Source organism: Streptomyces africanus (assembly GCF_030816955.1).
In the GTDB taxonomy this organism is placed as follows: Bacteria; Actinomycetota; Actinomycetes; order Streptomycetales; family Streptomycetaceae; genus Streptomyces; species Streptomyces africanus.
Genome location: NZ_JAUSYP010000001.1, coordinates 6,819,661 through 6,935,003, shown reverse-complemented (window position 1 = coordinate 6,935,003; position 115,343 = coordinate 6,819,661). Strand labels below are relative to the sequence as shown.

The following is a 115,343-nucleotide window of genomic DNA, read 5'->3' as shown; positions in this document are numbered from 1 at the left end:
CGCAACCACGTCCTGTCGGAACGCGTCGCGATCGCCGGCACGGCCGTGAACTGCGCGGGCGGCCCCACCCCCTGGGGCACCTGGCTGACCTGCGAGGAGACCGAGGACAGGGCGGGCACCAACGGCTACACCAAGGACCACGGCTTCATCTTCGAGGTCGACCCGGTCGACCCGCACCGCACGGGAGCCGTACCGCTGACCGCGATGGGCCGCTTCCAGCACGAGGCGATCGCCGTCGACCCCCGGCGGGGCGTGGTGTACGAGACGGAGGACGCCTTCCAGAAGCCCTTCGGCCTGTTCTACCGCTTCCTGCCGAACCGGCCGCTCGGCGGGCGGGGTTCGCTGCGCGCGGGCGGCCGGCTCCAGGCCATGCGCGTGCCCGGCGTGCCGGACCTGTCCTCGATCCAGGACATCGGCGCGGAGTTCGACGGCATCGAGTGGGTGGACGTACCGGACCCGCAGGCGGCGCAGACTCCGATCCGGTTCCAGGACTTCGGCCGCGGGGGCATCACGCACGCGCAGAAGCTGGAGGGCTGCTACTGGGGCGGCCGGTCGGTGTACTTCGTGTCGTCGTTCGCCCGCAGCGCGGAGGGGTCGGCGGCCGACCACTTCGGGCAGATCTGGCGCTACGACCCGGACCGGCGACGGCTGACGCTGGTGATCGTCTTCGGTCCGGACACCGACGTCCAGATGCCGGGAGAGTCGCCGGACAACATCTGCCTCGCGCCCAGCGGCGGCCTCATGGTCTGCGAGGACGGCAACGGCGCCCAGCACGTCTTCGGCGTGACCCGGCGCGGCGAGGTGTACGCGATGGCCCGCGGCAGGCAGAACATCGGCTCCCCGGAGGAGCCCGAGTGGGGCGAGTTCGCCGGGGTGACCTTCTCGCCCGACGGCGACACGATGTACGTCAACTGCTACACCCCCGGCACCACGTTCGCGGTGACGGGCCCCTGGCGCCGGTAGGCACGGCTCCGCTCCCGTCCGGGGCGCCGGATGCGGACCCCGGCGCCCCGGCAGACGATCGAGGCACAGGACCGGAAGGGGGCCCGGTGACGGAGAAGGACAGGAAGAAGCAGGACGGGGACGAGCGCGGGGCCTCGCTGCGGGAGCGGCTGCGCCTCCCCGGCGGCGAGCCGGTCGACCTGGCCCGGCACGACGCCGCCGCCACCCCCGGCGGTCCGGGCGGCAAGGCCGCGGGCAAGGCCGCCACGGCCCGGATCGGTGAGCGGCTCGCCGGACTTCAGGAACGGCTGTGGGCGGCGAGCACCGCGGGTGACCGGCGCCGCGTCCTGCTGGTCCTGCAGGGCATGGACACCAGCGGCAAGGGCGGCACGGTCAAGCACGTCATCGGGCTGCTCAATCCGGCCGGCTGCCGGATCACGGCGTTCGGGGCACCGACCGCCGAGGAGCGCGCGCACTCCTTCTTGTGGCGTGTGGAGAAGGCGCTCCCGCTCCCCGGCGAACTGGGCATCTTCGACCGCTCGCACTACGAGGACGTCCTGGTCGCCCGCGTCCGGGACCTCGCGCCGCGCGCCGTGATCGAAAGCCGCTACGAGCGGATCAACCGTTTCGAGCGGTCCCTCGCCGACGACGGCGTGACCCTGGTCAAGTGCTTCCTGCACCTCTCCTACGACGAGCAGCGCCGCCGCCTGCTCAGGCGCCTCGACAAGCCGGAGAAGCGCTGGAAGTTCGCCCCGTCCGACATCGACGACCGCGCCCTGTGGCCCGCGTACCAGGACGCCTACGAGAGGGCCCTGGAGCGCTGCGGCACCTCGTACGCGCCCTGGTACCTGGTCCCGGCCGACCACAAGTGGTACCGCAACTGGGCGGTCAGCACGCTGCTCCTGGAGCATCTGCGGGAGCTGGATCCGCGGTATCCGGAGCCGGACTTCGATGTGGCGGAGTGCCGCAAGCGGCTGCTGCGGCGGTCGTGATCGGGGCGGTCGGCCCTGATCCGGGCGGTCAGGCGGCCAGCAGGGCGTCGATCTGGCCGACGGCCTCCTTCAGGCCCTCCTCCATGCCCATGGACACCATCTGCTCCATCTGCTCACGGGAGTCGAAGAGGGAGCGCATCTCCATCCGGGTCCCGCCGCCGTGCTCGGTGAGCCGCACCGTCACGGACATGGTCGGCATGTCGTCCTTGGGCTTTCCGTCGTCGTCGGCGAAGCCGTCGGTGAACTCCAGGGCCGTCGGCTCGGTGACCGAGGAGACACGCCACCAGCCGCGGTGCCGGTCGCCCTCCGGGCCGGTCATGAAGTACGTGACCTCTCCGCCGGGGGTCAGGTCGTGCTCCTCCACGGTCGCCGGGTAGGACGGCGGGCCCCACCAGCGCTCCAGCTGCCGGGGGTCGGCCCACAGCCGCCACACCCGCTCCACCGGGGCGGCGAAGTCGGCGATCAGCGTGAGGGTGAGGTGGTCGAGGTCCTTGTCGACACTGGTGACGCTCATCTCTCGGTTCCTTCCGGAGTGTCGTTCTCTTCGCTACCGGGGTCCTCCGCGAGCAGCCGGGCCATCCGTTCCACGCGCCCGCGCCATGCCGACTCGAGCTCGTCGAGGGCCTGGCGGGCGCGGCCCACCGCGTCGGGGTCGGTGCGCACGAGCTGCTCCCGTCCGCTGCGCTGCTTGGCTACGAGGCCGGCCCGTTCCAGCACCGCGACGTGCTTCTGCACCGCCGCGAAGCTCATCGGATAGGCCTCGGCCAGCCGGGAGACCGACAGCTCCCCGCGCACGCAGCGGCGCAGTATGTCCCGGCGGGTGGTGTCGGCCAGGGCGTGGAACAGCCGGTCCACCGTCTCGTCGTTCAGCCCACTCACTTCTACAACCATTTGGTTGTACGTTAGTCCTGCCGGGCCCTTCTGTAAAGCGACACGCCGGACACTGAAGCGGGCTGTCGGGGGTACTCGGTGGCGCATGAGCGAGAAGCAGCAGGTCAGCAGCTCGTACTGGATGGAGACGGCACCCGACGGCCGCCATCCGGCCCTGACGGAGGACCTGGACGTCGACGTGGCGGTGATCGGCGCCGGGATCGCCGGACTGAGCACGGCGTGGGAGCTGACGCGGGCCGGTCGGAGCGTGGCCGTACTGGAGGCCGGGCGGGTCGCGGCCGGGGTCACCGGGCACACCACCGCCAAGGTCACCGCCCTGCACACGCTCGTCTACGACAAGCTGCGCCGCACCCGCGGCCCCGAGGGCGCGCGGCTGTACGCCCGTTCGCAGTCCGCGGCGATCGAGCGCGCGGCCGGGATCGCCGGGGAACTGGGCATCGACTGCGACTGGGAGACCCGGAGCGCCTACACGTACGCCTGCGACGCGGGCCGGGTGGAGGAGCTGCGCGCCGAGGCCCGGGCGGCCGCCAAGGCCGGGCTGCCCGCCTCGTTCGTGACGGAGACCGGGCTGCCCTTCCCGGTGGCGGGCGCGGTCCGGGTCACCGGCCAGGCCCAGTTCCACCCCCGCAAGTACCTGCTGGCCCTCGCCGCCGACCTGGTCGAGCGCGGCGGGCGGATCTTCGAGGACACCACGGTCCTCGGTCTGGACGAGGGCGAGCCATGCCGGCTGTCGACCACGACCGGGGCGACGGTGCGGGCCCGGGACGTCGTCGTCGCGACGCACTACCCGATCTTCGACCGGGCCCTGCTGTTCGCCCGGCTGACGCCGAAGCGCGAACTGGTCGTGGCCGGGACGATCCCCGCGGACCAGGATCCGGACGGCATGTTCATCACGCCGGACGAGAACACCCGCTCGGTGCGCACGGCACCATACGAAGGGGACCGGCGTCTGCTCATCGTCACCGGTGAGCACTTCACGCCGGGCACGGGCGACCCGAGGGCCGCTTTCCAACGCCTCACGGCCTGGGCCGTCGAGCACTTCCCGGACCTGGACGTCACCAACCGGTGGGCCACGCAGGACAACACCCCGACCGACACGGTGCCGATGGTCGGCCCCCTGCATCCGGGCGCCCGGCACGCCTATGTGGCCACCGGCTTCGGCGGCTGGGGCATGACCGGCGGCATCATGGCGGGCAGCCTCCTCGCCGCGCAGATCACCGGCGAGGAGCGCGAGTGGAGCGGGCTGTACGACCCGCGCCGGCTGAAGCCAGCCGTGCGAGAGGCGCCGGCGTTCCTCAAGACCCAGGCCAAGGTCGCCGGCCACTTCGTCGGGGACCGGCTGCGGCCCTCGCCGCCGGTGGAGTCCCTGCCGCCCGGCGAGGGTGCCGTGGTCCGCGCCGACGGGCACCACCGCCTCGCCGTCTACCGGGACGACGACGGGAACCTGCACTCCGTCTCCGCCCGCTGCACCCACCTGGGCTGCCTGGTCGCCTTCAACTCGGCCGAACGCGCCTGGGAGTGCCCCTGCCACGGCTCCCGCTTCGACACGGACGGCAAGGTGATCCAGGGCCCGGCGACCAAGCCGCTGGAGCAGCGGGACCTCTGACGGCCGGGTGACGCCCAGGCCTACGCTGGACTTATGAGCGAGGACGACTACTGCCTGATCGACGCGACCAGGCCGCCCCGGGCCGAAGGGCCGCCGTACGCGGAGTGTGTGCTGTGCCGGGAGCCGACGGAGTACCCGGAGTCGTACAAGGGCATCACCCTCTGCCCGGTCTGCGAGTGGCAGGAGGCGCAGCGCACCGCCTGCTCAGGGTGACCTGCGAGACGCGAGCGCACCGGCCAGGGCCAGCGCGACGGCCGTGACCAGGGCTGCCCCGGCCAGGGGCAGCAGCGGCAGCGGCAGCGGGACGGTGCCCGACCGCGAGCCGGTCACGAGGCCCTGCACCGCCGCCTGGGCCGGGGAACCGGTCGCCACGAGGGACAGCAGCGCCGCGAGCAGCAGAGCCAGGACGGCACGGCCCCGCGACCGCAGCAGCGGCCGGCTGGTGAGCGCGCCGACGGCCGTGCCGAGCAGGGCGCAGGCCAGGGCGGCGAGCAGCCCGGCCCCGCAGGCGGGGGCGAGCGGCACCGGGGTGCGGTGGTCCGAGGCGACCGGAGCGCTCAGCAGGGTCACGCCGAGGGTCGCGACCGTGCCGAGCGCCGCCGCCCCGGACAACGCCACCAGCAGGCAGGCCACATGGGCGCGCGCGGGCCCGGCGGCCGCCGCCACACAGCCCCGCGCGGCCTGCGGCTCGGCCGTGACGCAGATCCGCGCCAGCCAGGCGGCGACGGGCAGCAGCGCGGCGGCCGTGTAGCCGAGCGAGTCGAGGACCGGCTGCCCGGCCTGGACGCTGATCGCGAGGAAGGCGGCGTACAGCAGGAACGGCGGCAGCCAGCGCTGGGAGCGCAGCAGCAGGGCGGCGTGGTAGCGCAGGAGGGCGGTCATCGGCGGCTCCCGGGGGTGTCCGCCTGCCGCTCCACACGCACCACGTGCCAGGGCGGGCGGGCCGTGAGCAGGGCGCGGAGCAGGACGTCGGAGTGCGGGGCGGGGACGGTGAGGCGGTGGCTGCCCGGCGCGGTCTCCTCGGCGGAGGTGACGGTCCGCCGCACGTCGTCGGGAAGCCGTCCGTCCGGCGGGCCCTGGACCTCGACGACGACCTGTGGTCCGGATGGCGACGGTCCCGGCACGGCCCGCTCGAGAAGGCTCCCGTCGCGCACGGTGTACGTCGCGTCGGGCAGGCCGGCGAGGCGGCGCGGGTCGTGGTCGACGAACACCACGGATCCGCCGGCCGCCGTGCGCTCGGCGACCGCCCGCTCCAACTCGGCCCGGGCGTCGGTGTCCAGGCCCGTCCACGCCTCGTCCAGCACCAGCAGCTCGGGCTCCCCCAGCAGGGCCTGGGCGACCGCGACCTTCTGGCTGCTGCCCTTCGACAGCCGGGCCATCGGCGTATCGGCGTACGCGGCGGCCCCGAGGCGCTCCAGCCACTCGGCGGCGGCGCGGGCGGCCGCCGTGCGGGTCAGGCCGTGCACGGCGCCGAGGTGGGTGAGGTAGCCGGCGGCGGTGAACGGCAGGGCCGGCGGGAACCGCTCGGGGACGTACGCGGTGCGCGGGCGGCCGGTGATCCGGCCCTCGCTGGGGGCGTCGATGCCGGCCAGCAGCCGCAACAGGGTCGACTTGCCGCAGCCGTTGGCGCCCTCGACGCGGACGAGCCGGCCCGGGGCCACCGTCAGGTCGACGCCGCGCAGCACCCAGGGGCCGCGCAGGCCGTAGCGGCGGCCCGCGTTCTCCAGGCACAGGTCGGAGCGCATGGGCCCCATCCTCCACGATCTTCCGGCTGGCACACTGGGATTCGTGAGCGAAGACCCGACGCCCGTGAGTGACAGCCCCTTCCGTTCCGAGCCCTCGGACCGCGACACGGCACCGCAGTTCGTGCTGCCGCTGGTCGTGCGGATCGAGCGGGCGGACCCGCCGGCGCGTACGGACGCGCTGGAGACGGCGGCGCGGGCCGTGCTGACGATCCTCAGCGACGAGCGGTCGGCCGGCGACGGCCCGTGGGCACAGGCGGTGCGGGACTGGCAGGACGCCCGGATCCGCAAGGTGGTGCGGCGGGCGCGCGGCGCCGAGTGGCGGCGGGCCGAGGCCCTGCCCGGCATCACGGTCACGGGCAAGGCGGCCGAGGTACGCGTCTTCCCGCCGGTCCCGCTGGACGGCTGGCCCAAGGACCTGGCCCGCCTCCAGGTCTCCGGCACCGACCTGGACGACCCGGAACCGCCGGGGGCGGCGGACCCGGCCGCTCCCGTGCTGTGGCTCAACCCCGACCTCGGCATGTCGGCGGGCAAGGCGATGGCCCAGGCCGGACACGCCGCGCAACTGGCCTGGTGGGAGCTGCCCGACGAGGAGCGGGCCGCCTGGCACGACGCGGGCTTCCCGCTCGCCGTACGCTCGGCCGACCCGGCCCGCTGGCCCGGACTGACGGGCAGCGGGCTGCCGTTGGTCCGCGACGCGGGGTTCACGGAGATCGCGCCCGGCTCGTGCACGGTGGTCGCGGACCACCCGGCGCTGCGCCGGGAGCCGTACGCGGCGGACGGCCCGGCGGCCACCCGTTCGGAGTAGCCGCAGGCGCGCCGGTCGCGGCCGGGTGCTCCAGTGGGGTTACCAGGCAACCCGACCAGGAGGCAGCCATGACCAGCGCCGCGCCCCCTCCCCCCGCTCCGCCCGCCCCCGACCGGACGCCAGGCGGGTCCGGCGGCACCGGCGATCCCTGGGCGACGGGGGGTCTCACCCTCGGCGGCACCCTGATGGTCGTCTACGGCCTGTTCGCGGTGCTCCAGGGCATCACGGCGATCGCCGACGACGAGGTGTACACGAGCTTCGGCGACTACGTCTTCGAGTTCGACCTGACCGCATGGGGCTGGATCCACCTGATCGTCGGTGTGCTCGTGGTGGCGGCCGGGCTGGGCCTGTTCACCGGGGCCGCCTGGGCCCGGATCGTGGGCGCGGTCGTGGTCGGACTGGCGCTGATCGCGAACTTCATGTGGCTGCCGTACCAGCCGTTCTGGTCGATCATCATGATCGTGACCGGTCTGTTCGTGCTGTGGTCGGTGTTCAACTACCGCTCCACCCGCGCGGCGTGACACGCCCTCCGGGTCAGGAGGGCGGCGGGCGCCGGTCGCGTGCGGCGACCACCGCGTGCAGCCGGCGCGAGAGCGCGGTGGCCGCCGCCGTGAGGAAGACGAACGTGTACAGGATCTGGGCGACCGCCACCAGGCGGGCCTCCTGCCCGCTCGGGGTGATGTCCCCGTAGCCGACCGTCGCGAGCGTGACGACGGTGAAGTACAGCGCGTCGACGCGCGTGTTCAGGCCGGTGAACTGGCCCGGCCGCTGGGCGAGGGCGTAGTACCCCGACGAGAAGACCAGCACGGCCAGGCACATCAGCAGCGGGATCATGACGCCCGGCCGGGTGTGCGGCTTCTCCAGCACGACGTCGCGCACCTGGCGCAGCAGCAGCGCGGCCAGCAGCCCCAGGCACAGGGCGAACAGCGGCCAGCCCAGCCAGGAGCGGTCCTCGCCGAGCCCCTCCAGCGGGAGCAGGAAGTAGGCCGTGCCGACGGCGACCACCAGTCCCGCGGCGGCGGCCCACACCCACCGGGTCGAGGCCGGGGCCTCCTGCTCGCTGCCGTCGCGCATAGGTCCGGTCTACGGCGTATCGGGGGGTGGCGCGACTCCGGTGCCTCCGTCGGTGGACCGGGACCGTCGGGGGCCGAACCTCAAATGTTCCTCTGAAGGCGCCCGTGGCGGGGTTCGAGGGCGGACGGCTGGGCCATACCCCCCTCACGTTCGAGGAACCGGCTGTGCGGAGGAGGGGACGATGGAGCGACTGGGGACGGGCATCGGCTGGCGACCGGAGATCGCGGACGCCGTGGAGCGCATGCCGGGCATCGACTGGGTCGAGACCGTGGCCGAGAACGTCTGCCCCGGGCATCTGCCCGAGTCGCTGCGGCGGCTGCGCGAGCGCGGCGTCACCGTGGTGCCGCACGGCGTCTCGCTCGGCCTCGGGGGTGCGGACCGGCCCGACGAGGGCCGTCTGGCCGCGCTGGCCGAGCGGGTGGAGGCACTCGGCTCACCGCTGGTCACCGAGCACATCGCGTTCGTACGGGCCGGTGGTTCCCTGACGGCGACGCCGCACCTGGAGGCGGGCCATCTGCTGCCCGTCCCCCGGACCCGGGACGCGCTCGACGTGCTGTGCGAGAACGTGCGCATCGCGCAGCAGGCGCTGCCGGTGCCGCTGGCCGTCGAGAACATCGCCGCACTGATCTCCTGGCCGGGCGAGGAGATGACGGAGGGCCAGTTCCTGTACGAGCTCGCCGACCGTACGGGCGTCCGGCTCCTCATCGACGTGGCCAACCTGCACACCAACCACGTCAACCGCGCCGAGGACCCGGCCAAGGCCCTGGCCGAGCTGCCCCTGGAGGCCATCGCCTACGTCCATGTCGCCGGCGGTTTTGAACGCGACGGCGTCTGGCACGACAGCCACGCCCACCCCGTCCCCCGGCCGGTCCTCGACATCCTGACCGACCTCGCCTCCCGCGTGTCCCCTCCGGGGGTCCTGCTGGAGCGCGACGAGAACTTCCCGGAACCGGCGGAGCTGGAGGCCGAACTGGCCTCGATCCGGCGGGCTGTGGAGGCGGGGGCCGTCGAGCGGGTGAAGGCGCAGGTGCGCGCGGCGGGCCACGCGATCACCGCCCGGCGGCCAGGGGCCGCGCCGGAAGGCCGGAGCGAGGTCCGCGCCGACGCCCCCGCGCGCAGCAACCCAGCCACGCCGGAAGACCCGAGCGAGACCCGGCAACCGGCAACCGCGCCCGGAAGCCGGAGCGAGACCGGCGCCGACGCCCCCGCGCACAGCGACGCAGCCACGCCGGGGGCCGTCGGCACGCCGGCGCCGGACCTGCCCGGTGCGGGGTCCCGGGGCGAGCAGCGCGAGCCGTTCGTGGCAGACGGGGCGCCGCGGGGCCATGAGACCGGGGCGGCCGGGGCGACACGGGGCGCCTCCGGCCGGCCTGAACACAGGGGCGTCGACGAGGCCCGGCAGCGGCTCGGGGTCGCCCAGGCCGCGCTGCTGTCGGCGCTGGTCGCGGGGACGCCCGTGCCCGAGGGGTTCGACCGCGTGCGGGTCGGCGTACAGGCCCGGGCGCTCGCCGCGAAGCGGGCGGACGTCGTGGCGAAGGTCGCGCCCGAACTGCCGGAGATCCTCGGGGCGGACTACCGTACGGCCTTCCTCGCGTACGCCCAGACGCAGCCGATGACCGGCGGCTACCGGCGCGACGCGCTCACCTTCGCCGAGCACCTGCTGTCCGCCGGGCGGCCCGGGGACGCGGCGGCGCGGCGGGAGCTGCGGGAGTGGTGGCTGGAGCGGTCGGGACCTGCGCCGCGCTCGCGACGCCCGGTCCGCCGGCTGGCCCGCGCCACCCGGAAGGCGCTGCTCCGGCGTTGAGGCGGGATCGCCCCTCAGCGCTTCGACGCCGCCTCGGCCCGCTCCTTCGGCACGGCGTCACCGGCAGCCGCGCCGCCGCGGCCGTAGTGGTGGGTCGTGAACATGTACAGCACGCCGGTCCCGACCACCACCGCGCCGCACAGCAGGACGATCCAGTTCTCGTACCACGGCTTCTCCGGGCTGCGGGCCCAGCAGATGTTGACGATGGCGAAGATGCCGTAGGCCAGCGCCCCGATGTTCACCGCGAGGCCCCATCGGCCCAGGGTGAACTCGCCCGCCGGGCGCCAGCCCTTGAGCCGGGCGCGCAGCGCGGCCAGCACCACCATCTGGAACGAGCCGTAGATACCGAGGATCGCGAACGACACGATGTTGGTGAGGGCGTCCTCCGAGAACAGCGAGGCGAAGGCGATGAGCAGCGGCACCGCCGCGGACACGAACAGCGCGTAGCCAGGCACCGCGCGGGCGTGGGCGAACCGCCGCAGCAGCCGGTGTCCGGCGATCATCTCGTCCCGGGCGTAGGAGTAGATGAGCCGCCCGGCGGCGGCCTGGAGGCTGATCGTGCAGGACAGGAAGGAGATCAGCACCACGGCCATCACCATCCGCGCCCCGGTCTCCCCCATGGCGTCGTACAGCACGTCCACCACCGGGTCGGCCTGCTCGCCGGAAATGATCGCGTTGAAGTCCGTGACCGACAGCAGCAGCGACATACAGGTGAACGTGGCCGCGGCACCGCCGATGTAGATGGTGCGGCGCATCGCGCGCGGGATGACACGGCCCGGGTGGGCGACCTCCTCGGCGGTGTCGCCGCACGCCTCGAAGCCGTAGTACTGGTAGAAGCCGATGATCGCTGCCGCGAGGAACGCCGGCAGATAGGAGCCGTCCCCGTGGGTGCCGTACGTGTCGAAGATGACGCCGATGCCGTGGTGGCGGTGGGTGGACAGCAGGTAGATGCCGACGACGAGGGCGCCGATGAGCTCGCCGGCGAAGCCGATGACGGCCGCCGCCGACAGCGCCTTGGTCCCCATGTAGTTGATGAGGACGGCGATGACGATGAGCACGGCCGTGCACAGCACGGTGGTGTGCACGGTGGTGTCGAAGCCGAAGAGGATGGCGATGTAGGGGCCGGCGCCGTAGGCGACGGAGGTGATGGTCACCAGCAGCGCCCACATGTACACCCAGCCGGTCATCCACGCCCAGCGCTTGCCCCACAGCCGCCGGGCCCAGGGATAGACACCGCCCGCGATGGGGTACTGGGCGACGATCTCGCCGAAGATCAGCGCGACGAGGAACTGCCCGCAGCCGGCCAGCACGAACGCCCAGATCATCGGCGGCCCGCCCTCGACGACCGCGGTGCCGAAGAGGGTGTAGGTGCTCACCACCGGGGAGAGGTAGGTGAAGCCGAGGGCGAAGTTGGCCCAGGGGCCCATGTCCTTGCGGAACTCCGAGCCGGGCTCCGCCGAGGCGGTCCCGGCCGCCGGGGAGGGGGGCTGTGGACCGGTCACTTCCGGGCCTCCTGTTCCGCGGGGCCGGGTCGGTCGAGGATCAGGTCGGCGGCGCGTTCGGCGGCGAGCAGGACGGTCACCATCGGGTTGATGGTGGGCATCGTCGGGAACACCGACGCGTCGACGATCCGCACCCCCTCGGCGCCGAGCAGTCTCAACTCCGGGTCGCAGACGGCCATCCGGTCCTCCGGGGCGCCCATGCGGCAGGTGCCCGCCGGGTGGTAGACGGTGTGCGCAGCGCGGCGGCCGTACTCGGACAGGTCGGCGTCGGAGACGACGTCCGGGCCGGGCGCGACCTCGCGGACGAGCCAGTCGCGCAGCGGGTCGGTGGCGGCGACCTCCCGGGCGACCCTCAGCCCGTCCACGATGGTGCGCTCGTCGTGGCCCTCGGGGTCGGTGAAGTACCGGAAGTCCAGGGCGGGATGCTCGGCGGGGTTGTTGCTGCGCAGCCACATGCGGCCGGTGGAGCGGGCGCGCGGCACGTTCGGCGTCATGCACACCCCGTGCGCCGGCACGGGGTAGCCCAGGCGCTCGGTGTTGACGGTGAACGGCACCTGGTAGAAGTGGAACATCAGGTCGGGGCGCGGCTGGTCCTTGTCGCGGCGGAGGAACAGGCCGGCGTCGGAGTCCATCGCGGAGTTGGGCGGCAGCGGCCCCGCGATCTCCCAGACGATCACGGACTCGGGGTGGTCCAGCAGGTTCTCGCCCACGCCGGGCAGGTCGGCCCGTACGCCGATGCCCAGGGCCCGCAGGTCGTCGGCCGGGCCGATGCCGGAGAGCATCAGCAGACGCGGGGTGTCGATGGCGCCCGCGCACAGCAGGAGTTCGCGTTCGGCACGCACGGTGGCGGGTTCGCCGTCGGCGCCCCGGACGGCGACGCGGGTCAGCCGGCCCGACTCGTCCGGGATCAGCCGGTGCGCCCAGGTCTCCAGCAGGAGCGTGAGGTTGGGCCGGTTCAGGACGGGGTGCAGGTAGGCGACGGACGCGGAGGAGCGCAGGTTGCCCTCGGGCTGGTAGGCCAGGGAGAAGAAGCCGGTGCCGTCGGCGAAGGGCTCGGCGTTGAAGTCGTCGACGACGGGGACGCCGAGGGCGCGGGAGGCCGCGGTGACGAAGTCCTCGGCGATGGGATTGCGGTCGGCCTCGGCGACCGGGACGATCTCGGTGAGCAGCCGGTCGCGGTAGGGCAGGATCGTCGCCGGGTCCCAGCCGGCGCAGCCCCGGCTCACCCAGTCGTCGAGGTCCTGCGGCTGCGGCAGGAAGCTGATCAGCGTGTTGTGCGAGGAGCAGCCGCCGAGGACGCGGGCCCGTGAGTGCAGGATGTGGGAGTTGCCGCGCGGCTGCTCGACGGTGGTGTAGCCGTAGTCGAACTCCGAGCCGAGCAGGTTGATCCAGTTGCGCAGGCGCAGGATGCGCTCGTCGCCGACATCGCTGGGGCCGCCCTCGACGACGCAGACGCGGCAGTCGGGGTCCTCGCTCAGCCGGGCGGCGAGCACACAGCCGGCGGTGCCGCCGCCGACGATGACGTAGTCGTAGGCGGATTCGGCGCCGTGCGCGGGTGTGGGGGCCATGCGGTGTCCTGCTTTCTGTGTCGTTCAGCCCTTGAACCAGCCGGAGGGGGCGGGCGCGAGGTTCTGGTAGATGTGCTTGGCCTCCTGGTACTCGCGCAGCCCGGTGGGGCCGAGTTCGCGTCCGACGCCGGAGCGGCCGAAGCCGCCCCACTCGGCCTGCGGCACGTAGGGGTGGAAGTCGTTGATCCAGACGGTGCCGTGCCGCAGCCGCTGGGCGACGCGCTGGGCGCGGCTCGCGTCGGAGGTCCACACCCCGCCGGCGAGGCCGTAGCGCGTGTCGTTGGCCAGGTCCACCGCCTCGTCCTCGGTGCGGAAGCGCTCGACGGTGACGACCGGGCCGAAGACCTCCTCCTGGACGATGCGCATGGACCGGTCGCAGTCGGCGAAGATCGTCGGCAGCAGGAAGAAGCCGCGGCTGAGGGCGGGGTCGTCGGGGCGGGTGCCGCCGGTGACGAGCCGGGCGCCCTCCTCCTGGGCGATGGCGATGTAGCGCTCGACCTTCTCACGGTGCTCGGCGGAGCTGAGCGGGCCGCTCTCGGTGCCCTCCTCCAGGCCGTTGCCCAGCCGGATCGCCCGGGCGCGCTCGGCGTAGGCCTCGACGAACCGGTCGTGCAGCGCGTCCTCGACGAGCAGGCGCGAACCGGCCGAGCAGACCTGCCCGGAGTGCAGGAAGGCGGCGTCCAGCGCGTAGTCGACGGCGGCGTCGAAGTCGGCGTCCGCGAAGACGATGTTGGGGTTCTTGCCGCCGAGTTCGAGGGCGATGTTCCGCGGTCCCTCGGCGGCGCCGGCCATGATGGACCGTCCGGTGGTCAGGCCGCCGGTGAAGGACACCAGGTCGACCTCGGGGTGGCTGGTCAGGGCCGCGCCGGCACTCGCCCCGGAGCCCAGCACCAGGTTGGCGACGCCGGGCGGTGCGCCGGCCTCCTCGATGAGCCGGATCATGGCGATCGTGGTGAGCGGGGTGATCTCGCTGGGCTTGAGGACGAAGGTGTTGCCGGCGGCCAGTGCCGGGGCGACCTTCCAGGAGGCCTGGAGCAGCGGGTAGTTCCAGGGGGCGATGAGCGCGCAGACCCCGACCGGCTGGTAGACGACGCGGCTGAGCACGGTCGGGCCGACGTCGACGACCCGGCCGCCGTCCTTGCCCGCGAGTTCGGCGTAGTAGCGGAAGGCGTTCGCCACGTCCTCGACGTCGATGCGGGCCTCGGCCAGCGTCTTGCCGGTGTCGAGGGTCTCCGTGCGGGCGATGTCCTCCTGGTCGCGCAGCAGCAGGTCACGGACGCGCAGCAGGACGTCGGCGCGGTGACGGGAGGTGGCGTTCGCCCAGTCCCCCTGGTCGAAGGCACGCCGGGCGGCGCGTACGGCGCGGTCCACGTCGGTGGCGTCGGCCTCGTCGACGGTGGTGACGACGGAGGCGTCGTAGGGGTTGACCACCTCCCGCCGGCCACCGGCCGCCGCCCGTGTCCACTCGCCGTCGATGTACAGCTCACCCACCGCGGGGCCTCCTCAGCATCCGGCCGGTGCCGATCGGCCCCGACGGTCAGCAACATGGCCCATGGGGCGGGCGGCGGCCACGGGCCACACCGCCGCGACGGCGTCCCGCCGGCTCAGAGGACCCGGGTGGGCTAGTCGCCCCGCCGCACCTGTCCGCACGCGAGTGTGCCGGGTCTGACACCCGTGTCACGCCCGCCCGGAGCCATGGAATGTTTTGCGCCTCTTCGCCCCGGCGAGTCCCCCACTCCGTCTCCCCCAATCGCCCCGTCCTGCCCCCGTTACAACGATTCGCCCCTGTACGGCAGTTGACGTAGACCCCGCAGTAACATGGCAACTCCGCACCCGAAGCGCACTAGTGTGCGGTGCCGTACCAGGAGGCACCACCCATGCGACCGCGACCTCCCGTCAAGGGCCGAGGCATCGTCAGCGGCACGGGGCTCATCGTCACGTGTCTGACGGCGACGCTCGCCGCGCTGGTCTTCTCCCTCTGGTCGTACACCGACCGGCCGGGGACGGGACCGAACGTGCTGAGCGCCCAGACTCTGCGCACGAGCTACGGCCCGTTGTCCGCGCTCGACCAGGACTTCCTCGTCAAGGTCCGGCTGGCCGGGCTGTGGGAGCTGCCCGCGGGGCGGCAGGCGCAGACGAAGGGGACGACGCCCGCCGTCCGGACGGCGGGCCGGCATCTCGTCGAGGGGCACGCGTTCCTCGACGAACGGGTCCGCGGGGTCGCCGCGCGGCTGAACCTCGCCCTGCCGGACGAGCCCGGCGACCAGCAGAAGCAGTGGCTCGAAACCCTGGACGCGGCACAGGGTGCCGAGTACGACCGCCAGTTCGCCAACCTCCTGCGGCTGGCGCACGGCAGGGTCTTCTCGCTCGTCGCCCAGGTCCGCGCGAGCACCCGCAACTCGCTCGTGCGCGACCTCGCCGACGACGCCAACACGACCGTCCTCGACCACATCAAGGTCCTGGAGGCCACGGGCTACGTCGACTTCGACGCCGTGGCCCGCGACATGGCCACCGCGAGCACTCCCCCGACGGCCGCCCCCGCTCCGGCCGCACCCTCGATTCCGGCCCCGGACCCGGCCACCACGCTTCCGCCGCCGACGTTCCGCCCGCCGCCGGAACAGTGAAACGGAACGTCACATACCGACAACACTCCGTCCGGATCGTGAACAAGGCATGGTGTTTTCGGGACCGTGTCACATACAAACAACATATGCTCTGGGTTCTTTTCCTGCTGGCGGCCTGGGCCGTGGCCGGCACGGCGTGCACGCGCCTGTGCCTGGCCGCCGTACGCGCCGCGGCCGGCGACACGGACACCGACCGGATCCATGAACTCACGCTGTATGAGGCCGCGTTCCTCTCCGGCGGCCCCCGGCGGGTCGCCGACGTGACCCTCGTCGCCATGGCACGCCAGCGCCGGCTGCTCCTCGCCCACACCGGCTGGGCGACGGTCGTCGATCCGCGCGGGCGGGACGAGATGGAGCGGTCGGTCATAGGGGCCATCGGACCCGAGGGGCAGTCCCGCATCGCGCCGGTGCGGGCCACCGCCGCCACGGCGGACGCGATACGCGGTATCGCCGACCGGCTGGTGCGCGCGGGGCTCGCGGTGCCCGGCAGCGCCCGTACGACGGTCGCGGCGGCCGTCCGCCAGGTGCGCTCGGCGGCCCTCGCCGTACTCGCTCTCGGCGTCACCGCGCTGCTGACGCCCACCCCGCCGGACATGCCGCGGCATCTGGTCGCCCTGTGGTTCGCGCTGCCGCTCGCCCTGACCCTGAGCTCCCTCGCCATCGCCCGCATCGAGATCCACCCGTACTCGCGCTGGGCCTCCCCGGCCGGCCAGCGGCTGCTCGGCGCCCTGACCCGGAACGCGGACGGCACCGCCGACGACCGCACCTACCTCACCTCCGTGGCCGTGCGCGGCGTCAGCGCGATCGGCGAACCGGACCTGCGCGCCGCCTTCACGCACCGCGGGGCACACGACTGACCGACCGGGGGCGCACAGGGGCATTGGCGCCGACACCGGCGGACGGTGCTTGCCTTCCTCAACCGCCGCACCAAACATCCCTTTTGTCGCCACCGTGCACCGAAGGGACACCGATGAGAGCCGCCCTCCTCTACTCGGCCGCAGGATCCTTGCTGCTGAGCGCCCTCACCGCCGTCCCGGACACCGACGGCGCGAGATCGGCCGCCGAGCTGCGCGGCACCGCGGTGGCCGCCGCGCGGGCGAAGGCGGCCGGCATCGACTTCGGCCCGTGCCCCGACGCGCAGGACCTTCCCGGCAGCATGCAGTGCGGCACGGTCACCGTCCCGCTGGACTACGCCCGGCCCGACGGCAGGCAGATCGAGCTCGCCGTCGGCCGCGCCCGGGCCACGCGCAAGGAGCCGCACCACGGCAAGCGCGCGGTCCGCCGCCAGGGCGCCCTGGTCTACAACCCGGGCGGCCCGGGCGCCAACGGCTTGTACTTCCCCCTCGTCGGCCTGCTCCCCGAGTGGAAGCGGATCGCGGCCGCGTACGACCTCGTCGGCTACGCCCCGCGGGGGGTCGGCCGTTCAGCGCCCCTGTCCTGCCAGGACCCCAAGCGGTTCTTCCAGGGGCCCACGCTGGCGCCGACCCAGCCCTCGGAGTCGTACAAGAAGGAACGCATCGCGCAGGCGAAGGCGTACGCGCGCGGCTGTGCCGAGCGGGCCGGCGGCGCGCTGCGGCACTACCACTCGCTGAACAACGCCCGCGACCTCGACGTCCTGCGCGCCGCGCTCGGCGAGGAACGGCTGACGTTCCTGGGCACGTCGTACGGCACGTACTTGGGAGCCCTGTACGCGACCCTGTTCCCCGGCCACGTGCGGCGGATGGTGTTGGACTCGGCGGTCGATCCCCACCCGGCGGAGATCTGGTACCGCAACAACCTCGACCAGTCGGCGGCGTTCGAGGGCCGCTGGCGGGACTTCCGGAGGTGGATCGCCCGGCACGACGACGTGTACGGGCTGGGCAGGACCGCGCGGGAGGTGCGGCGCAGCTACGAGCGGGCGAGCGCGCGGCTGGCCGCCGAGCCGGCCGGCAAGGAGGTCGGGCCCGGGCAGTTGCAGGGGGCGTTCCTCCAGGCCGGGTACTACGACGACCAGTGGCCGCACCGGGCGCACGCGCTGTCGGCGTACCTCAAGGGCGATCCCGGGCCGCTGGTCGAGCAGGCGGAACAACGCCCGGAGGCCGCCGCCGAGGCGGAGAACACACGCGCGGTCTATGTGGCGGTCGAGTGCAACGACGCTCCCTGGCCGACGGACTGGGAGGTGTGGGACCGCGACAACACCCGGCTCGCGCGGCGGGCGCCCTTCGAGACCTGGGACAACGTGTGGACGAACCTGCCCTGCGCCTACTGGGAGGGGCCGCGGCAGCGGCCGCTCGACGTCGGCGCCGGGCCGGGTGCACTGCCGCCGACGCTGATCCTGGCCGCCGAGCGGGACGCCGCCACGCCCTACGACGGCGCCCTCGAACTCCACCGCCGTCTCGCGGGCTCGGTCCTGGTGACGGAGCGGGACGCCGGCGCGCACGGCCTGGCGGGCGGGCCGAACGCCTGCGTCAACGGCCATGTGGAGGCGTATCTGCTGGCGGGCCGGCTGCCGGGACGGCGTACGGACTGCGCCGCGCATCCGGAACCGAAGCCGCAGTCGCAGTCACCATCACGGTCACGGTCGGCGGCCCCGGAGCCGCCCGGGGCCGACCGGCCGCTCGGCTGATCAGGCCAGGTCCGCGACCAGCTCCGCGATCTCCTTGCGGCGGCCCGTGAAGAACGGGACCTCCTCGCGGACGTGCCGCCGGGCCTCCGAGGCGCGCAGGTGACGCATCAGGTCGACGATGCGGTACAGCTCGTCGGCCTCGAAGGCGAGGATCCACTCGTAGTCGCCGAGGGAGAACGAGGCGACCGTGTTGGCGCGCACGTCCGGGAAGCCGCGGGCCATCTTGCCGTGGTCGGCGAGCATGCGGCGGCGGTCCTCGTCGGGCAGCAGGTACCAGTCGTAGGAGCGCACGAAGGGGTAGACGCTCACGTAGGTGCGGGGCGTCTCGTCGGCGAGGAACGCCGGGATGTGCGAGCGGTTGAACTCGGCGGGGCGGTGCAGCGCCATGTTCGACCACACCGGCGTGAGCGCCCGGCCCAGCTTCGTGCGGCGGAAGAGGTTGTACGCCTCCTGCAGCGCGTCGCTGGTCTCCGCGTGCCACCAGATCATGAGGTCGGCGTCGGCGCGCAGGCCCGAGACGTCGTACGTGCCGCGAATGGTCACGTCCTTGGCGGCGAGCTGGTCGAACAGCTCCTGGACCTCGTCGGCGTACCCGGCGCGGTCCTCGGGGAGGACGTCCTTCAGCTTGAAGACGGACCAGAGCGTGTAGCGGATGACCTCGTTGAGGTCCTTGGCCAGCTTGCCCTTGTTCGGGATGCGGTCGGGCTCGGCGCTGGAGGCCGTGGTGGAGGCGTCGTCACTCATGTTCCTCATTCTCCCGCTCCGCCGTGCAGGCTCTGCACCGGGTGGGCGGTGAGCTCCTGCACACCCCGCAGGTCACCGTGGATCTGGTCGACGGCGGCGTACGCGCTCGCGATGCACGCCGGGATGCCGACGCCGTCGTACTGCGCGCCGCACACGGCGAGCCCCGGGAGCTTCGCCACGTGCTCGCGGATGCGGGCCACGCGCGCGTGGTGGCCGACGGGGTACTGGGGCAAGCCGTCGTCCCACCGGGTGACGCGGGTGGCGACGGGCGTGGCGGCCAGGCCGGTCGCCGCCTTCAGGTCGTGCCGGGAGACCGCCACGAGCCCGTCGTCGTCGCGCTGGAGGATCTCCGTCTCGCCGTACCGCCCGACGGACGTGCGCAGGACGACGAGGTCGGGGTTCTCGTCGGCGATCCAGCCCCACTTCTGTGAGGCGAAGGTGGACGCCTTGATGGTGCGCCCGTCCACCGGCGGCACGAGAAAGCCGCTGCCCTCGGGCAGGCCCGCCTCGGCGCGGCGGTAGGCGAGGGTGACCAGCGCCATGGAGGCGTACTCGACGCCGCCGAGCTCGGCGGCGGCCCCGGGGGACTGCGTGCGCAGGAGCCGGGCGGCGGCGGGGGCGGGGACGGCGAGCACCACCGCGTCCGCGCGCAGCACCCGCTCGCCCGCGACCACGCGCCATCCGCCGTCGGCGGCGCTGTGGGTCAGCTCCGTCACCGGCGTCCCCGTGAGGATCTCGCCCCCGCGGGCCCGCACCGACTCGGCCACCGCGAGCGGCAGCGTGCCGACGCCGCCCTGGAGGCCCATGAACACCGGCCCGGTCTGCTGGGCGGCGGCCGCCTTCGCCTGGATCTCGCGGACCCCCTCCGTCAGGGAGGCGTGGCTGCGCGCCGCCTGGAACAGCTGCGGGACGGCGGAGCGCATCGAGATGCGGTACGCGTCGCCCGCGTACACGCCGCCCAGCAGGGGCTCCACCAGGCGGTCGACGACCTCGCGGCCGAGGCGCGCCGCCACGTACTGGCCGACGGCCACGTCGTCGCCGACCTCCGTGCGGGGCAGCTCGGCGTCGCGGTCGATGCGGGCGAGGCCCTCGTCGGACAGCACACCGGACAGGGCCGCCGCGGTGCCGGGCACGCCCATCACATGGCCCTTGGGCATCGGGCGCAGCGCGCCCCGCGTCCAGATCGAGGCCGTCGCGGTCGCGGGCGGCTGGAGCCGGTCGGCGAGGCCCACCTCCCGGGCGAGCGCCACCGCCTCGGGGCGGCGGGCCAGCATCGACTCGGCGCCGAGGTCCACGCGCGCGCCGGCGATCTCCCCGGGCAGCAGCTTGCCGCCGACCCGGCCGGAGGCCTCCAGCACGGTCACCCGCGCCCCGCGCTCCAGCAGCCGGTGCGCCGCGGCCAGTCCCGCGATTCCCGCCCCGATGACGACGACCTGCCCCGTGCCCGCACGGGCTTGAACTTCGCGCATGCCCCCAGCCTCTCAGACCCCACTGACAGCGCTTCCGCGCCCCGGTGTCCGGCACGAGTCCCGACCGTGACCGCATCGGAACCGTCCCGGACCAAACGTCCGGCACCGCCCGGGCGTCGAAGAAACGTCAGCCGAACCGATCCCCGGGGGATGCCCGCATGCGCACACGACGACCCGACCGCCACCCCGCCCCTGCGCTGGGCGGTGTCCGCCTGGCCGCGCTCCTGCTGGCCGGGGCCCTCGCGCTCACCGGATGCAGCGGCGCGGCCGACGATTCCGCCGGCGGCTCCTCCGCCGACCGCGGGGCCGCCGCCCCGCAGTCGGACGGCAAGGCCGGCGCGAACGAGGCCGCCCCCGGCGGCGCCGGGAGCGGAGCCCGGGCGACCGCCCCGCCGAAGCTCCCCACGAGCCACATCATCCGCACGGCCTCGCTGACCGTGCAGGTCAAGGACGTCCCGAAGGCCCTGGAGCAGGCCCGCACCGGTACCGAGAACGCGGGCGGCTACGTCGGCAACGAGACCACCACCCGGGACGCGGAGGGCCGCGAGCGCACCCGGGTCGTACTGCGCGTCCCCGTCGAGAAGTACGACGAGGTCCTCACCGAGCTGGAGGGCGCGGGCAAGCTCCTCGACCGCAGCGCCAAGGCGGAGGACGTCACCGACCAGGTCGTGGACGTGGAGAGCCGCATCAAGTCGCAACGGGCCAGCGTGGCCCGGATCCGCGAGCTGATGGACCAGGCGACGAAGCTCGGTGACGTGGTGACCCTGGAGGGCGAGCTGAGCACCCGCCAGGCCGATCTGGAGGCGCTGCTCGCCCGCCAGGAGTCCCTGAAGGACCGCACGAGCCTGGCCACCATCACCCTGTCGCTGTCCGAGACCCCGGTGAAGAAGAAGGAGGCGAAGGACGACGACCCGGGATTCGTGGACGCGGTCGCGGGCGGCTGGAACGCGTTCGTCACGATGCTGCGCTGGCTCGCGGTGGCCCTCGGCGCGGTCCTGCCGTTCGCGGCGGTGGCCGCCCTGCTCGCCCTGCTCTGGCTGCGCGTCGTACGCCCCCGCCTCCCGCGCCGCCCGCGCCCCGCGCCCGCCATGAGCGCCCTGGGCCCGCTGCCGACGGCCCGGCCGGCCCCGCGGTCCACGCCCGCGCGGACACCTGACGAGCCTGACGAGCAGGACTGAAATGCCCTGCTCCCGTAGCGTGTTCGCATGAACATGAGCCGTACGCGCAGGGAGCGACTGGTCGTGATCGGCGGCGACGCCGCGGGGATGTCCGCGGCGTCGCAGGCACGCCGGCTGAAGGGCCCCGAAGAGCTGGAGATCGTGGCGTTCGAACGCGGCCACTTCACGTCGTACTCGGCGTGCGGCATCCCCTACTGGGTGGGCGGCGACGTCACCGACCGGGACCGGCTCATCGCCCGCACCCCCGAGGAACACCGCGCGCGGGACATCGATCTGCGACTGCGCACCGAGGTCACGGAACTCGACCTCGACGGGCAGCGGGTACGCGCGCGTGACGTCGACTCCGGCGCCGAGTCCTGGACGTCGTACGACAAACTCGTGATCGCGACCGGCGCCCGGCCGATCCGGCCGGACCTGCCCGGCATGGACGCCCCCGGGGTGCACGGCGTGCAGACGCTGGACGACGGCCAGGCGCTGCTCGACACGCTGGCACGCACGCGTGGCCGCCGCGCGGTGGTCGTCGGGGCCGGATACATCGGCGTGGAGATGGCCGAGGCGCTCATCAACCGCGGCTACCAGGTGACGGTCGTCAACCGCGGCAGCGAGCCCATGTCGACCCTCGACCCCGACATGGGCCGCCTGGTGCACAAGGCCATGGAGGGCCTGGGCATCACGATGGTGAACGACGCCGAGGTCACCGAGATCCTCACCGGGGACGACGGCCGGGTCCGGGCGGTCGCCACCCAGGATCGCGACTTCCCGGCGGACGTCGTCGTGCTCGGCATCGGCGTCCGCCCCGAGACGACCCTCGCCAAGGCCGCCGGCCTCCCCCTCGGTGCCCACGACGGCCTCCTCACGGACCGCTCGATGCGGGTCCGCGGCCACGAGAACATCTGGGCGGGCGGCGACTGCGTCGAGGTCCTCGACCTGGTCTCCGGCCAGGAACGGCACATCGCCCTCGGCACCCACGCCAACAAGCACGGCCAAGTCATCGGCACCAACGCGGGCGGCGGCTACGCCACCTTCCCGGGCGTGGTCGGCACGGCGGTCAGCAAGGTCTGCGACCTGGAGATCGCGCGCACGGGACTGCGCGAGAAGGACGCCCACCGCGTGGGCCTGCGCTTCGAGGCGGTCACCATCGAGTCGACCAGCCGCGCGGGCTACTACCCGGACGCCTCCCCCATGACGGTCAAGATGCTCGCCGAACTCCGCACGGGCCGCCTCCTCGGCGTCCAGATCGTCGGCCGGGAGGGCGCGGGCAAACGAGTCGACATCGCGGCGGTCGCCCTCACGGCAGGCATGACGGCGGAACAGATGACGACCCTGGACCTGGGCTACGCCCCACCGTTCTCCCCCGTCTGGGACCCGGTCCTGGTAGCAGCCCGCAAGGCAGCGGCAAAGGTGCGCGGTTCTTTGTAAGGGACGGTGGGACAGCATGCCTCAAGGGGCGCGGGGCGGTATCAATGTGCGGCTCCGCCGCGTGGCCGCGAACGGCCACAACGGCCCCGCACCCGGCAGCGAACCCGCCCCCTACGGCGAAACCCTACGCAGTCCCAGCCGTGCCGTTGATCCGATCAATGGCCTGCCTCGCCTGCTCCGCCGGCGGCCGCGACGGCAAGGAGGACACCGACGCCGAAGCCGTCACCGCCGGCGGCTGCTCCCCGGCCGGCTTCGCGTGGGAAGCCACCCGGGTCGACCGCAACCGGTGACTCACCGCCTCCTCCAGCGTCACGGGCCGCCGCATCTGGGCCGCCAGCCGCCCGGCATCCTGGCCGAGGCGGGCCACGTCCTCCCACGGCAGCCGCACCACCAGCGTCAGCTCCGCCTCGCCGTCGGGCAGTGCGTGCATCGGAGGAGTAACTCGGTCGTTCATCGCCTGTTCCTCACGTCGGCCCCGCGACCCGCCTTCCCCGCGCCGCGGGCGGTTGCCGAGACATACGGGCGCCCGGACGACTGCGTTCACCGCCGCTCCCGATTCGCCGGCGGCTCGTGCGGTGTGGTCACCGCCCGTCAGCCGGTCATGGCCAGCCGCAGGCCCAGTCCGACGATGACCGTGCCCGTGATCCGGCCCAGCACGCGGCGTGCCGCGGGACTCTGGAGCCGGACGCGCAGGCCGCGGGCGCAGCCGATGAGGGCCGCCGACCAGACCAGGCCCAGGACGATGTGGACCGAGGCGAGCAGCACGCCGGTGGTGAAGTGCGGTGCGCCGGCGGGGATGAACTGCGGCAGCACGGCGACGTAGAAGACGCCCCCCTTGGGGTTGAGCAGGCTGGTGAACGCGCCCTGACGCCATCCCTCCCCCAGGCTGTTGCGCACGGACGAAGGATCACAGTGCGGAGTCAGGGGCCATGGCCACGCGGGGGGCCTTCCGTGGGCAGCAGCAGGACGTAACGGAGTTCCTGCCGGTAAGCGGGGAGCAGGACCTGTGAGGTGACGGTGATCGTCTCGGGGGAGACGTGGGGCAGGCGCAGTTCGTAGCGGTGCCCGTGCCGGTAGGCGAGGACCTTCGGGCTGCGGTCCCACAGCCCGCGACAGACGGGGTCGTCCAGGACGACGTCGCGCAGCGCGGCGAGGTTCCGGTCGTCGGGACGGGTCACCAGCGCGAAACGCAGCAGGGCGAGGTACTGCACGGCGTGCCGTGGCCAGTCCACGATCTGCTCGCGGGCCGTGGCGGTGGTCAGTGCCCAGCGCATGAGGTTGGCTCCCGGTTCACGGACCCAGGGGAACCAGTGGGCCATGGCCGCGTTGTGGTCGAGGACGTTCCACGCCCGGTCGGTGAGGTAGCTGGGGAATTCGGTCTGCGCCGAGGCGAGGTCGGCCAGCTCGTCCATGGAGTCCGGCGGGCCTTCGTCCTCGTCCGACTGTCCGCCGGCACCGGCGAGCGCGTGCCCGTACAGCGCCATGCGTTCGTCGGGGCCGAGCAGCAAGGCCTGGGAAAGGCGTTCGAGCACCGCGGTGGAGAGCGGTACGCGCATGCCGGTCTCGAGATTCCGATACCAGCGTTCACTCACACGCATGCGGTCGGCTACTTCTTTTTGGGGTAACGGTCTCCCCCTGTTCATTTTGCTTCCCGCTTCCACACGCCAAGCGCGTAGCAGATCGGGCAGCACACCGGTGCCGCATTTGCTGTCCGACAGGGAAGAACCAGACTGGGTGCGACGTGACACTGCTCGGAAACACTCCCTCTGCGTATCGCCGGGAGAACACACCGTAACAAGACCGGGGGTGACTCGCGAAAGCGGGTCGGCAAGAAGTGAAGGCCGTCACGCCGGCGCACGGAGTCCGCTCGGGGACATATGCCCTGCTCGGCGCGGCAAGGTTGGGGAACCGGCAGAAAATTGCCGGTTCTCGACCGGTCGCCCGCCCTGTTCCGAGGTGCTCTTCGAGGAATTCCAGCACCGTAAAGGAACGGCAAAAAACTGCCGGTTGACGGACGTTGTCGGCCGCTGACAGCATCACCGACGTACCGGATTCCAGACCGCATTCCGCGCGACATTCACCGCGCCGTTCAGTTCGCATCCGTTCGTTATTCCTGCTCGCCACCCGCATTCCTTATGCCCTTGGCGATGCATCCACGCAGGGATTATCCGCCGCCCAAACCTCGAGAACACTTCGATCGCTTCGAACCCCAGGAGTACGCATGACCGTCTCCACCGCCGAGCCCGGCACGTTCACCGGCACCGCCCTCCCCGGGGACAGCAGCAGTCTGCACCGGGTGGTCCAGGACCTCGCCCGGGGCGTGCGGACCGCCCACCCCGTCCGGGACACCCTCGCCAACCAGGAGCTGGCGAAGGTTCTCTCGTCCTGGGACTCCGCCCCCGCTCCCGTGCACCCCGACGCGCTCGTCGCTCCGCTGTTCCCCGAGCCGTCGCGTGCGGCGGGGGTCCCCTTCCTGCCGAAGGAGCGGCTCCTGTCGCGGGAGGAGAAGAGCGCCGCCGCCGACGCCTTCACGCGGGTGCTGGAAAGCTGCGAGTTCACGAGCGGTCCCGCCGTCACCGCCTTCGAGGACGCCGTCGCCGATTACCTGGGCCTGCCCTGCGCCGTCGCGACCGGCAGTGGGACCGACGCCCTCGTCATCGCTCTGCGTGCGGTGGGTGTCGGGCCGGGCGACGAGGTGATCATGCCGGCCAACAGCTTCGCCGCCACCGAGAACGCGGTCTTCGCCTGCGGTGCCGTGCCCGTGCTCGCCGACGTGACCCGGCCCGACGGCAACCTGGACCCGGAGTCGGTGGCGGAGCGGATCACTCCGCGTACCGTGGCCGTCCTTCCCGTCCATCTGTACGGCAAGCTCGCCGACATGGCGGGGCTGCGTGCCGTCGCCGACCGGCACGGTCTGGGGCTCGTCGAGGACGCCTGCCAGGCGCTCGGGGTGACCGGTGTGGGGCAGTACTCCGACGCTGCCGCCCTCAGCTTCAACCCGTACAAGAACGTCGGGCTGTGCGGGAAGGCCGGTGCCGTCGTCACCGGCTCGGCCGAGATCGCCGAGCGCTGCCGGGTGATCGGCTACCACGGCTTCGAGCCGGGCCGGAAGAACGTCAAGTGCGAGGCGGTCGGGCTCAACGCGCGCATCGACAACACCATGGCCGCGATCGGTCTGGCCCTGCTGCCCTGGACCAGTCTGCGCGGGCTGCGGCGCACCTATCTCGCCCGGCGCTACGTGGACGCGCTCCGCCCCCTCGCCGAGGAGGGCGTGCTCGAAGCGCCCGCCTTCGCTCCCGACCACTCCTGGCACCTGTTCCCCGTGCTGCCGGCCGGCGGTGCGGCGGCCCGCGACGCGCTGCTGGAGGACCTGGCGCGCAGGAGCCGGGTGGAGTCGGACGTCTACTACCCCGTCCTGACGCACCGGCAGCAGACACCGGTGCGCGAGCGGCTCTTCGGACAGGCGCACCTGCCGCGGACCGAGTGGTTGCACAACCGGGTGCTGCACCTGCCGCTGCACGCGGGTCTGTCCCTCGGCGAGCAGGACCGCGTGGTGGAAGCCCTGTACGCGGCGACGCGCCGGGCCCGGTGACGGCATGACCGACACCCTGCCGTTCGACGCCACCGGCGGCCCGGTCCCCGTCCCGCCGCCCCACCTGCGCCTGCCGGAGCCGGCGGTCTGGGCCGCGTTCTCCGACTTCGACGAGACCTACCTCGCCCATGCCGCGACCCCTGGGCAACGGGCCCACCTCGCCGCGCTGGAGGAGTTCCTGCTGACGGAGGCCGTGGAGCACGGTCTGCTGTTCGGCTGGGTCACCGGCAGCTCGCTGGCCTCCGTGCAGGAGAAGATGGCGCGCTGCGGCGCCCGTGTCCTGCCGCACTTCGTGGCCGGGGCGCTGGGCACCGAGCTGACGTTCTTCCCCGACGGCGTCGCCCGCCCGGACCCCGAGTGGCGGCAACTGCTGCGGGACAGCGGATTCGACCGGGACCGGGTCACGAAGGCCGTGGACCGTCTCGCCCGGCACCGGGTCGAGCTGTTCCCGCAGAACGCCCCGCACACCGGGAACCCGACCGAGTTCCTGGTCAACTACTACTTCCGCTCCCTCGGCGACCCGCGGCGCGACGAGCAGAGCCTCGACCTCGTGCGCGACCTAGCTCGCGAGCACGGCCTCGGGCTCAACATCAGCCGCTGCAACCCTGCCACCGGGGACCCCGCCGACTGCTACGACGTCGACTTCCTCCCGCCGGTGTGCGGCAAGCGCAACGTCGTCCGGCACCTGTGCGCCCGCTTCGGCGTCGCCCCGGAGCGGACCCTCGCGTTCGGCGACAGCGGCAACGACCTGGAGATGCTGGGCGCCGTGGGCCACGGCTACCTCGTCGCCAACTGCACGCCCGAGGCCAGGAGCCGCTTCCCGCAGGTGTCGCCGCACCCGCACGCCCAGGCCCTCCTCACCGCCTTCCGTCACCACCTCCGCCGCTGAACCGCTTTGCCCCGGTCCGGCGAGTCCGGGCCTGAGGGCCGTCCCTGAGAAAGGCAGACCATGCAGACAGGAATCATCGGCGCCGGCGGCATCGCCCTCGCCCACCTGCGCGCCGCCGAGACCGTCCCCGGCGTCGTACCGGCCGGTGTGTACGACGTGCTGCCGGACAAGGCAGCGGAGCTGGCCGAGCGCTTCGGCTGCCCCGCCTTCTCCTCGACGAGCGAGCTGTACCGGCACGTCGACGCCGTCGTCATCGCCTCGCCCAACCACACGCACGCCGACTACGCCGAGGAGGCCGTCCGGCACGGCAGGCACGTGCTGTGCGAGAAGCCGATGACGACCACGGTGGCGGAGGCCGAGCGCATCACCGCGCTGGCCGAGGAGAGCGGCCTGGTGTGCGCCATGGGCTTCAACTACCGCTATCTGGAAGCCATCCGCGAGATCAGGAACCTGGTACGGAGCGGGGAGCTGGGCTCCATCCTCTTCGCGGAGGCCGGTTTCCGGCGCGGCAGCGCCCTGACCCGCTCCCGCTTCACCTGGCGGGACAGCGACCTGGGCCGTTCCACCAGCGGCTCCCTCGGCGACCTGGGCGTGCATCTGGTCGACATGCTCGACCGCCTCTTCGACAGCCCGGTCGACAGCACGAGCTGCCGCACCAAGCTCCAGGTCAACGTGCCTCAGAAGGAGGGCCAGGACGTCCAGGTCGACGACTACGCCTTCGTCAGCGGCCGTCTGGAGAACGGCACCTTCTTCAACCTGGTCACCTCCAAGTCCTCGCTGCCGGAGGAGCTCGGCTTCTCGCTGAAGATCATCGGCGACCGCAAGGAGCTGTACTACCACTCCAAGGACGACACGACGTACTTCCTGAAGTCCCGCGTCACCTGGGAGCAGGGCACGTTCGCCCGCGAGGAGACGCTCGCCTCGCCGCCCGGTGAGGTACCCGGCTGGAGCGACACCTTCCGGCACCAGCTGCGGGAGTGGCGCGACGCGGTCACCGCGCGGGATGCCGGCACCTCGCGGAGCGCCGACAGCGCCCTGGCCTGCTTCGGCGACGGGCTGCGCAGCCAGCGGGTGCTGGAGCGCCTGCTGGCGGGCGACCAGCAGTACGCGCTCGCCTCTTCGGTGACCTCGTGACACCGGGCGACGCACACGGCAGGGGCTCCACAGGAAAGAGGAACGTCTCTTGACCGGGACCTCGGCGCAAGCCGCGCCGCCCGGCACCACCGTGGCGCGGCCCCTGTTCAGTCCGTTCGCCGTCGTCGCGTCGTGCGTGGGCTTCGCCCTGATCGGGGCGCTGCAGGCGCTGTACGGTCCGGCGATCCCCGCGTTCCGCACCGAGTTCGGCCTGTCGCCGGCCGCCGCCGGGCTGAGCCTGAGCGCTCACTTCGTCGGCGGCGTGGCCGGTGTGCTGCTGCTCAACCGGGTGCACGGGCGGCTGGGCAACAGAACGCTGCTGTCCGCCTCGTACGCGCTGATGGCTCTCGGCGGGGCCGGCTTCGCGCTGGCCCCGGCCTGGCCGTGGGCGCTGGCCTGCGCGCTGGTGACCGGGGTGGGCTTCGGCGGCATCGACTACGGCCTCAACCAGCTGTTCTCGGTGGGGTTCGGCCGCCGCAGCCCGGCCATGCTCAACATCATCGGCGCGGCCTACGGCCTCGGTGCCGTGGGCGGTCCCGCGCTCCTGGGGCTGCTGGGCCCGGGCGAGTACCCGGCCGTCTTCGCCGGGTTCGCCGCGCTGTCCGCCGCACTGGTGCTGGCCCAGCGCGGCGTGCGCGAGGGCGGGGAGGCGCCCGCCCCGCCGCCCTCCGACGAGAAGGGCGAGGAGAGCGAGGCGGGCACTCCCGGGCTGCGGGCCTCGGTGGCCCTGGTCGTCACGGTCTTCATCGTGCTGTACGTCCTGATGGTGGCGGTGGAGACCGGGGTCGGCGGCTGGGAGCCGACGCATCTGGAGTCCGTCGGCCACGACGCGGCGACCGCGGCCACTGCGACCTCGGCCTTCTGGCTGATGGTGACCGTGGGACGGCTGCTGGTCGCACCGCTGACGCTGCGCTGGTCCGTGCAGACGATCATGGTCGTCAGCTCCGCCGGCATGGTGGCCTGCCTCCTGCTCGCCCTCATCCCGGCGGCGGCGCCGTACGCCTACGCCGGTGTCGGCCTCTTCCACGCGCCGATCTTCCCCACGGGGCTGCCGTGGCTGTCCCGGACGGTGCCACGGGCGCGGCGGGCGGGAGCCTATGTGATCGCCGCGTCGATGATCGGCGGGGTGGCCGCCGGGCCGGTGCTGGGCAAGGGCATCGAACTGGCCGGTGTCGACGCCGTACCGGTGCTGCTGGCCCTGCCCGCGGCCGGTTGTCTCGCGGCCACCTGGTGGCTGATCCGGGCCACCCGCGACCGCTCGCCGTCCTGAACCGCGAACTCGCGGCACTCGAGTGGGCGGCCGGGACGGCCTGAGACCTCCGCAGCCGGGCGGGCCCGGGCCGTCAGCGGGCGGTACCCGTGTGGACGTACGCGACGAGGCGGGCAAGCGCGGGGTGTGCGTGCGGCCCTGCGCCCCGGGCCGCGTCAGCGCGCCGTGTGCGTGTGCACGTACTCCACGAGCCGCGTCAGCGCGTCCGGGTCCGTGGACGGCATGACGCCGTGGCCGAGGTTGAAGACATGGCCCTCCAGGCCCGCCGCCGAGTCCAGGACCTCCCGGGTCTTGGCCTCGACGGCCTCCGTCGGGGCGAACAGCACGGTGGGGTCGAGGTTGCCCTGGAGCGCCTTGCCGGGGCCGACGCGGCGGGCGGCCTCGTCCAGCGGGACGCGCCAGTCGACGCCGACGACATCCGCGCCGGCCTCGCCCAGGAGCCGCAGCAGCTCACCGGTGCCGACGCCGAAGTGGATGCGCGGGACGCCGTAACCGGCCACGGCCTCGAAGACCTTCGCCGAAGCGGGCAGCACCGAGCGCCGGTAGTCGACGGGGGCCAGCGCCCCGGCCCAGGAGTCGAACAGCTGGACGGCGGAGGCGCCCGCCTCGATCTGGACCTTCAGGAAGGCGGCCGTGATGTCGGCGAGGCGGTCGAGCAGCTCGGCCCACAGCTCGGGGTCGCCGTACATCATCGCCTTGGCGTTCTCGTACGTGCGGGACGGGCCGCCCTCGACGAGGTAGCTCGCGAGGGTGAAGGGGGCGCCGGCGAAGCCGATCAGGGGCGTGCCGCCGAGTTCGCGGGTGAGCAGGCCGATGGCCTCGGTGACGTAGGACACGTCCTCGGGGGTCAGATCGCGCAGCTGGGCGAGGTCCGCGCGGGTGCGGATCGGGCGCTCGACGACCGGGCCGACGCCCGGCTTGATGTCGAGGTCGACGCCGATGGCCTTGAGCGGGACGACGATGTCGCTGAAGTAGATCGCCGCGTCGACGCCGTGCCGGCGCACCGGCTGGAGCGTGATCTCGGTGACCAGATCGGGCCGCATGCAGGACTCCAGCATCCCGATGCCCTCGCGCACCTTGCGGTACTCCGGCAGTGAGCGCCCGGCCTGCCGCATGAACCACACCGGCGTGTGCGGCACGGGCTCGCGCCGGCAGGCCTTGAGGAAGGCTGAGTCGTACGGGGCGGACGGCTGCTGGGCCCGGGGGGCGTCGTTGGCACTCACGGGCCAAGTTTCGCACGCCCCCGATGGGCGTGTTTCAGCCCCTGGAGAGGCGCGGGGTGTCTAGCCCGGCACCCGGGCTCCGGTCCCCGTAACCTTCCGGCATGGCTGCGGCTCAGGGACGACTGTCGGACGGCGCTGGCGGAATGGACGAAGCGAAGGACACCGAGAAAGACCGGCGGGAGGCGGACACCGCCCCGCTGCCCTTCCGGGCCGCCGTCGAGGCGCTCAGGGCGGCGCGGCTGCGGCCCCAGATCGAGGTGGAGCCGACGCCCCCGCCGAAGCGGCTCGCCCCCTACGCCCACGCGCTGGAGGCCGCGGTCGTCGACGGCGAGGAGGACCTGGCCGACGGCCGGCTGGTGCTGCTGCACGACCCGGCGGGACACGACGCCTGGCAGGGCACGTTCCGGCTGGTGACGCTGGTGCGCGCGGAACTGGAGCCGGAGATGGCCGCGGACCCGCTGCTGCCGGAGGTGTGCTGGTCCTGGCTGACCGGCGCGCTCCAGGCGCGCGGGCTGACGTACGGGGAGCCGAGCGGCACCGTCACGCGGGCGAGCTCGCACTACTTCGGCGGTCTGTCCGCGCGCCCGGCCGCCTCGCAGATCGAGATCCGCGCCTCCTGGACGCCGCGCGAGGGCCTGGGCGGGGTCCCGGACACGGCCGCGCACCTGGCGTCCTGGTGCGATCTGCTCGCCCAGGTCGCGGGGCTGCCGCCGGCCGGGCCGGGGGACGCGTCGGTGGTGACGCTGCCCCAGCGGCGAGGACCGCAGTCCCGCTGATCGAACCTGTTCCGACCCCGTACTGATCGAACCTGTACGGGGCGGTCAACGCTGCCCTGTCGACGATCACACCTGCGTCCCCCTCTTGGCCGAATCACTTTGTCGATACGGCCACTTTCGACCGCGTACAGACGCAGACCGAAACCGTCCGGCCTTCGAATGATCGACCGCGTGTCCGAATTGTACGGATTGTTATCACCGATTCGTGATCATTCTCTAAAGGCGGACGGGTGGGGTGCCGAAGACGACTGTGACCTTGAAAGCACGGTTCGTCCCGGCTTCACCCCCACGAGCCGGCCCCGTCCCGCACCCCAGGAGGCCTGGTGTCCGTTCTCCTCGAGCAGCCCGCAAGCCTGGTCGCCTACCGCCCGAACAAGCCGACCGCCATGGTGGTCGTGGCCGACCCGCGCGTCCGCTCCACCGTCACCCGCCACCTGTGGGCGCTCGGTGTGCGCGATGTCATCGAGGCCTCGTCCGTCGCGGAGGCTCGTCCCCGCATCGGCAACCCCCGCGACATCTGCGTCGCCGACGTCCACCTGCCGGATGGCTCCGGCCTCACCCTGCTGTCCGAGACCCGCGCCGCGGGCTGGCCCAACGGGCTCGCCCTCTCCGCCGCCGACGACATCGGCGCCGTGCGCAACGCGCTCGCCGGCGGTGTGAAGGGCTATGTCGTCACCGGCACCCGCACCAACGTCGGGCTCCCCACCCGGCCGGGCGCCGCCCCCATCGGCGCCGCCGCCGCGCGCCTGCACCGCCGCCCCCCGGGTGCCCCGAGCCACCCGGGCGGCTACCGCGAGCTGTCCGGACGCGAGGTCGAGGTGCTGCGGCTGGTCGCGGAGGGCCAGTCGAACAAGGCGATCGGCGTCTCGATGGGCCTGTCCGCGCTGACCGTCAAGAGCCACCTCGCCCGTATCGCCCGCAAGCTCGGCACGGGCGACCGCGCCGGCATGGTCGCGGTGGCCCTGCGGACCGGAATCATCCACTGACCCACTCACCATGACCCTTTGTGATCATTCACTGACGTGAACGGGACCGGCCGCGGCTCCCGCTCGTGTCACTCACGGTTCGCGCACCCGACACTTCCCCGACCTGACTGGTTTGCGACCCCCCGGCGCCCGTCGACGGAACGTTCCGTCGACGGGCGCTGTCCATACACGGATACCCTTGACATGTGACCGACGCCCACGAGACCGCAGCAGACAGCTCACTGCGAACCACCGGAGGCGCTCCTCCGGACGACGGCGGATCTTCTGCTACGGAGGCGCCGATCCCTTTGCTGGAACCGCGTGAGGGCATTCCGCCCGTGATCGCGGACGAGGCCGCCCTGGCCCGGACCATCGCCGCCTTCGAGGCGGGCTCCGGACCGGTCGCCGTCGACGCCGAGCGGGCCTCCGGCTACCGCTACGGCCAGCGCGCCTACCTGGTCCAGCTGCGCCGCCAGGGCGCCGGAACGGCTCTCATCGACCCCGTCGCCTGCCCCGACCTGTCCGCCCTGGGCGAGGCCCTGTCCGGCGTCGAGTGGGTGCTGCACGCCGCCACCCAGGACCTGCCCTGCCTGCGCGAGATAGGCATGGTGCCGACGCGGCTGTTCGACACGGAGCTGGCCGGGCGGCTCGCCGGTTTCCCCCGGGTCGGCCTCGGCGCGATGGTCGAGGGTGTCCTCGGCTTCGTCCTGGAGAAGGGGCACTCCGCCGTCGACTGGTCGACCCGGCCGCTGCCCGAGCCCTGGCTGCGGTACGCGGCGCTGGACGTCGAGCTGCTCGTCGACCTGCGCGACGCGCTGGAGAAGGAGCTGGACCGGCAGGGCAAGCTGGAGTGGGCCCGCCAGGAGTTCGACGCGATCGCCTCCGCGCCGCCGCCCGAGCCGCGCAAGGACCCCTGGCGGCGTACCTCCGGCATGCACAAGGTGCGCCGGCGGCGGCAGCTGGCCGTCGTACGGGAGCTGTGGCAGACCCGGGACCGGATCGCGCAGCGGCGGGACGTCTCGCCGGGCAAGGTGCTCGGGGACGCGGCGATCGTGGAGGCCGCGCTGGCGATTCCGGCCAACGTGCACGCGCTGGCCGCGCTGAACGGTTTCGGACACCGGATGAGCAAGCGGCAGCTGGAGCAGTGGCAGGCGGCCGTGGACCGGGCGAAGGCGCTGAGCGAGGCGCATTTGCCGCAGCCGGGGCAGCCGGTGACCGGGCCTCCGCCGCCGCGGGCCTGGGCGGACAAGGATCCCGCGGCCGCGGCCCGCCTCAGTGCGGCCCGGGCCGGGGTCTCGGCGCTCGCCGAGGAGCTCTCCATGCCGCAGGAGAATCTGATGACGCCGGACACGGTTCGGCGGGTGTGCTGGGAGCCGCCGGCGGTGGTGGACGCCGAGTCCGTGGCGGCCGCGCTCGCCGGGTACGGGGCGCGGCCGTGGCAGGTGGAGCTGGTGACGCCCGTGCTGGTGGAGGCGTTGTCCGCGAAGGAGGCCTAGGGGGTCTCCAAACACCCCCCAGCCGCCGTAGCGCTTCGCGGCGTACGGCGGCTGCGGGCCCTGCCTCCTACTTCGTGGCCCCTTGCGTGAAACCGTTGTAGATGAACCGCTGGAGGAACAGGAAGACGATCAGGGTCGGGGCGATGACGAGGATCGCGCCTGCCGAGATGGTCTCCCAGTGGGCTCCGAAGGGGCCCTTGAAGCGGAACAGGGACGTCGAGATCACGCCAAGATCTTCGGAGGGCATGTAGAGGAAGGGGATGTAGAAGTCGTTGTAGACATTGATCCCCTTCACGATCACGACCGTCGCGATCGCGGGCTTGAGCAGCGGGAAGATGATCTTCCGGTAGACCGTGAAGGCGTTGGCGCCGTCGATGCGGGCCGACTCGTCCAGTGCGACGGGGATGGCCCGCACGAACTGCAGGAAGATGTAGATCGACACGATGTCCGTGCCCATGTAGAGCGCGATCGGCGCCCAGAGGCTGTCGAACATCCCGAAGCTGTTCACGATCTGGAAGGTGGCCACCTGGGTGGTCACCCCGGGGACCAGCGCGGCGACCAGGAACAGGCCCAGGACCAGCTTCCGGAAGCGGAACCGGAAGCGGTCGATGGCGTACGCCGTCATCGAGCCGATGAGGACCGTGCCCCCGATGGCGACGACCAGGATCAGCGCCGTATTGGCGAACGCCGAGAGCATCCGGCCGTCCTGGAACGCCGTCACGTAGTTGGCGAAGTTGAGCGGGTCGTCGGGCAGCGTGAGGGCGCCGCTGTCGTCCGCCATCTCCCCGGAGGTCTTCAGCGACGTCAGGAAGACCACGGTGAGCGGCAGGAGCACGACCAGCGTCGCGAGGACCAAGGACAGGTACACAAGGGCACGGGCCACGGCACGGCGCGTCATACGAGGTCCACCTTGTCGTCCGGGACGAGGCGCCGCTGCACCCAGGTCACCGCCAGGATGATCAGCAGCAGTACGACGGCCGCCGCCGAGGCGAGGCCCGTCTTGTTGAACTGGAACGCCAGCTTCACGGTCTGGATCACGAAGGTCTCGGTGCCGGTCGCGCCGCCGGTCATGATGTACGGGATCTCGAAGACCGACAGCGACCCGGAGACGGACAGGATCACCGACAGGCTCAGCACGGGCCGGATGCCGGGCGCGATGATGTGGCGGAACTGCTGCCAGCGGTTCGCCCCGTCCAGTTCGGCCGCCTCGTACAGCTCCCCCGGGATGGACTGGATCGCGCCGAGGAAGAGGACGAAGTTCAGGCCCAGGTAACGCCAGACCGAGACGCCGGCGAGGGAGACGTTGGCCGACGTGGGTGTGCCGAGCCAGGCGCGGTCGCCGTCGTAGCCGAACAGGCTCAGGATCGCGTCGAGGGTGCCGCCGTCCTGGAAGAAGTACAGGAAGACGAAGCCGATCGCGACGCCGTTGATCAGGTACGGGAAGAAGAGCACGCCCTTGAAGAAGCCGCGGAAGCGGACGTTGAAGCTCAGGATCGTGGCGAAGTAGAGGGCGGCGCCGATCTGCACCACGGACGCGGCGAGGTAGTAGCCGCTGACGAAGAACACCTCGAACAGCTCGGGCCGGGTGAAGAGTTCGGTGTAGTTCTCGGCGCCCGTGTAGTGCAGCTCGGGGCTGACGCCGTCCCAGTCGGTGAAGCTGTACGCGACCATGTTGGCGATCGGCGCGTAGGTGAAGGCGATCAGCAGGGCGAGCGGGGCGATCAGGAACAGCCAGGGGGTCACTCCCCGCCACCGCCGCGGCCGGCGCGCGGCGGACGGCGGCGGAGGCCCGGCGGGCGCGGCCGGCCCCACCGGCCGCGCCGCCTTCCGGGTGGTGTCGGTCATCAGGACCCCAGGTTCTGCTGCGCCTCGGTCCACTTCTCGCCCAGCCCGGTCAGGAAGTCGTCCAGGCTGCCCTTGCGGGCACCGCGCGCGAGGTCGACGAGTTCCTGGCGGTAGTCGGGCTTGTAGATGCCGACCTCCGACTGGTTGTCGATGGACTTGACCTCGGCGCCCTTGGTGTCGTCGATGTCGAGGAGCTTCACGCCCGCCTCCTCGTACGGCCTGAGGACGTCGGGCAGCGGGGCGTCCTTGCGGGGCGAGAGGGCGAGGTTGGCGTCCGCGTAGCCGGACTTGTCGGTGAACCAGTCGATCCAGGCGCGGGCGGCGGCCTTGTGCTCGGAGTGGACGTTGACGGCCTGCTGGTAGTCGGGTGACGTCACCGCGCAGAACGTGCCGTTCTTCTGGGCGGGGAACGGCATGAAGCCGATGTCGGCCGGGTCGGTGCCCGCCTGCTTCGCCGCGTCCTGCATCTGCACGATCGCCCAGGAGCCGAGCCACATCGTGGCGATCTGCCCCTTCGCCAGGCGGGGCTTGGACGCCTCCCAGTTGGTGGTCGTCGGGTCCTTCTCGATGAGCCCCCCGCGCACGATGTCGTGGAGCAGCGTGTCACCGACCCGGAGGTCGGCGCCCTGCGCCCAGGGGTTCCCCTCGGCGAGCCGGGTGGTGGCCTGGGTGTCGCAGCCGACCGAGCCGTTGACGTTCGTCCACTGGGTCAGCGGCCACATGTCCTTGAAGTTGGTGTAGTACGGGACCGCGTCGGTCTTGGCCTTGATGGCCTTCAGGCCGTCGAGGAACTCGGCCGGGGTCGTGGGCCAGTCGGTGACGCCGGCCGCGCTCCAGACCTTCTTGTTGTAGACGAAGCCCGGGACCACGCCGATCGGACTCTGCCCGTAGACCTTGCCCTGGACGGTGGAGTAGTCGGTGAAGCGGTACTTCTTGCTCCGCTCGGCCTGCGTGCCGAGGGAGGCGAAGAACTTCGGGTAGTCCTTCTTCTCGATCACGGCCGGGATCATCAGGACGTCGCCGTAGTTCTCCGTGTTCATACGGATCTTGACCTCACCCTCGTAGTCGGTGAGGCCGTCGAACTCGACCTTCACCTTGGGATGGGTCTTGTTGAACTCGGCGGCGTACTTCTTCATCGTCCCGTCCTGCACGAGGTCGGTCCGGTGGGTGAGAACGGTGATGGTCCCTTCGACCTTGGCGGGGTCGTCGGGCGCCTCGGCGTCCGCGCCCTTGGAGGTGCCTCCGGTGCCGGTACAGCCCGAGGCCAGCAGGGCTGCGCCCACGGCGAGGGCGAGGACGGTACGGCGGTTCATGTGCATCAGCTCCGTTCGCGGAGAGGAACTCGGGACGGAAGAGCACGTGCGGTATGGCTGGTTCGGCACTCTGACAGCGCTTTCTCAACCGGTAAAGTCCCATTCCCGCCAACGCTGCGAAACCTGTACACGACTCTTCACTGGACCGGTTAAGGGAGTGCGCATGCTTCAGGCCACACCGCTCGGCGACGGATGGATCCTGCGGCACGAGCCGGACCCGCTCCCGGCCTCCGTGCCGGGCTGCGTGCACACCGACCTGATGGCGGCCGGGGTGATCCCGGACCCGTTCCTCGGTCTGGGCGAGTCCGAGGTGGCGTGGGTGGGGCGCCGGGACTGGACCTACGAGCGCGAGCTCACGTGCGCGTCCGCGCAGGAGCAGACCGACCTGGTCTTCGACGGGCTCGACACCGTCGCCGAGATCTCCCTGGACGGGCGGCTGCTGGGCAAGGTGCGCAACATGCACCGCTCGTACCGGTTCGATGTGACGGGGCTGTCCGGGCGGCTTTCCGTGCGGTTCGTCTCCGCCTACGCCGAGGCCGAGGCCGTGCGGGGACGGCTGGGCGAGCGGCCCGCCGCCTACGCCGAGCCGTACCAGTACCTGCGCAAGATGGCCTGCTCCTTCGGCTGGGACTGGGGGCCGACCCTGGTGACGGCCGGGATCTGGCGGCCGGTGCGCCTGGAGCACTGGTCGACGGCCCGGATCGCCCGGGTGCGTCCGCTGGTCACCGTCGACGACGGGGTCGGCGTCGTCGAGTTGGCCGTCGACGTCGAGCGGACCCGGGTCGAGGCGCCGCTCACCCTGGAGGCCGAGGTGGGCGGGGTGCGGGCCCGGGCGGAGATCGACGGGGCGGGCGGGGTCGTACGGCTGCGGGTGCCGGACGTCCGGCTGTGGTGGCCGCGCGGCTACGGCGAACAGCCGCTCTACGACGTCGAGGTGCGGCTGCTGCACGGCGGGGACGCGCTGGACGTGTGGCGGCGGCGGATCGGCTTCAGGACCGTCGAGCTGGACCGGCGGCCCGACGCGCACGGCACCGGCTTCACCCTCGTCGTCAACAGCGAGCGGCTCTTCGCGCGGGGCGTCAACTGGATCCCCGACGACGTCTTCCCGTCCCGGATCACCCGCGAGCGGTACCGGGAGCGACTGGAGCAGGCGGCCGGGGCAGGCGTGGACCTCGTACGGGTCTGGGGCGGCGGCATCTACGAGAGCGAGGACTTCTACGACGCCTGCGACGAACTCGGGCTGCTGGTGTGGCAGGACTTCCCGTTCGCGTGCGCGGCCTACCCGGAGGAACAGCCGCTGCGCGGTGAGGTGGAGGCCGAGGCCCGGGAGAACGTCGTACGGCTGATGCCGCATCCGTCGCTGGTGTTGTGGAACGGCAACAACGAGAACCTGTGGGCCTTCCGGGACTGGGGCTGGGAGCCGCGGCTGGCCGGGGACTCCTGGGGCGAGGGGTATTACCTGGGTGTACTGCCGCGGGTGGTGGCCGAGTTGGATCCGACGCGGCCGTACACGGCGGGGAGTCCCTGGTCCGGGTCCTGGGACCGGCATCCGAACGATCCGGCGCACGGCACGCACCACTCCTGGGAGGTGTGGAACCGGGAGGACTACGCCGACTACCGGCTGAGCGTGCCCCGCTTCGTCGCCGAGTTCGGCTGGCAGGCGCCGCCCGCGTACGCCACGCTGCGGCGGGCGCTGCCCGGGGAGGAGCTCGCGCCGGACTCCCCCGGCATGCTGCACCACCAGAAGGCCGACGACGGCAACGGGAAGCTGGAGCGGGGGCTGGCCCGGCACTTCGCCGTGCCGAAGGGGGACTTCGACCGCTGGCACTACCTGACGCAGGTCAACCAGGCCCGCGCGGTCGCGGCCGGGATCGAGCACTGGCGCTCGCACTGGCCGGTGTGCGCGGGCACGGTCGTCTGGCAGCTCAACGACTGCTGGCCGGTGACGTCCTGGGCGGCGATCGACGGGGACGGGCGGGAGAAGCCGCTGTACCACGAGCTGCGGCGGCTGTACGCGGACCGGTTGCTGACGCTCCAGCCGCGGGACGGCGGGCTGGAGCTGGCCGTCGTCAACCAGGCGGCCGGGGACTGGACGCCGGCGCTGACCCTGCGGCGGATGTCCGTCGGGGGCGAGGTGCTGGGGCAGGCGGCCGTGGCGGTGACGGCCGGGGGGCGGACGGTGGCACGTGTCGATGTTCCGCGCGAGCTGACGCCGACCGGGCCCGAGGAGTTCCTGGTCTCGGACGGGGACGGGCTGCGGGCGGTGCACTTCCCGGTGCCAGACCGTGAGGTCCCCTACCCCAAGCCGGAGTTCGAGGTCGCGCTCGCCCCCGGCGGCATCACCGTCACCGCCCGCACCCTGGTCCGGGACCTGCTTCTCCAGGCCGACCGGCTGGATCCGCGGGCGCGGGCCGACCGGGGGCTGGTCACGCTGCTGCCGGGCGAAGAGGTGACCATCGGGGTGCGCGGCTGGGAGACCCCGGACGCGGAGCGTGCCCGTTCGGCCCTGTACTGCGTGGAGCCCACCCGATGACGGCGACTCCGGCTCCCCGCGTCACCATCAAGGACGTCGCCGCGCGCGCCGGCGTGTCCAAGGGGGCCGTGTCGCTCGCGTTCAACCACAAGCCCGGGCTGTCGGAGGCGACCCGGGACCGGATCTTCCGGGCGGCACGGGAGCTGGGCTGGGCACCGAACCTCACGGCGCGGACGCTGGCCGGTTCGCGCGTGGACGTGGTGGGGCTCGCGGTGTGCCGGCCGGCCCGGATGCTCGGGCTCGAACCCTGGTACATGGAGTTCGTCTCGGGCGTGGAGAGCGTCCTGGCCGAGCACTCCTGCTCCCTGCTGCTGAGACTCGTACGGAATCCGGACGAGGAGATCGGGGTCCAGGAGTCGTGGTGGCGGGGGCGGCAGATCGGCGGGTCGATCCTCGTCGACTTCCGGGCCGACGATCCCCGGGTCGGCCTGGTGGAGCGGCTCGGGCTGCCGGTGGTCGCGGTGGGGCATCCCTCGCTGACCGGCGGGCTCACCTCGGTGTGGACCGACGACGCGACGGCCGTGACGGAGGCGGTGCGGTATCTGGCGGCGCTGGGGCACCGGCGGATCGCCCGGGTGGGCGGGGCGGCGGCTCTCGGGCACACGGCCATCCGGACGGCGGCGTTCGACGAGGCGGCGGGGGCTCTGGCGCTGGCCGGGGCGTGGCAGGTGGCGACGGACTTCTCCGGGGACGCGGGGGCGCGGGCGACACGCTCCTTGCTGACGGCCGCGCCGCCGGACCGGCCGACGGCGATCGTGTACGACAACGACGTCATGGCGGTGGCGGGGTTGTCGGTGGCGGCGGAGATGGGGCTGCGGGTGCCGGAGGAGGTGTCGCTGCTGGCCTGGGACGACTCGCAGCTGTGCCGGCTGACGCATCCGACGCTGTCCGCGATGAGTCATGACGTGCATGGTTTTGGGGCGGAGGTGGCGCGGACGTTGTTCTCGGTGATCACGGGGGGTGAGGGCGGGTCGCATCCTGTGCCGACTCCTGTGCTGACGCCTCGGGGGTCCACTGCGCCGCCTCGGTGAGATGTGACGTTCGCCGCTCGCCATGTCAGGACTGTGCAGCTACGTTACTCATAAGTAGCATGGGACTGAGCGCGCGCTCAGCGCATCGCAGCAGTGCAGATCCGGACCCTGGAGGAGAGCCATCGTGCCTCGTACCGTCAGGGACGTCGTCTTCGTAGACGGCGTCCGCACCCCGTTCGGCAAGGCGGGCCCGAAGGGCATCTACCACGAGACCCGTGCCGACGACCTCGTCGTGAAGGCGATCCGGGAGCTGCTGCGCCGCAACCCCGGCCTCGACCCGAAGAAGATCGACGAGGTCGCCATCGCCGCGACCACCCAGATCGGCGACCAGGGCCTCACCATCGGCCGCACGGCCGGGATCCTCGCCGGCCTGCCGCAGTCCGTGCCGGGCTACTCGATCGACCGCATGTGCGCGGGCGCCCTGACGGCCGTGACCACGGTCGCCGGTTCCGTCGCCTTCGGTGCCTACGACGTCGCCATCGCCGGCGGTGTCGAGCACATGGGCCGCCACCCGATGGGCGAGGGCGTCGACCCGAACCCGCGGTTCGTCAGCGAGAAGCTGGTCGACGAGTCGGCCCTGTTCATGGGCATGACCGCGGAGAACCTGCACGACCGCTACCCGCAGATCACCAAGCTGCGCGCCGACGAGTACGCCGTGCGCTCCCAGGAGAAGGCCGCCAAGGCGTACGCCAACGGCAAGATCCAGGCCGACCTGGTGCCGGTCTCGGTCCGCCGCACCAACGCCGAGGCCGGTGAGACGGGCTGGGGCCTGGTCACCGCCGACGAGCCGATGCGCCCGGGCACGACCCTGGAGAACCTCCAGGGCCTCAAGACCCCGTTCCGCGTCCACGGCCGGGTCACCGCCGGTAACGCGGCCGGTCTGAACGACGGCGCCACCGCCTCGGTCATCGCCTCCGAGGAGTTCGCGCGGGAGAACGACCTCCCCGTGAAGATGCGCCTGGTCGCCTACTCCTTCGCGGGCGTCGAGCCGGAGGTCATGGGCTACGGCCCGATCCCGGCGACGGAGAAGGCGCTGGCCCAGGCGGGGCTGTCGATCTCCGACATCGGCCTGTTCGAGATCAACGAGGCCTTCGCCGTCCAGGTCCTGGCCTTCCTCGACCACTACGGCATCGCCGACGACGACGAGCGCGTCAACCAGTACGGCGGCGCCATCGCCTTCGGCCACCCGCTGGCCTCCTCCGGTGTCCGTCTGATGACGCAGCTGGCCCGCCAGTTCGAGGAGCAGCCGCACGTCCGCTACGGCCTGACGACCATGTGCGTCGGCTTCGGCATGGGCGCGACGGTCATCTGGGAGAACCCGCACTTCGAGGGGGACAAGTGAGCACCACCGCCGAGCTTCTGAAGCAGGCCTCCGACCTGTTCCCGGACGAGGTCGTCACGCAGGCGCACGTACGCCACTTCGACCTCCCCGCGGGTGCCGGGCGCTTCGCCCTGATCACCCTGGACAACGGCCTGGATCACACCAAGCCGACCACCTTCGGCCCGGCCTCGCTGGCGAACCTGAACGCCGCGATCGACCAGGTCGAGAAGGAGGCGGCGGACAGCGAGATCGTCGGCGTCGGCATCACCGGCAAGCCGTTCATCTTCGCGGTCGGCGCCGACCTCAAGGGCGTGGAGATCCTCAAGGAGTACGAGCACGCGCTCGCCATCGGCAAGGGCGGCCACGAGGTCTTCAAGCGGCTGTCCAAGCTGGCCGTGCCGACCTTCGCGTACTACAACGGCGCCGCGATGGGCGGCGGTGTCGAGGTCGGCCTGCACTGCACCTACCGGACCGTCTCCGCGGCCCTCCCGGCGTTCTCGCTCCCCGAGGTGTTCCTCGGCCTGGTCCCGGGCTGGGGCGGCTGCACGCTGCTGCCGAACCTGATCGGCGCCGACAAGGCCGTCTCGGTGATCATCGAGAACAGCCTCAACCAGAACAAGCAGCTCAAGGGCAAGCAGGTCTACGAGCTCGGGATCGCCGACGCGCTCTTCGAGGGCGCGGACTTCCTGGAGCAGTCGCTGATCTGGACCGCGTCCGTCCTCAAGGGCGAGATCGAGGTCGAGCGCCCGGTGATCGACCGCGGCGAGGGCTGGGACCAGGCCGTCGCCAAGGGCCGTTTCATCGCGGACTCCAAGGTGCACGGCGCGGCCCCGGCCGCCTACCGCGCCCTGGACATCATCGCCGCCGCCAAGAACGGCGACCTCCAGCAGGGCTACGACGCCGAGGACAAGGCGCTCGCCGACCTGATCATGGGCGGTGAACTGCGCTCCGGCATCTACGCCTTCAACCTGGTGCAGAAGCGCGGCAAGCGCCCGGCCGGTGCCCCGGACAAGAGCCTGGCCCGTCCGGTCACCAAGGTCGGTGTCGTCGGCGCCGGCCTGATGGCCAGCCAGCTCGCGCTGCTGTTCCTGCGCCGCCTGGAGGTGCCGGTCGTGCTGACCGACATCGACCAGGAGCGCGTCGACAAGGGTGTGGGCTACGTCCACGCCGAGATCGACAAGCTGCTCGGCAAGGGCCGGATCAACCAGGACAAGGCCAACCGCCTCAAGGCGCTGGTGACCGGTGTCCTGGACAAGGCCGAGGGCTTCGCGGACGCGGACTTCATCATCGAGGCCGTGTTCGAGGAGATGGGCGTCAAGCAGAAGGTGTTCGCGGAGGTCGAGGCGGTCGCCCCGGCGCACGCGATCCTGGCCACCAACACCTCCTCGCTGTCGGTGTCGGAGATGGCGTCGAAGCTGAAGCACCCCGAGCGGGTCGTCGGCTTCCACTTCTTCAACCCGGTCGCCGTGCTGCCGCTGCTGGAGATCGTCCGCGGCGAGCAGACCGACGAGGCCTCCCTGGCCACGGCGTTCGGCGTCGCCAAGAAGCTGAAGAAGACCGCGGTACTGGTGAAGGACGCCCCGGCGTTCGTCGTGAACCGCATCCTGACCCGCTTCATGGGCGAGATCCAGAACGTCATCGACGAGGGCACCCCGGTCGAGGTCGCCGAGAAGGCGGTCGAGCCGCTGGGCCTGCCGATGTCGCCGCTGGTCCTGCTGGAGCTGGTCGGCCCGGCGATCGGCCTGCACGTCTCCGAGACGCTCAACCGGGCGTTCCCGGACCGCTTCACGGTCTCCCCGAACCTCAAGGCGGTCGTCGAGGCGGGCAAGCGCGGCTTCTACGTCTACGACAGCGGCAAGCCGGAGCTGGACCCGGAGGTCGCCGCGCTGCTGAAGCAGGGCGACAGCGTCCTGACGGAGGAGCAGGTCCGCGAGCGGGTGCTCGACGCGGTGGCGCAGGAGATCGGGCTCATGCTCGACGAGGGCGTCGTCGCCGAGGCGCAGGACATCGACCTGTGCCTGATCACGGGCGCCGGCTGGCCGTTCCACCTGGGCGGCATCACGCCGTACCTGGACCGCGAGGGCGTCTCCGAGCGGGTCAACGGCAAGAGGTTCCTGGCGCAGGGCGTGGCGAGCGTCCCCGCGTAACGCGTAACCCCTGAGGGGGGTGGGGCGCCCGGTAACGATCCGGACGCCCCACCCCCTTCTGCATTCCGTCACAGCCCCGGCCGCGGCCACCCCAACGGCGTGTCAGATCTCCCGCCAGGCCTCCAGTGCGAGCCCCGGCTCGTCCTTGCGGCGGGTGAACAGCAGCTTCCCGGCCGACGGGGAGAGGGAGGCCGCGACGACCTCGTCGTGTTCGTCGAGCGCGAGCGACACGGTGGCGTCGGCGGGCAACTGGGGGCCGGACTCGGTCCACCAGGCCCCGGCGGACTCCTGCTCGGTCGGATAGGCGGCGAAGGCGACCCGGCCGCTCGACGACCGCTGGGCGAGCACGGTGCAGTCGTACCCCTCGATCTCACAGCGCACGGCGGACACGGGCCCCGGCCCGGCCGAGGCGATGAGCGTCACCGGCTTCTCCCCCGGGCGCCAGGCGCACAGGTCGCCGGAGATGTCCGTGAAGAAGAGGGTGGTGTGCTCGGCGGACGTGGCGATCGCGCGCAAGGTCCCCGGACGAGCGGGCACGTCCACCCCCTCCCCCCGCACCGGGGTCCGGCCGGGCTCCTCCTGCCGCCAGTGCAGAATCCCGCCGGCCGCACACGCGTACACCTCGACCAGCCCCGACTCCCCCGTGACGGCGGCCAACTCCCCCTCCACGTCGTGCCCCTCCAGGTCCTGCCAGGCCCCCCAGCCGCCCTTCTCCTTCTGGTTGCGCAGGCTCACCCCGCCGCCCTTGTTCCGGACGAAGACATGGCAGCGCCCCTGCGCGTCTACGGCGACGGCCGGCACGCCCGTCCGGTCGCCCTTCTTGTCGGGGTGCCCGATCGGGACCCAGTCCAGGGGCGCGAGCCGGGGCCGGAAGTGGGTGGAGTGCACCAGGCCCGACTCGCCCGGCACGGTGGGCCGCCAGGCGGCCAGATGGGCGTAGCCGTCGGCGCCCTGGCCGACCGCGACGCCCGGATGCAGCTTCTGGGTGCCACCGACGGTTCGGGGGGCCTCCCAGGAGCCGGCGGGGCCGCGTTCCGCACGGCACAGGACGGCGTCGCCGGAGGGCAGGTAGACGGTGAGGCGGCCGTCGCGGCCGCGGATGAGCCAGTCGCCGTTCACTTGTTCACCTTACGCGGGCGGGCCGAGTTGACGTCCCGCCCACCCCCCGCCTGGCCGAGACCCGCCGTGCGACCCTGACCACATGAACAGCAACGCTCCCCTGCTTGTCGTCGTGGACGCCGCGAATGTCGTCGGGTCGGTGCCGGACGGATGGTGGCGGGACCGGAAGGGGGCGGCGGAGCGGTTGCGGGACCGGTTGGCGTCGGACGGGGTTCCCGGAGTGGACGGGCCGGTGGAAGTCGTGCTCGTGGTGGAGGGGGCGGCGCGCGGGGTGGAGTCCGTGGCGGGGGTGCGGGTGGAGTCGGCGCCGGACAGTGGGGACGACCACATCGTGGAGGTGGTCGCGTCGGCCGGTGACCGTTCCGTCCTCGTGATCACGGCGGACCGGGAGCTGCGGAGGCGGGTCGGGGAGCTGGGGGCGGAGGTGACGGGGCCGCGGTCGGTACGGCCGTAGGGGCCGGTTGTCATTGCTGGGCCGGGGCCCCGCGGGAGCTGCCGGCGGCTGCCGGGCCGGGGCGCCGCCCAACCCGGCGCCGCGGGATGCCGCCAGCCGCTGCCCGGGTCGGGTGGGTGCGCAGCCCGGCGGAGCGGGATGCCGCTGCGCCCACCCGTGCCGCCCCAGCGGCACGACTGCCCGCAGCTCAGCGGCCCCCGACCCACGGGCCGGCCGCAGGTGAGACGCAGAAGCTACAGCGTCTTCTCCGCCGACGTCGTCTCTCCCCTCCCGAGGCGGCTGTGGGAGCGGCCGTAGAGGAAGTACACGAAGAACCCGGCGACCATCCAGATGGCGAACCGCACCCACGTCTCGGCCGGCAGGTTGATCATCAGCCACAGTGAGGCGCACACCGACAGGATCGGGATGACCGGCACCCACGGCGTGCGGAACGCCCGGTGCAGGTCGGGCCGCGTCCTGCGGAGGACGAGCACACCGACGGCGACCACGACGAAGGCGAACAGCGTGCCGATGTTCACCAGCGCGGCGAGCTCCGTCAGCGGGGTGAAGCCGGCCAGGATCGCGATGATCACGCCGAGCAGGATGGTCGGCCGGTGCGGGGTCCGGAACCGCGGGTGGACGTGCGAGAAGAACCGCGGCAGCAGCCCGTCACGGCTCATCGCGAAGAACACCCGGGTCTGGCCGAGGAGAAGGATCATGCAGACCGTCGTCAGGCCGACCGCCGCGCCGAAACTGATGAAACCCGCGTACCAGGGATGCCCCGTGGCCTTGAACGCGTCGGCGAGCGGCGCGTCCACGGACAGCCGGGTGTAGTGCTGCATGCCGGTGACGACGATCGACACGAGAACGTACAGCGTGGTGCAGATCAGCAGGGAGCCGAGAATGCCGCGCGGCATGTCGCGCTGCGGATTGCGGGTCTCCTCCGCCGCCGTCGCCACGATGTCGAAGCCGATGAAGGCGAAGAACACGACGGAGGCGGCGGTGAAGATGCCCATCACGCCGAAGTTGGAGGGCGCCCAGCCGAACATGAGCTGGATCAGTGGGGAGTCGAGACTGGACCCGGCCTCCACCGCCTTCTGCTTCGGGATGAACGGGTCGTAGTTGTCCCCCTTGATGAGGAACGCGCCCGCGATGATCACGACCAGGACGACCGTCACCTTGATGGCGACGACGAGCGACGTGATCCGCGCCGACAGCTTCATGCCGAGCACGAGGATGCCGGTGAGGACGAGCACGAGCGCGGCGGCGAGGATGTCGAAGCCGAAGACGTCGGCACCGTCTCTGCTGCCCAGGGCCGCGGGCATCTCCCAGCCCGCGTTGCTCATGAGCGACTGGATGTAGCCCGACCAGCCGACGGCCACCACCGCCGTACCGAGCGCGAACTCCAGGACCAGGTCCCAGCCGATGATCCAGGCGGGCAGCTCACCGAGGGAGGCGTACGCGAACGTGTAGGCAGACCCGGCGACCGGGACCGTCGACGCGAACTCGGCGTAACAGAGCGCGGCCAGGGCGCAGGCGACGCCGGCCGCGACGAACGCCAGGGCCGTCGCGGGCCCGGCGTTGTTCTTGGCGACTGTTCCGGTGAGGACGAAGATGCCGGTGCCGATGATCACGCCGACGCCGAAGACCGTCAGATCCAGCGCGGACAAGGACTTCTTGAGTGCGTGCTCTGGCTCCTCGGTGTCGAGGATGGACTGCTCGACCTTCTTCGTCCGGAAGAGGGTGCTGCTCACGGGGTACCTCCCACGCTTGTCGTCCTCGACATGATCGAGAGGGGGCACCATCCGTATGCCCCGGCAGCGATGGATTCACGCCAATGGGCCGGTTCCACCACCCGTGACAGTGGTGGAACCGGCCCATTCAGCGGTACCGGGGCGGTGTCAGTCGCGCGCGGGCTCCACGGAGTCGACGGCGTCGGCCGCGGAGCGCTCGTACCTACCGTCCAGCCTGGCGACCAGCCCGGTCACCTGGCGGGCGATGTCCGGCGCGGTGAGGCCGATCTCGGCCATGACCTCGGCGCGCGAGGCATGGTCGAGGAAGCGCGGCGGAATGCCGAAGTCGCGCAGCGGCACGTCGACGCCCGCGTCACGCAGCGCCTGCGCGATCGCCGACCCCACACCGCCGACCCGGCTGTTGTCCTCGACGGTGACGACCACGCGGTGCTGCTCGGCGAGCGGGGCCATGGCCTCGTCGACGGGTTTGACCCAGCGCGGGTCGACGACGGTGGTGGAGATGCCCTGCCGGTCGAGCAGACCGGCGATCTCCAGGCACATCGGCGCCAGGGCACCGACGGAGACCAGCAGCACATCGGGCCGGTCGGTGCCGGGCTCGCGCAGCACGTCCATGCCGCCGACCCGCCCCACGGCGGGAACGGCGGGGCCGACCGCGCCCTTGGAGAAGCGGACCACGGTCGGCGCGTCGTCGACGGCGACGGCCTCCCGCAACTGCGCGCGGACCTGGTCGGCGTCACGCGGCGCGGCCAGCCGCAGCCCCGGCACGACCTGGAGGATCGACATGTCCCACATGCCGTTGTGGGACGCCCCGTCGGTGCCGGTGACTCCGGCCCGGTCCAGGACGAAGGTCACCCCGCACTTGTGCAGGGCCACGTCCATCAGCACCTGGTCGAAGGCGCGGTTGAGGAAGGTGGCGTACACCGCGAACACCGGGTGCACCCCGCCCGTCGCCAGGCCCGCGGCCGACACCGCGCCGTGCTGCTCGGCGATGCCGACGTCGTAGACCCGCTTCGGGAAGCGCTTGGCGAACTTCTCCAGGCCCACCGGCTGGAGCATGGCGGCGGTGATGGCGACGATGTCCTCGCGCTCCTCACCCAGCTTGACCATCTCCTCGCCGAACACCGACGTCCAGTCGGCGCCCGAGGAGGCGATCGGCAGGCCCGTGTCGGGGTGGATCTTGCCGACCGCGTGGAAGCGGTCGGCCTCGTCCTGGAGGGCGGGCTGGTAGCCGCGGCCCTTCTCGGTGAGGCAGTGCACGATGACGGGCCCGCCGAACCGCTTGGCCCGCGCGAGGGCGGACTCCAGGGCCTCCAGGTCGTGCCCGTCGATCGGGCCGACGTACTTCAGGCCGAGGTCCTCGAACATGCCCTGCGGGGCGATGAAGTCCTTCAGGCCCTTCTTGGCGCCGTGCAGGGTGTCGTAGAGCGGCCGGCCGACGACGGGGGTGCGCTCCAGGACCTCCTTGGTGCGGGCGAGGAACCGCTCGTAGCCGTCCGTCGTCCGCAGCGTCGCAAGGTGGTTGGCGAGGCCGCCGATGGTCGGCGCGTAGGACCGCTCGTTGTCGTTGACGACGATGACGAGGGGCCGGTCCTTGGCGTCGGCGATGTTGTTCAGCGCCTCCCAGGCCATGCCGCCGGTCAGCGCCCCGTCACCGATCACGGCGACGACGTGGCTGTCGCGTTCGAGAAGCTCGTTGGCCTTGGCGATGCCGTCGGCCCATCCGAGGACGGTCGAGGCGTGCGAGTTCTCGATGATGTCGTGCTCGGACTCGGCCTGCGAGGGGTAGCCGGACAGGCCGCCCTTCATCTTCAGCTTCGAGAAGTCCTGACGGCCCGTGAGCAGCTTGTGCACGTAGGACTGGTGGCCGGTGTCCCAGAGCACCTTGTCCTTGGGTGATTCGAAGACCCGGTGCAGGGCGATGGTGAGCTCCACCACGCCGAGGTTGGGGCCGAGGTGACCGCCGGTCTTGGAGACCGCTTCGACAAGGAAGGTCCGGATCTCCTCCGCCAACTGGTTCAGCTCTTCCAGGCTGAGCCGGTCCAGATCGCGCGGTCCCCTGATTCGGGTCAGCAGCGGCACCCGTGCCTCCTTGCAGTAGAGCTGTTCGAGCTGTTGCCGGGCGTGTCGAGTCTAATGTTCCGCCCCTGAGGACTGCGCCGAGGCCGTGCGTCGTACGTCACGCATTCGGCTGTACCCAACTTGTGCCCCAGCTACGACACAACTGTGCCCGGCGCCTCACGGTGCCGGGCACAGCGGTGGTCTTCGGCGCTACGCGCGCCCCGCGGTCTTCTGCGTCTTACGAGTAACGGCGTCGATCACCACCGTGGCCAACAGCACACCACCCGTGATCATGTACTGCACCGGAGAGGCGATGCCCTCCAGGGCGAGCCCGTACTGGATCGACACGATCACCAGCACGCCGAGCAGCGCGTTCCACGTCCGTCCACGGCCGCCGAACAGCGACGTACCGCCGATCACCGCGGCGGCGATCGCGTTCATCAGCAGGTCACCGCCACCGGCACCCTGGTTCGCCGCGGCGATCTTCGACGCGATGAACAGACCGCCGACCGCCGCGAACGTGCCGGAGATCGCGAACACCGAGATCCGGACCATCTCCACGTTGATACCGGCACGGCGGGACGCCTCGACACTGCCGCCGAGCGCGAACACCTTCCGCCCGTACGCCGTGCGCCGCAGCACGAAGTCCGTGACCAGCAGCACCACGATGAAGATCACCACGGCCAGCGGCAGGCCCTTGTACTGGTTGAAGACGGTGGCGACGGCGAACGCGACGATCGCCAGCAGCACCGTCCGCACGATGGTCTCGCTCAGCGGCCGCGACGGCACCCCGGCGGCCTCCCGGCGGCGGTTGCCGAGGAAGGAGCTGAGGAAGAACCCGGCGGTCACCACGGCGGCCAGGCCGTACGCGGCGGCCACGTCCGAGAAGTAGTAGCTGGTCAGCTGGGCCACGACCCCGTCCGGGTCGAGGTTGATCGTGCCGTTGTCGCCCAGGATCTGGAGCATGAAGCCGTTCCAGAACAGCAGACCGGCCAGGGTGACGGCGAACGCCGGGACACCGATCTTCGCGAAGAAGAAGCCGTGCAGCGTGCCGGCGACCATGCCGGTGACGATGGCCAGCACGAAGGCGAGCCACTCGTTCATGCCGTTGGTGACGTTCAGCACGGCGAAGCTCGCACCCGCCACACCGCTGACCGAGCCGACCGACAGGTCGATCTCGCCCAGCAGCAGCACGAACACGATGCCGACGGCGATCATGCCCGTGCCGACCATGGCGACGGACATGTCGGACAGGTTGCCCGCGGTGAGGAAGTTGGAGTTCAGGCTCTGGAAGATGATCCAGATGATGGCCAGGCCGATGACGACCGGGATGGATCCCAGGTCACCCGACTTCATCTTCCGCTTGAACTCGGTGACGTAGCCGCCGAAACCCTGCTCGCGCACCAGCAGCCGGGGGTCGACGACCGTGACGGCGGCCTTGGCCGCCTCGGGGTTCTCCACGACGTGGTCGTCAGGAGCCGCGGAGGTCTTGTCGATGCTCACTTGGAAACCTCCCCGTTCGTGCGCGCCGCACGGCGGGTCACGGCGTTGTCGGTGGCGCCGGTGATGGCGGAGATGATCTCTTCCTGCGAGGTCGACTTGACCTCGAAGACGCCGTTGTTGCGCCCGAGGCGCAGGACGGCGACCTTGTCCGCGACGGCCTTCACATCGGCCATGTTGTGGCTGATGAGGATCACGGCGTGGCCGCGCTCGCGCAGCCGCTCGACCAGGTCGAGGACCTGCGCGGTCTGCTCGACGCCGAGGGCGGCGGTGGGCTCGTCGAGGATGACCAGCTTCGGCTCGCCGAGCATGGACCGGGCGATGGCCACGGTCTGGCGCTGGCCGCCGGAGAGCGAGGCGATCGGGATGCGCACGCTCGGGATGCGGATCGACAGCGTGTCGAGGAGCTCGCGGGAGCGGCGCTCCATCTCCACCTCGTCCAGGATGCCGCGCTTGCGGATCTCCCGGCCCAGATAGAGGTTGCCGACGACGTCGATGTTGTCGCACAGCGCGAGGTCCTGGTAGACGGTCGCGATGCCCAGGTTCTGGGCGTCGTGCGGCTTGTTGATCTGGACGGACCTGCCGTCCCATTCGATGACGCCCTCATCGATGGGGTGCACGCCGGCGATCGTCTTGACCAGCGTGGACTTTCCGGCGCCGTTGTCGCCGACCAGGGCGACCACTTCACCGGCGTGGACCTCAAGCTCTACGTCGGTGAGCGCCTGTACGGCACCGAACCGCTTGGAGACCCCGCGCAACGCCAGCACGGGCGTAGCGGACACGTGAACCATCTCCTTCGCCGCCTGACCCGGCGGGAGGTTGTGCAGAAGTGTGGGAGGAGTGATCACTCCGGCGCCCCGCGGAGCTTGCGGGGCTGATGTGGCGGGGCGCCGGAGGAACTCGGGGCAGCCTGATCCCGTACGCGAGTCACGGGAGGTACGGGAGTCCGGACGCGGACTCCCGTATCCCTCTCGCAGGGGGACCTGACGGCTGCTTACTGGAGACCGATCTTGTCGCAGGCGGCCTTGTACTTGCCGGTGCAGATCTCGCTCACGGTGTAGATGCCGTCCTTGATGACGGTGTCGTTGATGTTGTCCTTGGTCAGCGAGACGACGGGGACCAGGACGGAGGGGATGGCCTTGGTGGTCGGGCTGTCGACCTTGTCCTTGGCGATCGAGTCGAGCGACTTGCCCTGGGCGAGGGCGACGGCCATCTCGGCCGCGACGTCCGCCTCCTTGGGGTAGGGCTTGTAGACGCTCATGTACTGCTCACCGGTGACGATGCGCTGCACGCCGGAGAGTTCGGCGTCCTGGCCGGTGACCGGGATGTCGGCGATGCCGGCGGCCTTCAGGGCGGTGATGATGCCGCCCGCCATGCCGTCGTTGGCGGAGTAGACGCCGACGATCTTGTCCTTGCCGAGGGCGGAGATGGCGCCCTCCATGTTGGCGTTGGCGTTCTCCGGCTTCCACTCCTTGGTGTCGTACTCGCGGCCGACCTTCACCTTGCCGTCGAGGACGGAGTGCGCGCCCTGCTTGAACTGGGCGGCGTTGGGGTCGGTGGACGACCCGTTCATCATGACGATCTGACCGTCCTTGGCCTTGGAGCCCAGGGCCTTCAGCAGGGCATCGCCCTGGGTCTTGCCGACGGTGACGTTGTCGAACGAGGTGTAGGCGTCGATCGGGCCCTCGGCCAGACGGTCGTAGGCGACGACGGGGATGTTCGCGTCCTTGGCCTTCTTCACCGAGCCGGCGATGGCCTTGGAGTCCACCGCGTCCACGATCAGCACGTCGACCTTGTTGGTCACCATCGTGTCGACCTGCTGGTTCTGCGTGCTGGCGTCCTGCTTGGCGTTGGCGTAGACGACCTCGCCCTTGCCGCCGGTGAGCTCCTTGACCTTCTTCTCGATGAGCGGCCGGTCGAACTTCTCGTAGCGCGCGGTCGCGTTCTCCGGAAGGAGCAGACCGACCTTGATGTCGTCGCCCTTCTTGGCGGACCCCGTGGAGTCGGCGTTGTCGCCGGACTCCTTGGCGCTGCCACAGGCAGCAAGCGAAACGGCCATCGCACCGGCGGCAATCGCAACAGCGGCGCGACGCATACGCGTGTTCACTTCAGAAACCTCCCTGACGAGGCCGCGACATTGCGGCCGAGGTGGCTGGAAGTCAACTCGGCCACACGTACGACGTCAAGAAGTAAATCCTTAACGAGATGGCAACGGTGCCATCCGTTCTCTAAGTGAAGGCAGGGGTCGCCGCCTGCAGCGCCCCGACGGCGGTCCCGTCCAAAAGGGTTGAATCGCCCATCTCACTGAGGGCCAGCGCGAGCGCACCGAGCACCTCCGCACGGCCGCCGAGTGCCCCGGGGAGAACGGACAGCTGGCGTGCCGCGCTGGGGATGGCGTAGCGGCCCACGGACTCCCGGATCGGCCCGAGCACCAGCTCACCGGCCTCGGCGAGATCACCGCCGAGGACCACACGGCTCGGGTTCAGCAGGTTGCAGAGATTGGCGACTCCACTGCCGATGTGGCGGCCGACGTCGGCGATCACCCGACGGCAGCCCGGGTCTCCGTCCCGCGCGAGCCGTACGACGCCTTCCATCGTCAGGTCGGTGCCGTGGCTGGACTGGAGGAGCGGGAGCACGTAGCGCGCGGCCGCGAAGGTCTCCAGGCAGCCGCGGTTTCCGCAGCGGCAGACGGGGCCGGATTCATCGAGTGTAATATGTCCGATTTCTCCTGCGGTACCACCCGGGCCGCGGTAGATCTTGCCGTTGATCACCAGGCCCGCGCCGACACCGCTGGCGACCTTGATGTACGCCAGGTCGCGCACGCCGCGGCCGCTGCCCCAGACCATCTCGCCGAGGGCGCCGAGGTTGGCGTCGTTGTCCACGTGGACGGGTACGCCGAGGCGCTCCCGCAGCTCCTCGGCGGGCTTGGTGCCGGTCCAGCCGGGCAGGATGGCGGTCGAGCCGAGGGTGCCGGACTCGACGTCGATGGGGCCGGGCACGCCGAGGCCGACGCCGGCGATCTTGGAACGGTCGACGCCGGTGGCTTCGATCAGGCGGGTGACCAGCTGTTCCGCCCGGTCGAAGCCCTGGGTCGACGAGGCGTCGACGTCGAGGGGCTCGGACTCCTCGGCGAGCACCTGGTGGGCGAGGTTCCCGATCGCGACGCGCAGGTGGGTGTGGCCGAAGTCGACCCCTATGACGATGCCGGCGTCCCCGCTGAGCGACACGCTGCGGGCCCTGCGGCCGCCCGCCGAGGTGGGTGTGACCTCGACGGTGCCGCCTTCCTTCAACTCCCGGACGATGTTGGACACCGTCGCGGCGGACAGGCCCGTCGTCCGCGCGATCTCGGCCTGGGTGAGGGAGCCCGCCAGGCGCACGGCTCGTACGACCCGCTCCAGGTTGGCTCGGTGCAGCGACGACTGCGACCCCGGAGTCTCCACGACGACCTCCTGCGCGCGGGGCCGCTTCGATGAGACCCCGTCCATGTCCAACTAGTGAACTCTAAGCTGAGCCGTTCGGGTTGCCTCCCGTCAAGAGGTTGAGCCGATTCCTCCATGTGTGCGTGTGGTCGCGGAGGGCTACGTGTGCCTGCGGCGGCCTGTGGCTGCTTCGGTGGGGGTGCACGTAGCGCCTGCGCTGTGGTGGTGGGTCGGGGCCGCGCCGGGGGGTGTCCGTCCTCGGAACGGCGCGATGGGGCCACACACCGACTAACCGGCGTTGACGCGCCAACCGCTGCGGGCGGACACCCCCCGACACGTCCCCTTCCGTGCGTGCGCGGGTGCGGGCGCGTCTCGCCTCAGCTGCGGGCAGTCGTGCCTCCCCCAGTGCTTAAGGGCCTGGGAGGTACCCCCAGGGCGGTACGGGTGGGCGCAGCGGCACCCCGCAACGCCGGGCTGCGGACCCACCGGCAGTGGCTGCGAGGGCCGTGGTTACTTCAGCGCACCCGCCGTCAGCCCCTGCACCACCTGCCGCTGGAAGATGATGTACGCGGCGAGGACCGGCAGCATCGCCATCACCAGGCCCGCGAAGAGGCCCGACCAGTCGCCCTTGTAGCCCTGGCTGACCGCCAGCTGGACGAGGCCCTGGGTGAGCACTCGCTTGTCGGGGTCGGTGTTGAGGACCGTGGGCAGCATGTACTGGTTCCACTGGCCCAGGAAGTTGAAGATGCCGACGCTGACCAGGCCCGGCTTGGCCATGGGCAGCATGATCTGGAAGAACGTACGGCTGTGCGAGGCGCCGTCGACGAAGGCCGCCTCCGCCACCGACGTCGGCAGCGTGCGGAAGAACGCCGTCAGGAAGAAGACCGTGAACGGGAGGGAGTAGGCGATGTAGACGAGGATCAGGCCGTGGATGGTGTTCAGCAGGCCCATGTTGTTCACGACGTAGAACAGCGGGACCAGCGCCAGCATGATCGGGAAGCTCATGCCGCCGATGAACAGGTAGTAGATGAAGCGGTTGCCCGGGAAGTCGAAGCGGGCCAGGACGTACGCCGCCATCGAGCCGAGGACCAGCGTGCCGATGAGCGAACCGCCGACCACGAGGACCGTGTTGAGGAAGTAGTCGCTCATGTTGGCCTCGGTCCACGCCCGCGACCAGTTGTCGAAGTGCAGCGTGTCCGGCAGCGACCAGGGGGAGCTGAAGATGGACCGGTCGTCCTTGAAGGACGTCATCACCGCCCACAGCAGCGGCATGACCACCATGACCGCCCAGAGGACGAGGATGCCGTGGGAGAAGGCGTTGAGGACCGTGCCCTCTTTTTTCTCCTTCGGCGGTGGGCCCGTAGGAAGATCCGCCTTGGTGACGGGCGCTCCGGACTCGGCCGGCACGGGCGCGGGGGTCTGTGTCGTCTTCATCAGTACTCCAGCCGCTCGCGACGGCCCAGCCGCATCACCACGGCGGCGAAGGCCAGTGTGACGACGAGCAGGGCGACACCGATGGTGGTGGCGTAGGCGGCCTGCCCGTCCCGGAACGCCTTCTGGTACACGTACAGGACCATGACGGTGGTCGAGTAGTCGGGACCGCCCGGCCCGGTCGTCATGATCTGCACGACCGCGAACGACTCGGCGCCCAGGGCGAGGATGCCCATGTAGACCCAGCCCGACTGCACGGTGTCCCAGAGCAGGGGCAGGGTGATGCGGAAGAACGTGGTGAAGCGGTTCGCGCCGTCCAGCAGCGCCGCCTCGTACATCTCCCCCGGGATGGAGGCCATGCCGGCGGAGAAGAGGACCACGAAGAAGCCGACCGTGGACCAGACGAGGACCGCCATCACGGCCCACAGCGCCAGGTCGGGGTCGCCGAGCCACAGGGGCTGGACGTCGCCGAGTCCGATGCCGCGCAGGACCGAGTTGATCGCGCCGCTGTCCGGGTTGTACGCGAACGCGAACAGCAGCGCGACGATGGCGATCGAGAGGACCTGCGGGAAGAAGTAGACGATTTTGTAGAAGGAGGAGCCGCGGACGCCGGAAATGACCGGTCCGTTCTTTCTCTTTCTGCCGCCCACGTTGATCATGAAAGCGAAGAACAGCGCGAGGCTGATCGTCACCACCGGCAGCAGGAGGGCGAACAGCAGGCTGTGCTGCAACGACTTCCAGAAGATGTCGTCGTCGAGCAGCCGGCTGTAGTTGTCGAATCCGACCATCTTGAATTCGGGGCTCAGGCCGGTCCAGTCCGTGAACGAGTAATAGATGGACTGGATGAACGGCCAGACCACGAAGAGCGCGTACAGTCCCAGGGGCAGCGCGAGGAAGCCCACGATGAACCGGTACTTGCCGTGCTGCATCGCCACTCCGGTGCCTTTGCGGAAATTGGGATTCCGGTGCCGTTACTGGTGCTTGTAGTGCTTGATGGAGTCGTCCTTCGCGGCCTCGTCGGCGAAGCCCTGGATCTTCTTGATGGCCTCGGCCGGGGTGAGGCGGCCGGCCATCATCTCGCCGAGGCCGGAGACACCGATCTTCTCCTTCTGCAACTGCACGTACCAGTCCTGGAGACGGGGATTGACCACGTTGTCGCCGGCCTTTTCCAGCGCGGCGACGCCCGACTTGAGGCCGGGGGTGAGGGCGATGCCGTCGGTGCCGCCGTTGTACGCCGTCAGCGACTTCACCTTGCTGGTGAAGTTCTTCGAGGAGGCCTCGCTGAGCATGATGCGCAGCTGCTCCATGCCGCCCTCGGCGTTCTTCGCCTTCGCCGGGACGATGAAGGGCTCGCCGCCGGAGGCCCAGATGGTGCCGAAGGGCATCTTGTCGGAGGAGTCGAGGCCGGTGGGCGCGGAGACGGCCAGGTCGAAGTCCTCGGGGATGACCTTCGCCGACTCGTTCTCCACCCAGGAGCCGTTCGGGATGAACAGCGCCTTGCCCTCGGCCCAGGCGGTCTGCGACTGGATGTGGTCCAGGCCCGGGGTGCCCTTGAGGACGTAGCCCTTCTTGTAGAGCTCGTAGTAGGCCTCGAAGCAGGCCTTGACGGCCGGGTGCTTCCAGGCGTTCGGCTCCAGGTTGTCGATCGCGTCGAGGACTTCACGGCCGCCGACCTTGCCGATCATCGGGTAGAGCGAGAAGGGGAGGTAGTACGGGTATTTGCCCGCGTATGTCCAGCCCGCCATGCCCTTCTTCTTCGCCTTCTCGCAGACCGCGAGCATCTGGTCCCAGGTCTCGGGGTACTGCTCGTCGAGCGAGTCCAGGGCCTTCTGCGAGTACCAGACGCCGTACACCGTGTAGGCGTAGTAGAAGACCCAGACCTTCTCGCCGTCGAACTGGCCCATCTCGACGATGCCGGGGCGCAGGGTGTCGCGGACCTTCTTGTTCGGGTCGTCGTAGGAGGGCGCGTCCAGCAGCGGGGTGAGGTCGGCGAGCTGGTTCTTGCCGACCAGGACGCCCATGTCCATCTGCTCGGCGCCGGAGTTGTCGATGAGGTCCGGCGGGGTGCCCTGGTTGAAGCGGGGCTGGAGGGTGGACTGGATCTTCTGGGTGGCGGAGAACTTCACCTTCACCTTGGGGAAGTTCTTCTCGTAGATCTTCACGGCATCCTCGGCGTACTCCTTGCCGAAACCGCCGTCGAACAGGACGAATTCCATGCCCGCGGTGTCGTTGACGCCGAGCGGGTTCTTCGCGGTCTTCTTGCCGGCCTTGGCCTTGTCCCCGCTGTCGTCGCCGCCGCTGCTGGCGCAGGCGGACAGGAAGCTCATCGCGGGAACGGAGATCAGCCCGAGCGCGGCGGACCTTTTGATCAGATCACGGCGGCCGACACCCTCGGTGCCGTGGTTCTCGGCGGAAGTGGATCCCATGCTCAAGTCCTCGCCTTCTCCAGGACTCAGGCGGTGAACCGGATCCTTCCCGGCACCGCGTTCGGGTCAAGCTGGGTCGTGCAGGAAGTGCGGGTGGTGACGTGCGGATCGCGTGAAGCGTGCGACAGGTATAGTCCACTTCCCGTCAGCGGATCAAGATCGAACACAGGGTTGGCCGTGGGTCTTATCCGAGTTGAGACCTCACGGAAAGTCAGGCCGCCCACCTCTCCCCCGGCGGAAAATTGCCGGTCGTCACCCCCGAATGCCACAAGCAACACCCTTGACACTCCCTGGCACTTGGGCAACTACTGGTCCTTGCGCATCGAAGTTGACAACGTTGTCCACTGCGCAGGGAGGGTACCCGTTGATGCAACGGAAAGCTCGGCACAGATGGGGTGCGGCGGTCGTGTCGGCGACCGCCTTCGCTGTGGCCCTGGGGTCCCAGGGCGTTGCGGTCGCACTGCCCGGAGCCCCCGAGGAAGCCGACCGGAGATTCGCGTCCTCCTTCGAGGCGGACGACCCGTTTCCGGACTGGCTGAACACCGTCGACACGAACCCGGACGGCAGCGAACGCGCCTCGGGCGTCGACGGCGGCTACAGCAGCGGCATACCCGGCAATGTGACCGACCAGGTCACCGATGTCCGGGCCGGCGCCGAGAACACGGGCGGGGGCGAGGTGAAGGAGAACCTCGTCGACGGCGAGCCGAGCACCAAATGGCTCACCTTCGAGCCCACCGGCTGGGCGGAGTTCGACCTGGACAAACCGGTCAAACTGGCGCGATACGCACTGACGTCGGCCAACGACCACGACGAGCGCGACCCGAAGGACTGGACCCTGAAGGGCTCCGCCGACGGCAAGGACTGGAAGACGCTCGACACCCGCTCCGGGGAGGCCTTCTCCGAACGGTTCCAGACCAGGACGTACGAGGTGGCGGAACCGGCCGACTACCGGTACTTACGGCTCGACGTCACCGGCAACAACGGCGGCGACCTCCTCCAACTCGCCGACGTGCAGTTCTCCACCGGCGGCAGCGACGGGCCCGTACCCCAGGACATGCTCTCCCTCGTCGACCGCGGCCCGAGCGGCTCCCCCACCGCCAAGGCGGGCGCCGGGTTCACCGGAAAGCGCGCCCTGCGTTACGCCGGCCGGCACACCGCCGACGGGCGGGCGTACTCGTACAACAAGGTCTTCGACGTGAACGTGGCCGTCGGCCGGGACACGCGGCTGGCCTATCGCGTCTTCCCGTCGATGGCGGACGGCGACCTCGACTACGACGCGACGCACGTCTCCGTCGACCTCGCCTTCACCGACGGCACCTACCTGAGCGACCTGGGGGCCACGGACCGGCACGGCTTCCCGCTGACCCCGCGGGGGCAGGGCGCGGCGAAGGTCCTCTACGTCAACCAGTGGAACGACGTGGCCGCGCGGATCGGGTCGGTGGCGGCCGGGAAGACCGTGGACCGGATCCTGGTGGCGTACGACTCGCCGAAGGGCCCGGCGAGGTTCCGGGGCTGGCTGGACGACGTGACCATCGAGTCCGTCGCTCCCGAGCGGCCGAAGGCGCATCTGTCCGACTACGCGGTGACGACGCGCGGCACCCACTCCAGCGGCGGCTTCTCGCGCGGCAACACCTTCCCGGCGACGGCGGTGCCGCACGGCTTCAACTTCTGGACACCGGTGACCAACGCGGGCTCGCTGAGCTGGCTGTACGACTACGCACGTGCGAACAACGCGGAGAACCTGCCGACGATCCAGGCGTTCAGCGCGAGCCACGAGCCGAGTCCCTGGATGGGTGACCGGCAGACCTTCCAGGTGATGCCGTCGGCCGCCTCCGGCACCCCGGACACCGGCCGTGAGGCGCGGGAGCTGGCCTTCCGGCACGAGAACGAGACCGCGCGGCCGTACTACTACGGGGTGCGGTTCGAGAACGGGCTGAAGGCCGAGATGGCACCGGCCGACCACGCGGCGGCCCTGCGGTTCGCCTATCCGGGCGACGACGCGAGTGTCCTCTTCGACAATGTGACGGACCAGGCGGGGCTCACGCTCGACCAGGAGAACGGGATCGTCACCGGCTACTCCGACGTGAAGTCCGGACTGTCGACGGGCGCGACCCGGCTGTTCGTCTACGGCGAGTTCGACCAGCCCGTGACCGAGGGCTCGTCGTCCGGCGTGAAGGGCTACCTCCGCTTCAAGGCCGACGACCGGACCGTCACCCTGCGCCTGGCGACCTCGCTCATCAGCGTCGACCAGGCCAGGGACAACCTCCGCCAGGAGATCCCGGACGGCACCTCCTTCGAGGCGGTGCAGCGGAGCGCCCAGCGGCAGTGGGACCGGCTGCTCGGCAAGGTGGAGGTCGAGGGCGCGACCCCCGACCAGCTGACGACGCTGTACTCCAGCCTGTACCGGCTGTACCTGTACCCGAACTCCGGTTTCGAGAAGGTCGGCGGCAAGGACCAGTACGCCTCGCCCTTCTCCCCCATGCCGAACCCGGACACCCCGACGCACACCGGCGCGAAGATCGTCGACGGCAGGGTGTACGTCAACAACGGCTTCTGGGACACCTACCGGACGACCTGGCCGGCGTACTCGTTCCTCACGCCGAGCAAGGCGGGTGAGCTGGTCGACGGGTTCGTGCAGCAGTACAAGGACGGCGGCTGGACCTCGCGCTGGTCCTCCCCCGGCTACGCCGACCTCATGACGGGCACGTCCTCCGACGTGGCCTTCGCGGACGCGTACGTCAAGGGCGTCGACTTCGACGCGAAGGCGGCGTACGACGCGGCCGTGAAGAACGCGACGGTCGTGCCCCCGCACTCGGGCGTCGGCCGCAAGGGCATGGCCACCTCCCCCTTCCTCGGCTACACGAGCACCGAGACGCACGAGGGCCTGTCCTGGGCGCTGGAGGGCTACCTCAACGACTACGGCATCTCCCGCATGGGCCGAAAGCTCTACGAGGAGACCGGCGAGCGGCGCTACAAGGACGAGTCGGAGTATTTCCTGAACCGGGCCCGCGGCTATGTGAACCTCTTCGACGCCAAGGCCGGTTTCTTCCAGGGCCGGGACGCGAAGGGCGACTGGCGGGTCGAGTCCTCGACGTACGACCCGCGGGTGTGGGGCCACGACTACACCGAGACCAACGGCTGGGGGTACGCGTTCACCGCCCCGCAGGACAGTCGCGGTCTGGCCAATCTGTACGGCGGCCGGAAAGGCCTCGCCGCCAAGCTCGACGCGTACTTCTCCACGCCCGAGACGGCCTCCCCCGAGTTCGTCGGCTCGTACGGCGGTGTCATCCACGAGATGACCGAGGCACGGGACGTGCGGATGGGCATGTACGGGCACTCCAACCAGGTCGCCCACCACGCCGTCTACATGTACGACGCGGCCGGGCAGCCCTGGAAGGCACAGGAGAAGGTCCGCGGGGTGCTGTCCCGGCTGTACACCGGCAGCGAGATCGGCCAGGGGTACCACGGCGACGAGGACAACGGCGAGCAGTCGGCCTGGTACCTGTTCTCCGCGGTCGGCTTCTACCCGCTGGTGATGGGCAGCGGCGAGTACGCGATCGGCTCCCCGCTGTTCAGGAAGGCGACCGTCCATCTGGAGAACGGGCGCGAGCTGGTGGTGAAGGCACCGCGGAACAGCGCGCGGAACGTGTACGTGCAGGGGCTGAAGGTGAACGGCCGGACGTGGACCAAGACCTCGCTGCCCCACGCGCTGGTCGCCCAGGGGGGCGTGCTGGAGTTCGACATGGGTCCGCGGCCGTCGTCGTGGGGCACGGGCAGGCACGCGGCGCCGGTGTCGATCACGCGGGACGACGAGGTGCCGGCGCCCCGGGCGGACGTGCTCGACGGGGAGGGCGCCCTGTTCGACGACACGTCGGCGACGGACGCGGCGGTGACGTCCGTGGACCTGCCGGTCCCCGAGCGCGCCGAGGCGGTCCAGTACACGCTGACGTCGTCGGCTGACCGGGCGCAGGCACCGGACGGCTGGACGCTCCAGGGCTCGTCCGACGGCACGACCTGGCGGACGCTGGACCGGCGCTCCGGGGAGTCCTTCGCCTGGGACAGGCAGACACGCGCGTTCAGCGTGAGGTCACCGGGTACGTACGAGAAGTACCGCCTGGTCCTCGACGGCGAGGGCACGCTGGCGGAGGTCGAACTGCTCGCCTGAGCAGCCGAGTTGGGGGGTTCCATGCCGCTTCCCGTGCCCGTCCTGCCCGAGGGTGCCGACCCGGCCTGGCTGCCGCCCGCCGCCTTCCGGGCGGTCGGCGGCCGGCGGACGCTGATCCGTGGATCGGGTGCTCTGGCGGAGACGGTGCACGGGGAGGTGGCTCAGGCCTGCCGGCGGTTCGGGGGCCGGGTCGTGCGGGATGCCGTGTCGGACGGCACCTACGACCTGGTCCTCGACCTCGGCGGCGAGAGCCTCGGCGAAGAGGGCTTCACCTGCGCGCGTGACGGCGGCACGACGGCCGTCACCGCCTCCGGCGGGCGGGGACTGCTGTACGGCCTGTTCCACGTCGTGCGCCTCGGCGAGGCGGCGTTCGCCGGTGCGTGGACGCGGGAGACGCATCGCCCCGCGCTCGACCTGCGCATGCTCGACCACTGGGACAACGTCGCCGTGCACCCGGTCATGGGCCAGGTGGAGCGCGGGTACGCGGGCGGCTCGCTGTTCTGGGAGGACGGGCGGGCGCGCGGCGACCTGGAGCGGGTACGGGCGTACGGCAGGCTGCTGGCGGCGTGCGGGATCAACGCGCTCGCCGTCAACAACGTCAACGTGCACGCGGCCGAGGCGCGTCTGCTGACCGACCGGATCGGCGAAGTGGCCGCGATCGCCGATGTGCTGCGGCCCTACGGCATCCGCACCCACCTGTCGGTCTCCTTCGCCGCGCCGGTGGTGCTCGGCGGACTGCCCACGGCCGATCCGCTGGACGAGGCCGTGCGCGGCTGGTGGGCCGAGGCGACGCGGCGGGTGTACGAGGCGATCCCCGACTTCGGCGGGTACGTGGTGAAGGCCGACTCGGAGGGGCAGCCGGGCCCGTTCGCCTACGGCCGCAGTCACGCGGACGGGGCGAACATGCTGGCCGCCGCGGTTGGGCAGTACGACGGCACCGTCCACTGGCGGGCATTCGTCTACGACCATCGCCAGGACTGGCGGGACCGTACGACGGACCGGGCCCGGGCCGCGTACGACCACTTCGTGCCGCTGGACGGCGAGTTCGCGCCGAACGCGGTGCTCCAGGTCAAGCACGGGCCGATGGACTTCCAGGTGCGCGAGCCGGTCTCGCCGCTGATCGGGGCGATGCCGCGTACCCGTCTGGCGGTGGAGTTGCAGGTCACCCAGGAGTACACCGGGCAGCAGCGGCACGTCTGCTGGCTGGGGCCGATGTGGAGTGAGGTGCTGCGGTTCCGGCACGGACCGGAGTCGTCCGTGGGGGAACGGGCGCGGGGCGGGCTGGTCGGCGTGTCCAACGTCGGCGACGATCCGTTCTGGACGGGACATCCCCTGGCCCAGGCCAGCCTGTACACCTTCGGGCGGCTGGCCTGGCGGCCGGACGCCGAGCCGCGTGAGGTGCTCGACGAGTGGATCGGGCTCACCTTCCCCGAGGCCCCGGAGCGCCTGTCCGACGGGCTGCACGCGGTGCTCGACGGCTCGTGGCGGACGTACGAGAAGTACACCGCTCCGCTCGGCGTGGGATGGATGGTGCAGCCGGGCCATCACTACGGGCCGAGCGTCGACGGGTACGAGTACAGCCCGTGGGGCACCTATCACTTCGCCGACCGGGACGGCGTCGGCGTCGACCGCAGCGTGGCGACCGGCACCGGGTACGCCGGTCAGTACGCCAAGCCGTGGGCCGAGCTGTACGAGTCGCCGGACACCTGTCCCGACGAGCTGCTGCTGTTCTTCCACCATGTGCCGTACGGGCATCTGCTGAAGAGCGGGAAGACCGTGATCCAGCACATCTACGACACGCACTTCGAGGGTGTGGAGGAGGTCGAGGAGGCCCGTCGCGTGTGGGCGGGCCTGGCCGACCTGGTCGACCCGGCGCGCCACGCGCGGGTGGCGGAGCGGTACGAGGAGCAGCTCCGCAGTGCCCGCGAGTGGCGCGACCAGATCAACAGCTACTTCTTCCGCAAGTCGGGGGTGCCGGACGAGCGGGGGCGGCGGATCCACTGAAGGACTTCATTGAAGGATCGCGACGCCCAGGGGGTCGAGGACCAGGGGGGCGCCCTGCTCCACGCGCTTGCCGGTGAGCAGGTCGGTGGCGGTGGTGTGGGCGGTCAGACGGGCCGGCTCGGGGGCGTGGTTGAGGAGGAAGAGCAGGCGGCTGCCGTCGGGGGCGACCCGGGTCGCCGTCTCCACCGAGGGGTGGTCGGCGTAGGGGCCGAGCAGGTGGTGGCGGGCCAGGATCCGGCGGACGACCTCGTCGACACCCGGTTGGTCGAGGGCGGTGGCGATGTACCAGCCCTCGCCGTCGCCGTACGGGTTGCGGGTGACGGCCGGAGTGCCCGCGTAGAAGTCGGTGCCGTAGGTGGCGACCGGTTCGGCGCCGCGCGGCAGCACGATCTCGAAGACCAGCCGTGCCTCGGCCGGCAGTTCGGGGACCGGCTGGGTGAACTCCGGTGGGCGGGCGTCCCATTCGTCCACGCGGATGCCCATCAGCCGGGCGAGCGGGCCGGGGACGTCGGTGAGGAAGGCGCGGTCGTGTGCGTCGACGCGGCCGGAGAGGAACGTGGCCAGGACCGTGCCGCCGCGTGCGGCCACGTCTTCGAGGCGCGTGGCGAGGTCGCCCTTGATCATGTGCAGGGCGGGGGCGAGCACCACGTCGTAGGGCGCGAGGTCGGCGGACTGCGGGATCACGTCCACGTCGGCGCCGGCCTCGCGGGCGGCCCGGTAGTAGGCGTGGACCACGTCCACGTACTTGACCAGCCGGGAGGGGCCGTCGGAGATCTCCAGGGCCCACCAGCTGTCCCAGTCGAAGAGGAGGGCGGTGCGGGCCGGGGTGCGGGCGCCCAGGGTCCGGTCACCAAGGGACTCCAACTCCCGCCCGAGCACGGCGACTTCGCGGAAGACACGGGTGTCGTCACGGCCCGCGTGGCCGATGACGGCCCCGTGGTACTTCTCGCAGGCGCCCCGTGAGGCGCGCATCTGGAAGTAGAGGGCGGCGTCCGCGCCGTGGGCGATGGCCTGGAAGGTGGCGAGGCGGAGTTCGCCGGGCCGCCGCAGCGGGTTGACGTCCCGGCAGGCCGTCGTCGACGGCGTCTGCTCCATCAGCCAGAAGGGGGCGCCGTCCTTCAGGCCGCGCATCAGGTCGTGGGCGAGGGCGGGCCGGGTCGGCGGGGCGTCCAGGGGCGGGTAGTTGTCCCAGGAGGCGAAGTCGAGGTGGGGCGCCCAGCGGTGGTAGTCGAGGGGGCGAAAGGTGCCCATGAAGTTGGTGGTGACGGGGGTGTCCGGGTCGTGGGCGCGGATCACCTCCTTCTCGGCCAGGAAGCAGCCGAGGAGGGCGTCGGTGGTGAAGCGGAACCAGTCGAGGGTGATGCCCTGGAAGGCGGTGTGGTCGGGGCCGCGCCAGTGCTCGGTGAGGGCGTTGGGCGGCTCGATCTGGTCCCAGTCGGTGTAGCGGTGCGACCAGAAGGTGGTCCACCAGGCGTCGTTGAGGGCGTCGAGGCTGCCGTGCCGGTCCCGGAGCCACTCCCGGAACGCCTCGGCGCACAGCTCGCAGTAACAGGCGCCGCCGTACTCGTTGTTGATGTGCCAGGCGAGCAGGGCCGGGTGGTCGGCGTACCGCTCGGCGAGGCGGGAGGCCAGCGCGGTGGCGTGCTCGCGGTACGCCGGTGAGCTGGGGCAGAAGTTGTGGCGCTGGCCGTAGCGGTGGCGGCGGCCCTCGAAGTCGGTGCGGTTGACCTCGGGGTGCCGCTTGGCGAGCCAGGGCGGGAGAGCAGCGGTGCCGGTGGCCAGGCAGACCTGGCGTCCTTCTGCGGCGGCCCGGTCCAAGGTGCGGTCCAGGACCGTGAAGTCGTAGGTGTCCGGAGCCGGTTGGATGAGGGACCAGGTGAACACGCCCACGGTCAGGGTGTCGATGCCGGCCCGGGTGAACAGGCGGTGGTCGTCGTCGCAGATGTCCTCGGGCCACTGCTCGGGGTTGTAGTCACCGCCGTACGGGATCTTCGGAGTGCGGGGCGCGGTCATGCCGTGAAGTCCTCTTGGGTCTCGGTGATCACCGTGCGGCTGCCGTGCAGCAGGGACAGCAGCAGCGGGGCGGCCAGCAGGGCGGACAGGGCCTCGGTCAGCAGGGCCGTCATCGCTGCCGCCAGGACGAGCAGGGAGGCCGCGGCGAGGGTGGCGCGGCCGTGCCGGAACAGGAAGTACCCGGCGAGGCGGGCGGTGTCCCGGGCGCGGAAGGCGAACAGCGAGGTGAGGACGAGAGCGTGCGCGCCCCAGAGGAGGGAGCCGGCGCCGATCGCCGCGAGCAGCAGCGCCCACCAGCCGGGCAGACCGGTGGCGGCGAAGTGGGTCAGGGTGAAGGCGATGACCGTCAGCCAGGCCAGCAGCGGCGCCCACAGCTTCAGCGCCGGTACGGCGTTGAGCCGCCAGCCGCGCAGGAAGGCACGGGACGGACGCAGCTCGGTGAGGTCGCGGCTGCGGTGGTGGAGGGCGTAGAGCGCGGCGGACAGGGCCGGTCCGAGCGGCAGCAGGCACAGGGCCGCGAAGGGGAGGTTGGCGGGGTCGGGGCGGAGCAGGAGCAGTCCGGCCAGGCCCGGGGAGGCGGCGAGGAGCAGCAACGCCTCGACGGTGAGGAGGGTGTGGATCAGGGCGGAGGCGCGGGAGAGGGCTCCGCTACCGAAGTCGGAGGTGCGGACGGTGCTCATGCCGCCTCCCGGCCGGGCCGGCGCCGCTCGTCCGACCGGGGCGGGGCCCCGCCGACGACCGGGGCGAGCTCCACCAGAGTGACCTCATGGCGGCTCAGGGCCAGGGGCAGGACGACACGGCCGGTGCCGGCACGGTGTCGCCGGGCGCCGGTCAGCCGGCCGGCCGGCGCGTCGCGGAGGCGGATCACCCGTTCTCCTTCTTGAACCGCTCGTAGGCCTTGTTGTGCAGGTCGACGAACCGCTGCATGTTCTTCGACTTCAGCTCGGTGACGTACGCGTCCCAGTCGGACAGCGGGCGCTCACCGAGCGCGAACTTGAGGGTGTTCTGGGTGACGTGGTCCCTCAGGGGCGTCTCCCACAGAGAGGCCTGCTCCTGCTCGAAGGACTGCAACGGGTGGGCCGGGGCGATGGGCGTCTGCTCGCGCTGGGCCATGACGTCCTGGAACTTCTTCTCGTCCGGGCCGAACATGGAGGAGACGAGCTCCCAGCTGCCGCCGTAGGCGAAGACGCCGTTGTAGAAGCCGTAGTCCTTCTGCAGGTCCTTCGGGGCGTCCGGGTCGGAACCCATGAGACTGATGCCGTCCTTGATCCTGTACTGGCCACCGGAGCGGGTGTAGGTGACGCCCTCGACGCCCCACCGGGCGAACCGCTGGCCCTCGTCCGAGTACCAGAGCCAGTCCACGAACTGCATCATCGCGACGAAGCTGTCGCTCTTCAGCGCCTTGCTCGAGATCATGACGCCGTTCTCCAGCCGGGCGCCGCCCATCACGACCGGGCCGGCGGGCCCCAGCGGCACCGGGATCATCTCGATCTTGGCGCCCTTGACCTGCTTCTGCAGGTTGTACCGGTATTCCTGCACCAGCACCTGCGGGTTGGCGCTGATCGCGAACGACTTCTCGGCCAGCAGCTTCTGTGCGGCCTCGTCGTCGGTCTGGGTGAAGCTCTCCGGGTCCACCAGCTTCTCGGCGACCAGCTTCCGCACGTACTCGATCATCTGCCGGAAGGCGTCCGTCGCTCCGGTGAAAGCGAACGTCTGCGCCTTCGCGTCCCAGCTGATGTTGTCGTACGTCCATCCGGCCCGGACGCCGTACGCCTGGCCGAGGTAGCTGAAGAGAGCGGCGGCCGGGTAGGGCGTGTTCTTGCTCCAGCGGTCGGAGAAGGGGTAGCGGTCCGGGTACTCCTCCTTGATCGCCTTGAAGACCTCGTGCACCTCGTCCCAGGTGCCGGGCCGGCTCAACCCGAGCCGGTCGAGAACATCCGTGCGCAGCGCCAGCGAGTAGCCGGACCTGACCCGTTCGTGCAGTCCGGGCAGCAGGTAGAACTTGCCGTCGGACTGGCGGATGGAGTCGAGCTCCGGCTCCAGCTTCCACTTCTTGACCTTGTCCCGGAAGTTGGGCATCAGGTGCACGTAGTCGCTGACCGGGAGGACCGCGCCCGACGACACGAACGCGACCTCCGAGGGGTGGTACGTCTTGGGGATCAGGAAGGGGGCGTCGCCCGAGCCGATCAGGACGCTTCTCTTCTTCTCGTAGTCGACCAGGGGGACGGCCACGGGCTTCAGGGTGATGCCGGTGCGCTTGGCCAGTTCCTTCCAGAACAGCCAGCCGTTCTTCATCGGATAGACCGGGTTGTTGTTGTGCAGCACGGAGAAGGACAGCGGCTTCGTGGCCTTGAACCGCTGGCCGGCCCGGTACTCCTTCATCGCGCCGTGTCGCTTCTTCGACAGGTCCTTGGAGTCCCCGCCGTCGTCACCGCTGCCACAGCCGGTGAGGGTGGCGAGGCCGATGAAACCGGCGGCGGCGAGGATCTGGCGCCGCGACAGCTGTCCTGCGTTCTTCACGGATGACACGGAAACTCCCTTGTTAACCCTTGACCGCGCCGAGCATCACGCCCGAGACGAAGTAGCGCTGGACGAACGGGTACACGCAGAGAATGGGCAGCGAGGTCAGCACGATGGTGACCGCCTGGATGTTGGCCCCGACCTGGCTGAGCTGTGCGTCGGCGGCACCGGCGTTGCCGCCCGTGGTGGCGCCGGAGATGAGGTTGCGCAGGTAGACGGTGACCGGCATCAGCTCGGAACTGTCCAGGTAGAGGAAGGCGCTGAACCACGAGTTCCAGAAGGACACCGAGTAGAACAGCACCATCGTGGCGACGACCGCCTTCGACAGCGGCAGCACGATCCGCAGCAGGATGCCGTAGGTGCTCAGCCCGTCGATCTGCGCGGCCTCCTCCAGTTCGCCCGGCAGGCTCTCGAAGAAGGCCTTCATCACCAGCAGGTTGAAGACGCTGATGGCGTTCGGGAGGGCGATGGCCCAGATGGTGTTCTTCAGTCCGAGGTTGCTGACCAGGACGTAGTTGGGGATCAGCCCGCCGGTGAAGAACATGGTGAACACGGCGATGCCGACGAGCAGACCACGGCCCTTGAGGTGCTTCTTCGACAGCACGTAGGCGTAACACGTCGTCAGCACCATGGCCACGGCGGTCGCCACGACCGTGTAGAGCACCGTGTTGCCGTAGTTCCGCCAGAACATCGAGTCCTGGAACACGATCTCGTACGTGGTGAGGTTGAACCCCTTGGGCAGCAGGGTCACCTCACCGGCCCGGATCTGCCGCTCCCCGCTGAAGGACCGCGCGAGGATGTTGACGAAGGGGTACAGGGTCACGAGCACGACGAGGGTGAGCACCACCCCGTTGACGCCCTGGAAGACCCGGTAGGAACGACTCGGCTTCACCACAGGCTCGTCCCCACTGTGCGGCGCGAGAGCTGGTTGGCGGACGTGATGAGGACCAGGCCGATGATCGCCTCGAACAGTCCGATGGCGGCGGCGTAGCTGAAGCTGTTGGACTCCACGCCGGACCGGTAGACGTACGTCGAGATCACGTCGGCGGTCGGATACGTCAGCGGGTTGTACAGCAGCAGGACCTTCTCGAAGCCGACCGCCATGAACGTGCCGATGTTGAGGATCAGCAGCGTGACCATGGTGGGCCGGATGCCGGGCAGGGTGACGTGCCAGATCTGCTGCCAGCGGTTGGCGCCGTCGATACGCGCGGCCTCGTAGAGGTCCTCGTCGATCGTGGTGAGCGCGGCGAGGTAGAGGATCGTGCCCCAGCCTGCGGTCTGCCAGATCTCCGAGCCGACGTAGATCGTGCGGAACCACTCCGGCTCCTGGATGAAGCGGATCGGTTCGTGGCCGAACCAGCCGAGCAGGTGGTTGACCGGGCCGTCACTGGCCAGCATCTGCATCGTGATGCCCGCGACGATCACGATCGACAGGAAGTGCGGAAGGTACGACACCGACTGCACGAACCGCTTCAGGGAGCGCCGGCGCACCTCGTTGAGCAGCAGCGCCAGCACGATCGGGACCGGGAAGCAGAACAGCAGCGTGAGCCCGCCGATCCACAGGGTGTTGCGGAACACCTGCCAGAAGGTGGGGTCGTTGAGGAACATCTGCACATAGCGCAGCCCCACCCACTCCTCGCCGAAGATCGACCCGCCCGGTTCGAAACGCCGGAAGGCGATGACGTTGCCGATCATCGGCAGGTAGCGGAAGACCAGGAAGAACAGCAGCGGAAGGACCGCCAGCGAGTACAACTGCCAGTCGCGGCGCAGCGCCCGCCGCCAGCCGGTCCGGGCGGGGTCCCGCTTGCCGCGTCGGGGTGCGGCTCTGGCCGGAGGCGGATCCTCGGTGCCCGGCGGGGCCGATGTGGTGGACGTGCTCATTGCTCGGGCCTCCCGTGGGCATGGGACGCGGAACCGAAACTTTCGAGCTCTTACCGGTAACTCCGCGGCAACTTAAGGGCAGCAGAAAGCGCTGTCAATGGGTGCAGCGGCAGTCGGATGGGGCGTCTGTGCCGCGTTGGAATCGCGTCGAAGCTGGGTAGACCCCAGGGACCTGCCGCCCGTGGTCCATCGCAACTTTCTGGATGACCACCGACTCCTGCGAGGTGCCGCCGTGCCCGCGTTCGACCTGTCGCTGACCGAACTGGAGCGCCACCGCCCGGACATCGGGGAGCCCGCCGACTTCGACGCGTTCTGGCTGCGCACCCTGAAGGAGGCCGGCCAGGCGGACCCGGTGGTGTCGGTGCGGCCGGTGGAGACGGGGCTCCGGCTGATCCGGACCTGGGACGTGACGTTCCGCGGTTTCGCGGGCGACCCGGTGCGCGCCTGGTTCAGCAGACCCGCCGGGGTGGACGAACCCCTGCCCGCCGTCGTGGAGTTCGCCGGATACGGGCGCGGGCGGGGTCTTCCCCACGAACGCCTCACCTGGGTCAACGCCGGGTACGCGCACCTGCTCATGGACAACCGCGGCCAGGGCGACGCGTACGGATGCGGCGGTGACACGCCCGATCCGCACGCCACCGCGCCGGGCGGGCCCGGCCCGGCGGTACGCGGCCTGCTCTCACCCGAGGACTACCACTACCGCCGTCTGATCACCGACGCGGTACGCGCCGTCACGGCGGTGCGGGAACTGCCCGGCGTCGACCCCGCGCGGACCGTCGCCGCCGGCAACAGCCAGGGCGGCGGACTGGCCCTCGCCGTCGCGGGACTGGTGCCGGACCTGGCGGCGCTGCTCGTCACCGCCCCGCTGCTGTGCGGCATCCGCCGCGCGCTCGACCTCACGGACGCGGGGCCCTACGGCGAGATCGCGTCCTACCTCGCCGTCCACCGGGGCGCCGAGCACGACGCCTACCGCACGCTGTCCTACGTCGAGGGCGTCTCCTTCGCCCGTCGCGCCCAGGCCCCGGCCCACTTCGGGGTGGGGCTGCGGGACACGGTGTGTCCGCCGAGCGGGGCGTACGCCGCGTTCAACCGCTATGCCGAACTGACCGGCACGGATTTGCGCAAGGAGATCCACGCGTATCCGTTCAACGGGCACGAGGGGGGTGAGGCGGTGCAGGTGCGGCGTCAACTTTCCTGGTTGGAGGAGGTGTTGGGTAACCCGAAGTGATGGACGCGCGGGTTGGCGGTCACCGTTCGGGGTTCGTCGACCTGAGGTCCGGCCGGAACTCCGGGCGCGGGACGCCGGGCCGCCCCCAGGGGCCTCGCGACTCGGGGCTACTTCCCGATCGGGGACTCCGCGGTGCAGCCGCCGGCGGTCACCAGACCATCGGCACTCTGCTCCTCGAGCACCTTGCCCTTGTGGATGATCTTGCATGTGACCTGGGCGCCTTCGGGGTCGGCGGCGACCGGCATGACCGCCGCGGGCATGATGCCGCGCAGCGTGACCGTCTTCTTCCAGGGCAGTTCAGGCTTCGACACCGACTCGACCTTCGGCTCCATGGCCTTACCACCGCCGCCGTGGAACTCGATCGAGTCGACGTTCTTCCCCGTGACCTCGTAGGTGACTTCGTAGGTCTCGTCCACTGCTTTGTCGACCTGGTCGACCGCCTCTGAACAGGAGCTGAGACCGAAGGCGAGGCCGGCGGTGGCGACGGCGCAGACGGCTGCACGGATGGTGCGGTTCAAAGGGATCCCCCCGGATCATGAAAGGTCGGATCCGCAGCCAACCGTGAGGGGGGAGCAAAGTCAACTTCATAAACCCCGACGCCAGTTCCGTTTGGCGACGGTGAGTCTGCATGCGCTGATCCGTACGCCCGTCCCTCCTGACCGGCGCTCTTGCGCCGCAGCCGTAGACAACTGCGCCGTCCGGCGCTAACTTCCGCATCAGCGGGGTGGGAGCGCTCCCATCACGGTGGACCGGAACCCGCCCTCGAGTCGCCCCCACCCCGCGCATCCCCGCACACGCATCCGCAGGCCCGTACCCTCAAGGAACGGACGATGCTGTCATGATCCTGACAAGAAACTCGGGAGGATCCCCGAGGCCCCGATCAGCACCCCCTGCCCGGGCCAGAGCCTTCTTCCTGGTCCTGCTCTCCCTCCTCGTCACCGTTCCGGCCCTCGGCCTGGTCATGACGGCCGGTGGTGAGGCGGAGGCGCACGGCACCCCGATGAAGCCCGGCAGCCGTACCTTCCTGTGCTGGCAGGACGGTCTGACCGACACCGGCGAGATCAAGCCGGTCAACCCGGCGTGCCGGGCCGCGCAGCAGGTCAGCGGCACCACGCCGTTCTACAACTGGTTCTCGGTGCTCCGCTCGGACGGCGCCGGCCGCACCCGGGGCTTCGTACCGGACGGCGAGCTGTGCAGCGGCGGCAACACCAACTTCACCGGGTTCAACACGCCCAGCAAGGACTGGCCGCTGACCCACCTCACCTCGGGCGCGACGGTCGACTTCTCGTACAACGCCTGGGCGGCGCACCCGGGCTGGTTCTACGTCTACATCACCAAGGACGGCTTCGACCCGACGAAGAAGCTCACCTGGAACGACATGGAGGAGCGGCCGTTCCTGAGCGTCGACCACCCGCCGCTGAACGGCTCCCCGGGCACGGTCGAGGCCAACTACGCCTGGACCGGCAAGCTCCCCGAGGGCAAGTCGGGCCGCCACATCATCTACATGGTCTGGCAGCGCTCGGACAGCCAGGAGACCTTCTACTCCTGCTCGGACGTCGTCTTCGACGGCGGCAACGGCGAGGTGACCGGCATCAAGGAGCCGGGCACCCCGTCCGAGCCGGTGCCCGGCACCTGCACGGCCACCCGCAAGACGACCGGCAGCTGGAACGGCGGCTACCAGTCCGAGGTGACCGTCACCAACACCGGAAGCGTCCCGATGCTCGGCTGGATGGTCGACTGGACGCTGCCGTCCGGCCAGAAGATCGAGAGTCTGTGGAGCGGCAACGCCACGTACAACGGCCAGTCGGTGATGGTCCACAACGCCGGCTGGAACGGCTCCCTCGATCCGGGCAGGAGCGCGACGTTCGGATACACCGTCTCGGGCTCGGGCGGTGACAGTACGACGAGCCTGCCCTGCCGGGTCGGCTGAACCGTCGCTCCGGGCGGATCCGACGCTCCGGGCGGGTCCGACGCTCCGGGCGGGCCCGGTGGCCGGTGAGTCCCGGCTGCCGGACCCGCTCGCGCGTGACCGTCGAGACGCGGTGACGGCAGCGGGTGCTCTGCTGAGCCGCCCCGCCGGCCCCCCGGGCGATCCCTTGGGCGATTCCTTGGGCGATTCCTTGGGCTATCCGCTCCCCCATCCCATATGTCGCAGTTATCCAGGTATGCGATTCTGAGGTGTGGGTGCCCTGCCGCTCATGTGGTCGTGGAGCCGCCGCGTCGTCGTCGCCTGAGTTCCGGGGACTCCCACCTGCCGAGACTGCGGCATGGACGGGAGGTGGATGCGGACATGCCCCATTACGGCGATGCCCGGGCCGCGGCGCCCGGTCTTCGGGCACCGGGGAACGGGGGCGCCGGTTCGCCTCGCCCCACGCCGGAGTCCGCCGCGCGGGAGCGAGTCCTGGCGTTCGCCGGGGTGGCACTGGCGGCGGTGTACGTACGGAGCGAGGACGGTGCGGAGCTCCAGCTGGTGGAGTCCGCCGGTGCCGAGCCGGAGCGGTACGGGCTGCCGGGCCGGGTGCGGCACGGCGGGGGCACCTCGCCCACCCCTGCGCCGGGTTATGCGGCGGTGTCCGGGGAGTGCGGGTCCGCCGTGGTCGAGGCCTTCCGGAGCGGGCGGCCGCTGTGGCTCGCAGGCCGGCTGGAAGGCGGAGTCACCGGCACGCCGCTCGGGATGGTGCCGCTGGGCGCCGCCGGCGGGTGGCTGGGGTGTCTGGCCGTGGTGGGAGAGCCCGGGGAGGGGTTCGGGGCCGAGCAGCGGGAGTTCCTGGAGCGGTACGCCGAGGCGGTCTCCGGGCGGCTCCGGGGGGAGGCCGACCGGTCCGCCCCCTCGCCCCTGCTGGATTCCGCGCTGCGCGCCCTGGGCGTGGGTTCGTTCGCCCTGACACCCGGCACCGGGCTGGTCGAGACCGACCCGGCCCTGCTCGAACTGGTCGGCATCCCCGAGGGCGGCTTCGACGGCAAGACCGACACCCTGCTCTCGTACAGCCTCCCGGAGGACGTCCCGGCACTGCTGTCGGTCATCGAACCGTCCGCGCAGACCCCCGGGCGCCGGGAACTGGAGTTCCGCACCCGCCGGGCCACCGGTGAACTGTGCTGGCTGCGCCTGAGCTGCCGGGTGCTGAAGGGGCCCGACGGCGCCCCTGAGCGGGTGCTGGGCGTGGTGACCGCTGCCCCGGTGCTGCGGCGGAGCGCCAGTGACGTCGCCCGGATCCAGTGGCTGACGGCCGCGCTCGACGACGCGACGACCGTCCGGGACGTCAGCCGTGTGGTGGTCGCCGCGCTGCGCGAGCCGCTGGGCGCCGACCGGGTGGCGCTCGCCGAGCTGCTGGAGGACCGGCTGGCGGTCACCGTGCTCGATCCGCCGGGTGCCGGTGCCTGGCCGGAGCTGTGGCGTTCCGAGTGGCGCTCGGAGTGGCCCGACGCGCCGGTCACCGCCCTGCCCACGCTCCACGCGGCGCTGCGGGACGGACGGATGAGCCTGTGGCCGGCCGGTACCGCGCTGGAACCCGGGCTCGCGGGGATCGGCCCCGGCGGGCTCGCGGTCCTGCCGCTGCCGGCCAAGAGCAGGGTGGCCGGGGTGTGCCTGGTCGGCTGGGACGCGCCGCACGAGTTCGCGCCCGAGGAGCGGGCCCTGCTGACGGCGACCGCGGGGCTGGTGGGGCAGGCCCTGATCCGCGCGCACGCCTACGACGCCGAGCAGGAACTCGCGACGATGCTCCAGCGCAGCCTGCTGCCGCGCCGTCTCCCCCCGTTGCCCGGGGGCACCGCCGTGGCCCGCTATATGCCCGCCCGGCGCGGGCTCCAGGTGGGCGGCGACTGGTACGACGTGATCGCCCTGTCGGACAGGAAGGTCGCCCTGGTCATCGGCGATGTGCAGGGGCACAGTGCCGGGGCCGCGACGATCATGGGCCAGATGCGCACGGCGGTCCGGGCCTACGCCGTGGAGGGTCATCCGCCGGACGTGGTCGTCGCGCACGCCAACCGGCTGCTCGTCGGCATGGAGACCGACCTGTTCGCCACGTGCTGCTATGTCGAGCTGGACATGGAGGAGGGCAACGCGCTGTTCGTGCGGGCCGGGCATCTGTCGCCGCTGGTGCGTCATCCCGACGGCGGAACGGAGGAGATCGCCGTCGAGGGCGGGCTTCCGCTGGGCGTGCTGGAGGACGCGGAGTTCCCGCTGACGGCGGTGGCGCTGGCGCCCGGCTCGGTGCTCGCGCTGGTGACGGACGGCCTGGTCGAGTCGGCCGAACTGGACGTGGACGAGGGCATGCGGATGGTGCGCGAGCTGCTCGCCGCGGCGGACCCTGCCGACCCGGGGCGGATGGCCGACGAGCTGCTGGGCGAGGCCGGGCGCCGGGAGGACGACGTGGCGTTGCTGCTGCTGCGCTACGACGGGATGCGGGTGCGGCCGGTGCGGGCGGGCTGGGTGGTGTGGCGGCTGCCGGACGCGGTGATGCACGCCCGTCGGTTCAGCGCGCGCACGCTGCGTTCGTGGGACGTCGTGGCCGAGGCCGACACGGTTCTGCTGGTGGTGTCGGAACTGGTCACCAACGCGCTGGTGCACACGCAGGGCGCGCTGCGGCTGGACCTGACCCTGGCCGCGGACCGGCTGCGGGTGGCCGTGAGCGACTCCTCGCCGCGGGCGCCGGCCAAGCCGGTGGTCGTGGACTGGGAGTCGACCGGCGGCCGCGGGCTCTTCCTGGTCGAGGCGGTGTCGGCGGCCTGGGGCTCGGTGCCGGTCGGCGGCGGCAAGCAGGTGTGGAGCGAGATCGTCGTGTCCCGCCCGGAGGCGGACGGCGAACCGGAAGCGGAACCGACGCCGCGGGCGGAGCCGGCGATCGCGCCGGCGGAGGAACGCCAGCCGGCCCGGGACCGGGGCTGGGGCCTCGGCCGCAGCCGAGACTGGGTCATGGGCCGAACCCGCGACCGGAGCGGAGGCGGCAGGGGCTCGGGCCGAAGCCAGCCCCGAGACGGGGACCGCGACCAGGACCCGGGCAAGGGGCGGGCCCCGGACGGCGACGGAGACCGGGCGGCCGAGGACCGGGACCGGAACCCGAACCCGGGCGGACGCCGGACCGCGGACCGGTACCCGGACCGCGATCAGGCCCCGAGCCGGAACGGGCACCCGGCCCCGAATCCCGGCGAGAGCCACGTCCCGGACAGCGACGCAGACCCCGCCCCGGACCCGAACCGGAACCCGAACCCGGGCGAAGGCCAGACCCCGGGCCAAAACCCGGACCGCGATCAGGCCCCGAGCCAGAACAGACACCCGGACCCGCACCCCGACACCAGCCAGGGCCAAGCCCCGGACCGGCGCCGGGCGCGGGGGGCGAGGCCCGGGCCCGGGAGGGAGGGGCTCGATGAGGGGCTGTAGGTGGCGGGTGGGGGCCGGGCTCGTCGTGGCTGTCATGGCGGTGGCCCTGGCCGGCTGCAGCGAGGACGGCGGGAAGGGCGAGGGCGGGTTCACCGTCGGGCTGCTGCTGCCCAGCCGCGCGGTGCCCCGGTGGGAGCACTCCGACAAGCCCATGATCGAGAAGCGGGTGAAGGAGCTGTGCTCCGACTGCACGGTCGAGTACGCCAACGCGGAGAACGACGCGGCGAGCCAGCGGCAGCAGATGAACTCGATGATCACCAACGGTGTGTCCGCCCTGATCCTGGACGTCGTCGACCCCAAGGCGCTGCGCTCCTCGGTCCGCGCGGCGGACCGCGCGGGCATCCCGGTCATCGCCTACGACCGGCTCGCCGAGGGCCCGATCTCGGGTTTCGTCAGTTTCGACGGCGGCCGGGTCGGCAGGCTCCAGGGCGAGGCGCTGCTGAAGGGCATGGGCGCCCGGGCCGACGACGGCGGCGTGGTCATGGTGAACGGCGACCCGTCCAGCCCCAACGCCGGCTGGTACGAGGGCGGTTCCCGGTCCGTCCTGCGGCACAAGGTGCGGATCCTCAAGTCGTACGACACCCTGGGCTGGCGCACGGAGAACGCGCACGACCACATGTCCGCGGCGATCAGCACCCTCGGCACGAACCAGATCGACGGGGTGCTCGCGGCCAACGACTCGATCGCAGCCGGTGTCATCGCGGCGCTCAAGAGTGCCCGCGTCTCGCCGCTGCCCCCGGTCACCGGCCAGGACGCCGACCTCGACGCCGTGCGGCGCATCGTCAAGGGCGAGCAGTACATGACCGTCTACAAGCCCTTCCGGCAGGAGACCGACGCGGCCTCCGCCATGGCCGTCGCCCTGGCGCGCGGCAACGACCTCGACGTCCTCGTCACGACGACCGTGGACAGCCCCACCACCAAAAACGTCCCGGCGGTGCTGCTCGACCCGGTCTCCGTGACGGCCGAGACCATCGGGCGGACGCTCGTCCGCGACGGCGTCTACACGATCGACCAGATCTGCACCCCGAAGCTCCGGCCGGCCTGCGACCGGATCGGGCTCACCCGGTGAGGAGGTGATCCCCGTGGCCCACCCGCCCGTACTGGCGTTGCGCGGCATCTCCAAACGGTTCGGCGGCGTGCAGGCGCTCGTGGACGTCGATCTCCAGGTCCGGGCCGGTGAGGTGGTGGCCCTGGCGGGCGACAACGGCGCCGGCAAGTCCACGCTGATCAAGGTGATCTCGGGCGTCAGCCCCGCCGACCGGGGCGTCATCGAGTGGGAGGGGCACCTCGTGCAGATCAAACGCCCGCACGATGCCCACGCCCTGGGCATCGCGACCGTCTACCAGGACCTCGCCATGTGCGACAACCTCGACGTCGTGGGCAATCTCTTCCTCGGCCGGGAGATCGACCGGGTGGGCATCCTCGACGAGGTGGAGATGGAGCGCCGGGCCCGCGATCTGATGCGAACCCTGTCGATCCGTATCCCCGACGTGCGCATGCCGGTCGCGGAGCTGTCCGCCGGGCAGCGGCAGGCCGTGGCGATCTCCCGCTCGCTCATGGGCGCGCCCAAGGTCCTGCTGCTCGACGAGCCCACCGCCGCCCTGGGCGTCGAGCAGACCAGCCATCTGCTCGACCTCATCGAGGAGGTGCGCGACCGCGGTATGGCGATCATCCTCATCAGCCACAACATGGGCGACATCAAGGCCGTGGCGGACCGGGTCGCCGTGCTGCGCCTCGGCCGCAACAACGGTCTGTTCGACGTGAGCACCGTGACGCAGGAGCAGATCATCTCCTCCGTCACCGGGGCGGCGGACAACGCCGTGGCGCATCGTACGAAGGGCGACGAGGAGGCGTGGCCGTGACCGGCGGCGGGCCGCACCGCGGCGGTGGGCCGGCCGCGCCGGGTGGTGACGCCGGGCCGCCGGTCGCGCCCGGCCGCGCGCCGCGCGCCCGCGGCTGGTCCGGCACGCTGCGGGACTACGCCGTGGAGTTGCGCGGCAGTGTGCGGGACGGCGAGCGCGGGCCGCTCCTGGTGATCGCCGGGCTGATCGTCATCTGGGGCCTCTTCCAGGCGCTGGACGACAACTTCCTCTCGCCGCGGAACCTGTCCAACCTCAGCGTGGACATCGTCGGGACCGGTCTGGTCGCCGTCGGCATCGTGTTCGTGCTGCTGATCCGGGAGATCGATCTGTCGGTCGGATCGGTCAGCGGCCTGGCGGGCGCCGTGTTCGCCGTGCTGAACGTGAACCACGGGATGCCGGAGTGGCTCGCGGTGGTCGTGGCGATCGCCGCGGGCGTGGCGGTGGGCGCCTTCCACGGGTTCTTCTTCGCGTGGCTCGGCGTGCCCGCGTTCGTCGTGACCCTCGCGGGGCTGCTGATCTGGAACGGCCTGACGCTCTACCTGCTGGGCGCGAGCGGCACGATCAACATCGACGAGGAGGGCCTGGTCGCCTCCCTGACCAGCCGGCACTTCGGTGACGACTTCGCGGCCTACGCGGTGGCGGCGCTCGGCACGGCCGGGTACTTCCTGGCGGCCCACCGCAAGCGCGCCCGGCACCGGGCCGCCGGGATGCCGTACCGGCCGCCGGTCGAGATCTGGGTGCGCACCGGTGTCCTCGCGGTGCTCGCCTTCACCGCCGCCTACACCCTCAACCGGTTCCAGGGGCTGCCGCTGGCGCTGCTGATCTTCCTGGTGGTTCTCGTCGTCTCGGACTACGTGCTGCGCCGTACGCGGTACGGGCGGCGGGTGTACGCGCTCGGCGGCGGGGTTGAGGCGGCGCGCCGGGCGGGCATCTCCGTGATGCGGGTGCGGGTCGCGATGTTCATGGTGTCGGGGACGCTGGCCGCGATCGGCGGGCTGTTCGTGGCCTCGGGTCTGACCTCGGCGAGCCCCACGACGGCCCGTGCGGCCGGCTCCGGGATGCTGCTGATCAACGCGATCGCGGCGGCGGTCATCGGCGGTACGAGCCTGTTCGGCGGGCGTGGCTCGCCCTGGTCCGTGCTGCTCGGTGTGCTGGTCATCCAGTCGGTCGCCTCGGGCATGGGGCTGCTGGGGGTGGAAGACGCGGTGCAGTTCATGATCACGGGCGGGGTGCTGCTGGCCGCCGTCGCGGCCGACGCGCTCTCCAGACGCGCGCAGGCCCGGAGCGGCCGTCCGTAACACCGCTATGACCGATATACCTTTCTTCTGGTTAAATGTCTGAATGGATGATGGGGGTGGGTAGGGGACCACGCGAGGGCCAAGGACCGACATCCTGTCCATCGGAGCGTCATGAAACGTAGCCGCCTCGCCCGGCTGGCCGTGGCTGCCATGGCCGTCACCGGCCTGATCCTCTCGGGCTGCGGGGATGCGGACCCGCCGCCCGGCGGATCGAACGGCAGCATCAACGTACTCAGCGTGGGCAATCCTCCGATGCAGGACCTGAAGAAGCTCACCAAGAAGTACTTCACCGCGGAGACCGGCATAGAGGTCAATTACACGCTGCTGCCGGAGAACGACGTCCGCAGGAGGATGGACCGCGAGTTCGCCCGCCAGGCCGGGCACTACGACGTGGCAAGCGTGAGCGCGTACGAAGTGCCGATCTACTCGGAGCGCGGCTGGCTCGCCCCGTTGGACTCCTACGTGAAGGCGGACAAGGACTTCGACCAGGACGACATCTTCCCCAACCTCGTCGAATCTCTGACCGGGGCCGATGGCAGGCTCTACGCCCAGCCGTTCTACGGGGAGGGTTCCTTCCTGGCGTACCGCAAGGACCTCTTCCGCAAGGAAGGACTGTCCATGCCCGCGAACCCGACATGGGAGCAGGTCGCCTCGCTCGCGGCGGAGATCGACGGCACCGACGGCACAAGCGGCATCTGTTTGCGCGGTCTGCCCGGATGGGGGCAGAACCTGACCCCGATCAACACGGTCGTGAACACCTTCGGCGGCGCCTGGTACGACATGGAGTGGAACGCCCGGCTCACCTCACCGGAGTTCCGCAAGGCGGTGCGGTTCTACGTCGATCTGGTGCGCGAGCACGGTCAGCCCAACGCCGACCGCATGGGCTTCCTGGAAGTCCTCGACGCCTTCGTGGCGGGCAGGTGTGCCATGTGGTACGACGCCACCGTCCTGGCATCGTCGGTCGAGGCCGACGGCTCGGCGGTCAAGGGCAAGGTCGGCTATGTCCCGGCGCCGCATGACAGGACCGAGAAGGCCGGCTGGCTGTGGACCTGGGCGTGGGGCATCCAGAAGGCCAGCGACAACAAGGACGCCGCCTGGGAGTTCATCTCCTGGGCATCCTCCAAGGAGTACCAGGAGCTGGTCGGGCGGGAGGTCGGCTGGACCTCGGCGCCCGCCGGGAACCGCAAGTCGCTCTACTCCAACCCCGCGTACCAGCAGGCGGCCGGCGCCTGGTACCGGCAGGAGTACAGGGCGGCGACCGACTCCGCCGACCCGAAGAACCCCGGCGTGGGCCCCCGCCCCTACACGGGTATCGGCTTCCTGGGCATTCCCGAGTTCGCCGTGCTCGGTACGGCGGTCTCGGAGCAGATCGCCGCGGCCATCGCCGGGCAGCAGTCGGTGGACAAGGCCCTGGAGAAGTCGCAGGACCTCGCCCAGGCGGCGGCGGCGAAGTACCGGGGCGAGTGACCCGGCGCCAGACATGCACCGAGACGAGGGCCGCGCCCCCGGTCACCCGGGAACGCGGCCCTCGAACTGCCCTGTACCGCCTTGCCGGTCCGCTTACTTGCGGATCAGGCTGCGCAGCACGTACTGCATGATGCCGCCGTTGCGGTAGTAGTCCGCCTCGCCGGGGGTGTCGATGCGGACGACCGCGTCGAACTCGACGCCGGTGTCGGTGGTGACCTTCACCGTGCGCGGGGTGGTGCCCTCGTTGAGCTCGGTGACGCCGGAGACGGAGAAGGTCTCCTCACCGGTCAGGCCGAGGGACTCGGCGGACTGGCCCTCCGGGAACTGGAGCGGGAGGACGCCCATGCCGATGAGGTTCGAGCGGTGGATGCGCTCGTACGACTCGGCGATGACGGCCTTGACGCCCAGGAGCGCGGTGCCCTTGGCGGCCCAGTCGCGGGACGAGCCGGAGCCGTACTCCTTGCCGGCCAGGACGACCAGCGGGATGCCGGCGGCCTGGTAGTTCTGCGAGGCGTCGTAGATGAAGGAGACCGGGCCGCCGTCCTGCGTGAAGTCACGCGTGTAGCCGCCCTCGGTGCCCGGCGCGATCTGGTTGCGCAGGCGGATGTTGGCGAACGTACCGCGGATCATGACCTCGTGGTTGCCTCGGCGCGAGCCGTAGCTGTTGAAGTCGCGGCGCTCGACGCCGTGCTCCGTGAGGTACTTGCCGGCCGGGGTGTCGGCCTTGATGGCGCCGGCCGGGGAGATGTGGTCGGTGGTGACCGAGTCGCCCAGCTTGGCCAGCACGCGCGCGCCGGAGATGTCGGAGACCGGGGTGGTCTCCATCGTCATGCCCTCGAAGTACGGGGGCTTGCGGACGTAGGTGGACTGCGGGTCCCACTCGAAGGTGTTGCCGGTCGGGATCGGCAGCGCCTGCCACTGGGCGTCGCCCGCGAAGACGTCCGAGTAGGACTTGGAGAACATGTCCTCGCCGATGGCGCCCGCGACGACCTCGTTCACCTCGGCCTCGGAGGGCCAGATGTCCTTCAGGAAGACCGGGTTGCCGTCCTGGTCGGTGCCCAGGGCGTCCCGGGTGATGTCCACCTTCATGGAGCCGGCGAGCGCGTAGGCCACGACCAGCGGCGGGGACGCCAGGTAGTTCATCTTGACGTCGGGGTTGATCCGGCCCTCGAAGTTCCGGTTGCCGGAGAGGACCGAGGTGACCGCGAGGTCGTGGTCGTTGACGGCCTTGGAGACCTCCTCCGGCAGCGGGCCGGAGTTGCCGATGCAGGTGGTGCAGCCGTAGCCGACGAGGTTGAAGCCGACCTTGTCGAGGTAGGGGGTCAGGCCCGCCTTCTCGAAGTAGTCGGTGACGACCTTGGAGCCCGGGGCGAGGGTGGTCTTGACCCACGGCTTGCGGGTCAGGCCCTTCTCCACCGCCTTCTTGGCCACCAGCGCGGCGGCGACCATGACGTACGGGTTGGAGGTGTTGGTGCAGGAGGTGATGGCCGCGACCGTCACCGCGCCGTGGTCCAGCTCGTACTTCGTACCGTCGGGGGCGGTGACGGTCACCGGGTTCGACGGGACGACGGCACCGGTGCCGTCGGCGTGCTGCGGCGCGCCGGCGCCGTTCTCCTGGTGGCCGTAGGCCGGGGCGTCGGAGGCCGGGAAGGACTCGGCGCTCGCCTCGTCGACCGGGGAGCCGGCGGTCTGCTGGGCGACGGGCGCCTCGACGTAGTTGAGGACGTCCTTGACGAACTGCTGGGCGGCCTCCGCGAGGACGATACGGTCCTGCGGGCGCTTCGGGCCGGCGATGGAGGGCACGACCGTCGACAGGTCGAGCTCCAGCTTCTCGGAGAAGTCGGGCTCGGCGGCCGGGTCCAGCCAGAGGCCCTGCTCCTTGGCGTACGCCTCGACCAGGGCGAGCTGCTGCTCGCTGCGGCCGGTGAGCTTGAGGTACTTGATCGTCTCGTCGTCGATCGGGAAGATCGCGGCGGTCGAGCCGAACTCCGGCGACATGTTGCCGATGGTGGCGCGGTTGGCCAGCGAGGTGGCGGCGACGCCCTCGCCGTAGAACTCCACGAACTTGCCGACGACGCCGTGCTTGCGCAGCATCTCGGTGATGGTCAGCACGAGGTCGGTGGCGGTGGTGCCGGGCGTGAGCTCACCGGTGAGCTTGAAGCCGACGACGCGCGGGATGAGCATGGAGACCGGCTGGCCGAGCATGGCGGCCTCGGCCTCGATGCCGCCGACGCCCCAGCCGAGGACACCCAGGCCGTTGACCATGGTGGTGTGCGAGTCGGTGCCGACGAGGGTGTCGGGGTACGCCTGGCCACCCCGCACCATGACCGTGCGCGCCAGGTGCTCGATGTTCACCTGGTGGACGATGCCGGTGCCGGGGGGTACGACCTTGAACTCGTCGAAGGCGGTCTGGCCCCAGCGCAGGAACTGGTAGCGCTCCTTGTTGCGGCCGTACTCCAGCTCGACGTTCTGCGCGAAGGCCTCGTTCGTGCCGAACTTGTCGGCGATGACGGAGTGGTCGATGACCAGCTCGGCCGGCGCCAGCGGGTTGATCTTCGCCGGGTCGCCGCCCAGCTCCTTCACGGCCTCACGCATGGTCGCGAGGTCCACGACACAGGGCACGCCGGTGAAGTCCTGCATGATCACGCGGGCCGGCGTGAACTGGATCTCCTGCGACGGCTGGGCCTGGGAGTCCCAGCCGCCGAGGGCGCGGATGTGGTCGGCGGTGATGTTCGCGCCGTCCTCGGTGCGGAGGAGGTTCTCCAGCAGCACCTTCAGGCTGTAAGGGAGGCGCGCGGCGCCTTCGACCTTGTCCAGCCGGAAGATCTCGTACGACTCGTCGCCCACCTGCAGCGTGCTGCGGGCGTCGAAGCTGTTCGCCGACACGACAGTCTCCTTCATTGATGTGCGCGTACCACCACGATCCTGCCGCCACGGCATCTCGGCCGATCCGCTAAGGTAAGGCTAAGTTAGGTAGGCCTTACCGGGCTGGCGGCTGCGGTGCTCCTGGGCAGATATCTCGATGTCGAGATAACTCTAGTACACCGGGGCCTGTAGGTCATGCCCCGGCGTCCGTCATGCGGTCATGCACACCCCTCTCCGGGGTATCCGAACCAGGAGTCCACGCCGCAAACGGAGAGGAGACAGGCATGCCGCTCACGTTCCGCAAGAGTTTCCGGATCCTTCCGGGGGTGCGCCTGAACATCAACAAGCGCTCCTGGTCCATCACGACCGGCGGCGGAAAGAACGGCCCGCGTCACACCCGCAGCAGTACGGGACGTCGTACGACATCCATGGATTTGCCCGGACCTTTCGGGTGGCGGCGTACGCACACGAGTCGCCGACCCTGAAGCCACCAGGGAGGATTGACCTCCCGTCACCCGAATGGACCCCCCGGCCGGGCGCCATCTCATATCTGAGATAACCTCAACCGCATGGCAGACGATTACCTCGTACGCATCGGCAAGCTCATCCGTGACGCCCGGCAGCACCGGGGCTGGACCCAGTCGCAGCTGGCGGAGGCGCTCGGCACCAGCCAGAGCGCCGTGAACCGGATCGAGCGCGGCAACCAGAACATCAGCCTTGAGATGATCGCGCGCATCGGGGAGGCCCTCGACAGCGAGATCGTGTCGCTCGGCTACGCCGGTCCGATGCACCTGCGGGTGGTCGGCGGCCGTCGGCTGTCCGGTGCCATCGATGTGAAGACGAGCAAGAACGCATGCGTGGCGCTGCTGTGCGCCTCACTGCTCAACCAGGGGCGCACGGTGCTGCGCCGCGTCGCCCGCATCGAGGAGGTGTACCGCCTCCTGGAGGTGCTGGGCTCGATCGGCGTCCGCACCCGCTGGATCAACGACGGTGTGGACCTGGAGATCGTGCCGTCGGCCGAGCTGGACCTGGCGGCGATCGACGCGGACGCGGCCCGGCGCACCCGCTCGATCATCATGTTCCTCGGTCCGCTGCTGCACCGCATGGACACCTTCAAGCTGCCCTACGCCGGCGGCTGCGACCTCGGTACGCGCACGGTCGAGCCGCACATGATCGCCCTGCGCCGGTTCGGTCTCGACATCGCCGCCACCGAGGGCCAGTACCACGCGATGGTCGACCGCTCGGTCCGCCCCGACCGCCCCATCGTGCTGACCGAGCGCGGCGACACGGTGACCGAGAACGCGCTGCTCGCCGCCGCCCGGCACGACGGCACCACGGTCATCCGCAACGCCTCCTCCAACTACATGGTCCAGGACCTGTGCTTCTTCCTGGAGGCCCTCGGCGTCAAGGTCGACGGCATCGGCACCACCACGCTCACCGTGCACGGCGTGCCGACCATCGACGTCGACGTGGACTACTCCCCCTCCGAGGACCCGGTCGAGGCGATGAGCCTGGTCGCGGCGGCCGTGGTCACCGAGTCGGAGCTGACGGTGCGCCGGGTGCCGATCGAGTTCCTGGAGATCGAGCTGGCGGTCCTGGAGGAGATGGGCCTCGACCACGACCGCACGCCCGAGTACTTCGCCGACAACGGCCGCACCCGGCTGGTGGACCTCACCGTCCGGCCCTCCAAGCTGGAGGCGCCGATCGACAAGATCCACCCCATGCCGTTCCCCGGCCTGAACATCGACAACGTCCCGTTCTTCGCGGCCATCGCGGCGGTCGCCCAGGGCAAGACCCTCATCCACGACTGGGTCTACGACAACCGCGCGATCTACCTGACGGACCTGAACCGCCTCGGCGGCCGACTTCAGCTCCTCGACCCGCACCGCGTCCTGGTCGAGGGCCCGACCCGCTGGCGCGCCGCCGAGATGATGTGCCCGCCGGCCCTGCGCCCCGCGGTGGTCGTCCTGCTGGCGATGATGGCGGCGGAGGGCACGTCGGTGCTGCGCAACGTGTATGTCATCAACCGGGGTTACGAGGACCTGGCCGAGCGGCTGAACTCGATCGGGGCACAGATCGAGATCTTCCGGGACATCTGATACGACGATGCCGCCGCACCCCCTCTGACCTGCGATGAAGCGGGTCAGGGAGGGTCGCGGCGGCATGCGTGGGACTTCTCTGGGACTTTGCGCCTGCCGCGGACTTCTGCGGGCCGTGCATCACAAGCGTCGGCGTCCGGCCGCGGCTACCCGAAGATCGCGTCGATAGCGACGCTGCCCCGTGCGCCCGCTCGCGGCAGGAAGTGGGAGTATTTCCGCAGCGTGAAGCCAGGGTCGGAGTGCCCCAGCCAGCGTGCCAGGGAGACGACCGATTCGCCAGCCTCCAGCTCCTCGGAGGCGTAGAAGTGGCGGAGGGCGTGGAATCCGTGCTCCCGAGACGGCTCCCACACACGGGCGCCTGCCGAGGCGCTCTCATCCAGCGGGGCAATCACGCCCGCCGTGGCCAGCGCGGGCTTCCACACGTAGGAGTTGAAGTAGTTCCGGTTGATGGCCTTGCGCTCGCGCCCGGTCACGAGGAGGTTGTACGTCCTCGGCCGACGATGCTTGGCCTCCACCGGCGTCTCGGCCGGGCGCGGGTCGTCCCATGGCATGGTGACCGGCACCGGCGCGAAGACCTCCGTGTGCTGCCGCACGGCCTTGGCCACGCTTGAGGGCAGGGGCACGTCGCGGACCTTGCGGCCCTTCGGGAGCGCGAAGCACAGCTTCGTCCGCACCATCTTGACCTGACGCCGGACATGGACCACTTCTTCGTCGAAGTCGATGTCCTCCATGGACAGCCCCAACGCCTCTCCTTGTCGGAGTCCAAGGCCGGCTCCGATCTCGACAAGGACGCGAGAGCGCTCCGGCAAAGCTGCGCGTACGGCAAGGACCCTCTCGGGCGGCCACGCCTCGACTCGGCCTGGTGCAGCCGCCGGAGGGCGGACCGTACTTGCGCGGCAGGGATTGCGTGCGAGGCGGCGGTCTTCGACGGCGGCCTGGAGGACACCCGACAGTGTCGCCCAGACCATGCGGATCGAGGTGGGGCCGAGGTCCTTCTCCAGCCGCTTCTTCCAACTCCGCAGCGCTTCCGTACCGACGCTGTTGAGCGACAGGGCACCGAGGTGCGGAACGATGTGCCGACGCACCCGCTGCTCAATGCGCTCGAGGGTGGACGGATCACCGCTCTGAGTGGGCCACCAGTGGGTTGCGATGTAGTCCTTGAGGGAGATGGCCCCGTCGCGTGGATCGATGAACTCGCCTCGACGGGCGTCGGTTTGCGCCTGGGCGAGCCAAGTCTTGGCGTCCTGGAGCGTGTCGAAGGAACGGTCCTTGACGCCAGGGATGCCCTTCACGCGGTAGCGGGTGCACTTGCCGTACAGGGCCGTGCGCTCGCGTTTGCCGGTCTTCGGGTTGGGGCGCTTCTTCAGCCATCGGTCTTCTATGTAGCCGGCCAGGTGGAACTCCTTGATGAGGGTGGATGGAGACTGTGTCCTGCGCCGCCTGGGGCGTCAGGCGCTGGGGAGGTGAGCGGACCGCTCCTGGGGGCGGGCGTTCAGCGGGGCCAGAGCCGGATTGGACCGCGAGTCGGCTTGCTCCTGCGCACTGACCCAGGCGTCCAGGGCTTCCAGCCGGTACATCACGCGACCGCGTGGCCCCATGCGGAAACTCGGCGGTCCCTGTCGGCGGTGGCGCCAGACGTAGAGGGTGTGCGGCGAGAGGCCGAGATACTCGGCGGTGTCCTTCACGGTCAGGAACGCCGTGCGTACGGCACCCGGTGAAGCAGGACTAGCCTCGCGCTTTCGTCAGCGCGCTCGTCCACGCCTTGACCAAATAAGTGGATAGTGCCCCTGATCTGCAACGATGTGATGTATCCAGAGTCTTGTCAGCCGCATGGGGAGAGACACTCGTCAGGTGAGTGAGCGTATCGGTGCTATCCGAGTGTCCGTGCCGAGGCTGGACGCAGCGGAGCGGGCTTACTGGTCGGGGCGGGAGTCGTTCTTCTCGACGGTCCTGAGGTGGGTATCGAACCAGTCGATCGCGACCGTGCAAGAGAGTTCGAACTGGTGGATGCAGGAGAAGAAGTGGTCGCCGTCCGTGAGGACGAGCTTCTTCGGTTCGCGGGCGCGGTTGAAGCCGTCGAGGGCAATGTCGGCGGGGGCGACGTCGTCGTCCTTGGTCACGAGCATCAGCAGGGGGGTGGGGGCGATGCGGGAGATCCACTGACCGGGTTCGTAGGCGCGGGCGCGGCGGTTGGACTGAAGGGTCACCTCGTTCGTCCACGTGTCGTGCGGTGCTCGGTGCAGGTAGAAGTCGGCCGCCCCCTTCTGTGGGTAGGCCGCTGGGGAGCCAGGGCTCGTGTCGGTGTCGACGAAGGGTACGTAGACGGGCGGCTTGCCGGCCAACTGGTCGCGTTCGTCCCGGTGGAAGCGCTCTTCCAGGGCGCGTACCTCGTGGGGCAAGACGCGGCGCAGTCCGGTCTCGTAGCCTCTGACGGTGGGGGCCTGGGCGTAAACGGCTTTGATGCGGCGGTCGGTGGCGCCGAGGACCAGGGCGTGACCACCGGCGTAGCTGAACCCCCAGATGCCGATACGCTGTTCGTCGATTTCCCCGCGTGTGCCGAGGTAGGTGATCGCCCATCGCCAGTCCGCGATCTGCTGGTAGGGGTCGATGTCCTGGCGAGGGGTGCCGCCGCTGTCGCCGAAGTTGCGATGGTCGTGGAGGAGAACCGCGTAGCCGGCCTCGCTTGTGCGCCGCGAGAGTTTTTCGGTCCTGGGACCGGTAAGAATCCGTCGATGTCTCTCTGTAGCGTGCCAGGAGCATTCGTCAGCGGGCTGGGTGGTTGCCTGCCCATACCGTGGGGATTCGGCCTGACCACGGACTTGCCTGTTCGAGTTGTCCGGCGAGGCGGAAAAGCCGGCCTTCGAGGCCATATCCGGCGGCGAACTGCATACCGACCGGGAGCCCCGTCCCGGCGTCGGCCGTCACGGGTACGGACATGGCGGGCGTGCCTGCCACGTTGAACGGCATGGTGAACGGCGACAGGTCATTGATGCGCTCGATCCAGCCGAGGCCGTCCAGTGTCTCCGCACCCTCCGTATGAGTGCCCAGAGACACGGGAAGCTCCGGCAGGGTTGGCGTGAGGAGGATGTCGTACTCGTCGAAGTACCGCGCCAGGCTTCGGGCCACTCTGTTCCGCATCGCGAGAGCGGTGTGGAATTGCGCGCCGCCGACCCGCTGCCCGTAGTGGTAGCCGGCGAGGGTCGCCGGCTCAAGGGTCGAGGAGTCGATGGGACGACCGAAGGCGGCGGCCAGCCCGTCGACCAGGGTGGTGAGGTTCACCGTCATGAGTCGGGCATTGGCCAGGACGAATTCCTCCCAGTCGGCGCCGAGGTCGACTTCAACCTCCTTCACCTGGTGGCCGAGGAATTCAAGCAACCGCACGGTGCGGGAGAGGGCGTCGGTCACCGGGGCGGTAGTGCGGCGTCCGCCCCACGCTTGGGCGAGGACACCGATGCGCAACGAGCCCGGGTGACGGGTGACTTCTTCTGCGTACGGCCGTGACGGCTGCTGGGCGAAATAGGGGTCGCCCGACTCCGGGCCACGTATCTGGTCGAGCAGTACCGCACTGTCGCGTACGGTGCGGCTGACGCTGCCGTGCACGGCCAGGCCGTTGAAGACCTCGTCGACGTCGGGCCCCATGGACACCCGGCCACGGGTGGGCTTGATCCCGAAGAGGCCGTTGTAGGCGGCGGGGATACGGAGCGATCCGGCGGCGTCGGTGCCATGGGCGACCGGGAGCACCCCGGCGGCGACAGCGGCGGCCGCGCCTCCACTGGATCCGCCCGCGCTGCGCTCCAGGTCCCACGGGTTGCGGGTCGCGCCGTACAACGCTGATTCCGTCGAGATGCCATAGGCCATCTCCGGCGTCGCGGTGCGCCCGAACGTCACGAGGCCCGCGCGCCGAAAGCGCTGCATCAGCGAGGAATCGGCGCCGACGACGTTACCCGCCGCCAGGCGGCTTCCCAGCTCCATCCGCCTCCCGGCCATGGCCACCGCGATGTCTTTGATCAGAAAAGGGACGCCGGCCAGTGGTGTGCTACCGGGGACAGGTTCGTCGTCGGTCTGCCAGGTCTCCACGACGGCGTTGATCCGCGGATCAACTGCCTGTACAGCCTCGCGCGCGGCTGCCTCCAGCTCCGCGGGGAGTACCTCACCCTTGGCCACCAGCTCCGCCAGCCCGACTGCGTCGAAGCTCACATAGTCAGAAACTTTCACTGCCACTCCCTGACAAGAACAATACCTTCGAGTATCGAGCGATACCCTACGGTATCGAAAGGGTCGGACTGGTACCGTGAGAAAGGTTGTGAACCGCACGATCGACCGGAGTGACGGAGTAGTCATGGCATCGGCCCTCAGAAGGCCAAGCAGAGTGGCGAAGCTGCCGCCTCGTGAGCGCATTCTCGACGCGGCCGAAGAGCTCTTCCAGAGGGACGGGATCCGGCAGGTGGGGGTCCAGGCGATCGCCGACAAGGCCGAGACCACCAAAATGGCGATCTACCGGCACTTCGAGACCAAAGACGCGCTGGTCGCGGAGTGGCTGCGGATCGTCGCCGCGGACTATCAGGCGGCCTTCGACCGCGTGGAAACCGAATACCCCGACCGACCCGAGGAGCAGATTCTGGGCTTGGCGCGCTTCATCGCCGAGGGGCTGCCGGCGATCTCATACAGGGGCTGTCCGTTCATCAACTCCCTTGCCGAGCTGCCCGACCGCCTTCATCCGGCACGGCAAGTGATCGAGGACCACAAGGCCCACCAGACCCGCAGGCTGATCGGCATGTGCACCCAAGCCCAGATGTCCGACCCCGGACAGGCTGCGGCCGAGATCACCTTCGTACTCGAAGGGGCGCAGGTCAGCACACAGAACGGAAGCATCGATCAGACGGGAGACCGCCTGATGAAGATCGTCGAGGGAATCGTGGACCGGCACCGCTCCCACCTCGGCGCATACAGGGCGGCTAACTGACCGCCCGCCCGACCACCGCTCAACGTGGGCATGCGAGTGGGACCTGGTGCGCCCGCTCACCGGGAAAGCGTCATTGACCGGAGCGGGAACAGGGACCTGGACGATCCTCGTTCTCGCTGGTCAGCTTCGCCTATTACCGGCGCGCTCGTCTATGCCCTGATCAAATAAGTAGAGAGTGCTCCTGAACTGCAACGATGGGACTTGTCTAGGGCCCTGTTGGTTGCACGGAAAGAAGCACTCTTCAGGTGAAGAAGCGTATCGGGTCGTACCGGCGTGTCCGTGTAGAGGGCGGTGGCCGGGCGGTGGTCTCACAGGCCGGGGGCGTGCTGCTGGTCGAGACCGTCCGCAAGGCCGGCTTGGACACGGCGATATCAGCGGCGCTGACGCCGTGGCGGAAGGCTCGGGCGGTGCACGATCCGGGCAAGGTCCTGCTGGATGTGGCCCTGGCGGTCGCGCTGGGTGGGGACTGCCTCGCGGATGTCGCCCTGCTGCGGGCCGAGCCGGCCGTGTTCGGGCCGGTGGCCTCCGACCCGACGGTCTCCCGCCTCATCGACACCCTCGCGGCCTCCGGGGAGAAGGCCCTGCGGGCCATCCGTGCCGCGCGGGCTGAAGTCCGTCAGCATGTCTGGGGGTTGGCCGGCCGGGAAGCGCCTGATGCGGGCGGGATGGTGACCGTGGACCTCGACGGGGTGCTGGTGATCGCGCACTCGGACAAGGAGGACGCCGCACCCACGTGGAAGCGGACCTACGGGCACCACCCGCTGATGGGGTTCGTCGACCACGGGCCGGGCGGCACCGGGGAGCCGGTGGCTGCCCTGCTCAGGCCGGGAAACGCGGGCTCGAACACCGCGGCCGACCACATCACCGCCGTCCAACTGGCCTTGTCCCAACTGCCGAAGGAGTACCGGCCGCGGGCGTCGAACCCTGATCCGCACGGATTCCGCGGGCGGCACTCACGACTTCGTGGCCTGGCTCGCCCGGCGGGGACGGTGGCTGTCCTATTCGGTGGGCATGGTGATCACCGAGGCGATCCACAGCCACGTGCTGAAGGTTCCCGCCTCGGCCTGGTCACCAGCCGTCGAGGCGGAGGGCGAGATCCGTGACGGGGCCTGGGTCGCCGAACTCACCGGCGAAGTCCTGGACGGCTGGCCCAAGGGCATGCGGCTGATCGTCCGCAAGGAACGGCCGCACCCCGGAGCCCAGTTGCGGCTGACGGACGCGGACGGCATGCGGCTGACCTGTTTCGCCACCAACACTTCGGGCCGGCCGATCGCCGAGCTCGAGCGCCGCCACCGGCTGCGGGCCCGGGCCGAGGACCGGATCCGGGCCGCTCGGGCCACCGGCCTGCGCAACCTGCCCCTGCACCGCACCGCCCAGAACCGGATCTGGCTGGAGATCGTGCAGATCGCTCTCGACCTGCTGGCCTGGATGCCGATGCTCGCCCTGACCGGCAAGGCCCGCCTCTGGGAACCCCGCCGCCTACGGCTCCGCTTGTTCACCGCGGCCGGACAGTTCGTCGCCACCGGCCGCCGACTGATCCTCCGCCTGGCCCGGCACTGGCCCTGGACCAGCCACATCACCGCCGCCCTCGACCGGCTCGCGCTCCTACCGAACCCCGGCTGACCAGCAATTTCCCCGCCCCTACGACAGCAGCCCGACACCGGAACAGTGGAACCCGGCGCCACCCCGAGACGACACTCGGGCCCTCGGCCTGCCCACCCTCAGCCCACGGCACGAAAACGGTCCACCGACTCCGTCGGCGGACCGTCATGAAACTTCGAGGTTAGCTCACACCGCGGCCCCGCATTCTGCAATCCAAAGTCGCCTGACACCACATCAGAACGAACGTCAGGACCGTGGCGGGATCCAGCTTCCATCGCGAGGCCGATGGGCATTGCCGCCGCAGCTACCTGCTCCACGTGCCTATGGCTTCAACCCGGGAGAGAATGACCAACACCGCGTCAGCGGAGATCGATCATGGTCGGATGCCGCATAGAGGTTGCCAGCAGGACGGTGAATTGCCGGTCGAGGGCGTCTGGCGGAACCGGCGCCGCCTGCCGACGGCCATCTTCGCCGTCCTGGTTGTGTTCAGTCGCCGGGGACAGCTGCGTGATCAGCAGGGGCGGCGTTCTGGAGACGATCGGCCGCAGCCCTCGCTGGTGTGGCCTCGGGAGTGGAATGCCTCCTGCGGACGCGATCACGGGAAGTCTCAGGGGTTATCCCTCGGTCGTTGCATCGAGCGCCCAGTCGCACGACGCCGCTCGCTGGCGCCGCTTGTGGACCGTCGTGCAGAAGCCGGGCGGCGTCCTTCGCCATCGGCGAGGCAGACGTGCGGCACGTCTCCGCTTCGCCGCCGGTGAGGGCGTTCGTTCGGGCTGCGCCGGGACCTTCCGGGGGCCTTCAGGGCTTCGGCCGGGCGGACCACGCTCGGGCGAAGCCCCCGCCACGCCGGAGTCTTCGGCTCGAAGACTCCGGCGTGGCGTCGTTGTTCTGTTCCGGGCCGCTCAGCGGCTCAGGCGGCCGCCAGCTTCCGGATGCGCGGGTGGTTCTCCAGAGCCCACCGCACGGTCTTCGGCGGGCGTCCAAGCAGGGTTTCCAGCTCGTCGGTGATGCCGCCGTATCCTCCGCGGCCGATGATCCGGGTCAGGGTCTTCAGGTGCTCCGCGATGTGCGGGTACGCGGACATGTTGGGGTCCACGTAGGTCTTGTTCCAGGTTTCGATGTCTTCGGGGACATACGTGACCGGGCGTCCCAGCACGGCCGCGAAGTCCTCTGCAATCCCGTGCATGTCCTTCAGCTCCGGGCCGGTGAGCGCGTAGGACTTGGAGATGTGCGGCGCCGGGTCGGCCAGGATCTTCGCGCACAGTTCCGCGACGTCGTAACCGGCGATGGGTGCGAGCCGGTGGTCGCCGAAGGGCAGGCGCAGTTCACCGTCGGCCAGTGAGCCAAGGGCCAGCCAGGTCATGATGGGGTTCTCGACGAAGAAGGCCGCCTGCACGTTGACGGTCGGGAGGCCGGACCACTCCAGCACCTGCTCGGCGACCCAGTGGGCCCGTTGCTGCGGCGACCAGTTGGCGACGAGTCCGCCGAGCCACGCGCGCCGCTCTTCCTCCGGCGCGGTCATCTTGTCGAAGGTCATGAACGACTGCTCGTACTCGGAGATGTTGACGAACACCTCGATGTCGCCCTGAGCCCGCGCCGCCGCGGCCATCAGGCTGACGGCGTCGGTGTAGTACGGCGACAGGCTCATGCTGAAGTAGATGCGCCGGACGCCCTTCAGCGCGGCGGTCACGTCGGCGATGGTGAGCAGGTCACCGACGAAGACCTCCGCCCCGGTCTGGCGAAGCGAGTGGGCGCGTTCGTCGTCCTGTCGTACGAACGCACGTACTGGATGCTCTTGTTCGAGCAGCATGTCGACCATCGTCCGGCTCACACCGCCGATTTCGCCGGCGGCACCGGTGATCAGGATGGGATCGCGCTCTGGCATCAATGTGTCCTCTGTCTGGTGGTGGGGGGCAGTTGTTCGGAATGTCAGGGACGTGGGCGTCGACCGCGCCGGGTGGCCGTCTGCGTGTGAGCCTGCGCGTCAGCCGGCCAAGCGGTTGATCTTGCGGATCTGCTTGTCGAAGGCCCGGGCGGGAACGAGACGGCGCAGCGTGCTCACGCGTCCGGCCGTAGGGCCGGCGGTGTAGCGCAGCTTCGGCCTGGCGTCGGTCGCCGCCGCGACGATCGCCTTGGCGACGACGGCGGGTGCGTCGCCGTCCCTGATCGCCTCCGCCATCACACGGTCGACGGTCTGCCGCTGCTTCGCGTAGGCGTGCAGGGGCATGTCGGGCTTCGCGCTGTTGGCCTCGAATCCGGTCCTGGTGTAGGCGGGTTCGACGAGAAGCGATCGGATGCCGTACTCCCGGACCTCGTGGTCCAGGGACTCGGAGTAGCCCTCGATCGCGTGCTTGGAGGCGGCGTAGACGGCCATGTACGGCTGGGGCATGAACCCGAGTACGGACGAGATGTTGATGATGCGGCCGCGTTTCTGGGCGCGCATGTACGGCAGGACCTCCGTCACCATGCGCATGACCCCGAAGACGTTGGTGTCGAAGACGGTCTGGGCTTGCTCGACGGAGGTTTCCTCCGCCGCACCCATCGAGCCGACACCGGCGTTGTTGACCAGGACGTCGATCCGCCCGAACCGCTCGCTCACCTCCTGGACCGCAGCGGAGACCGAAGCGTCGCTTGCCACGTCGAGGTCGAGGAAGGTCACACCGTCGAGCGGGATGACGCGTGAGGCGTCGCGGCTTGTGCCGACCACGTTGAAACCCCCTGCGACCAGTGCGAGCGCGGTTTCCTTCCCGATGCCGGATGACGCACCCGTCACGAGTGCCACCGGCCGATCTGTCGTCATCATGCACTCCCGCACTCATTGAAAAACCGATCGGTTTCCAGCACTGTAAACTGATCGGTTTCCGCGTGCAAGTCCAAGCAGGGAGAAGGACGGCATGGGCAGGATCAGTGCGCAGGAGAGGCGCGAGAGCGTCATCCGCGCGGCGACCGCCGAGTTCGCGATCAAGGGCTACTACGACGCCAGCACCGCGGCGATCGCCAGGCGGGTCGGCGTCACACAGCCCTATCCATTCCGGCTCTTTCCGGACAAGAAGGCAATCTTCGTCGCCGCTCTGGTGCGGAGCATGGACGACACTCGCCTGGCTTTTCAGAGGGCGGCCCGACGGGATGGAGGACGGCGATCGGGCCCGCCAGGCCATGACGGACGCTTACGCGCAGCTGATCTCGACGCACCCCGAAACGCTCCTGATGCAGACGCAGGGATACGCCGTCGTGGCGGCCGCCGAAGCGCAGGGCGATGACCTGATCGGTGAGCTCGTCCGGGACGGCTGGATGAGGATCTGGGAGACCGTGCACCTGTCACTGGGTGCCGATGCCGACCGGACCGCAGGCTTCTTCGCCTGCGGCATGCTCGGCACCACTCTTGCTTGCGGCCAGGGGCTCCGGCCGAACGCCGGGCAGTAGGGAAGCGTTCTGGAGGAGATATCCGTCAGCGCACGCCCGCCGCGTCGAGCAGGGTGATCACCGTAGGCGCGATGAGCCCCGTCAGTTGGTCCGCGCCGATGCCCGCGCGGGCGCTCCCACCGTCGAAGACCAGGCTGAGCTGCCGGGCCAACAGACCGGGATCGCTCGCCCCGCCCCGCTCGGCCTCGGCGCGGAAGAAGGCGGTCAGGTTTTCCTTGACCTGATGGGCGACCCGGCTCGCGGGGTGGCTCTGGTCCTTGAGCTCGATCTGCGCGGCCAGGAAGGGGCAGCCGTAGAACTCGGGCGCGCCCGACTGCGATTCCACCTGCTCGAAGACATGCAGGATCCGCTCTCTGGGGGAACGGTCGTCGTCCGCCGCGGGCAGGAGTGCCGCCACGTAGGCGGAAGTGCGCCGCTCCAGACTCGCCGCCAGCAGTTCGTCCTTGCTCTGGAACAGCTGGTACATGGAGCGCTTCGACACTCCCGCCGCCTTGCACAGCGCCTCGACGCCGATGCCGACACCATCTCGGTAGGTGAGTGTGGCCGCCGCCTCCAGCAGCCGCTCCCTGGGGCTTTGTTTCACTTCGGTGGTCATACCGCGAGGTTAACCCAAAGAGAAGCAAATGAAAACCGATCGGTTTCCAGGGGGGTGTCCGCGCGGAGGCTCGGCGACGGCCTGGGGGAAGGCCGTCGCCGAGCCGTGGTGGTGTGCGTGCCCGTCGTCCCCGGCAGGGCGACACACACCGGGGCCACTCCGAGTGATGGCCCCGTCCTGGGGGATGTGGAGGGTGGCCTGCGCTACGCCGGGGCCGCCGTCTTCTCGGGCGTCGTCTCCACCGGGATGCGGTGCAGCCCCTTGCGGTCGTACCACCCCAGTACGCCGAAGCCGAACAGCGCGGCCGCCACGAGAGCGGTCGCCATCATGACCCAGCCCCGGGTCAGACCCGCGTCGCCCTGGGCGTCGTAGTAGAGGATCGAGCGGATACCGCCGGTGATCTGCCGCAGCGGCTCGAATTCCGCGAGGAAGCGGTAGAAGCCGGGCAGCGCCTCGAGGGGGGTGGTGGCGCCGGCCGTCGGCACCGCCATCCCGATGAAGACCAGCGTGACGACCAGCATGCCGGGTGTGCCGAAGACGGCGAGGAGGGTGAGCGCGCCGATCCCGGAGACCGCGATGGCGCACACCGAGTACAGCCACAGCAGCGGCAGGTGGGCGGCGTCCATGCCCATGATGCCGACCGCGCCGACCATGACCAGGGTTCCCATCAGCAGGGACAGGCCGGCCATGAGGGTGCTGCTGATGGCCAGGGTCTGCACCCGGGTCGCCCGGATCAGCGGGCGGTGCAGGCGCAGTGGTCCCATGTCGTTGTGGGTGTAGCCGAGGGCGTGGTCGACCTGGCCGCTGATGACGTTGGCGGAGAGCATGCCGCACACGACCAGGACGAGCGCGTAGTAGAACGCCGTCAGGCCCAGGCCGCTGTGCGAGTCGAGCGGATGGCCGTCCTGGACCGTGACGGCGGCCGGGTCGGCGAGCAGGAGGTGTGCCGCGGCGGGCAGCTTCGTCTGCTGGGCGCCGGTCTGTGCAGTCAGTTCCTTGCCCGCCTGGAGCGAGGCGTTCTCGGCTGCCCGGGTCGTCGCCGTCCGGGCCAGGCCGGAGCCAAGACTGCCGGCGGACTGATTGGTGAGCACCGTCAGCGTCGGGCGGGCCGGGGTCCCGGTGGTCATGGTGCCGGTCAGTGCGGTGACGGAGGAGGTGAAGTCGGCGGGGACGACGAGCGCGCCGTACAGCTTGCCCTCACCGAGTTCCTCCTTCATCTCCCTCTCGTCCATCGCCTTCCAGTCGATACTGTCCCCGCTCGCGGTCGACTGCTTGATCGACTCTGTGATCCGCGCCCCCAGGTTGACCTGCTTGCCGCCGAGGGCGGCCCCCTTGTCGGCGTTGACCAGGCCGACGGGCAGCTTGGTCATGTGATCGACCGGATCAATGTTGGCGCCGACGTAGAACACGGCGAACAGGAGCGCGAGTACGCCCGTGATGAGGCCGTTGGCCATCCACAGAGGTTTGGCGCGCAGGACGCGGAAGGGGTGAATGCCACTCATGACGTACGTTGCTCTCGCTCGGTGGACGTGGAGCGTTTCGCCGGGGGCTGCCAGCCGCCGGTGACTTCCTTGACGGGCTTGTGGGGGAAGCGGCGCCGGGCGTACTCCTGCGCGTGTGAGCCCGGCAGGACGTAGAGGGTCTCCTTCTTGTCCTGCAGCGGTCGCAGCACGGTGTCCATGAACGACTTTCGCGCTGATCTTCGGACTCTCCATGGACTACGAGGTGTTCCTGGTGTCCCGGATGCGGGAGCAGTACGACCAGCTGGGCGACAGCACGGAAGCCGTGGCGACCGGGCTCGGGTCCATCGGCCGCCTGGTCGTGAGCGCCGCGGTGCTGATGTGCGTGCCGCTCGCGGCGATCGGGATGAGCGGTGTGCTGACCATCGAGTTGTTCGGCGTCGGCATGGTGTTCGCGGTCCTGGTGGACGTGCTGGTGGTGCGCATCCTGCTGGGAACGTCCGTCATGAAACTGCTGGGCAGGGCGGCCTGGTGGGCGCCGGGGCCACTGGCACGCTTCTACGACCGGTTCGGCATCAAGGAGACCGACATGCCGACCGACGACACCGCCGACAAGCCGGTCCCCGTCGCCGCGGGCTGACCCCCGCGAGCGGGGTGCCGGTGACGCACGGGCACCCCGCCGGGGACTCACGCCGCCGCTCGCTCCGGGGACTCACTCCCCCGGCCCCTCCCCCCCCGGCCCGCACGCACGGCGATCATGGCGACGATGGTTCGCGTCCTCCTGGGTCAGGCGCCGCAGAAGCCTGACGACCGGCTCGAACAGCACGGTGAGGACCACTGCCCGCTCAGCGAGGGCGATGCGGTCCTCGATCCCTTCGAACTGCGCGGTCGTCGACCGTGGTCGGGTTCAGCGCACGGCCCTCGGGGAGCAGGCCCTCCTGTCGGTAGTACTTGATGGTCGCCACCGGCACCCCGGACCGTCGGCTGAGCTCTGAAATCCTCATGCGCTCCCTCACTGCCTGGACCGACGCCGACATCGACCAGGCCGGGCAGACGGGTGGAGAGCTCACCGTCCCGGGGATTCACGGATACGGAACGACATCCTGAAGCCGGCCCCACGCAACTGGTTCCTTCGATGAGCTTGCACTCGGAAACTGATCGGTTTACTGTAATGAAAACCGATCGGTTTCCCGTCGGTTTCCCATTCTGTGGAGGCAGTCATGACCGCTTTGAAGGGCGCAAACGTCTTCGTCACCGGCGGCAGCCGGGGCATCGGCAAGGCGCTGGTGGAAGAGCTGTACGCGCGTGGAGCCGCCAAGGTCTACGCCACGGCCCGCGACCCGCGCACCGTGACGCACCCCGACGCGGTCCCGGTGGCGCTGGAGGTCACCGACCCGGCCTCCGTGGCGGCGGCCGCCGCACAGGCGCAGGACGTCACCGTACTGATCAACAACGCCGGTGCCGCGGTCGGCGCGTCCTTCCTCGACTCCCCGGTCGACGACGTACGCCGGGAGTTCGAGACCAACTTCTACGGCCCGCTCCTGGTCGCCCGCGCCTTCGTGCCGGTCATCGAGGGCAACGGCGGCGGCCACATCCTCAACGTCCACTCCGTACTGTCCTGGCTGGCCCTCGGCGGCTCCTACAGCGCCTCCAAGGCCGCCCTGTGGTCGCAGACCAACTCCCTGCGCCTGGAGCTTCAGCCGCGCGGCATCTCCGTCACCGGACTGCACGTCGGATACGTCGACACGGACCTGGCGGCGGGCGTCGACGCGCCCAAGTCCGACCCCCGTGACGTCGCCGCCCTCGCCCTCGACGGGGTCGAGACGGGCGCGTACGAGGTGCTCGCCGACGACATCACGCGGCAGGTCAAGGCGGGCCTGGCCGGGGACCTGGCCGGGCTGTACGCCCAGCTGGCCAAGTAGGACAGGGATACAGAGAGATGCCCAGCCAGAAGTCACGGCCCACGATGCACATTCCGGGGGCCACCAGCCACACCATCGCCCCGCGCGCAGGACGAGACAGCCACGAGGGAACGCTGCGCTACCTCAAGGCGGGCAGCGGCGCTCCCGTCGTCCTGCTGCACACCGTGCGCACGCAGGCCGAGCACTTCCGCCTCCTCATCCCGTTGATCGCGGACCGGTACACCGTGTACGCCCTCGATCTGCCGGGGATGGGCTACTCCGAGATCGTGCCCGGGGCGTCGTACGACGAGCCGGCGATGCGCGCGGGCGTCGAGCGGCTCCTCACCGAACTCGACCTCCGTGACGTGACGTTGGTCGGGGAGTCCATGGGGGCGGTGCTCGCACTGACCACCGCGGCCGATCTGCCGGAGCGGGTACGGCGCGTCGTCGCGGTGAACACCTACGACTTCCGCGGCGGCATCGCCAGGTCCGGTCTCCTCGCCCGCGTGGTGGTCAGTGGTGTCCTCACGCCGGGAGTGGGCCCGGTGGTCGCCGGGGTGGAGCCCAAGGCCGCGCTCCGCAAGATCCTTCAGGGCGGCCTCGGCGACAAGAGCGCGCTGCGGGCGGACTACGTGGACGAGCTCCTCCAGGTGGGCAGCCGTCCCGGCTACCCGACCGTCGCCCGGGCCGTGTACCAGAACCTGCCCACCCTCATCGCGGCCCGCTCGCGCTACCCCGAGGTCAAGGCCCCCGTCCACCTCGTCCACGGCGAGAAGGACTGGTCCCGGCCCTCGGACCGGGAAGCCAACAAGCGGCTGCTGCCGGCCGCCGACTTCACGCAGGTGCCGAAGGCCGGCCACTTCATCGCTCTGGAACGGCCCGACATACTGGCCGACCTGTTGAACGCGGTGGCGTGACCGCCCCGGAGCACTGTGACCACCACTGAGGAGCGGTACATGACGGAGATCCGGATCGAGTTGGACGTTCCGTCGGAGATGCGTGACGGTACGGTGCTGCGCGCGGATGTCTACCGGCCCGGCGGGAGCGGACGAGGTCAAGACCGTCGCCGTGTGCGGCGGACCTGCCGCTCGTCCCGTCCGGTCAGGTCCCTGCCGGGGCAGGACCACGTGCGCGGAACGCCGGACCCGCGACCGGGCTCGTGAGGAGCTTGTCGGTGCGGTGTTTTCGGGACTGCCGGCCCTTGCCGTCATCGGCAGGCGCCGCACGGGTGCGGGCGGCGCCTGCCGATCAGGAGTCAGGGGCGTTGTCCGAGAAGATCTCGGTCTTCACGCCGACTGCGCGCCGCCGCTGATCTGCTGGGTGAGCTTGAGCAGTTCCTCGACGTGGTAGATCTCGGTGATCTTGCGGTCGACGATGCGCATGATGTCCTGGCCGTTGATGTCGACCGGGTTGCCGCTGGCGGGGAACCCGAAGGCGTCCCCGGTGTGGGTCCCGGTCATCCGCCAGTGGAGGACCACCCAGCCTCCGGGAAGCTCCTGCTGGAAGAGAATCCGGTGCTGTGTGTCGGTGAATCCGTCACGGACCGCGGCGATCGACGCTCGCATGCCGTCGATGCCCGAGGCGGCCTCAGCAGCGGGGTTGTGATCGATCAGATCCGGGGCGAACACCTCGTCCGCCCCGTCGACGTTGCGGTGTCGTAGAGCTCCAGCTCGCCCGCGGCGACCCGCAGCGCGGTGCTCGTGGCCGAGCGCACCATCTCGCTTGCGGTGTGGAGCGTGAGTGATACAGAGCACTCTCCGCCGGAATGGCCGATCGCCGGGTTCCTGACCGTGTGGAACGGGCCCTGGACAAGGCCGAACAAGACGGGTCCGCTACAACGTGCCCGTCCTGAAGTCCGCGCTGCTCTTGAGGATCGCGGAGTCCATGCTCCAGTTCTCCGGCTGGACCCTCTCCCAGAGACTTCCCTTGCCGAGTTCCCTGCCCAGCTGGTCCTCTCGACGGAACCACTGCTCAGCACTTCTGATCCTGTTGGGGTGAATTTCGTCGAGCAGAGCGTAGTCCCTGGCGATAATCCCGTGCTTCCATACATTCCAGAAGCCCGTGAAATTATCACGGAAGCTCATGGTGCTTTTGTCGTTGGGGTCGGCGTTGTATCCGGCAGGGTGATCGGCAATCCCTGTCAGGTCCGGACTGTTCCAATATGCGTCCAGGTCGGTGTCGATGTACTGCGCCGGGCGCCCCGTGACCTTCCCGAATGCGGCAGCCATGTCGGCATAGGTCATGTGCTCGATGGCGACTTCGAGGTCCATGCCATTAGCCCGTTCTGGATGATCGAAGAGCCAGCGAACATAGAATCCGCAGTCTTCGAGAGCCACGTGCGGAACTGCCCCCTCACCGAGTGGGACTCGCCACGTGACGACACCGTCCTCGACGGTGGGCGTCATGGGCGTGAGTGGTGAGATCACCATCTCGATATAGGGACCCGAGGTGAAGACCGCCGCTCCCATCCGGTCCCTGTTCCTTTCGTTCTGAAACAGCACCCATTCGGCCATGCGGCCCTTGCCGTCATAGTGACCGGTGCGGAACCTGGAGTCGTAGCCTGATTTCTTGAGGGCGTAGTCGAGGTTTCCGTAGACGAAGAAGTTGACACCTTCTTCGATCGCTATCTCATAAGTGCGGATGGCCCAGTAGGTCTCCGTTTTCTCGCCGGTATTGAACCCGTCGATGTTGATGAACGCCCCGTCGCAGCCGCGAAATCCTTCGCGCAGTATGTCCTCGTCGGCGAATGACCCTTCGAGAATGGAGACGTTGCCGAGCGCGAGAAGAGCCTGGGCCCGGGGGGAGGCGGCATCCCGCGTGAGGACCTTGACGGAATACTTCTTGTCGGCGACAAGAGCGCGGACAACAGGCATCCCTTGGGCCCCTGTACCGCCGATGACGAAGATAGTGGAGGTGGCATGAGTAGTCATGTTCTTGACTCCAAAGCGGAAACCGATCGGTTTCTCACACGGTACACCGATCGGTTTCCGGGCGGCAAGCCTCCAGGCATCCGGATCTTCACTGTGGTGCAGCGCGGAGGGGCCTGCGGGCTCGTGGCGCCCAGCGGTCTGAGCATGCAACTCACCGGATCCGCCGCCCTGGTCACCGGCGACGCCAGCGGTCTCGGCCGCGCCACCGCCACCGCGCTGCTGCGCGCCGGCGCCCATGTGGTCATCGCCGACCTGCCTTCCTCACCGGGGGCCGCCGTCGCCGAGGAGCTCGCGGGCGCCGGCCCGCGCGTCCGCTTCGTCCCCTGCGACGTCACCGACCCGGACACCGTGCAGACCGCGGTAGACGCAGCGAGCGAACCGGGCCCCCGCGCGTCGCGGTCAGCTGCGCGGGCGTCGCAACGCCCGGCCGCATGCTCTCCCGCAGTGGCCCCCTGCACCTGGACGCCTTCGCCCGAGTGGTCGGTGTCAACCTCGTCGGCACTTCAACGTCTTCCGGCTCGCCGCCCAGCGCATCGCCGAGTCCGAGCCCGTGGACGGTGAGCGCGGCGTCCTCGTCGCCACCTCCTCGGTCGCCGCCTACGATGGCCAGATCGGCCAGGCCGCCTACACCGCGTCCAAGGGCGGAGTGGCCGCCCTCACTCCACGCCACACTCTGCATAGAGGCGACAGAGTGACTGCGGACAGTGGGAGTGCTCTGGGACTTTTCTGGGACTTCCGGCTGCGTCAACGGGCATGACCGTGAAACAGCAGAAAGCTCATTTGCGCAGCTCAGCAGCCCAGGCCCAGCAAGCGCGGCAGGTCACGGACCTCCCTGGTCTCTTCCGGGACATCTGAAGGTCTTCAGAAACAGCGCCACCACTCCGAGATGGTCAAAGTCGATCTCGTCGAAGTTTCCCCACTTCCTGAAAGATCCCTCGAAGGCACAAGGGCAAGAGGAGGGTCGCTTTCACAGTGCCCTTGCTGTGCGGGGTGCCCGGAACGAGCCCGCCTTTTGGTCACGGCCCAAGGTGCACGTACGCCGCCCACACCTCCACGGCTTCCGGGCGCTCGCTGCGACGCTCCCGCACCGCTGCGTACAGGGCGTGTGCCGCGTCGCGGGCTGTCGGGACACGAGCCGCTCGCCCGCGGGCTCCGGATCTTTCCAGCAGCTTCTCGTAGAAGCTCGTGGTGACGTGCCGGGCCCTGAGGCTGTTCAGCTGCCACTGTGCGGCGACGACGTGCCGGAAGCCGGCGAGCTGAAGCGCCCCGGCAAGACTGACAGGCTCGTCGGAGTGTGCCCGTGGGGCCAGGTGGGTCTGGCAGGCCGAGAGGAACGCGAGCTCGGCCTTGTCGAGCCGGAGACCGGTGATATCCCGGATGCGCAGGGAGTTGCTCGTGGCGTGGTCCCACAGATAGAGGAGCCCGTCGGGTTCCTCGGGGTTCTGTTCACCGTGGCCCGCGAAGTGGAACCATCCTCCGGCCCTGAGCCGCCGTAGGACGGTCTCCCGGAGCGCGTCCTCGTCGCGCAAGGGCTCTGCCGTCGGAAACAGTCGCGCGACGGCGTCGATCTCCACAGCGACGTGGTGCAGCTCGGCCAGGTCCGTCCGGGGCGGAGTCCTGCCGACGCCGACGAGCAGCATGGGGGGCTTCGCGCCGGACGCTGCCCGATCGGCCTCACGGGCGGCCTTGAGGGCACGCAGCGTCGGGGTGTGACTCGAGACGAACCGATCGGTGAGGCTGTCGCCGGCCATGCTGTTCGGGTCGAACGGGTCCTTGATCCGGGTAGCGGCATGGACCGGAAGGTGGTTGAACACGCCGGTGGGGCACCACCAGATCCGGGGCGGAAGCGTGTTCTCGTGCTCCACCGGGCTGGAGGGGAGAACCCTCAGCACCGGCTCCGCGACCGTCTTCCACAGCCAGTCCAACAGGTCGGTCAGGTACGGGCGGAGCTCGGCGTGCTGCCCTTCGTACGCGTCTTCCCCTTCCTCGAACGGGTGCACGAGCCGTGACAGGGCCTGGGCGCGCAGCACTGCCTTGCCGTGCCGGAACCCGGGCAGCGGAACGACCGTGAGGGCACCGTCGTGCAGGACCAGTGCGTCCGAGCGGAAGGGGCTGGCGTTGAGGACGATGACGGGGCCGTCCTGCGCGGCGGAGAGGAGGTCGCGGTACGGCAGAGGCTTGAGGAAGTCGGCCAGACCCGGGAGTTGCCGCACCTGCTGGACAAGATGGTCCCAGTGGTGCTGACGCTGCCTCCGGTACGTTCCCACATGCTCGGGTTCGCCGCTCCGGACTGTGTTCTGGTCGTTGCGGAGCAGCTCCAGCTCGGTCGCCAGCCGCGGGTCCTGGCGACGTACGGCCTCCAGGTCGGCGCGCATGTCCAGGGCATGGGAGAGCAGTTGACCGCGGCCGTGTTCGAGGATCTCCAGCGCCCTTTCGGGGGCATTCGCGTGCAGGGCGATGGCGGCCGCGTCGGAGACCATCTGGGAGGTGTCGCTCAGGGCATGCAGTCGGTCGTCAAAGGCGAGGCCGCCCCAGGCCAGCCGCGGCAGAACGGCGATGGCGGCGGTGCAGGCGTCGAGGGCCCCCGTCCAGTCGCCCCGCCCGGCCAGGAGTTCGGCGCCCTTGACAGCCGCGTTCCATCGGGTCGTCGGAGTCGCCGACGGATGCCGGGCAGCCCGCAGGCACAGGCTCGCGGCCTCTGTCACTTCCTCGGCCGACGGTGCCTCGACGCTGACGAGCGTGGTGGCGAGGAGCAGCGCGGACAGTGCCCACGACGGGTTGTCCGCGTCCAGCGAGTTCACGGTCCGCCGGTGGACGGCCAGCGCCTCCTCCCTGCCCCGCCGATCACCGGTGAGCTGACCGAGGGCTTTCAGGGCTTCACCGTACTGGTTTTCGATGGCCGGACGGGTGGTGTACCCGGGCGGCAGCGAGCGCAGGGCCTGTTGCAGCGCCTCCACCGCACGCTCCAGGTCTCGGCGGCCGCGCTCCACGTCGTTCTGCTCGGCGTGGTGGACACCGCGGCTTACCAGGCAGCCGCCCAGATCGGACAGCAGCAGGGGGTGGTCCGGTGCGCCGGCGGGAGCCTCCTCAAGTGCGGCTCCGACCACTTCCAGTGCCTCGTCGAGCCGAGCGGGATCCTCGTCGAGCAGCCACCAGGAGTGCAGGGCCGCGGCCAAGTTGCGGCGAGCGAGTCTGCCGAGGACGTCGTTCGCCGTTGTGGTGGCCACCGCCGCCTTCAGGTGCCCGACGCCGTGCCGGAGCTGCTCGCGGTCATGCGTGGCCTCGGCGGCCTGCCGCAGGATCGTCCCGAGGTTGTGGTGCAGGACGGGCTTGTCCTGCGGAAGGAGGCTCTCGCTGTCGAGGGCGTCGCGCAGCAGCCGCTCCGCGGCGCGGTAGTCCTCGGGGCGGCCCGGGAGGGCGAGAACCAGCGCGTGGTTGGAGAGGCGTTGCGCCCACTGGGGCGCGGTTCCCGGAAACTGCGCGAGGGCGACGCCCTGGCCCGTGTGCTCCCATGCCCGCTCGTAGTCCCGCCGGTCGCCGGAGCGTTCGTACCGCAGTCGTAGCAGGTCGCCGAGCACGGTGTGCGCAACCGGGAGCTGTTGCGGGGCTTCGCGTGGTGGGCAGAGGCGTACGGCCTGTTCCGCGTGGCCGATTCCCGTCGACAGCTGCTCCGGGTCCCCGGTGGCCCGGTAGAAGTCTCCGTTGAGCAGGGCGAGCCGGTTGTGAATGAGCCAGGCGTGATCAGTGCCGCTCAGCTCGGCGAGAGCCCGCTCGTACAGCACGGCCGTCTCCCGCATGTATGCGATGCCGGCCTCGGACGGGAACTGGTAGCGGACGTCGGCCAGCAGACGCACGTGCGCCGCGTGATCTGCCGAACCGGGCGTGATCGCGGCCAGGGATTCGACGGCGAGGCGGTGGGCCAGGGCGATGTCTGCGGGCGCGAGTTGCTCGTGCTGGGAGGTCAGCAGGAGCAGCGTGGCCAGACGCCACTGCACGTCGGCGCGCCATTGCGCCTCGCCGGGGTCGGCGAGGCGCAGGGCGGCCGCGCAGTCGAGGCGGGCGCCTTGGGCGTCCTGCCGCTGTCCCAGGAGCCGGTAGCGGGTGAAGAGAAGACGACCGCGCAGCTCGAACAGCGCTGGATCGCCCTGCCGTTCACCGAACGCACCGATGCCGCAGGAGCACAGGGCGACCGCCTCCTGGCAGAGCTGGTGGTCATGAGTGCTCTCGTAGCGTTCCAGCAGGAAGCGGACGCGTCGCAGGAGCAGGACGGACCAGGTCTCGACCCCCGGGCCCGCGGTCGGGACCAGGGAACCGCCGAAGGTCTGCCGGGCTTGCCCCAGCCAGGAGGCGCCAGCCGTCTCGTCCCCTCGTAGCACGGCGAGCTGGGCTGCGGAAAGGCACACCACCGCGCGCTGGTCAGGCGCCCACGGCTGCCCGTGCGACGCGTCCAGCATCGGTGCCAGCGACCGGTGACAGTCCTCGGCGAGCCGGGCGTCGGACAGGTCCCTGGTCGCGCCGAAGCGCAGGATGTGCAGGAGCATCAGCATCCAGCGGCGGCCGGTCCAGTTCTCGGCGTCGGCCGGCGGCGTGCGGGCCGCGGACGCCGCCATGAGGTCGATCGACTGGTGCAGGGCGTCCAGGAAGCCTGTCGCGATCCAGTAGAAGCCCTGGCAGGCACCGAGTTGCTCTTCCAGGGCGGCTCGTTGCGGGTGGTCGGGCGTGGTGTTCTTCAGGGCGGTCCGGTAGAAGGAGACGGCGCTCTGGAGGGCCTGCACATCGCCGGGGTTGTCGTACCAGTGCTGAAGGTCCTGAACGGCGTACCGGCCCATGTCGGCGGCGACGAGGTTCGAATCCTTGACGAACAGCATCCGTCCCAGGAGCCGTCCGAAACCGTTCAGGCCGTTCGCGCGGCTCATCCGCCCCCCATCGCCATCCCGTCTGATCCCTTAATCTGGGTACAGCGGTCGGAGAGTAGCAAGGGGGCGGTGTGCGGGCCGAGTTGAGTGGTCTTCGTCCGATGGCCGAGGAGATCCTTGAGGCTGCGGTCCGCAGTCGGCTCTCTTCGGAGGGCTGGGAGCAGGTAGAGGGCTTCCTGGCCGCCATGTCCGACGCTTTGGACCGGGGCGACACCGACGGGTTCCGCCGGGCGCTCTTCCGTCTCGAGGACACCGTGACGGTGACGCGCGCGCCCAGGAAGCTGACGGGCGCAGAGCCCTCGGAGCGGATCCTCGAGCGGAAGGCGCTGATCCAGGACCGGCTGGGTGGGGACGAGCGCGAGAGGGAGCGCACCGAGGACCAGGATGAGCAGTGAACCGCGCCTTGCGCGTGAGGCACTGCAGATGCACTACTTCTTCGCGTCCCAGCGGTTCGGCGACTCGGAAGAACGCCTGCTGGATCTCCTCTGGGACACGTGTGCGCGGGCCGGTATGGACACGGCCCTCCAGGCCGACGGTGAGCTGTCCCTTCCCGCCGAACTGAGGGGCGGGGTCGGATTCCTCCCCCTGCGACAACGGACCGACACGACCGGGACGAGACAGGCGATGCTCTACCGGCTGCACGACGTGGTCGGCCTCACCGTCATGCTGGCGGCGGACGAGGGGCCTGGCCGCACCGCCGAGGAGAGCGCACAGGTGCTGCGCGCGCTCGAACGCACCTGGGAAGAGGCCCGTGCCCGAGCGGCGTCAGTGAGGAGCGATGCCGACACCGACGCGTCGCTCCTCGGATCGGTCCACATTCACCGGTCGCTCAGCGTTCCCGACGGCGCCTCGCGCCCGGACCCCGCGCTCGTGGGGGCAGGGCTGCGTCGGGAGCTGGTGCCGCAGTCCCGGCTCTCGCGCCCGGTGGAGACGGACACGGGGCTGACGCTGTGGGAGATCACCCGATCGGGGGAGATGCTTTCCGCCCGCCGCGATCTCCTCATCACCACCCTGGCGACCGACCAGCAGGAAGGCCTGCTGGACGACTGGAGCTGGTACTCCGAACACGGGGGACTCGTGCCGCTGACGCGCTATCTCATCGGCGCCGCCCTCATCCGCGAGAAGTATCGGCTACGCCTCGACAGCGACGCCGCCTTGAGTGAACGCCTCGACCGGTTGAGGCGGACCGGCGAGGATCTGACCAGGCAGTGGAGGGAACTGACGGCAAGTACGGCGGCGCGGACCACCACCGGCCGCCGGGTCCTCGCGCGTTGGGAGTGCATCGCGGAGCAGGCCCAGCAGGCCCTTGAAGAGGAACGGCTGGCGAGCGCGACCAACCTTGACCTGCGCGGCATGACCCGGTCCTTGGAGGTCGCCTCAGCCGGCCTGCGCGTGCTGGGGGCGAACGCGGATGGCCGGCCGAGAGTCCTCGACAACGACGAGGAACTGCGCCTACGACTGGCCGCGGTGCTCGACGACGACGTGACGTACCTGGGCATCGCCCGGGAGCAGGTGGCCGAGGCGGCCCGGGTCGCCACGGAGTCCGCCGCGCAGCGGCTGCAGAGTCACCAGCAGTACCTGTCCCTGGTCCAGACGACGGTCATCGGTTCTGTTCTGCTGGCGCTGACCGCCATCCAGGCCCTGGCGTACAAGCTCCCCGTGCCGGTCCGTCTCCACGCTCCCCTGATCGCCCTGCTCGGCTCGTCGGGGCTCGTCCTTCCGCTGCTGGTCGTACGCCGCTGGCGGGGCGGGACGGGCGGACGGATCGGTGACGTCCTGGAGATGGGGTCCCTGGCGGTGACCGGGGCGGCTGCGGGCTGGCTGGTGGGCAGGTCCCTCGGCCACACCACACCGAGCGTGCTGACCGGCATGGTCCTCCTGGCTGTTCTGGGCAGCCGGCTGACGCGGAAGTCGTCGCCCTGACGGCACCCCGGGCCGCAGGGACCCGGCCACCCACCCATTCGACCGATCGAGAACGGGCGCATCATGACCCCACCACCTCCACAGCCGCCTGCCCCGCAAGGGTCGTCGTGGTGGCGCAAAGCAGTGGCCCTGCTGGTTCCCGCTGTCGTCTCCGGCGTGGTGGGGGCGTGGGCAGGGGGCTGGTTCGACGACGACCGTGATCGCCCCTCCGACGTCGCCGAACGGCCGAACGTCGAGACGCCCGTGAGCGGCCGGCCGGGGGCGGTCACCGGCTCGGCCTCCCTGCCGACCGACCCCGATACCCACTGCGCCACCCGAGTGCAGGCAGTGGGGCCCGTGGAGTGGACCCCGTGCGCACGCGTCACCGAGGACTCGGTCCAGTTCGGAGTCATGGCGCGCAATGCCGGTGGAAGCCAGGTACTGCGGCTACGTCTCGGATATGTGCGCACCCAGCAATTCGCGCCGTGCGGAGCCGCGGACAGCGACGTCACCGCGACGGTGGAAGCCGGGAAGACCATGTGGCTGACGACCAAGGGGTGCTCCGTGGCGCGCGTCCACGCCGCGGTGCAGGCTCAGGTCGAGGTGGCGGCGAGCGAAGGCTCCTTCTCCGAGGCGTCGCGCTCGCCGACCTTGCACATCCAGCCGGACGGCTCGGTGAAGACCTCGTAGCCGACAGATTCCCCCACAGAGATTCCGAACATTCGTTTTTCGCCTGCGTGACCGAATTCGTAAAGCCCTTTTGCAAAAGGGAGGGAAAACAAATTCTAGGTACATTCAACTGGCTAAAAAGAGATCGGTGTACCGGCCCTTGAAGGCGCAACCTGAGTCTCGTCAGCAGACGGGTGCGCGCTTGAGGGGAGTCCCAGGCCGTGGGACGTGCCAGGACAAGGTTGGAAGAGATCGCTTCGGACGCGGCCGAACGGCTGTTCGCGGCAGGGCAGTTGCTCCAGCGGTCGCCGACCACGCCGGAGAGGCGGGCGGTCTTCCGCACGGATCAGCGGGTCAATGACCAGCCGTACCGGGAACGGTGGGCGCACGACAAGGTGGTGCGCTCCACCCACGGAGTGAACTGCACGGGTTCGTGTTCATGGCAGGTGTACGTCAAGGACGGCCTGATCACCTGGGAGACCCAGGCGACCGATTACCCCTCGGCCGGCCCGGACCGCCCCGACTACGAACCGCGGGGCTGCCCGCGCGGCGCCTCGTTCTCCTGGTACACGTACTCGCCCACACGGGTGCGCTACCCGCACGCACGCGGTGTGCTGGTGGAGATGTTCCGCGAGGCCAAGCGCCGTGCGGACGGAGATCCGGTCGCGGCCTGGGCGGAGATCACCGGCGATCCGGACAAGCGGCGCCGCTACCAGTCCGCACGCGGCAAGGGCGGCCTGGTGCGCATCGGCTGGGACGAGGCGCTGGAGATCGCCGCCGCCGCACACGTGCACACGCTGCGGGAGTACGGTCCGGACCGGATCGCCGGCTTCTCCCCGATCCCGGCGATGTCGATGGCCTCGCACGCGGTCGGTGCCCGCTTCCACGCGTTGATCGGCGCGCCGATGCTGTCGTTCTACGACTGGTACGCGGATCTGCCGATCGCCTCGCCCCAGGTGTTCGGCGACCAGACCGACGTGCCCGAGTCGGGTGACTGGTGGGACGCGGCGTATCTGATGCTGTGGGGCTCCAACGTCCCGGTCACCCGTACCCCGGACGCGCACTGGATGGCCGAGGCCCGCTACCGCGGCCAGAAGGTCGTGGTGGTCTCCCCGGACTACGCGGATGCCACGAAGTTCGCCGACGAGTGGCTGCACCCCCACCCGGGCACCGACGGGGCGCTCGCCATGGCCATGGGGCACGTCATCCTGCGCGAGTGCTTCGTCGAGCGGCAGGTGCCGTACTTCACCGACTACGTCAAGCGGTTCACCGACCTGCCGTTCCTCGTCGCCCTGGACGAGCGGGGGACGCACACGCACACACCCGGGGCGTTCGTGACGGCCCGGGACCTGGATCTGGCCAGGGACGCCGAGGCGGCGGCGCGGCGCTGGATGCCGGTGCTCTACGACACGGTGTCCGACCGGCCGGTCGTTCCGAACGGCACCCTGGGCGACCGCTGGGGCAAGTCGAGCGAGGGCCGCTGGAACCTGGATCTCGGCGACACCGAGCCGCTGCTGAGCTTCCACGGCCGCCCCGGCGCGGTGCCGGCCGACGTCGAGCTGCCCCGCTTCGACGAGCACGGAGCGACGGTACGGCGTACGGTTCCGGCGCTGCGGCTGGACGACCGCCTGGTCACGACCGTCTTCGACCTGATGCTGGCCCAGTACGGCGTGGGCCGCGACGGCCGGCCCGTGCCGTACGAGGACGCGGCAACGCCCGGCACCCCCGCCTGGCAGGAGGCGATCACCTCGGTGCCCGCGAAGGCGGTGGTGCGGGCCGCGCGGGAGTTCGCGCGGACCGCGGAGCAGACGAAGGGCCGCTGCATGATCGTGATGGGGGCCGGCACCAACCACTGGTTCCACTCCGACACGATCTACCGGTCCTTCCTGTCGCTGCTGCTGCTCACCGGCTGCCAGGGCGTCAACGGCGGCGGCTGGGCGCACTACGTGGGCCAGGAGAAGGTGCGGCCGTACGCGGGCTGGCAGCAGGTGGCCACGGCTTCCGACTGGGTGCGCCCCTCGCGCCAGATGGCGGGCACGCCGTACTGGTATCTGCACACGGACCAGTGGCGCTACGAGAGGTTCACCGCCGACGCGCTGACCTCGCCGACCGCACCCGGTGCCCTCACCGGCCTGCACACGGCCGACCTCGTGGCGCGGTCCGCCCGGCAGGGGTGGATGCCGTCCTGTCCCACCTTCGGCGCCAATCCCCTGGAGCTCGGGCGCCGCGTCCATGAGGAGGGCGTCGACCCGGCGCAGTGGGTGGCCCGCGAGCGGGACGCCGGCCGGCTCTCCTACGCCTGTGAGGACCCCGACGACCCGGTCAACTGGCCGCGGGTGCTCACCGTGTGGCGGGCCAACCTGATCGGTTCCTCGGCCAAGGGCAACGAGTTCTTCCTGCGGCACCTGCTGGGCGCGTCCGACAACGCCACCGCCGAACAGGCCCCGCCCGGGTGCAGGCCCCGGGACGTGACCTGGCGGGACGAGGCCCCGCGCGGCAAGCTCGACCTGCTGCTGGCGCTGGACTTCCGCATGACGTCCACGACGCTCTTCGCCGACCTGGTGCTGCCCGCGGCCACGTGGTACGAGAAGCACGACCTGTCCAGCACGGACATGCACCCCTACGTGCACGCCTTCTCCCCGGCGATCAGCCCTCCGTGGCAGGCGCGCACGGACTTCGAGATCTTCCACGGCCTCGCCGCCGAGGTCAGCCGGCTGGCCGCGGGACGCCTGGACGTGGCCCACGACCTGGTAGCCACCGCCCTGCAGCACGACACCCCCGGAGAGGCCCCGCCCGACGGGCCCACCGGCCCTCAGTTCACCGTCGTCGAACGGGACTACACCGCGATCGGCGACAAAATCGCCGCACTGGGCCCGCTCGCCGAGGAACAGGGCATGACGGTGAAGGGCGTGACCGTTCAGCCCGTGCAGGAAGCCGGCTGGCTCGCCGCGCGGTGCGGTACGGCGGACCGCGGCCCGGCGCTCGGACGGCCCCTGCTCGACACGGACGTCAAGCTGTGCGAGGCGATCCTGGCCCTGTCGGGCACGACCAACGGCAGGCTGGCCGCCGAGGGTTTCGAGCGGCTCGCCGAGCGCTGCGGCGCCGACACCGGCCTCGCCGAGCTGGCGTCGTCGGTGGCCGAGCGGCGCGTGGTGTTCTCCGACACGCAGGCCCGTCCGGTGCAGGTCGGGGCGAGCTTCGAGTGGTCGGGGAAGGAGGCCCCGGACCGCCGCTATTCACCGTTCACGATCAACACCGAGCATTTCAAGCCCTGGCACACGCTCACCGGACGCCAGCACTTCTACCTCGACCATCCGTGGATCGCCGAGTACGGCGAACAACTCCCGGTCTACCGGCCACCACTGGACCTGGACGTCCTCGGTGAGCACCCGCGCGTCACCGGCGGCGGCGAAGGGCGTTCGGTGACCGTGCGCTATCTGACCCCCCACTCGAAATGGTCGATCCACTCCGAGTACCAGGAGAACCTGCTGATGCAGACCCTGGCCCGCGGCGGCCCGGTCATCTGGATCGGTGTGGAGGACGCGGCCGCGATCGGCGTG

General features: G+C 70.5%; 92 protein-coding genes and 4 pseudogenes (2 of these 96 only partly in view). 48 read left to right on the top strand and 48 right to left on the bottom strand.

The window, feature by feature from the left end:
* Positions 1–963 carry the 3' portion of a PhoX family protein gene (locus tag QF034_RS31980; protein WP_307178168.1) on the top strand. 423 nt of this gene lie to the left of the window's left edge, so 963 of the gene's 1,386 nt are visible here — the last part of the coding sequence; the start codon falls outside the window, past its left edge; its stop codon occupies positions 961–963.
* Positions 964–1,049: 86 nt separating this feature from the next.
* Entirely contained in the window at positions 1,050–1,934 is an 885-nt protein-coding gene (locus QF034_RS31975; RefSeq protein ID WP_307178167.1) for a PPK2 family polyphosphate kinase, read from the top strand.
* A gap of 28 nt (positions 1,935–1,962) precedes the next feature.
* On the opposite strand, the gene QF034_RS31970 is transcribed toward QF034_RS31975, so the two are convergent.
* Both QF034_RS31970 and QF034_RS31965 read right to left on the bottom strand, forming a co-directional pair.
* Positions 1,963–2,448 (bottom strand): SRPBCC family protein, encoded by a 486-nt coding sequence (locus QF034_RS31970; protein ID WP_307178166.1) that lies wholly within the window; start codon positions 2,446–2,448, stop codon positions 1,963–1,965.
* The gene (locus QF034_RS31965; RefSeq protein WP_307178165.1) at positions 2,445–2,825 is read right to left on the bottom strand and encodes an ArsR/SmtB family transcription factor; all 381 of its coding nucleotides are present in this window, start codon (positions 2,823–2,825) and stop codon (positions 2,445–2,447) included. The genes QF034_RS31970 and QF034_RS31965 overlap by 4 nt, the downstream gene beginning before the upstream one ends.
* Before the next feature lie 85 nt (positions 2,826–2,910).
* On the opposite strand from QF034_RS31965, the gene QF034_RS31960 reads away from it, so the two are divergent.
* Positions 2,911–4,431: an FAD-dependent oxidoreductase gene (locus QF034_RS31960; protein WP_307178164.1), complete on the top strand. Its 1,521-nt coding sequence runs from the start codon at positions 2,911–2,913 to the stop codon at positions 4,429–4,431.
* A gap of 33 nt (positions 4,432–4,464) precedes the next feature.
* Positions 4,465–4,644, top strand: a complete 180-nt coding sequence (locus QF034_RS31955; RefSeq protein WP_086559173.1) for a hypothetical protein — start codon at positions 4,465–4,467, stop codon at positions 4,642–4,644.
* Here the strand turns inward: QF034_RS31955 and QF034_RS31950 are convergent.
* Both QF034_RS31950 and QF034_RS31945 read right to left on the bottom strand, forming a co-directional pair.
* Positions 4,636–5,313 carry an ABC transporter gene (locus tag QF034_RS31950; RefSeq protein ID WP_307178163.1) on the bottom strand — a complete coding sequence of 226 codons (678 nt, stop codon included), beginning with the start codon at positions 5,311–5,313 and terminating at the stop codon, positions 4,636–4,638. The two genes, QF034_RS31955 and QF034_RS31950, sit on opposite strands and share 9 nt — an antisense overlap.
* Positions 5,310–6,176, bottom strand: coding sequence for an ABC transporter ATP-binding protein (locus tag QF034_RS31945; protein WP_307178162.1), 867 nt, complete (start codon positions 6,174–6,176; stop codon positions 5,310–5,312). Before QF034_RS31945 ends, QF034_RS31950 begins: the two co-directional genes overlap by 4 nt.
* A gap of 43 nt (positions 6,177–6,219) precedes the next feature.
* On the opposite strand from QF034_RS31945, the gene QF034_RS31940 reads away from it, so the two are divergent.
* A complete protein-coding gene (locus QF034_RS31940) occupies positions 6,220–6,981 on the top strand; it encodes an aminoacyl-tRNA hydrolase (protein WP_307178161.1) in 762 nt (253 codons plus the stop codon).
* Positions 6,982–7,049: 68 nt separating this feature from the next.
* Positions 7,050–7,502 (top strand): DUF7144 family membrane protein, encoded by a 453-nt coding sequence (locus QF034_RS31935; protein ID WP_307178160.1) that lies wholly within the window; start codon positions 7,050–7,052, stop codon positions 7,500–7,502.
* A gap of 13 nt (positions 7,503–7,515) precedes the next feature.
* On the opposite strand, the gene QF034_RS31930 is transcribed toward QF034_RS31935, so the two are convergent.
* Entirely contained in the window at positions 7,516–8,055 is a 540-nt protein-coding gene (locus QF034_RS31930; protein ID WP_307178159.1) for a potassium channel family protein, read from the bottom strand.
* Between the two features lie 181 nt (positions 8,056–8,236).
* Between QF034_RS31930 and QF034_RS31925 the strand changes: the two genes are divergently transcribed.
* Positions 8,237–9,859, top strand: a complete 1,623-nt coding sequence (locus tag QF034_RS31925; protein ID WP_307178158.1) for an MbnB/TglH/ChrH family RiPP precursor modification enzyme — start codon at positions 8,237–8,239, stop codon at positions 9,857–9,859.
* Positions 9,860–9,873: 14 nt separating this feature from the next.
* On the opposite strand, the gene QF034_RS31920 is transcribed toward QF034_RS31925, so the two are convergent.
* Genes QF034_RS31920 through QF034_RS31910 form a run of 3 tightly spaced genes read right to left on the bottom strand, consistent with a single transcriptional unit; the run spans position 9,874 to position 14,420 of the window.
* Positions 9,874–11,361 carry an APC family permease gene (locus tag QF034_RS31920; protein WP_307178157.1) on the bottom strand — a complete coding sequence of 496 codons (1,488 nt, stop codon included), beginning with the start codon at positions 11,359–11,361 and terminating at the stop codon, positions 9,874–9,876.
* The gene (locus QF034_RS31915) at positions 11,358–12,929 is read right to left on the bottom strand and encodes a GMC family oxidoreductase (RefSeq protein WP_307178156.1); all 1,572 of its coding nucleotides are present in this window, start codon (positions 12,927–12,929) and stop codon (positions 11,358–11,360) included. Before QF034_RS31915 ends, QF034_RS31920 begins: the two co-directional genes overlap by 4 nt.
* Positions 12,930–12,953: 24 nt before the next feature.
* Positions 12,954–14,420 carry an aldehyde dehydrogenase family protein gene (locus tag QF034_RS31910; protein WP_307178155.1) on the bottom strand — a complete coding sequence of 489 codons (1,467 nt, stop codon included), beginning with the start codon at positions 14,418–14,420 and terminating at the stop codon, positions 12,954–12,956.
* Positions 14,421–14,806: 386 nt separating this feature from the next.
* Here QF034_RS31910 and QF034_RS31905 point away from each other — a divergent pair, with 386 nt between their 5' ends.
* The 3 genes from QF034_RS31905 (at position 14,807) to QF034_RS31895 (ending at position 18,158) form a co-directional block, all read left to right on the top strand.
* The gene (locus tag QF034_RS31905) at positions 14,807–15,553 is read left to right on the top strand and encodes a DUF4142 domain-containing protein (protein ID WP_307178154.1); all 747 of its coding nucleotides are present in this window, start codon (positions 14,807–14,809) and stop codon (positions 15,551–15,553) included.
* Between the two features lie 86 nt (positions 15,554–15,639).
* Positions 15,640–16,410, top strand: coding sequence for a TIGR04222 domain-containing membrane protein (locus QF034_RS31900; protein ID WP_307178153.1), 771 nt, complete (start codon positions 15,640–15,642; stop codon positions 16,408–16,410).
* 113 nt (positions 16,411–16,523) lie between these two features.
* Complete coding sequence (locus tag QF034_RS31895; RefSeq protein ID WP_307178152.1) at positions 16,524–18,158, top strand: alpha/beta hydrolase; 1,635 nt, start codon at positions 16,524–16,526, stop codon at positions 18,156–18,158.
* On the opposite strand, the gene hemQ is transcribed toward QF034_RS31895, so the two are convergent.
* The gene (gene hemQ / locus QF034_RS31890) at positions 18,159–18,902 is read right to left on the bottom strand and encodes a hydrogen peroxide-dependent heme synthase (RefSeq protein WP_307178151.1); all 744 of its coding nucleotides are present in this window, start codon (positions 18,900–18,902) and stop codon (positions 18,159–18,161) included.
* A 5-nt stretch (positions 18,903–18,907) separates the two neighbouring features.
* On the bottom strand, positions 18,908–20,371 hold the full coding sequence (hemG, locus tag QF034_RS31885) for a protoporphyrinogen oxidase (RefSeq protein WP_307178150.1): 1,464 nt from the start codon (positions 20,369–20,371) through the stop codon (positions 18,908–18,910).
* Positions 20,372–20,529: 158 nt separating this feature from the next.
* Here hemG and QF034_RS31880 point away from each other — a divergent pair, with 158 nt between their 5' ends.
* Positions 20,530–21,549, top strand: coding sequence for a DUF4349 domain-containing protein (locus QF034_RS31880; RefSeq protein ID WP_307178149.1), 1,020 nt, complete (start codon positions 20,530–20,532; stop codon positions 21,547–21,549).
* Positions 21,550–21,576: 27 nt separating this feature from the next.
* Positions 21,577–22,968, top strand: coding sequence for an FAD-dependent oxidoreductase (locus tag QF034_RS31875; RefSeq protein WP_307178148.1), 1,392 nt, complete (start codon positions 21,577–21,579; stop codon positions 22,966–22,968).
* A 124-nt stretch (positions 22,969–23,092) separates the two neighbouring features.
* On the opposite strand, the gene QF034_RS31870 is transcribed toward QF034_RS31875, so the two are convergent.
* From QF034_RS31870 to QF034_RS31860, 3 genes are all read right to left on the bottom strand, one after another.
* The gene (locus QF034_RS31870) at positions 23,093–23,422 is read right to left on the bottom strand and encodes a hypothetical protein (protein ID WP_306962402.1); all 330 of its coding nucleotides are present in this window, start codon (positions 23,420–23,422) and stop codon (positions 23,093–23,095) included.
* Positions 23,423–23,559: 137 nt separating this feature from the next.
* Positions 23,560–23,865, bottom strand: a complete 306-nt coding sequence (locus QF034_RS31865) for a LysE family translocator (protein WP_307178147.1) — start codon at positions 23,863–23,865, stop codon at positions 23,560–23,562.
* 23 nt (positions 23,866–23,888) lie between these two features.
* Complete coding sequence (locus QF034_RS31860; RefSeq protein WP_307180020.1) at positions 23,889–24,659, bottom strand: helix-turn-helix domain-containing protein; 771 nt, start codon at positions 24,657–24,659, stop codon at positions 23,889–23,891.
* Positions 24,660–25,189: 530 nt separating this feature from the next.
* On the opposite strand from QF034_RS31860, the gene QF034_RS31855 reads away from it, so the two are divergent.
* The 4 genes from QF034_RS31855 to QF034_RS31840 are packed head-to-tail and all read left to right on the top strand — an operon-like array spanning position 25,190 to position 29,853.
* Positions 25,190–26,560 (top strand): DegT/DnrJ/EryC1/StrS family aminotransferase, encoded by a 1,371-nt coding sequence (locus QF034_RS31855; RefSeq protein WP_307178146.1) that lies wholly within the window; start codon positions 25,190–25,192, stop codon positions 26,558–26,560.
* A gap of 4 nt (positions 26,561–26,564) precedes the next feature.
* A complete protein-coding gene (locus tag QF034_RS31850) occupies positions 26,565–27,449 on the top strand; it encodes an HAD-IIB family hydrolase (RefSeq protein WP_307178145.1) in 885 nt (294 codons plus the stop codon).
* A gap of 60 nt (positions 27,450–27,509) precedes the next feature.
* Positions 27,510–28,583, top strand: a complete 1,074-nt coding sequence (locus QF034_RS31845) for a Gfo/Idh/MocA family protein (RefSeq protein WP_307178144.1) — start codon at positions 27,510–27,512, stop codon at positions 28,581–28,583.
* Between the two features lie 49 nt (positions 28,584–28,632).
* Positions 28,633–29,853 (top strand): MFS transporter, encoded by a 1,221-nt coding sequence (locus QF034_RS31840; RefSeq protein WP_307178143.1) that lies wholly within the window; start codon positions 28,633–28,635, stop codon positions 29,851–29,853.
* Between the two features lie 155 nt (positions 29,854–30,008).
* Here QF034_RS31840 and hemE read toward each other — a convergent pair whose 3' ends face one another.
* Entirely contained in the window at positions 30,009–31,076 is a 1,068-nt protein-coding gene (gene hemE, locus QF034_RS31835) for a uroporphyrinogen decarboxylase (protein WP_307178142.1), read from the bottom strand.
* A 101-nt stretch (positions 31,077–31,177) separates the two neighbouring features.
* On the opposite strand from hemE, the gene QF034_RS31830 reads away from it, so the two are divergent.
* From QF034_RS31830 to QF034_RS31820, 3 genes are all read left to right on the top strand, one after another.
* Complete coding sequence (locus QF034_RS31830) at positions 31,178–31,852, top strand: DUF3000 domain-containing protein (RefSeq protein WP_307178141.1); 675 nt, start codon at positions 31,178–31,180, stop codon at positions 31,850–31,852.
* 323 nt (positions 31,853–32,175) lie between these two features.
* Complete coding sequence (locus QF034_RS31825; protein ID WP_003972894.1) at positions 32,176–32,838, top strand: response regulator transcription factor; 663 nt, start codon at positions 32,176–32,178, stop codon at positions 32,836–32,838.
* Positions 32,839–33,023: 185 nt separating this feature from the next.
* Complete coding sequence (locus QF034_RS31820) at positions 33,024–34,313, top strand: ribonuclease D (protein WP_307178140.1); 1,290 nt, start codon at positions 33,024–33,026, stop codon at positions 34,311–34,313.
* Positions 34,314–34,380: 67 nt separating this feature from the next.
* Here the strand turns inward: QF034_RS31820 and QF034_RS31815 are convergent, their stop codons facing one another.
* The 3 genes from QF034_RS31815 to QF034_RS31805 are packed head-to-tail and all read right to left on the bottom strand — an operon-like array spanning position 34,381 to position 37,471.
* On the bottom strand, positions 34,381–35,211 hold the full coding sequence (locus tag QF034_RS31815; protein WP_307178139.1) for a carbohydrate ABC transporter permease: 831 nt from the start codon (positions 35,209–35,211) through the stop codon (positions 34,381–34,383).
* Positions 35,208–36,158 carry a carbohydrate ABC transporter permease gene (locus QF034_RS31810; RefSeq protein ID WP_307178138.1) on the bottom strand — a complete coding sequence of 317 codons (951 nt, stop codon included), beginning with the start codon at positions 36,156–36,158 and terminating at the stop codon, positions 35,208–35,210. Before QF034_RS31810 ends, QF034_RS31815 begins: the two co-directional genes overlap by 4 nt.
* Positions 36,158–37,471, bottom strand: coding sequence for an ABC transporter substrate-binding protein (locus QF034_RS31805; protein ID WP_307178136.1), 1,314 nt, complete (start codon positions 37,469–37,471; stop codon positions 36,158–36,160). The genes QF034_RS31810 and QF034_RS31805 overlap by 1 nt, the downstream gene beginning before the upstream one ends.
* A 163-nt stretch (positions 37,472–37,634) precedes the next feature.
* Between QF034_RS31805 and QF034_RS31800 the strand changes: the two genes are divergently transcribed.
* The 4 genes from QF034_RS31800 to QF034_RS31785 all read left to right on the top strand — a co-directional run bounded on the left by QF034_RS31800 (position 37,635) and on the right by QF034_RS31785 (position 44,503).
* Entirely contained in the window at positions 37,635–40,004 is a 2,370-nt protein-coding gene (locus QF034_RS31800) for a glycoside hydrolase family 2 protein (protein ID WP_307178135.1), read from the top strand.
* Positions 40,001–41,035, top strand: a complete 1,035-nt coding sequence (locus tag QF034_RS31795) for a LacI family DNA-binding transcriptional regulator (RefSeq protein ID WP_307178134.1) — start codon at positions 40,001–40,003, stop codon at positions 41,033–41,035. The genes QF034_RS31800 and QF034_RS31795 overlap by 4 nt, the downstream gene beginning before the upstream one ends.
* 124 nt (positions 41,036–41,159) lie before the next feature.
* A complete protein-coding gene (locus QF034_RS31790; RefSeq protein ID WP_059420673.1) occupies positions 41,160–42,377 on the top strand; it encodes a thiolase family protein in 1,218 nt (405 codons plus the stop codon).
* Positions 42,374–44,503 (top strand): 3-hydroxyacyl-CoA dehydrogenase NAD-binding domain-containing protein, encoded by a 2,130-nt coding sequence (locus tag QF034_RS31785; RefSeq protein ID WP_307178133.1) that lies wholly within the window; start codon positions 42,374–42,376, stop codon positions 44,501–44,503. The genes QF034_RS31790 and QF034_RS31785 overlap by 4 nt, the downstream gene beginning before the upstream one ends.
* A 102-nt stretch (positions 44,504–44,605) precedes the next feature.
* Here the strand turns inward: QF034_RS31785 and QF034_RS31780 are convergent, their stop codons facing one another.
* Positions 44,606–45,622 (bottom strand): PLL family lectin, encoded by a 1,017-nt coding sequence (locus QF034_RS31780; protein ID WP_307178132.1) that lies wholly within the window; start codon positions 45,620–45,622, stop codon positions 44,606–44,608.
* An 82-nt stretch (positions 45,623–45,704) separates the two neighbouring features.
* On the opposite strand from QF034_RS31780, the gene QF034_RS31775 reads away from it, so the two are divergent.
* Positions 45,705–46,076, top strand: coding sequence for a PIN domain-containing protein (locus tag QF034_RS31775; protein WP_307178131.1), 372 nt, complete (start codon positions 45,705–45,707; stop codon positions 46,074–46,076).
* A gap of 233 nt (positions 46,077–46,309) precedes the next feature.
* On the opposite strand, the gene QF034_RS31770 is transcribed toward QF034_RS31775, so the two are convergent.
* The 9 genes from QF034_RS31770 to ngcE form a co-directional block, all read right to left on the bottom strand.
* Entirely contained in the window at positions 46,310–47,809 is a 1,500-nt protein-coding gene (locus tag QF034_RS31770) for an amino acid permease (RefSeq protein ID WP_307178130.1), read from the bottom strand.
* Between the two features lie 147 nt (positions 47,810–47,956).
* Entirely contained in the window at positions 47,957–49,888 is a 1,932-nt protein-coding gene (gene dxs, locus QF034_RS31765) for a 1-deoxy-D-xylulose-5-phosphate synthase (RefSeq protein ID WP_307178129.1), read from the bottom strand.
* Positions 49,889–50,077: 189 nt separating this feature from the next.
* Positions 50,078–51,370 carry a sugar ABC transporter permease gene (locus QF034_RS31760; RefSeq protein WP_307178128.1) on the bottom strand — a complete coding sequence of 431 codons (1,293 nt, stop codon included), beginning with the start codon at positions 51,368–51,370 and terminating at the stop codon, positions 50,078–50,080.
* Positions 51,367–52,158, bottom strand: a complete 792-nt coding sequence (locus QF034_RS31755; RefSeq protein ID WP_031134513.1) for an ATP-binding cassette domain-containing protein — start codon at positions 52,156–52,158, stop codon at positions 51,367–51,369. The genes QF034_RS31760 and QF034_RS31755 overlap by 4 nt, the downstream gene beginning before the upstream one ends.
* Positions 52,159–52,361: 203 nt before the next feature.
* On the bottom strand, positions 52,362–53,462 hold the full coding sequence (locus tag QF034_RS31750; protein WP_307180019.1) for an ABC transporter substrate-binding protein: 1,101 nt from the start codon (positions 53,460–53,462) through the stop codon (positions 52,362–52,364).
* 133 nt (positions 53,463–53,595) lie between these two features.
* The gene (locus QF034_RS31745; RefSeq protein WP_307178127.1) at positions 53,596–54,807 is read right to left on the bottom strand and encodes an ROK family transcriptional regulator; all 1,212 of its coding nucleotides are present in this window, start codon (positions 54,805–54,807) and stop codon (positions 53,596–53,598) included.
* A gap of 489 nt (positions 54,808–55,296) precedes the next feature.
* Complete coding sequence (locus QF034_RS31740) at positions 55,297–56,220, bottom strand: carbohydrate ABC transporter permease (protein ID WP_307178126.1); 924 nt, start codon at positions 56,218–56,220, stop codon at positions 55,297–55,299.
* Positions 56,220–57,146, bottom strand: coding sequence for a carbohydrate ABC transporter permease (locus QF034_RS31735; protein WP_306962493.1), 927 nt, complete (start codon positions 57,144–57,146; stop codon positions 56,220–56,222). The genes QF034_RS31740 and QF034_RS31735 overlap by 1 nt, the downstream gene beginning before the upstream one ends.
* Positions 57,147–57,188: 42 nt before the next feature.
* Positions 57,189–58,643: an N-acetylglucosamine/diacetylchitobiose ABC transporter substrate-binding protein gene (ngcE, locus tag QF034_RS31730; RefSeq protein WP_307178125.1), complete on the bottom strand. Its 1,455-nt coding sequence runs from the start codon at positions 58,641–58,643 to the stop codon at positions 57,189–57,191.
* Between the two features lie 367 nt (positions 58,644–59,010).
* On the opposite strand from ngcE, the gene QF034_RS31725 reads away from it, so the two are divergent.
* Together QF034_RS31725 and QF034_RS31720 are read left to right on the top strand one after the other, a co-directional pair.
* On the top strand, positions 59,011–62,808 hold the full coding sequence (locus QF034_RS31725) for a GH92 family glycosyl hydrolase (RefSeq protein WP_307178124.1): 3,798 nt from the start codon (positions 59,011–59,013) through the stop codon (positions 62,806–62,808).
* Positions 62,809–62,829: 21 nt separating this feature from the next.
* Positions 62,830–64,812, top strand: coding sequence for an alpha-glucuronidase (locus QF034_RS31720; RefSeq protein WP_307178123.1), 1,983 nt, complete (start codon positions 62,830–62,832; stop codon positions 64,810–64,812).
* Between the two features lie 6 nt (positions 64,813–64,818).
* Here the strand turns inward: QF034_RS31720 and QF034_RS31715 are convergent, their stop codons facing one another.
* Genes QF034_RS31715 through QF034_RS31690 form a run of 6 tightly spaced genes read right to left on the bottom strand, consistent with a single transcriptional unit; the run spans position 64,819 to position 71,226 of the window.
* Positions 64,819–66,825: a beta-galactosidase gene (locus QF034_RS31715; protein ID WP_307178122.1), complete on the bottom strand. Its 2,007-nt coding sequence runs from the start codon at positions 66,823–66,825 to the stop codon at positions 64,819–64,821.
* On the bottom strand, positions 66,822–67,505 hold the full coding sequence (locus tag QF034_RS31710; RefSeq protein ID WP_307178121.1) for a hypothetical protein: 684 nt from the start codon (positions 67,503–67,505) through the stop codon (positions 66,822–66,824). Before QF034_RS31710 ends, QF034_RS31715 begins: the two co-directional genes overlap by 4 nt.
* Positions 67,502–67,693 (bottom strand): hypothetical protein, encoded by a 192-nt coding sequence (locus QF034_RS31705; protein WP_307178120.1) that lies wholly within the window; start codon positions 67,691–67,693, stop codon positions 67,502–67,504. Before QF034_RS31705 ends, QF034_RS31710 begins: the two co-directional genes overlap by 4 nt.
* Positions 67,690–69,345, bottom strand: coding sequence for an ABC transporter substrate-binding protein (locus tag QF034_RS31700; protein ID WP_307178119.1), 1,656 nt, complete (start codon positions 69,343–69,345; stop codon positions 67,690–67,692). The genes QF034_RS31705 and QF034_RS31700 overlap by 4 nt, the downstream gene beginning before the upstream one ends.
* Positions 69,346–69,367: 22 nt before the next feature.
* A complete protein-coding gene (locus QF034_RS31695) occupies positions 69,368–70,240 on the bottom strand; it encodes a carbohydrate ABC transporter permease (protein ID WP_307178118.1) in 873 nt (290 codons plus the stop codon).
* Complete coding sequence (locus tag QF034_RS31690) at positions 70,234–71,226, bottom strand: ABC transporter permease (protein WP_307178117.1); 993 nt, start codon at positions 71,224–71,226, stop codon at positions 70,234–70,236. The genes QF034_RS31695 and QF034_RS31690 overlap by 7 nt, the downstream gene beginning before the upstream one ends.
* A gap of 232 nt (positions 71,227–71,458) precedes the next feature.
* Here QF034_RS31690 and QF034_RS31685 point away from each other — a divergent pair, with 232 nt between their 5' ends.
* On the top strand, positions 71,459–72,454 hold the full coding sequence (locus QF034_RS31685) for an acetylxylan esterase (RefSeq protein ID WP_307178116.1): 996 nt from the start codon (positions 71,459–71,461) through the stop codon (positions 72,452–72,454).
* A 107-nt stretch (positions 72,455–72,561) separates the two neighbouring features.
* Here the strand turns inward: QF034_RS31685 and QF034_RS31680 are convergent, their stop codons facing one another.
* The gene (locus QF034_RS31680) at positions 72,562–72,972 is read right to left on the bottom strand and encodes an MmpS family transport accessory protein (RefSeq protein WP_307178115.1); all 411 of its coding nucleotides are present in this window, start codon (positions 72,970–72,972) and stop codon (positions 72,562–72,564) included.
* Between the two features lie 320 nt (positions 72,973–73,292).
* On the opposite strand from QF034_RS31680, the gene QF034_RS31675 reads away from it, so the two are divergent.
* The 6 genes and pseudogenes from QF034_RS31675 (at position 73,293) to QF034_RS31650 (ending at position 82,458) form a co-directional block, all read left to right on the top strand.
* Positions 73,293–74,384: a lytic polysaccharide monooxygenase auxiliary activity family 9 protein gene (locus tag QF034_RS31675; protein ID WP_307178114.1), complete on the top strand. Its 1,092-nt coding sequence runs from the start codon at positions 73,293–73,295 to the stop codon at positions 74,382–74,384.
* A 360-nt stretch (positions 74,385–74,744) separates the two neighbouring features.
* Positions 74,745–77,279: pseudogene (locus QF034_RS31670) on the top strand (SpoIIE family protein phosphatase); the annotation flags it as partial.
* A gap of 538 nt (positions 77,280–77,817) precedes the next feature.
* Complete coding sequence (locus QF034_RS31665) at positions 77,818–78,900, top strand: substrate-binding domain-containing protein (RefSeq protein ID WP_307178113.1); 1,083 nt, start codon at positions 77,818–77,820, stop codon at positions 78,898–78,900.
* A 13-nt stretch (positions 78,901–78,913) separates the two neighbouring features.
* On the top strand, positions 78,914–79,693 hold the full coding sequence (locus QF034_RS31660; RefSeq protein WP_307178112.1) for an ATP-binding cassette domain-containing protein: 780 nt from the start codon (positions 78,914–78,916) through the stop codon (positions 79,691–79,693).
* Positions 79,684–80,991, top strand: coding sequence for a sugar ABC transporter permease (locus tag QF034_RS31655; protein ID WP_307178111.1), 1,308 nt, complete (start codon positions 79,684–79,686; stop codon positions 80,989–80,991). Before QF034_RS31660 ends, QF034_RS31655 begins: the two co-directional genes overlap by 10 nt.
* Before the next feature lie 111 nt (positions 80,992–81,102).
* Positions 81,103–82,458 carry an ABC transporter substrate-binding protein gene (locus QF034_RS31650; protein ID WP_307178110.1) on the top strand — a complete coding sequence of 452 codons (1,356 nt, stop codon included), beginning with the start codon at positions 81,103–81,105 and terminating at the stop codon, positions 82,456–82,458.
* Between the two features lie 93 nt (positions 82,459–82,551).
* Here the strand turns inward: QF034_RS31650 and QF034_RS31645 are convergent, their stop codons facing one another.
* Positions 82,552–85,344, bottom strand: a complete 2,793-nt coding sequence (locus tag QF034_RS31645) for an aconitate hydratase (RefSeq protein WP_307178109.1) — start codon at positions 85,342–85,344, stop codon at positions 82,552–82,554.
* Between the two features lie 263 nt (positions 85,345–85,607).
* Here QF034_RS31645 and QF034_RS31640 point away from each other — a divergent pair, with 263 nt between their 5' ends.
* Together QF034_RS31640 and QF034_RS31635 are read left to right on the top strand one after the other, a co-directional pair.
* Positions 85,608–85,808: a DUF4236 domain-containing protein gene (locus tag QF034_RS31640; protein ID WP_307178108.1), complete on the top strand. Its 201-nt coding sequence runs from the start codon at positions 85,608–85,610 to the stop codon at positions 85,806–85,808.
* Between the two features lie 84 nt (positions 85,809–85,892).
* Entirely contained in the window at positions 85,893–87,422 is a 1,530-nt protein-coding gene (locus QF034_RS31635) for a helix-turn-helix domain-containing protein (protein WP_306962526.1), read from the top strand.
* 146 nt (positions 87,423–87,568) lie between these two features.
* On the opposite strand, the gene QF034_RS31630 is transcribed toward QF034_RS31635, so the two are convergent.
* The 4 genes from QF034_RS31630 to QF034_RS31615 all read right to left on the bottom strand — a co-directional run bounded on the left by QF034_RS31630 (position 87,569) and on the right by QF034_RS31615 (position 91,637).
* Positions 87,569–88,714: a tyrosine-type recombinase/integrase gene (locus QF034_RS31630; RefSeq protein WP_307178107.1), complete on the bottom strand. Its 1,146-nt coding sequence runs from the start codon at positions 88,712–88,714 to the stop codon at positions 87,569–87,571.
* 156 nt (positions 88,715–88,870) lie between these two features.
* Positions 88,871–89,107, bottom strand: coding sequence for a helix-turn-helix transcriptional regulator (locus QF034_RS31625; RefSeq protein WP_307178106.1), 237 nt, complete (start codon positions 89,105–89,107; stop codon positions 88,871–88,873).
* A gap of 228 nt (positions 89,108–89,335) precedes the next feature.
* A complete protein-coding gene (locus QF034_RS31620) occupies positions 89,336–90,292 on the bottom strand; it encodes an alpha/beta hydrolase (RefSeq protein ID WP_307178105.1) in 957 nt (318 codons plus the stop codon).
* Positions 90,186–91,637, bottom strand: a complete 1,452-nt coding sequence (locus QF034_RS31615; protein WP_307178104.1) for an amidase — start codon at positions 91,635–91,637, stop codon at positions 90,186–90,188. The genes QF034_RS31620 and QF034_RS31615 overlap by 107 nt, the downstream gene beginning before the upstream one ends.
* Before the next feature lie 124 nt (positions 91,638–91,761).
* Between QF034_RS31615 and QF034_RS31610 the strand changes: the two genes are divergently transcribed.
* Positions 91,762–92,385, top strand: a complete 624-nt coding sequence (locus tag QF034_RS31610) for a TetR/AcrR family transcriptional regulator (RefSeq protein WP_307178103.1) — start codon at positions 91,762–91,764, stop codon at positions 92,383–92,385.
* 245 nt (positions 92,386–92,630) lie between these two features.
* Positions 92,631–94,008: pseudogene (locus QF034_RS31605) on the top strand (IS1380 family transposase).
* A gap of 889 nt (positions 94,009–94,897) precedes the next feature.
* Here QF034_RS31605 and QF034_RS31600 read toward each other — a convergent pair.
* A complete protein-coding gene (locus QF034_RS31600) occupies positions 94,898–95,872 on the bottom strand; it encodes an NmrA family NAD(P)-binding protein (protein ID WP_307178102.1) in 975 nt (324 codons plus the stop codon).
* 99 nt (positions 95,873–95,971) lie between these two features.
* Positions 95,972–96,787, bottom strand: a complete 816-nt coding sequence (locus QF034_RS31595) for an oxidoreductase (RefSeq protein WP_307180018.1) — start codon at positions 96,785–96,787, stop codon at positions 95,972–95,974.
* 94 nt (positions 96,788–96,881) lie between these two features.
* Between QF034_RS31595 and QF034_RS31590 the strand changes: the two are divergent.
* Positions 96,882–96,998: pseudogene (locus tag QF034_RS31590) on the top strand (TetR family transcriptional regulator); the annotation flags it as partial.
* Between the two features lie 115 nt (positions 96,999–97,113).
* Positions 97,114–97,410, top strand: a complete 297-nt coding sequence (locus QF034_RS31585; protein WP_307180122.1) for a hypothetical protein — start codon at positions 97,114–97,116, stop codon at positions 97,408–97,410.
* 25 nt (positions 97,411–97,435) lie between these two features.
* Here QF034_RS31585 and QF034_RS31580 read toward each other — a convergent pair whose 3' ends face one another.
* The 3 genes from QF034_RS31580 to QF034_RS31570 all read right to left on the bottom strand — a co-directional run bounded on the left by QF034_RS31580 (position 97,436) and on the right by QF034_RS31570 (position 99,686).
* On the bottom strand, positions 97,436–98,005 hold the full coding sequence (locus QF034_RS31580) for a TetR/AcrR family transcriptional regulator (protein WP_307178101.1): 570 nt from the start codon (positions 98,003–98,005) through the stop codon (positions 97,436–97,438).
* Between the two features lie 203 nt (positions 98,006–98,208).
* The gene (locus QF034_RS31575) at positions 98,209–99,507 is read right to left on the bottom strand and encodes an SNG1 family protein (protein WP_307178100.1); all 1,299 of its coding nucleotides are present in this window, start codon (positions 99,505–99,507) and stop codon (positions 98,209–98,211) included.
* The gene (locus QF034_RS31570; protein ID WP_307178099.1) at positions 99,504–99,686 is read right to left on the bottom strand and encodes a hypothetical protein; all 183 of its coding nucleotides are present in this window, start codon (positions 99,684–99,686) and stop codon (positions 99,504–99,506) included. Before QF034_RS31570 ends, QF034_RS31575 begins: the two co-directional genes overlap by 4 nt.
* A 32-nt stretch (positions 99,687–99,718) precedes the next feature.
* On the opposite strand from QF034_RS31570, the gene QF034_RS31565 reads away from it, so the two are divergent.
* The gene (locus QF034_RS31565; RefSeq protein WP_307178098.1) at positions 99,719–100,105 is read left to right on the top strand and encodes an MMPL family transporter; all 387 of its coding nucleotides are present in this window, start codon (positions 99,719–99,721) and stop codon (positions 100,103–100,105) included.
* 226 nt (positions 100,106–100,331) lie between these two features.
* Here QF034_RS31565 and QF034_RS31560 read toward each other — a convergent pair.
* Positions 100,332–100,469: pseudogene (locus QF034_RS31560) on the bottom strand (MerR family transcriptional regulator); the annotation flags it as partial.
* Positions 100,470–100,685: 216 nt separating this feature from the next.
* On the opposite strand from QF034_RS31560, the gene QF034_RS31555 reads away from it, so the two are divergent.
* Both QF034_RS31555 and QF034_RS31550 read left to right on the top strand, forming a co-directional pair.
* On the top strand, positions 100,686–101,387 hold the full coding sequence (locus QF034_RS31555) for an SDR family oxidoreductase (RefSeq protein WP_307178097.1): 702 nt from the start codon (positions 100,686–100,688) through the stop codon (positions 101,385–101,387).
* A gap of 17 nt (positions 101,388–101,404) precedes the next feature.
* Positions 101,405–102,283, top strand: a complete 879-nt coding sequence (locus QF034_RS31550; RefSeq protein ID WP_307178096.1) for an alpha/beta fold hydrolase — start codon at positions 101,405–101,407, stop codon at positions 102,281–102,283.
* Between the two features lie 369 nt (positions 102,284–102,652).
* Here QF034_RS31550 and QF034_RS31545 read toward each other — a convergent pair whose 3' ends face one another.
* Both QF034_RS31545 and QF034_RS31540 read right to left on the bottom strand, forming a co-directional pair.
* Positions 102,653–103,120 (bottom strand): ester cyclase, encoded by a 468-nt coding sequence (locus tag QF034_RS31545; protein ID WP_307178095.1) that lies wholly within the window; start codon positions 103,118–103,120, stop codon positions 102,653–102,655.
* Between the two features lie 78 nt (positions 103,121–103,198).
* Entirely contained in the window at positions 103,199–104,533 is a 1,335-nt protein-coding gene (locus QF034_RS31540; protein ID WP_307178094.1) for an NmrA family NAD(P)-binding protein, read from the bottom strand.
* On the opposite strand from QF034_RS31540, the gene QF034_RS31535 reads away from it, so the two are divergent.
* Both QF034_RS31535 and QF034_RS31530 read left to right on the top strand, forming a co-directional pair.
* Positions 104,441–104,857 (top strand): SDR family NAD(P)-dependent oxidoreductase, encoded by a 417-nt coding sequence (locus tag QF034_RS31535; protein ID WP_307178093.1) that lies wholly within the window; start codon positions 104,441–104,443, stop codon positions 104,855–104,857. The two genes, QF034_RS31540 and QF034_RS31535, sit on opposite strands and share 93 nt — an antisense overlap.
* Entirely contained in the window at positions 104,847–105,053 is a 207-nt protein-coding gene (locus tag QF034_RS31530) for an SDR family NAD(P)-dependent oxidoreductase (RefSeq protein WP_307178092.1), read from the top strand. Before QF034_RS31535 ends, QF034_RS31530 begins: the two co-directional genes overlap by 11 nt.
* Before the next feature lie 259 nt (positions 105,054–105,312).
* Here the strand turns inward: QF034_RS31530 and QF034_RS31525 are convergent, their stop codons facing one another.
* Positions 105,313–109,212 (bottom strand): CHAT domain-containing protein, encoded by a 3,900-nt coding sequence (locus QF034_RS31525; protein WP_307178091.1) that lies wholly within the window; start codon positions 109,210–109,212, stop codon positions 105,313–105,315.
* Between the two features lie 101 nt (positions 109,213–109,313).
* On the opposite strand from QF034_RS31525, the gene QF034_RS31520 reads away from it, so the two are divergent.
* From QF034_RS31520 to QF034_RS31505, 4 genes are all read left to right on the top strand, one after another.
* Positions 109,314–109,607: a CATRA system-associated protein gene (locus QF034_RS31520; RefSeq protein ID WP_307178090.1), complete on the top strand. Its 294-nt coding sequence runs from the start codon at positions 109,314–109,316 to the stop codon at positions 109,605–109,607.
* Positions 109,597–111,135, top strand: coding sequence for a CATRA conflict system CASPASE/TPR repeat-associated protein (locus tag QF034_RS31515; RefSeq protein WP_307178089.1), 1,539 nt, complete (start codon positions 109,597–109,599; stop codon positions 111,133–111,135). Before QF034_RS31520 ends, QF034_RS31515 begins: the two co-directional genes overlap by 11 nt.
* A gap of 123 nt (positions 111,136–111,258) precedes the next feature.
* Positions 111,259–111,804: a hypothetical protein gene (locus tag QF034_RS31510; protein WP_307178088.1), complete on the top strand. Its 546-nt coding sequence runs from the start codon at positions 111,259–111,261 to the stop codon at positions 111,802–111,804.
* Positions 111,805–112,034: 230 nt separating this feature from the next.
* Positions 112,035–115,343: the 5' portion of a nitrate reductase subunit alpha gene (locus QF034_RS31505; RefSeq protein ID WP_307180017.1), read on the top strand. It continues 315 nt past the right edge of the window; the window shows 3,309 of its 3,624 coding nt (coding positions 1–3,309); it begins with the start codon at positions 112,035–112,037; its stop codon lies beyond the right edge, outside the window.

What these genes read in the sequence shown, in the direction of transcription:
- QF034_RS31635 (WP_306962526.1), top strand. Translation starts at nt 85,893, where the DNA reads ATGGCAGACGATTACCTCGTACGCATCGGCAAGCTCATCCGTGACGCC.
- QF034_RS31805 (WP_307178136.1), bottom strand. Translation starts at nt 37,471, where the DNA reads ATGAACCGCCGTACCGTCCTCGCCCTCGCCGTGGGCGCAGCCCTGCTG.
- QF034_RS31720 (WP_307178123.1), top strand. Translation starts at nt 62,830, where the DNA reads ATGCCGCTTCCCGTGCCCGTCCTGCCCGAGGGTGCCGACCCGGCCTGG.
- QF034_RS31965 (WP_307178165.1), bottom strand. Translation starts at nt 2,825, where the DNA reads ATGGTTGTAGAAGTGAGTGGGCTGAACGACGAGACGGTGGACCGGCTG.
- QF034_RS31595 (WP_307180018.1), bottom strand. Translation starts at nt 96,787, where the DNA reads ATGACGACAGATCGGCCGGTGGCACTCGTGACGGGTGCGTCATCCGGC.
- QF034_RS31710 (WP_307178121.1), bottom strand. Translation starts at nt 67,505, where the DNA reads ATGAGCACCGTCCGCACCTCCGACTTCGGTAGCGGAGCCCTCTCCCGC.
- QF034_RS31875 (WP_307178148.1), top strand. Translation starts at nt 21,577, where the DNA reads ATGAACATGAGCCGTACGCGCAGGGAGCGACTGGTCGTGATCGGCGGC.
- QF034_RS31535 (WP_307178093.1), top strand. Translation starts at nt 104,441, where the DNA reads ATGCAACTCACCGGATCCGCCGCCCTGGTCACCGGCGACGCCAGCGGT.
- QF034_RS31955 (WP_086559173.1), top strand. Translation starts at nt 4,465, where the DNA reads ATGAGCGAGGACGACTACTGCCTGATCGACGCGACCAGGCCGCCCCGG.
- QF034_RS31515 (WP_307178089.1), top strand. Translation starts at nt 109,597, where the DNA reads ATGAGCAGTGAACCGCGCCTTGCGCGTGAGGCACTGCAGATGCACTAC.
- hemQ (WP_307178151.1), bottom strand. Translation starts at nt 18,902, where the DNA reads ATGAGTGACGACGCCTCCACCACGGCCTCCAGCGCCGAGCCCGACCGC.
- QF034_RS31550 (WP_307178096.1), top strand. Translation starts at nt 101,405, where the DNA reads ATGCCCAGCCAGAAGTCACGGCCCACGATGCACATTCCGGGGGCCACC.
- QF034_RS31540 (WP_307178094.1), bottom strand. Translation starts at nt 104,533, where the DNA reads ATGGGCGCCGGCGCGCAGCAGCGCGGTGGCGGTGGCGCGGCCGAGACC.
- QF034_RS31585 (WP_307180122.1), top strand. Translation starts at nt 97,114, where the DNA reads ATGGAGGACGGCGATCGGGCCCGCCAGGCCATGACGGACGCTTACGCG.
- QF034_RS31575 (WP_307178100.1), bottom strand. Translation starts at nt 99,507, where the DNA reads ATGAGTGGCATTCACCCCTTCCGCGTCCTGCGCGCCAAACCTCTGTGG.
- QF034_RS31845 (WP_307178144.1), top strand. Translation starts at nt 27,510, where the DNA reads ATGCAGACAGGAATCATCGGCGCCGGCGGCATCGCCCTCGCCCACCTG.
- QF034_RS31810 (WP_307178138.1), bottom strand. Translation starts at nt 36,158, where the DNA reads ATGACCGACACCACCCGGAAGGCGGCGCGGCCGGTGGGGCCGGCCGCG.
- QF034_RS31715 (WP_307178122.1), bottom strand. Translation starts at nt 66,825, where the DNA reads ATGACCGCGCCCCGCACTCCGAAGATCCCGTACGGCGGTGACTACAAC.
- QF034_RS31520 (WP_307178090.1), top strand. Translation starts at nt 109,314, where the DNA reads ATGGCCGAGGAGATCCTTGAGGCTGCGGTCCGCAGTCGGCTCTCTTCG.
- QF034_RS31850 (WP_307178145.1), top strand. Translation starts at nt 26,565, where the DNA reads ATGACCGACACCCTGCCGTTCGACGCCACCGGCGGCCCGGTCCCCGTC.
- QF034_RS31935 (WP_307178160.1), top strand. Translation starts at nt 7,050, where the DNA reads ATGACCAGCGCCGCGCCCCCTCCCCCCGCTCCGCCCGCCCCCGACCGG.
- QF034_RS31830 (WP_307178141.1), top strand. Translation starts at nt 31,178, where the DNA reads ATGGCTGCGGCTCAGGGACGACTGTCGGACGGCGCTGGCGGAATGGAC.
- QF034_RS31925 (WP_307178158.1), top strand. Translation starts at nt 8,237, where the DNA reads ATGGAGCGACTGGGGACGGGCATCGGCTGGCGACCGGAGATCGCGGAC.
- QF034_RS31960 (WP_307178164.1), top strand. Translation starts at nt 2,911, where the DNA reads ATGAGCGAGAAGCAGCAGGTCAGCAGCTCGTACTGGATGGAGACGGCA.
- QF034_RS31880 (WP_307178149.1), top strand. Translation starts at nt 20,530, where the DNA reads ATGCGCACACGACGACCCGACCGCCACCCCGCCCCTGCGCTGGGCGGT.
- QF034_RS31915 (WP_307178156.1), bottom strand. Translation starts at nt 12,929, where the DNA reads ATGGCCCCCACACCCGCGCACGGCGCCGAATCCGCCTACGACTACGTC.
- QF034_RS31620 (WP_307178105.1), bottom strand. Translation starts at nt 90,292, where the DNA reads ATGGCCTCGAAGGCCGGCTTTTCCGCCTCGCCGGACAACTCGAACAGG.
- QF034_RS31930 (WP_307178159.1), bottom strand. Translation starts at nt 8,055, where the DNA reads ATGCGCGACGGCAGCGAGCAGGAGGCCCCGGCCTCGACCCGGTGGGTG.
- QF034_RS31945 (WP_307178162.1), bottom strand. Translation starts at nt 6,176, where the DNA reads ATGCGCTCCGACCTGTGCCTGGAGAACGCGGGCCGCCGCTACGGCCTG.
- QF034_RS31755 (WP_031134513.1), bottom strand. Translation starts at nt 52,158, where the DNA reads ATGGTTCACGTGTCCGCTACGCCCGTGCTGGCGTTGCGCGGGGTCTCC.
- QF034_RS31895 (WP_307178152.1), top strand. Translation starts at nt 16,524, where the DNA reads ATGAGAGCCGCCCTCCTCTACTCGGCCGCAGGATCCTTGCTGCTGAGC.
- QF034_RS31555 (WP_307178097.1), top strand. Translation starts at nt 100,686, where the DNA reads ATGACCGCTTTGAAGGGCGCAAACGTCTTCGTCACCGGCGGCAGCCGG.
- QF034_RS31580 (WP_307178101.1), bottom strand. Translation starts at nt 98,005, where the DNA reads ATGACCACCGAAGTGAAACAAAGCCCCAGGGAGCGGCTGCTGGAGGCG.
- QF034_RS31650 (WP_307178110.1), top strand. Translation starts at nt 81,103, where the DNA reads ATGAAACGTAGCCGCCTCGCCCGGCTGGCCGTGGCTGCCATGGCCGTC.
- QF034_RS31725 (WP_307178124.1), top strand. Translation starts at nt 59,011, where the DNA reads ATGCAACGGAAAGCTCGGCACAGATGGGGTGCGGCGGTCGTGTCGGCG.
- QF034_RS31900 (WP_307178153.1), top strand. Translation starts at nt 15,640, where the DNA reads ATGCTCTGGGTTCTTTTCCTGCTGGCGGCCTGGGCCGTGGCCGGCACG.
- QF034_RS31795 (WP_307178134.1), top strand. Translation starts at nt 40,001, where the DNA reads ATGACGGCGACTCCGGCTCCCCGCGTCACCATCAAGGACGTCGCCGCG.
- QF034_RS31740 (WP_307178126.1), bottom strand. Translation starts at nt 56,220, where the DNA reads ATGAAGACGACACAGACCCCCGCGCCCGTGCCGGCCGAGTCCGGAGCG.
- QF034_RS31905 (WP_307178154.1), top strand. Translation starts at nt 14,807, where the DNA reads ATGCGACCGCGACCTCCCGTCAAGGGCCGAGGCATCGTCAGCGGCACG.
- QF034_RS31870 (WP_306962402.1), bottom strand. Translation starts at nt 23,422, where the DNA reads ATGAACGACCGAGTTACTCCTCCGATGCACGCACTGCCCGACGGCGAG.
- QF034_RS31690 (WP_307178117.1), bottom strand. Translation starts at nt 71,226, where the DNA reads ATGAGCACGTCCACCACATCGGCCCCGCCGGGCACCGAGGATCCGCCT.
- QF034_RS31640 (WP_307178108.1), top strand. Translation starts at nt 85,608, where the DNA reads ATGCCGCTCACGTTCCGCAAGAGTTTCCGGATCCTTCCGGGGGTGCGC.
- QF034_RS31570 (WP_307178099.1), bottom strand. Translation starts at nt 99,686, where the DNA reads ATGGACACCGTGCTGCGACCGCTGCAGGACAAGAAGGAGACCCTCTAC.
- QF034_RS31855 (WP_307178146.1), top strand. Translation starts at nt 25,190, where the DNA reads ATGACCGTCTCCACCGCCGAGCCCGGCACGTTCACCGGCACCGCCCTC.
- hemG (WP_307178150.1), bottom strand. Translation starts at nt 20,371, where the DNA reads ATGCGCGAAGTTCAAGCCCGTGCGGGCACGGGGCAGGTCGTCGTCATC.
- QF034_RS31675 (WP_307178114.1), top strand. Translation starts at nt 73,293, where the DNA reads ATGATCCTGACAAGAAACTCGGGAGGATCCCCGAGGCCCCGATCAGCA.
- QF034_RS31750 (WP_307180019.1), bottom strand. Translation starts at nt 53,462, where the DNA reads ATGCGTCGCGCCGCTGTTGCGATTGCCGCCGGTGCGATGGCCGTTTCG.
- QF034_RS31610 (WP_307178103.1), top strand. Translation starts at nt 91,762, where the DNA reads ATGGCATCGGCCCTCAGAAGGCCAAGCAGAGTGGCGAAGCTGCCGCCT.
- QF034_RS31775 (WP_307178131.1), top strand. Translation starts at nt 45,705, where the DNA reads ATGAACAGCAACGCTCCCCTGCTTGTCGTCGTGGACGCCGCGAATGTC.
- QF034_RS31815 (WP_307178139.1), bottom strand. Translation starts at nt 35,211, where the DNA reads ATGACGCGCCGTGCCGTGGCCCGTGCCCTTGTGTACCTGTCCTTGGTC.
- QF034_RS31950 (WP_307178163.1), bottom strand. Translation starts at nt 5,313, where the DNA reads ATGACCGCCCTCCTGCGCTACCACGCCGCCCTGCTGCTGCGCTCCCAG.
- QF034_RS31600 (WP_307178102.1), bottom strand. Translation starts at nt 95,872, where the DNA reads ATGCCAGAGCGCGATCCCATCCTGATCACCGGTGCCGCCGGCGAAATC.
- QF034_RS31665 (WP_307178113.1), top strand. Translation starts at nt 77,818, where the DNA reads ATGAGGGGCTGTAGGTGGCGGGTGGGGGCCGGGCTCGTCGTGGCTGTC.
- QF034_RS31525 (WP_307178091.1), bottom strand. Translation starts at nt 109,212, where the DNA reads ATGAGCCGCGCGAACGGCCTGAACGGTTTCGGACGGCTCCTGGGACGG.
- QF034_RS31735 (WP_306962493.1), bottom strand. Translation starts at nt 57,146, where the DNA reads ATGCAGCACGGCAAGTACCGGTTCATCGTGGGCTTCCTCGCGCTGCCC.
- ngcE (WP_307178125.1), bottom strand. Translation starts at nt 58,643, where the DNA reads ATGGGATCCACTTCCGCCGAGAACCACGGCACCGAGGGTGTCGGCCGC.
- QF034_RS31800 (WP_307178135.1), top strand. Translation starts at nt 37,635, where the DNA reads ATGCTTCAGGCCACACCGCTCGGCGACGGATGGATCCTGCGGCACGAG.
- QF034_RS31970 (WP_307178166.1), bottom strand. Translation starts at nt 2,448, where the DNA reads ATGAGCGTCACCAGTGTCGACAAGGACCTCGACCACCTCACCCTCACG.
- QF034_RS31565 (WP_307178098.1), top strand. Translation starts at nt 99,719, where the DNA reads ATGGACTACGAGGTGTTCCTGGTGTCCCGGATGCGGGAGCAGTACGAC.